General features: G+C 48.8%; 93 protein-coding genes, 2 tRNA genes, 1 pseudogene and 1 riboswitch (1 of these 97 cut by a window edge). Of the genes and pseudogenes, 52 read left to right on the top strand and 44 right to left on the bottom strand.

Features of this window, described 5'->3' with window-relative positions:
- The 3 genes from AC1S52_RS05920 to AC1S52_RS05910 form a co-directional block, all read right to left on the bottom strand.
- Nucleotides 1-812, bottom strand: an 812-nt coding sequence (locus AC1S52_RS05920; protein WP_482028083.1) for a M14 family metallopeptidase, incomplete at its 3' end; no start/stop codon positions are given.
- 25 nt (nucleotides 813-837) lie between these two features.
- Entirely contained in the window at nucleotides 838-1,221 is a 384-nt protein-coding gene (locus AC1S52_RS05915) for an META domain-containing protein (protein ID WP_482028082.1), read from the bottom strand.
- Between the two features lie 366 nt (nucleotides 1,222-1,587).
- Nucleotides 1,588-4,056 (bottom strand): tetratricopeptide repeat protein, encoded by a 2,469-nt coding sequence (locus AC1S52_RS05910; protein ID WP_482028081.1) that lies wholly within the window; start codon nucleotides 4,054-4,056, stop codon nucleotides 1,588-1,590.
- 214 nt (nucleotides 4,057-4,270) lie between these two features.
- Here AC1S52_RS05910 and AC1S52_RS05905 point away from each other — a divergent pair, with 214 nt between their 5' ends.
- A complete protein-coding gene (locus AC1S52_RS05905; protein ID WP_482028080.1) occupies nucleotides 4,271-4,459 on the top strand; it encodes a hypothetical protein in 189 nt (62 codons plus the stop codon).
- Between the two features lie 23 nt (nucleotides 4,460-4,482).
- Here the strand turns inward: AC1S52_RS05905 and psb34 are convergent, their stop codons facing one another.
- From psb34 to murA, 3 genes are all read right to left on the bottom strand, one after another.
- Nucleotides 4,483-4,653 carry a photosystem II assembly protein Psb34 gene (gene psb34 / locus AC1S52_RS05900; protein ID WP_482028079.1) on the bottom strand — a complete coding sequence of 57 codons (171 nt, stop codon included), beginning with the start codon at nucleotides 4,651-4,653 and terminating at the stop codon, nucleotides 4,483-4,485.
- Between the two features lie 90 nt (nucleotides 4,654-4,743).
- Nucleotides 4,744-5,604 (bottom strand): M48 family metallopeptidase, encoded by an 861-nt coding sequence (locus tag AC1S52_RS05895; RefSeq protein WP_482028078.1) that lies wholly within the window; start codon nucleotides 5,602-5,604, stop codon nucleotides 4,744-4,746.
- A gap of 159 nt (nucleotides 5,605-5,763) precedes the next feature.
- Nucleotides 5,764-7,125, bottom strand: a complete 1,362-nt coding sequence (gene murA / locus AC1S52_RS05890) for a UDP-N-acetylglucosamine 1-carboxyvinyltransferase (protein ID WP_482028087.1) — start codon at nucleotides 7,123-7,125, stop codon at nucleotides 5,764-5,766.
- Between the two features lie 224 nt (nucleotides 7,126-7,349).
- Between murA and AC1S52_RS05885 the strand changes: the two genes are divergently transcribed.
- Nucleotides 7,350-7,433 (top strand) — tRNA-Leu (locus tag AC1S52_RS05885).
- Nucleotides 7,434-7,683: 250 nt separating this feature from the next.
- On the opposite strand, the gene AC1S52_RS05880 is transcribed toward AC1S52_RS05885, so the two are convergent.
- Complete coding sequence (locus AC1S52_RS05880) at nucleotides 7,684-8,121, bottom strand: protein tyrosine phosphatase family protein (protein ID WP_482028077.1); 438 nt, start codon at nucleotides 8,119-8,121, stop codon at nucleotides 7,684-7,686.
- Nucleotides 8,122-8,559: 438 nt separating this feature from the next.
- Here AC1S52_RS05880 and purU point away from each other — a divergent pair, with 438 nt between their 5' ends.
- Nucleotides 8,560-9,474, top strand: coding sequence for a formyltetrahydrofolate deformylase (gene purU, locus AC1S52_RS05875; RefSeq protein ID WP_482028076.1), 915 nt, complete (start codon nucleotides 8,560-8,562; stop codon nucleotides 9,472-9,474).
- A 270-nt stretch (nucleotides 9,475-9,744) separates the two neighbouring features.
- Here purU and AC1S52_RS05870 read toward each other — a convergent pair whose 3' ends face one another.
- From AC1S52_RS05870 to AC1S52_RS05855, 4 genes are all read right to left on the bottom strand, one after another.
- Nucleotides 9,745-9,927: a CsbD family protein gene (locus AC1S52_RS05870; protein ID WP_482028075.1), complete on the bottom strand. Its 183-nt coding sequence runs from the start codon at nucleotides 9,925-9,927 to the stop codon at nucleotides 9,745-9,747.
- Nucleotides 9,928-10,383: 456 nt separating this feature from the next.
- On the bottom strand, nucleotides 10,384-11,064 hold the full coding sequence (locus AC1S52_RS05865) for a class I SAM-dependent methyltransferase (protein WP_482028074.1): 681 nt from the start codon (nucleotides 11,062-11,064) through the stop codon (nucleotides 10,384-10,386).
- On the bottom strand, nucleotides 11,039-11,674 hold the full coding sequence (locus AC1S52_RS05860) for a GNAT family N-acetyltransferase (RefSeq protein ID WP_482028073.1): 636 nt from the start codon (nucleotides 11,672-11,674) through the stop codon (nucleotides 11,039-11,041). The genes AC1S52_RS05865 and AC1S52_RS05860 overlap by 26 nt, the downstream gene beginning before the upstream one ends.
- The gene (locus AC1S52_RS05855; protein WP_482028072.1) at nucleotides 11,637-12,494 is read right to left on the bottom strand and encodes a GNAT family N-acetyltransferase; all 858 of its coding nucleotides are present in this window, start codon (nucleotides 12,492-12,494) and stop codon (nucleotides 11,637-11,639) included. The genes AC1S52_RS05860 and AC1S52_RS05855 overlap by 38 nt, the downstream gene beginning before the upstream one ends.
- 44 nt (nucleotides 12,495-12,538) lie before the next feature.
- Between AC1S52_RS05855 and AC1S52_RS05850 the strand changes: the two genes are divergently transcribed.
- From AC1S52_RS05850 to AC1S52_RS05820, 7 genes are all read left to right on the top strand, one after another.
- Nucleotides 12,539-13,114, top strand: a complete 576-nt coding sequence (locus AC1S52_RS05850; protein WP_482028071.1) for a GNAT family N-acetyltransferase — start codon at nucleotides 12,539-12,541, stop codon at nucleotides 13,112-13,114.
- Nucleotides 13,111-13,527, top strand: coding sequence for a GNAT family N-acetyltransferase (locus AC1S52_RS05845; RefSeq protein ID WP_482028070.1), 417 nt, complete (start codon nucleotides 13,111-13,113; stop codon nucleotides 13,525-13,527). The genes AC1S52_RS05850 and AC1S52_RS05845 overlap by 4 nt, the downstream gene beginning before the upstream one ends.
- A 228-nt stretch (nucleotides 13,528-13,755) precedes the next feature.
- A complete protein-coding gene (locus AC1S52_RS05840; RefSeq protein ID WP_482028069.1) occupies nucleotides 13,756-16,710 on the top strand; it encodes a hypothetical protein in 2,955 nt (984 codons plus the stop codon).
- Nucleotides 16,700-17,803 (top strand): hypothetical protein, encoded by a 1,104-nt coding sequence (locus tag AC1S52_RS05835; protein WP_482028068.1) that lies wholly within the window; start codon nucleotides 16,700-16,702, stop codon nucleotides 17,801-17,803. Before AC1S52_RS05840 ends, AC1S52_RS05835 begins: the two co-directional genes overlap by 11 nt.
- A gap of 12 nt (nucleotides 17,804-17,815) precedes the next feature.
- The gene (locus AC1S52_RS05830) at nucleotides 17,816-19,228 is read left to right on the top strand and encodes a hypothetical protein (protein ID WP_482028067.1); all 1,413 of its coding nucleotides are present in this window, start codon (nucleotides 17,816-17,818) and stop codon (nucleotides 19,226-19,228) included.
- Nucleotides 19,229-19,390: 162 nt separating this feature from the next.
- Nucleotides 19,391-19,609: a hypothetical protein gene (locus AC1S52_RS05825; RefSeq protein WP_482028066.1), complete on the top strand. Its 219-nt coding sequence runs from the start codon at nucleotides 19,391-19,393 to the stop codon at nucleotides 19,607-19,609.
- Between the two features lie 321 nt (nucleotides 19,610-19,930).
- Nucleotides 19,931-21,076 (top strand): response regulator transcription factor, encoded by a 1,146-nt coding sequence (locus AC1S52_RS05820; protein ID WP_482028065.1) that lies wholly within the window; start codon nucleotides 19,931-19,933, stop codon nucleotides 21,074-21,076.
- A gap of 209 nt (nucleotides 21,077-21,285) precedes the next feature.
- Here AC1S52_RS05820 and AC1S52_RS05815 read toward each other — a convergent pair whose 3' ends face one another.
- The 5 genes from AC1S52_RS05815 to AC1S52_RS05795 form a co-directional block, all read right to left on the bottom strand.
- Nucleotides 21,286-24,063: a hypothetical protein gene (locus AC1S52_RS05815; protein WP_482028064.1), complete on the bottom strand. Its 2,778-nt coding sequence runs from the start codon at nucleotides 24,061-24,063 to the stop codon at nucleotides 21,286-21,288.
- On the bottom strand, nucleotides 24,063-24,782 hold the full coding sequence (locus AC1S52_RS05810; RefSeq protein WP_482028063.1) for a hypothetical protein: 720 nt from the start codon (nucleotides 24,780-24,782) through the stop codon (nucleotides 24,063-24,065). Before AC1S52_RS05810 ends, AC1S52_RS05815 begins: the two co-directional genes overlap by 1 nt.
- Nucleotides 24,783-25,278: 496 nt before the next feature.
- Nucleotides 25,279-25,749 (bottom strand): MgtC/SapB family protein, encoded by a 471-nt coding sequence (locus tag AC1S52_RS05805; RefSeq protein ID WP_482028062.1) that lies wholly within the window; start codon nucleotides 25,747-25,749, stop codon nucleotides 25,279-25,281.
- 73 nt (nucleotides 25,750-25,822) lie between these two features.
- A complete protein-coding gene (locus tag AC1S52_RS05800; protein WP_482028061.1) occupies nucleotides 25,823-26,086 on the bottom strand; it encodes a hypothetical protein in 264 nt (87 codons plus the stop codon).
- Between the two features lie 94 nt (nucleotides 26,087-26,180).
- Nucleotides 26,181-27,728 (bottom strand): gluconokinase, encoded by a 1,548-nt coding sequence (locus AC1S52_RS05795; protein ID WP_482028060.1) that lies wholly within the window; start codon nucleotides 27,726-27,728, stop codon nucleotides 26,181-26,183.
- 633 nt (nucleotides 27,729-28,361) lie between these two features.
- Between AC1S52_RS05795 and AC1S52_RS05790 the strand changes: the two genes are divergently transcribed.
- On the top strand, nucleotides 28,362-28,727 hold the full coding sequence (locus AC1S52_RS05790; RefSeq protein WP_482028059.1) for a photosystem I reaction center subunit IV: 366 nt from the start codon (nucleotides 28,362-28,364) through the stop codon (nucleotides 28,725-28,727).
- Between the two features lie 132 nt (nucleotides 28,728-28,859).
- Here the strand turns inward: AC1S52_RS05790 and AC1S52_RS05785 are convergent, their stop codons facing one another.
- Nucleotides 28,860-29,225 carry a hypothetical protein gene (locus tag AC1S52_RS05785; RefSeq protein ID WP_482028058.1) on the bottom strand — a complete coding sequence of 122 codons (366 nt, stop codon included), beginning with the start codon at nucleotides 29,223-29,225 and terminating at the stop codon, nucleotides 28,860-28,862.
- A 270-nt stretch (nucleotides 29,226-29,495) separates the two neighbouring features.
- Between AC1S52_RS05785 and dinB the strand changes: the two genes are divergently transcribed.
- Entirely contained in the window at nucleotides 29,496-30,587 is a 1,092-nt protein-coding gene (gene dinB / locus AC1S52_RS05780; protein WP_482028057.1) for a DNA polymerase IV, read from the top strand.
- Between the two features lie 91 nt (nucleotides 30,588-30,678).
- Here the strand turns inward: dinB and AC1S52_RS05775 are convergent, their stop codons facing one another.
- Nucleotides 30,679-33,678 carry a UPF0182 family protein gene (locus tag AC1S52_RS05775; protein ID WP_482028056.1) on the bottom strand — a complete coding sequence of 1,000 codons (3,000 nt, stop codon included), beginning with the start codon at nucleotides 33,676-33,678 and terminating at the stop codon, nucleotides 30,679-30,681.
- 421 nt (nucleotides 33,679-34,099) lie between these two features.
- Here AC1S52_RS05775 and AC1S52_RS05770 point away from each other — a divergent pair, with 421 nt between their 5' ends.
- The 5 genes from AC1S52_RS05770 (at nucleotide 34,100) to AC1S52_RS05750 (ending at nucleotide 41,350) form a co-directional block, all read left to right on the top strand.
- Nucleotides 34,100-34,381 carry a helix-turn-helix domain-containing protein gene (locus tag AC1S52_RS05770; RefSeq protein WP_482028055.1) on the top strand — a complete coding sequence of 94 codons (282 nt, stop codon included), beginning with the start codon at nucleotides 34,100-34,102 and terminating at the stop codon, nucleotides 34,379-34,381.
- 97 nt (nucleotides 34,382-34,478) lie between these two features.
- Nucleotides 34,479-38,612 (top strand): chemotaxis protein CheB, encoded by a 4,134-nt coding sequence (locus AC1S52_RS05765; RefSeq protein ID WP_482028054.1) that lies wholly within the window; start codon nucleotides 34,479-34,481, stop codon nucleotides 38,610-38,612.
- Between the two features lie 215 nt (nucleotides 38,613-38,827).
- A complete protein-coding gene (locus AC1S52_RS05760) occupies nucleotides 38,828-38,959 on the top strand; it encodes a hypothetical protein (protein ID WP_482028053.1) in 132 nt (43 codons plus the stop codon).
- Nucleotides 38,943-40,490, top strand: a complete 1,548-nt coding sequence (locus AC1S52_RS05755; RefSeq protein ID WP_482028052.1) for a mercuric reductase — start codon at nucleotides 38,943-38,945, stop codon at nucleotides 40,488-40,490. Before AC1S52_RS05760 ends, AC1S52_RS05755 begins: the two co-directional genes overlap by 17 nt.
- A gap of 56 nt (nucleotides 40,491-40,546) precedes the next feature.
- A complete protein-coding gene (locus AC1S52_RS05750) occupies nucleotides 40,547-41,350 on the top strand; it encodes a TVP38/TMEM64 family protein (protein ID WP_482028051.1) in 804 nt (267 codons plus the stop codon).
- 157 nt (nucleotides 41,351-41,507) lie between these two features.
- On the opposite strand, the gene AC1S52_RS05745 is transcribed toward AC1S52_RS05750, so the two are convergent.
- Nucleotides 41,508-43,148: a cation:proton antiporter gene (locus AC1S52_RS05745; protein WP_482028050.1), complete on the bottom strand. Its 1,641-nt coding sequence runs from the start codon at nucleotides 43,146-43,148 to the stop codon at nucleotides 41,508-41,510.
- A gap of 82 nt (nucleotides 43,149-43,230) precedes the next feature.
- Nucleotides 43,231-43,312, bottom strand: a riboswitch (Fluoride riboswitch).
- Between the two features lie 272 nt (nucleotides 43,313-43,584).
- On the opposite strand from AC1S52_RS05745, the gene AC1S52_RS05740 reads away from it, so the two are divergent.
- Nucleotides 43,585-44,340, top strand: a complete 756-nt coding sequence (locus tag AC1S52_RS05740; protein ID WP_482028049.1) for a glycosyltransferase family 25 protein — start codon at nucleotides 43,585-43,587, stop codon at nucleotides 44,338-44,340.
- Here AC1S52_RS05740 and AC1S52_RS05735 read toward each other — a convergent pair.
- Nucleotides 44,323-45,204, bottom strand: coding sequence for a carbonic anhydrase (locus tag AC1S52_RS05735; protein ID WP_482028048.1), 882 nt, complete (start codon nucleotides 45,202-45,204; stop codon nucleotides 44,323-44,325). The genes AC1S52_RS05740 and AC1S52_RS05735 overlap by 18 nt on opposite strands.
- Before the next feature lie 233 nt (nucleotides 45,205-45,437).
- On the opposite strand from AC1S52_RS05735, the gene ppk1 reads away from it, so the two are divergent.
- Nucleotides 45,438-47,567: a polyphosphate kinase 1 gene (gene ppk1, locus AC1S52_RS05730; RefSeq protein ID WP_482028047.1), complete on the top strand. Its 2,130-nt coding sequence runs from the start codon at nucleotides 45,438-45,440 to the stop codon at nucleotides 47,565-47,567.
- Nucleotides 47,568-47,805: 238 nt separating this feature from the next.
- Here ppk1 and AC1S52_RS05725 read toward each other — a convergent pair whose 3' ends face one another.
- On the bottom strand, nucleotides 47,806-49,140 hold the full coding sequence (locus AC1S52_RS05725; protein WP_482028046.1) for a DUF4912 domain-containing protein: 1,335 nt from the start codon (nucleotides 49,138-49,140) through the stop codon (nucleotides 47,806-47,808).
- Between the two features lie 533 nt (nucleotides 49,141-49,673).
- Between AC1S52_RS05725 and AC1S52_RS05720 the strand changes: the two genes are divergently transcribed.
- On the top strand, nucleotides 49,674-50,501 hold the full coding sequence (locus tag AC1S52_RS05720) for an LmeA family phospholipid-binding protein (RefSeq protein WP_482028045.1): 828 nt from the start codon (nucleotides 49,674-49,676) through the stop codon (nucleotides 50,499-50,501).
- An 89-nt stretch (nucleotides 50,502-50,590) separates the two neighbouring features.
- Here AC1S52_RS05720 and AC1S52_RS05715 read toward each other — a convergent pair whose 3' ends face one another.
- From AC1S52_RS05715 to AC1S52_RS05680, 8 genes are all read right to left on the bottom strand, one after another.
- Entirely contained in the window at nucleotides 50,591-51,460 is an 870-nt protein-coding gene (locus AC1S52_RS05715) for a phosphatidate cytidylyltransferase (protein WP_482028044.1), read from the bottom strand.
- Between the two features lie 272 nt (nucleotides 51,461-51,732).
- Nucleotides 51,733-52,335 (bottom strand): precorrin-6Y C5,15-methyltransferase subunit CbiT, encoded by a 603-nt coding sequence (gene cbiT / locus AC1S52_RS05710; RefSeq protein WP_482028043.1) that lies wholly within the window; start codon nucleotides 52,333-52,335, stop codon nucleotides 51,733-51,735.
- Nucleotides 52,336-52,727: 392 nt separating this feature from the next.
- Nucleotides 52,728-53,096 (bottom strand): pentapeptide repeat-containing protein, encoded by a 369-nt coding sequence (locus AC1S52_RS05705; RefSeq protein WP_482028042.1) that lies wholly within the window; start codon nucleotides 53,094-53,096, stop codon nucleotides 52,728-52,730.
- 29 nt (nucleotides 53,097-53,125) lie between these two features.
- On the bottom strand, nucleotides 53,126-53,347 hold the full coding sequence (locus tag AC1S52_RS05700; RefSeq protein WP_482028041.1) for a hypothetical protein: 222 nt from the start codon (nucleotides 53,345-53,347) through the stop codon (nucleotides 53,126-53,128).
- Entirely contained in the window at nucleotides 53,344-53,532 is a 189-nt protein-coding gene (rpsU, locus tag AC1S52_RS05695; RefSeq protein WP_482028040.1) for a 30S ribosomal protein S21, read from the bottom strand. The genes AC1S52_RS05700 and rpsU overlap by 4 nt, the downstream gene beginning before the upstream one ends.
- A gap of 332 nt (nucleotides 53,533-53,864) precedes the next feature.
- Nucleotides 53,865-54,164, bottom strand: a complete 300-nt coding sequence (locus tag AC1S52_RS05690; RefSeq protein WP_482028039.1) for an RNA recognition motif domain-containing protein — start codon at nucleotides 54,162-54,164, stop codon at nucleotides 53,865-53,867.
- Between the two features lie 1,115 nt (nucleotides 54,165-55,279).
- Nucleotides 55,280-56,917: an ammonium transporter gene (locus AC1S52_RS05685; RefSeq protein WP_482028038.1), complete on the bottom strand. Its 1,638-nt coding sequence runs from the start codon at nucleotides 56,915-56,917 to the stop codon at nucleotides 55,280-55,282.
- Between the two features lie 503 nt (nucleotides 56,918-57,420).
- Nucleotides 57,421-57,987, bottom strand: coding sequence for a hypothetical protein (locus AC1S52_RS05680; RefSeq protein ID WP_482028037.1), 567 nt, complete (start codon nucleotides 57,985-57,987; stop codon nucleotides 57,421-57,423).
- A gap of 878 nt (nucleotides 57,988-58,865) precedes the next feature.
- On the opposite strand from AC1S52_RS05680, the gene AC1S52_RS05675 reads away from it, so the two are divergent.
- From AC1S52_RS05675 to AC1S52_RS05635, 9 genes and pseudogenes are all read left to right on the top strand, one after another.
- The gene (locus tag AC1S52_RS05675; protein WP_482028036.1) at nucleotides 58,866-61,748 is read left to right on the top strand and encodes an ATP-binding protein; all 2,883 of its coding nucleotides are present in this window, start codon (nucleotides 58,866-58,868) and stop codon (nucleotides 61,746-61,748) included.
- Nucleotides 61,749-61,905: 157 nt separating this feature from the next.
- On the top strand, nucleotides 61,906-62,592 hold the full coding sequence (locus AC1S52_RS05670; protein ID WP_482028035.1) for a COP23 domain-containing protein: 687 nt from the start codon (nucleotides 61,906-61,908) through the stop codon (nucleotides 62,590-62,592).
- 239 nt (nucleotides 62,593-62,831) lie between these two features.
- Nucleotides 62,832-63,944 carry a glycerate kinase gene (locus tag AC1S52_RS05665; RefSeq protein WP_482028034.1) on the top strand — a complete coding sequence of 371 codons (1,113 nt, stop codon included), beginning with the start codon at nucleotides 62,832-62,834 and terminating at the stop codon, nucleotides 63,942-63,944.
- Between the two features lie 292 nt (nucleotides 63,945-64,236).
- Nucleotides 64,237-64,584 (top strand): Uma2 family endonuclease, encoded by a 348-nt coding sequence (locus tag AC1S52_RS05660; protein WP_482028033.1) that lies wholly within the window; start codon nucleotides 64,237-64,239, stop codon nucleotides 64,582-64,584.
- 408 nt (nucleotides 64,585-64,992) lie between these two features.
- A complete protein-coding gene (locus AC1S52_RS05655) occupies nucleotides 64,993-66,075 on the top strand; it encodes a Gfo/Idh/MocA family protein (protein ID WP_482028032.1) in 1,083 nt (360 codons plus the stop codon).
- Nucleotides 66,076-66,218: 143 nt separating this feature from the next.
- Nucleotides 66,219-66,323 (top strand): DUF4351 domain-containing protein, encoded by a 105-nt coding sequence (locus AC1S52_RS05650; RefSeq protein WP_482028086.1) that lies wholly within the window; start codon nucleotides 66,219-66,221, stop codon nucleotides 66,321-66,323.
- Nucleotides 66,324-66,760: 437 nt separating this feature from the next.
- Nucleotides 66,761-67,441 carry a DUF1517 domain-containing protein gene (locus AC1S52_RS05645; RefSeq protein ID WP_482028031.1) on the top strand — a complete coding sequence of 227 codons (681 nt, stop codon included), beginning with the start codon at nucleotides 66,761-66,763 and terminating at the stop codon, nucleotides 67,439-67,441.
- Nucleotides 67,442-67,477: 36 nt separating this feature from the next.
- Nucleotides 67,478-68,317 (top strand): hypothetical protein, encoded by an 840-nt coding sequence (locus AC1S52_RS05640; RefSeq protein ID WP_482028030.1) that lies wholly within the window; start codon nucleotides 67,478-67,480, stop codon nucleotides 68,315-68,317.
- Between the two features lie 86 nt (nucleotides 68,318-68,403).
- Nucleotides 68,404-68,604 (top strand): annotated as a pseudogene (locus AC1S52_RS05635) (IS982 family transposase); the annotation flags it as partial.
- 289 nt (nucleotides 68,605-68,893) lie between these two features.
- Here the strand turns inward: AC1S52_RS05635 and AC1S52_RS05630 are convergent.
- The 4 genes from AC1S52_RS05630 to AC1S52_RS05615 form a co-directional block, all read right to left on the bottom strand.
- Nucleotides 68,894-68,965, bottom strand: a tRNA-Thr gene (locus AC1S52_RS05630).
- 213 nt (nucleotides 68,966-69,178) lie between these two features.
- Nucleotides 69,179-69,874: a DUF305 domain-containing protein gene (locus tag AC1S52_RS05625; RefSeq protein ID WP_482028029.1), complete on the bottom strand. Its 696-nt coding sequence runs from the start codon at nucleotides 69,872-69,874 to the stop codon at nucleotides 69,179-69,181.
- A 330-nt stretch (nucleotides 69,875-70,204) separates the two neighbouring features.
- On the bottom strand, nucleotides 70,205-71,134 hold the full coding sequence (locus tag AC1S52_RS05620; protein ID WP_482028028.1) for an NmrA family NAD(P)-binding protein: 930 nt from the start codon (nucleotides 71,132-71,134) through the stop codon (nucleotides 70,205-70,207).
- A 141-nt stretch (nucleotides 71,135-71,275) separates the two neighbouring features.
- Nucleotides 71,276-72,742 (bottom strand): sensor histidine kinase, encoded by a 1,467-nt coding sequence (locus AC1S52_RS05615; RefSeq protein WP_482028027.1) that lies wholly within the window; start codon nucleotides 72,740-72,742, stop codon nucleotides 71,276-71,278.
- Between the two features lie 86 nt (nucleotides 72,743-72,828).
- Between AC1S52_RS05615 and AC1S52_RS05610 the strand changes: the two genes are divergently transcribed.
- The gene (locus tag AC1S52_RS05610) at nucleotides 72,829-73,533 is read left to right on the top strand and encodes a response regulator transcription factor (protein ID WP_482028026.1); all 705 of its coding nucleotides are present in this window, start codon (nucleotides 72,829-72,831) and stop codon (nucleotides 73,531-73,533) included.
- A gap of 166 nt (nucleotides 73,534-73,699) precedes the next feature.
- On the opposite strand, the gene AC1S52_RS05605 is transcribed toward AC1S52_RS05610, so the two are convergent.
- Both AC1S52_RS05605 and AC1S52_RS05600 read right to left on the bottom strand, forming a co-directional pair.
- Nucleotides 73,700-74,464 (bottom strand): ABC transporter permease, encoded by a 765-nt coding sequence (locus AC1S52_RS05605; RefSeq protein ID WP_482028025.1) that lies wholly within the window; start codon nucleotides 74,462-74,464, stop codon nucleotides 73,700-73,702.
- 30 nt (nucleotides 74,465-74,494) lie between these two features.
- The gene (locus tag AC1S52_RS05600) at nucleotides 74,495-75,562 is read right to left on the bottom strand and encodes an NAD-binding protein (RefSeq protein ID WP_482028024.1); all 1,068 of its coding nucleotides are present in this window, start codon (nucleotides 75,560-75,562) and stop codon (nucleotides 74,495-74,497) included.
- Between the two features lie 57 nt (nucleotides 75,563-75,619).
- Between AC1S52_RS05600 and AC1S52_RS05595 the strand changes: the two genes are divergently transcribed.
- The 3 genes from AC1S52_RS05595 (at nucleotide 75,620) to AC1S52_RS05585 (ending at nucleotide 79,385) form a co-directional block, all read left to right on the top strand.
- Nucleotides 75,620-76,753: a DegT/DnrJ/EryC1/StrS family aminotransferase gene (locus AC1S52_RS05595; RefSeq protein WP_482028023.1), complete on the top strand. Its 1,134-nt coding sequence runs from the start codon at nucleotides 75,620-75,622 to the stop codon at nucleotides 76,751-76,753.
- A 356-nt stretch (nucleotides 76,754-77,109) separates the two neighbouring features.
- Entirely contained in the window at nucleotides 77,110-78,885 is a 1,776-nt protein-coding gene (locus AC1S52_RS05590; RefSeq protein WP_482028022.1) for an ABC1 kinase family protein, read from the top strand.
- Nucleotides 78,886-79,019: 134 nt separating this feature from the next.
- Nucleotides 79,020-79,385, top strand: coding sequence for a hypothetical protein (locus AC1S52_RS05585; RefSeq protein WP_482028021.1), 366 nt, complete (start codon nucleotides 79,020-79,022; stop codon nucleotides 79,383-79,385).
- Between the two features lie 135 nt (nucleotides 79,386-79,520).
- Here the strand turns inward: AC1S52_RS05585 and AC1S52_RS05580 are convergent, their stop codons facing one another.
- On the bottom strand, nucleotides 79,521-80,558 hold the full coding sequence (locus AC1S52_RS05580; RefSeq protein ID WP_482028020.1) for a pentapeptide repeat-containing protein: 1,038 nt from the start codon (nucleotides 80,556-80,558) through the stop codon (nucleotides 79,521-79,523).
- A gap of 751 nt (nucleotides 80,559-81,309) precedes the next feature.
- Between AC1S52_RS05580 and AC1S52_RS05575 the strand changes: the two genes are divergently transcribed.
- The 8 genes from AC1S52_RS05575 to AC1S52_RS05540 all read left to right on the top strand — a co-directional run bounded on the left by AC1S52_RS05575 (nucleotide 81,310) and on the right by AC1S52_RS05540 (nucleotide 86,640).
- The gene (locus tag AC1S52_RS05575; protein WP_482028019.1) at nucleotides 81,310-81,729 is read left to right on the top strand and encodes a Fur family transcriptional regulator; all 420 of its coding nucleotides are present in this window, start codon (nucleotides 81,310-81,312) and stop codon (nucleotides 81,727-81,729) included.
- A complete protein-coding gene (locus AC1S52_RS05570; protein WP_482028018.1) occupies nucleotides 81,729-81,908 on the top strand; it encodes a hypothetical protein in 180 nt (59 codons plus the stop codon). The genes AC1S52_RS05575 and AC1S52_RS05570 overlap by 1 nt, the downstream gene beginning before the upstream one ends.
- A gap of 60 nt (nucleotides 81,909-81,968) precedes the next feature.
- Complete coding sequence (locus AC1S52_RS05565; RefSeq protein WP_482028085.1) at nucleotides 81,969-82,346, top strand: GNAT family N-acetyltransferase; 378 nt, start codon at nucleotides 81,969-81,971, stop codon at nucleotides 82,344-82,346.
- Between the two features lie 12 nt (nucleotides 82,347-82,358).
- The gene (locus AC1S52_RS05560; protein ID WP_482028084.1) at nucleotides 82,359-82,484 is read left to right on the top strand and encodes an aldehyde dehydrogenase family protein; all 126 of its coding nucleotides are present in this window, start codon (nucleotides 82,359-82,361) and stop codon (nucleotides 82,482-82,484) included.
- Nucleotides 82,485-82,713: 229 nt separating this feature from the next.
- Nucleotides 82,714-83,934, top strand: coding sequence for a hypothetical protein (locus AC1S52_RS05555; protein ID WP_482028017.1), 1,221 nt, complete (start codon nucleotides 82,714-82,716; stop codon nucleotides 83,932-83,934).
- Nucleotides 83,935-84,255: 321 nt separating this feature from the next.
- Nucleotides 84,256-84,648, top strand: coding sequence for a hypothetical protein (locus AC1S52_RS05550; protein ID WP_482028016.1), 393 nt, complete (start codon nucleotides 84,256-84,258; stop codon nucleotides 84,646-84,648).
- Nucleotides 84,649-84,739: 91 nt separating this feature from the next.
- Nucleotides 84,740-85,171, top strand: a complete 432-nt coding sequence (locus tag AC1S52_RS05545; RefSeq protein WP_482028015.1) for a hypothetical protein — start codon at nucleotides 84,740-84,742, stop codon at nucleotides 85,169-85,171.
- A complete protein-coding gene (locus tag AC1S52_RS05540; RefSeq protein ID WP_482028014.1) occupies nucleotides 85,168-86,640 on the top strand; it encodes a hypothetical protein in 1,473 nt (490 codons plus the stop codon). The genes AC1S52_RS05545 and AC1S52_RS05540 overlap by 4 nt, the downstream gene beginning before the upstream one ends.
- Before the next feature lie 127 nt (nucleotides 86,641-86,767).
- On the opposite strand, the gene AC1S52_RS05535 is transcribed toward AC1S52_RS05540, so the two are convergent.
- The 3 genes from AC1S52_RS05535 to holA form a co-directional block, all read right to left on the bottom strand.
- A complete protein-coding gene (locus AC1S52_RS05535) occupies nucleotides 86,768-87,475 on the bottom strand; it encodes a PHP domain-containing protein (protein WP_482028013.1) in 708 nt (235 codons plus the stop codon).
- A gap of 258 nt (nucleotides 87,476-87,733) precedes the next feature.
- Nucleotides 87,734-89,530, bottom strand: a complete 1,797-nt coding sequence (gene sppA / locus AC1S52_RS05530; RefSeq protein ID WP_482028012.1) for a signal peptide peptidase SppA — start codon at nucleotides 89,528-89,530, stop codon at nucleotides 87,734-87,736.
- Between the two features lie 94 nt (nucleotides 89,531-89,624).
- Nucleotides 89,625-90,644 (bottom strand): DNA polymerase III subunit delta, encoded by a 1,020-nt coding sequence (gene holA, locus AC1S52_RS05525; RefSeq protein WP_482028011.1) that lies wholly within the window; start codon nucleotides 90,642-90,644, stop codon nucleotides 89,625-89,627.
- 188 nt (nucleotides 90,645-90,832) lie between these two features.
- Here holA and AC1S52_RS05520 point away from each other — a divergent pair, with 188 nt between their 5' ends.
- The 4 genes from AC1S52_RS05520 to AC1S52_RS05505 all read left to right on the top strand — a co-directional run bounded on the left by AC1S52_RS05520 (nucleotide 90,833) and on the right by AC1S52_RS05505 (nucleotide 94,454).
- Nucleotides 90,833-91,618 carry a DUF1868 domain-containing protein gene (locus tag AC1S52_RS05520; protein WP_482028010.1) on the top strand — a complete coding sequence of 262 codons (786 nt, stop codon included), beginning with the start codon at nucleotides 90,833-90,835 and terminating at the stop codon, nucleotides 91,616-91,618.
- Nucleotides 91,619-91,671: 53 nt separating this feature from the next.
- The gene (locus AC1S52_RS05515) at nucleotides 91,672-92,529 is read left to right on the top strand and encodes a dienelactone hydrolase family protein (RefSeq protein ID WP_482028009.1); all 858 of its coding nucleotides are present in this window, start codon (nucleotides 91,672-91,674) and stop codon (nucleotides 92,527-92,529) included.
- A 22-nt stretch (nucleotides 92,530-92,551) separates the two neighbouring features.
- Nucleotides 92,552-93,391, top strand: coding sequence for a class I SAM-dependent methyltransferase (locus tag AC1S52_RS05510; RefSeq protein WP_482028008.1), 840 nt, complete (start codon nucleotides 92,552-92,554; stop codon nucleotides 93,389-93,391).
- 157 nt (nucleotides 93,392-93,548) lie between these two features.
- A complete protein-coding gene (locus tag AC1S52_RS05505) occupies nucleotides 93,549-94,454 on the top strand; it encodes a hypothetical protein (RefSeq protein ID WP_482028007.1) in 906 nt (301 codons plus the stop codon).
- Between the two features lie 38 nt (nucleotides 94,455-94,492).
- Here AC1S52_RS05505 and AC1S52_RS05500 read toward each other — a convergent pair whose 3' ends face one another.
- Together AC1S52_RS05500 and AC1S52_RS05495 are read right to left on the bottom strand one after the other, a co-directional pair.
- On the bottom strand, nucleotides 94,493-94,663 hold the full coding sequence (locus AC1S52_RS05500) for a PCP reductase family protein (protein ID WP_482028006.1): 171 nt from the start codon (nucleotides 94,661-94,663) through the stop codon (nucleotides 94,493-94,495).
- A gap of 17 nt (nucleotides 94,664-94,680) precedes the next feature.
- Nucleotides 94,681-94,923, bottom strand: coding sequence for a TIGR02450 family Trp-rich protein (locus AC1S52_RS05495; RefSeq protein ID WP_482028005.1), 243 nt, complete (start codon nucleotides 94,921-94,923; stop codon nucleotides 94,681-94,683).
- Nucleotides 94,924-95,054: 131 nt separating this feature from the next.
- Between AC1S52_RS05495 and AC1S52_RS05490 the strand changes: the two genes are divergently transcribed.
- Nucleotides 95,055-95,852 (top strand): pentapeptide repeat-containing protein, encoded by a 798-nt coding sequence (locus AC1S52_RS05490; protein WP_482028004.1) that lies wholly within the window; start codon nucleotides 95,055-95,057, stop codon nucleotides 95,850-95,852.
- Here the strand turns inward: AC1S52_RS05490 and AC1S52_RS05485 are convergent.
- Complete coding sequence (locus AC1S52_RS05485) at nucleotides 95,809-96,297, bottom strand: hypothetical protein (RefSeq protein ID WP_482028003.1); 489 nt, start codon at nucleotides 96,295-96,297, stop codon at nucleotides 95,809-95,811. The genes AC1S52_RS05490 and AC1S52_RS05485 overlap by 44 nt on opposite strands.
- 753 nt (nucleotides 96,298-97,050) lie before the next feature.
- Between AC1S52_RS05485 and AC1S52_RS05480 the strand changes: the two genes are divergently transcribed.
- A complete protein-coding gene (locus AC1S52_RS05480) occupies nucleotides 97,051-99,498 on the top strand; it encodes a sensor histidine kinase (protein ID WP_482028002.1) in 2,448 nt (815 codons plus the stop codon).
- On the opposite strand, the gene AC1S52_RS05475 is transcribed toward AC1S52_RS05480, so the two are convergent.
- Nucleotides 99,488-100,069 carry an NADPH-dependent FMN reductase gene (locus AC1S52_RS05475; protein WP_482028001.1) on the bottom strand — a complete coding sequence of 194 codons (582 nt, stop codon included), beginning with the start codon at nucleotides 100,067-100,069 and terminating at the stop codon, nucleotides 99,488-99,490. The genes AC1S52_RS05480 and AC1S52_RS05475 overlap by 11 nt on opposite strands.
- A 498-nt stretch (nucleotides 100,070-100,567) precedes the next feature.
- Between AC1S52_RS05475 and AC1S52_RS05470 the strand changes: the two genes are divergently transcribed.
- Complete coding sequence (locus AC1S52_RS05470; protein WP_482028000.1) at nucleotides 100,568-102,727, top strand: NACHT domain-containing protein; 2,160 nt, start codon at nucleotides 100,568-100,570, stop codon at nucleotides 102,725-102,727.
- A 166-nt stretch (nucleotides 102,728-102,893) separates the two neighbouring features.
- A complete protein-coding gene (locus AC1S52_RS05465; protein ID WP_482027999.1) occupies nucleotides 102,894-103,706 on the top strand; it encodes a TPM domain-containing protein in 813 nt (270 codons plus the stop codon).
- A gap of 186 nt (nucleotides 103,707-103,892) precedes the next feature.
- Here the strand turns inward: AC1S52_RS05465 and AC1S52_RS05460 are convergent, their stop codons facing one another.
- Complete coding sequence (locus AC1S52_RS05460; protein WP_482027998.1) at nucleotides 103,893-104,087, bottom strand: hypothetical protein; 195 nt, start codon at nucleotides 104,085-104,087, stop codon at nucleotides 103,893-103,895.
- 309 nt (nucleotides 104,088-104,396) lie between these two features.
- On the opposite strand from AC1S52_RS05460, the gene AC1S52_RS05455 reads away from it, so the two are divergent.
- The 3 genes in view from AC1S52_RS05455 to AC1S52_RS05445 are tightly spaced (at most 20 nt apart) and all read left to right on the top strand, a layout consistent with a single transcriptional unit that may run on beyond the window.
- On the top strand, nucleotides 104,397-105,764 hold the full coding sequence (locus AC1S52_RS05455) for a type IV pilus twitching motility protein PilT (RefSeq protein ID WP_482027997.1): 1,368 nt from the start codon (nucleotides 104,397-104,399) through the stop codon (nucleotides 105,762-105,764).
- A gap of 20 nt (nucleotides 105,765-105,784) precedes the next feature.
- A complete protein-coding gene (locus AC1S52_RS05450; protein ID WP_482027996.1) occupies nucleotides 105,785-106,606 on the top strand; it encodes a circadian clock KaiB family protein in 822 nt (273 codons plus the stop codon).
- Nucleotides 106,607-106,625: 19 nt separating this feature from the next.
- Nucleotides 106,626-107,034: the 5' end (the start) of a GlcNAc-transferase family protein gene (locus AC1S52_RS05445; protein ID WP_482027995.1), read on the top strand. It continues 518 nt past the right edge of the window; 409 of the gene's 927 nt are visible here — the first part of the coding sequence; it begins with the start codon at nucleotides 106,626-106,628; its stop codon lies beyond the right edge, outside the window.

Here is a 107,034-nt window from a genome sequence, read left to right as displayed (position 1 = left end):
TCGCCAAAAAAGGTTCCCGCATCCCTGGATGTACGTCCGATTGGACCATCGATGATCTGGTAATGCTTCAGCACATTCATGCTGCCTTCGACGGTCATTGAAATCTTGGGTAGATCAAAGATTCGCGGTCCGCCGATTTCAATGGTCATCACCGGGATGCCCGCTTCGACAAACGCCATTTCCAGGGTGCCGTTCTCACCGGGATCATCCTTAATCTGTTCAATGGGAAACAACTCAGCGATCTGCTGGATCTCTGGCTTATGAAAGTCGGCAAAGATGAACATTGTGAAATCGCCGCCCGTGGATGCCGTGTGGTAATCGAGCGCGACATCCACGTTGTGCTTAAATAATCGGTTCCAGAGAATGCCCGCATGGCGGGTTGGCACATCATTACCCATTTCGTCACCAGGCCACACCCGATTCAGGTCAATCAACGAGCCGCCACCTTGGGCGATCGGCCACTTGCGCTGAGTGTACTCCTTCGCCGGACGGGAGAGGTCATAGACGGCAATCACTGTGCCTGACATCTGTGTCGGATCAAGACCAGACATGATCCGCTGCACTGCATTCACCGGACTTAGCTCATCGCCATGCACACCAGCAGTCAGCGAAATGCGCTTACCCCCCTGAGTACCCTTTGCCACAACAATGGGAACATACCAATGCTGCCCCGTCCCCATCTGCACACCCTGAAAGAAAAAGCGGTGCTTTGTTCCAGGTTCGAGGTCATCAACGTTTAAGTCACTGATGACAGGCACGCGCTGAATCTGATCGCCGGTATAGACCGTAGCCCCTTGAGTAGGAACCTTCACAGAATGACTCCTTAGAAAACGCTTGCTACCATAATCCTGTAATCGCTTGAGAGGTAAAGCGCAACACACCTGACCCCTGTTCAGTCGTATAGAAAATTTGCAACCCTTCATCATTCACTTCATATCGCTGGGCACCTTCTAATGCCTTCAGATATTTGAACTCCTGAGCCATGATTGACTCATCACAAGCCATAAACGTCGATGCCAGCGGATCAATACTCAATTGATCGCCCTTGGTTTGGAAGCCTCCCATAAACCGGTTGCAGCCGCCAGAACCAGTAACACGTCCATCGGTAAAGTCTGCGGTCACGGCAGGAGTTTGAGGAGGCACCATCGGGGTTGGAGCAGATGACTCGGAGATGTTTGCCAACCGCCAACTCCCTTCAAGTGAGGAGGAGGATTGAGCCATATAGAGAGTCCAATTTTTTCCCAAGAATTCCTGTGCGCTAGCGGAGTTTGTAGCTGTTGTTCCAACGAATCCAACCATTAGAGTAACCAGACAACCGATTAATCGTTGATTGAATAAAGTATTATGGTTCATCTTGTTTTCCCGATTGACTAGATTAATGGATTAATGACTCCGAACTCTTGTATAGGATATATTGGCGCGACATAAGTAGGTGGGACTAATTAAATATAAGACCTGTGTAGGTTTGGGTTGAGGCACGTAGCTTGCTTCCCGCAGGGTAACCCAACACCCGCATGGGTTACGCTATCGCTCTAGCGTAGCCATGCCGAAGGCTATACCCATCTACATTTGATTCCACCTGCCTACTTACAAGCGTTTCATAATCTCAGGTAACAGTTGAGCCGGAACCTTTGAGAGTGACAGGTTTTGCCCTTTTGTGCCCAGTTCGCTATAAAAGGCACGGATGGTTTGGACAACGTAGCCCAGAACGGTTTGGTAGAAATCGGGGTTGTGCTGCCATCCCTGGAGTGCCTGGAGGTGATGGTGGAGGGCAGCTTCTAGATGGGTGGAACGGTTCGTTTCCGGGTCGCGCTTGTGTTTGTCTGTGGCGATCTGGTAGTAGGCTAAACCCAAATTGTTGTGGGTTGCCGATGGGTCAAAGGTAAGAGTAGGGGCGTGTTCTGTGCCATCCGAGAGATGCTTAACCGCTGTCAGGGCAATTTTGTAAGCGGCGATCGCCTGGTGCAGATGTTCTCGCCGTTCACCAGCCGGAGTGCCGGATAGGTTTGCCAGATGCCAGTGTGCGGTGCCCAGGTTGTTTTGGGTTGCCGCATGGGCAGCGGGGGCACCTGCCAGGGTGCGGTAGGTGAGGGCTGCCCGGTAAGCCGCGATCGCCCGTTGCAACCAATCGATAGGAGACGTTGGCTTTGACCCTTTCCCCCCGTCCCCGTATCTCCGTGTTCCTAGCTCCTCTCCCTCTCCCCAGGCTGCCACCATATCGGGGGCGGACTGCTTATGCTGTGCCAGGTTCCAGTAAGCGGTGCCCAGGTTGTTCTGAATCATGGCGTAGTAAAGGGGTTCCCGTTCTGGGCTGTAGTAGTGCAGTGCCTCGGTGTAGGCAGCGATCGCCCGCTTCAGGCAAAGTACGGGTTGGTGATGTTGAGCTAAATTCCAATAGGCGGTGCCCAGGTTGTTTTGGGTCGCGGCGTAACGAGCTGGGTCATCTTCCAGTTTGCGGTAGCGTAGTGCCTCTTCATAGGCATGGACCGCCTGTTCCAGGGCTTCTGCGGGGGAACGGTAGCGGGCGAGGTCGCCAAAGGCAGAACCCAGATTGTTCTGGGTCATGGCATAGTTGTGGGGACGTACCTGGGGGTCAATCTGGCTGAGGCTGCACTGGTAAGCAGCAATTGCCCGTTCCAGGTTGGACTGAGCCTTTCCAGCCTCGCCCATTCCCCTGGAAAGCATCCAGTAAAGATTGCCAATATCGTTCAGCACATCCGCCGCAACCGGAGAGGTTTGATCCAGTTTTTGCACTGCCAGTTCATAGGCACTGATGGCAACCAGCAGCGTCGATTCAGAATCATCCCCCTGTTCCACCCGATCGCGGTAAAGGTTCCCCAGGCTTTGATACGCCTCCGCCAGATCACTGCTGGGAGCTTGTTGAAGATGGAGCTGCTGAATTTGTTCCAGGGTCAGGATCAGGTCTGTATGTTCGCTGGCAGGCGTTTGGCTGTCTTCCCGGATGGCGATCGCCATCACCAGGTTTGCCAGGTCTTGAACCGAATGGGGTGCGTAGGGGAGGGTGATGGGGTCAGAGGCAGAGGTAGCAGAGGCGGCAGGGAGAGGAGGGGAGGGGGAAAGTCCTGGTCTGGTGGGCGGTTGAGCCGGTTCCCGGGTTGGGGGTTCCTGGGCAACTCGTCCTTTTGCCCCTGCCCCATTTCGCTGTCGCTGTTGATAGTCCAGGCTCTCCCCATCCCGCTGCGTTGGTGTCTTTGCGCCTTTTCGTTTCTGAGCCTGTTCTTTGCGTCGCTCCAGGGTCGAACTGGTTGCATGGGAGCGATCGCCCTGACTGGCTGAAGGTTTCGGTGATTGGGCGGTCAAATCAGGGGAGGAAACCGATGCCCTGGCATCTACATTGCCAGTAAATGTGCCAGTGGGTACTGGAGTTGGGTCCCCTTCAAACTCAAATAAGGCTGTCCGCCAATTCCAGAAAGCAGGAGCGGACTGTTGAACTACATGCAGCCAGGGGCGGGGTAGCCAGAGCAACAACGAATATTCAAGGTTGGGAAGTACCTGCTCAATCTGTTGCAGGGAGTTGAGAAATTGTTTCTGGACACAGGCAGGCTGCCGGGTTAACCGCTCAACACCCAGAATCTGAAAGCCAGGAGGGTCGATCGGGTGATAAATGCCTTTAGGAGGCGGGTACTGAAGCAGCCACTCGGCAACCTGAGCCAGGGGATTTGGGTCGCTCAGGTTGAGGTTGAGGCTGACCAGGCGGGGGTATAGCAGGGATAGGGACGGTTCAACTGCCAGGGTTTCGGTCAGGAGGCGATCGGCAGAAACAGAGGCACGGCTATTCCACTGAGCGGTGGAGGAATAGCCAGAAACGGTTGAGGGTTGGGCAGGGTAAGCCAGTTCTGCATAGAGTTGGGCTGCCAGACGGTTGCGCAGAGCCAGGTCATCACAAACTGCCAGAAAAATCTGGCGGCGCAGGTTCAGGCTGAGGGACTTTTTTAGCCGTTGATACACACTCTGATTGAACCCCGACAAGGACCGGGAAGCACTATCAGGGAGGGCAGGGTCAACTGGAGATAAGCGATCAGCAAGTTGCATCACAGGGATTGCGCCAGGGCGCAGAGTGTCCTTTAGGTCGGAGATACAAATCTTTTCAGAACATTTCCGCTAATGTCAGGACGAAAGCCTGAGTTTGTTGGAGCAGACAATCAGGCGTTGCTGAAAAGCGGCATGAATTGAACCAGCGTTTCAACCATCTAGCAGAGCTTAGGGATGTGCCCCAAAATAAAGTACCCGCTAGACAAGCTGCTCCACGATGGATTCCCGCCTGCGCGGGAATGACGTTTACCAAACTTACGCTACAGACTACTGGCATCCTTTCCATCCCCTGAATCCGCAATATTGGAATCAATTAAAAGCCGGGTGTCTGCGATCGCAAACAACCCGGCTATTTTACAAATTTTGGATGATCTCAAGCTCCCACTGGGGCAGTGTTATTTTTTAATCTCATTTAGACGTGCGATCGGTTTAAGAAACGGAGGCGGCTACATACACCAGACTCACTACTAGAACGAGCGCGCTAACACCCAGAATGATGTAGTTGCGCTGCTGATTCTTAGTTGGAGGTTCCGCTTTGTACATTTTTGGCTCAATTGCAAAATTGTTCAAACGACCGCCATCTTCAGTGGTATACCGCATGAATGATCCTCAATATGTTTTGCCAATTGTAACAAAACTTGGCGATATATTCCTATTTCTTAAGAAAGAGCAACTACGTTATACCAGCCACTACCAATTCCGCCAGCCACCTTTGGATTCCGTAGTCCCGTGGGGCTGAACTGGACGGCTCTGAAGCAGAGCTTGATATTCCTGACTACCTGACCAGCGATCGATCTCCCGCGCCCGTAAAACAGGCACCGGATGGGTTAACTGCTCTGTCATTGCCTGCTTCAACATCGCTCCCAGTTGATCATTACTGATGTCATCATAGGCGCGCGCCTGTTCTAAAAAGGCATCCAGGTTCAATTGCTCTGACAGCTTAGGAGATCCGCCGGACAATTTCATCAACACCGAAGCCACCACCCTGGGATTTTGGGTTGCCAGAAGGGCAGCGCGATCGCAGGTAAATTCCGCACAGCGCACCCATTCCATTAACTGAGCCTGCAACCCCTGTGCCAGCCCACCCAAACTGGCTAACTGAATCAAAATATTTGCCAGGGTCAGGTAAACCCCATGATCGCATTTCAGATGCCCCAGCTCGTGGGCAATTACCGCCTGAATCTCCTCTGGCGTTAGTAAATCAATCAGCGAAGTATGCACCACAATAAAAGGCTTCTTACCCCGCATGGCAAAGGTATAAGCATTAGGTGCTGGATGTTGCCGAATGTAGAGTTGCGGCGGTTCCAGATCCAAAACTTTGCAAGCCTCCAACAGCAGCTTATGAATATCGGGAAGCTGCTGTTCGCTCACCAAAACGCTGGAAGCAATGTTGTCCAGATAAAAAACCTGCTCGGCAAGGGGTCCCAACAGGTTACGGATCACCATATCCAAACCGGACAACTGCTTCAAATTCTCGGTTGCCTGTAAGTCTAAAGGATGGCGAAAATGGTCAGCTCTTAATCCAAGCAGGGGAGTTTTGAGGAGGGACATATGATCTAGTCAATACAAGCTCAACGCCAGTATAGCGTTTGGGGCAGGGGGACGGCAGGGGGAAGGTGTGAGGTGTTGAGGTGTGAAACTTTCAACCCTCAACTCTCAACTTTTATCTCTCGCCCTGATCCCTGCTATCCGACACCCAACCCGACTTTATTACCCGACTTCCGTTGGTTGCAGGATCTCGTCCACCTCTGTACTACTGGATGTCCGCAATACCCGTGCGCCCAGCTTTTGTAGCTTCAGGTCTAGCCTTTCGTAGCCGCGATCGAGGTGATGTAATCCCTGAATCGTTGTTTTGCCGTGGGCTGCCAAGCCTGCCAGCACTAGAGCGGCTGAAGCCCGTAAATCAGTTGCGACAACAGGCGCACCTGACAGCAAAGGAACCCCCCGCACGATCGCATGGTTTCCCTTGACTCGGATATCTGCCCCCATGCGGCTAAGTTCTGCAACATGGCGCAGACGATTCTCAAACACCGTTTCGGTAATCACGCTGTCTCCTTCGCTGAGGGTCAACAGCGCCATAAACTGTGCCTGCATATCCGTCGGAAAGCCCGGATAGGGAAGGGTTTCAATGTCTGTTGCAATAGAACGATGAGCCGCCACGACTCGGATGCGGTTGGGTGCTTCCATAAGCACCTGGACCCCCATTGTCTGGAGTTTCGCAATGACTGCCGTGAGATGATCGGGCACAATCGGGGACAGACTAATTTCTGAGCGGGTGATGGCTCCGGCAATCAGAAAGGTGCCTGCCTCAACGCGATCGGGAATAATGGCGTAATCAGTGGTGTGCAGGCTGGGCACTCCAGAAATCACAATCGTATTGGTGCCTGCCCCGCGAATCTTAGCACCCATCGCTCGACAGAAGTTTGCCAGGTCAACCACTTCCGGTTCCTGAGCCGCATTCTCAAGGGTGGTTTCTCCATCTGCCAGCGTGGCTGCCATCATCAGCGTTTCGGTTGCCCCAACACTGGGGTAGTCGAGGTAAATCCGCGCCCCTTGGAGCCGTTTAGACACGCCCCGAGTATTGGCATAAACCATCCCGTGGTCAATCTGCACATCGGCACCCATTGCCTGTAACCCGCGCACATGCAGGTCAACTGGACGGGCACCAATGGCGCACCCTCCAGGCAGTGGAACTCTGGCAACACCCAGCCGTGCCAATAAGGGTCCGATCACAAAGAAGCTGGCACGCAACTGGCTCACCAACTCGTAGGGTGCCTTTGACTGGGCAATATGGGAAGCATCAATGGTCAGACTGTCCGCATGGCGCTCTACTTTAACGCCTAAGGAAGCCAAGATCTCGCCCATGCGAGACACATCTACCAGGGAAGGAACGTTGCGGATTCGACACTCCTGAGGACACAGTAAGGCTCCCGCCATGATGACGAGGGCTGAGTTTTTGGCTCCGCTGACGGTAACGTGCCCGCTCAAGGGAGAGCCACCCCAAATGTGTAAAACAGAATCGCTTTCCTCGGGGGAGGCAGGAGTGTTGGTTAGGGTTGATGAGAGAGTAATTGGTCTGTCCTCCGGATCAATGGATACAGGTGAAACTTAAAAGTTGGTTAGATTCTACAGGAAAGATTTGGGTTGTCCAGAAATTTTCACAACCGGGCGATCGCCCCATGACAGATTACCACTGCTGAAGAACTACAAGTTTGTGGATTAAAATAATTGACAGGGGTCTCATTTTAGTGAATGATTAGAAGTCGCGGCTTTGTTACACGCAAAGTCCAATACGAGCGGAACTGGCGGAATTGGCAGACGCGCTAGATTCAGGTTCTAGTGTCCGCAAGGACTTCCGGGTTCAAGTCCCGGGTTCCGCATTTTACTTCTTTTCACTGAATTGGGCTAGGTTCCGGTGGACTCAGCCCAATTTTTATAGGCGAATTGTTAAATTTTCTTTATAGGTTTGTTGCGGTTTGTAACAAGATTTCAATAGAAGATCAGGCGGCAGGAGTGGAGCGTCAAAGCTTTCAGCTTTAGAGAATTTTAAAGAACGCTTTCACCCCATGATCAGGAATCTGGTGGGGTGTGGCGCAGAGTTGAAATGACTCTAGTAAGGGCAAAGCAACTCTAAAATCTGGAACTCTCCCTCGGCGCAATCAATGTAGATGATTGTTCAGAATCCAGGCTGAACAACTCAAGTTGTTCAGCCTGGTTGAAGGCTTGTTGTAGCGTTGCACCCTGGCGAATGGAAATTTGCATTAACACCATTGCTGCTGCCAGCATCGCATTGTTGCAATACAGGAGGGTTGGTTTGGGTAATTGCTCAATTTGCTTGAGTACCCGGTCTGCAATTTCAGGACGCATGACTTCGCGGTCAATCGGTAAGTTGACGTAGCATAAACCCAGGCGCTCAGCATAATCTTGCTCGTCGCAGCGAAGATGCCTGTCCAGCGATCGCAAATTCAATACCGACTGAAATCCCTCTTCGGCAAGTTGCTTTAATTGCTGAGATGTGATGGGTCCTGAAATCGCAAGTTCATCATTAATCTTTCTGATAACCTCCATAGATACCTCCCAACTCACCCAGACGCGATCGAATCTGGAGTGAAATGCTACTTCTCAGGTTAGGAGAACAAGTTGAGGAACTTGTGAGGAAACCAGGAAATTATGAATGCTATGTAACGGATTATAAATTTGTGGGCAAACTCACGGCTCATTTACAGCGATTTTCATTTGGTTCAGCCATACGATTCCCTACTCCCTACTCCCCACTCCCTACTCCCCGTCTTTCCTGTGGTCTACGCATCTGAAAGCTGCTGTAATTGGTGGTGCTGAATAGCAGTATGAATTGGAACGAAATTTCAATTCCATACAAGTTGTAGTTCATACCCAAAATCAGCAACGCCTTTAATCAGGATTGGATGAATAGTAGTAGACTGGGGTGTAAGTTTAGCGACCATTCTAGAGGTGTTAGGTGTTAGGTGCTGGTGTTAGGCGTTAGGGATGGTAGACAGATTTACGCCAGGTTCTGCTAGTTTCTCTACAGGAATTGCTCGGATGCTATCTGCAAGACGATACACTCTAAGTCTGTCCTGCCCGGATCGTGTTGGAATTGTGGCGGCAGTGAGTAGCTTCATTGCCAGTCAAAATGGTTGGATTACGGAAGCACAGCACCATTCAGATCAGACTGCGCTACGTTTTTTCATGCGGCAAGAAATTCTGGCAGACTCGCTTAATTTGGATATACAGGAATTCCGGGAACAGTTTATTCCGATCGCAGATAAGTTTCAGATGGACTGGCAGGTGACAGACTCGACCCAGAAAAAACGGGTGGTGATTTTAGTTTCTAAGCCAGAACACTGTCTGTATGATTTGCTGGCACGCTGGCAAAGCGGTGAACTGGCTATCGAAATTCCCTGCGTAATTTCTAACCATCAAGTCTTTCGCAAATTTGTAGAGTGGCATGACATTCCTTACCATTACATTCCTGTAACCCCAGAAACGAAGCTAGAGGCATATGACAAAATCAGAACCTTATTTGAAGATGTTGGGGGTGATGTCATGGTGTTAGCCCGTTATATGCAGGTTCTATCGCCGGAACTGTGCGATCGCTATCCGAAACAGATCATTAACATTCATCATTCGTTCTTGCCCTCATTTGTCGGTGCTAAGCCTTATCATCAAGCATATGAACGTGGTGTCAAATTAATTGGTGCAACCTGTCACTATGTTACATCCAAACTTGATGCTGGACCAATTATCGATCAGGATGTGATTCGAATTGACCACTCTGATTCTGTGGAAGATATTGTTCGCTATGGCAAAGATATTGAAAAAGCAGTGCTGGCAAGAGGCTTACGCTATCACATTGAGGATCGAGTGTTAGTGCACGGCAATAAAACGGTGGTGTTTCGGTAGTTGTTAGTTTTTGGTTGTTGGTAAGTAGCTTTCAGAGTGCCATTCAGGTTGTTAAAGTTTGGGTTGTTGAGGGAGTATCCGGAGTCGAGGATGTTTTGTCAGCCAACATGTATAACAAAAACTCCCTTGTTGCCAAGGGAGCTGTAACCCAGAGTAGACTTACTTTGTAGAAGGCAAGTAAATAATTTAAACCCTGAGCTTAAACCTTGATTCAAGGTAATTGATCACTCAAGCATGTTCAAATTATTTTCTAGCTAAAGGTCAAAGTGCTTAATCAACGGCTTTTTTGATTTCGTCTTTTACATCTTCGCCAGCATGGCGGACCTTTGCCTCAGCTTGCTTTCCTTTGCCTTCAGCTTGATCTTTGGGATCGCCAGTCACGTTACCCATTGCTTCTTGAGCTTTGCCTTCAATGTTCTTAGCAGTGGCTTTAACTCTATCTTCTCCACTCATGGTTTTGTCCTCAATGGTTGTATCAATACTTCAACTGTACTGATCGTCCATCTCCCAATCATCTGTCAGAAGAATGAGACTAGTAGTCTACGGCATAAGTTTAGCGACCATTCTAGAGGTGTTAGGTGTTAGGTGTTAGGTGTAGACAGATTTACAACAAGCTCTACTAGTGATCTGGATTCAGGCGAGAACGAAATGGGTGGATTTGGAAATGTCGATTAAGCAAGGTGCTGTCCAGGCAACCGCCATCGTGCCATCTCTGCTGGCGATCGCACAGTTGTTCCAGCCCATTCATTCAAAAGCTTGAGCAGGAGCTTTAGTGGGGATTGCGCCACCTATCAAAGAACCGATTGATTCTCTGCTAAAATTCCTTTTGTTGAATCAAGATGGTCAATCTTGGGGTTGAAGGCTTAAACAGTGAACTAACCAGGTTGCGAACTGGCTAATCTGCGTTAGCTATTGCTTCACTGCTCTTAGCAATAAGTCGTCCTGGTCATCTTCTGATACGCGAGGGACAATTTCCCATTGATCAAGCTGAAACCCCACTGTCTGAAGCTCCTGCAAAATATCTTCTGCCTGACCAATATAGCGAGTCGCAATTCCTGCTGAATTGATCGTACAACGGGATATTGGATCAAATTGAGGCTTTATAGATGAGGCATCTAGAACAACGCCACACATGCTCTGGACATAGAAGCAACCGCCGGACTGGAGCACTCGATAGATGCTAATCAAAGTAGCGCTTCGATCGAAACCGATGATGCAGTGTAGACATCGCCCATCGACAACCAGGTGAAAGAAATTGTCGGGATAGGGAGCCAAGTTCAAAACACTGCCAACCGTGAATTGAACCTCCGTGTTCTGAGCACGGGCTTTTTCCTTAGCCCAGGCGATCGCCGTTGGTGCAATATCAATTCCATAAGCTTCATATCCTTGTTTTGCCAACCAAATGGCTAAGTCTCCGGTTCCACAGCCTAGATCAAGAACTCGACTGCCAGGACGGAGCGATCGCTGCTCAAGAATCTCCGAAACACGAGAACGGACAACCTGATGATCCACTTCTGACGTCCAACCGAAGGCCCCCTCGGCTTTCAATCGCCGATAGGCAATGTCATGGCTCACATAGTCTGTTTTCATAGAATTGATGTCCTCCTCTAAGGGATAAATCATAGCGATTACATTCATGTACGCGATAAAACTGCGGCTGAACGGCATGAGCAGTGTTCCCTTGATAGTGCGCGAATACATGAACGGGCTTCAATCCAGGTAGGGTACTACGAAGACCCTGATCTACCTCGTCACCGTGCAAGTAAACATGAAGATAACTGTCCACCTTTTGAAATCCCTGAGCCTCATACCATTGAATTGTTGCGGCACCATCCCGTGTCCAGGCTTCAAACCGTTGAATTTGAAATTGTTGGGCGATCGCGATCGCTTCTTGTACTAGAGCTTTGCCTACTCCCTGGCGACGGTAATCCGGGTGGACGGCTAGATTCCAGATCATGCCAGCGTTCCCGGCTATCGAGGAAGGCGAACAAACACTCCCTGGCACTTGTTCACATTCCACATCCATCAGCCCAATGATCTGCTGATTGACTTCAGCAACCAGTTCAATTGCTGGGTTGGCGTAATGTTCTTTCTTTTGCAGGACGTTATCAAAATAGGCGGTATCCAGAAACGCCAGGACACGGCATCGCACCCACTGCGTTTCATCCGTTAGAGCATAGGGACGAATCTTCAGCTCCATAGAAATACCCAGTATAGAGGGCACCGATGGATTCAAATTCAAGGGATTTATAGAGGCTGAGCGCGCTCCAGTTGTCGTCATCGACCCAAAGCTTCACAGCAGTATGCTCCTGGAACAGCTCACGAAGCATAAACGCCAGTAGTTGTTTGGCAAACCCCCGACAGCGGAAGGGGGCAAAGGTGAATACCCCTACAATCATCCCGTGATGTGGCGTTGATCCTCGCTTCACGACAGAAACAATCTGACCGTTGTGCTCCAGCACAGCGACGCGCTTCTGTTGAATCAGAGCATCCCAATCATGCTGCACTACTCGCCCTCCCCGTTCAGCCTGGTTAGCTTCAATGGAAGCCTGTAGAGCTGGCTTGTCCTCTGGAACCGCCCATCGCCCACAACCCCCTGTAGGGACTTTTGTACACTGCATAATCAACGAGTTATACTCTTGCTTCAGTTGATACTCTTGCAGCAGAACCAGGCGAACCCAGTCCCGACTAAGAATTGAAGTTGCTATCCGTTGGGGGCAACCACGGGCTTGCACCAGGGACAACAACATTTCAGTTGTGGCGCGATCGCACCCAGCCAACGAAACATTCCTATTCCCCGGACCTGCCAGAAGGGCACCGCAAATGTCATGCGGTTTCAGATTTTCTGGCGTTGGGGATGTGTGAGCGATCGCCAGCAACTCCCCCTGCTTCTGCTGCAGCCGCCCCATTAGGATGAGGCTGAGAACATATTCCAAATCCGGGTTGGAGTGAGGATCGAGGGATAACCAGTCCACAGCAGCCTGGATCTGATTCCGATTTGGAGTCTTGATGATGTCCATCTCAGTTATGGGAAAATACGACTACTCTATTGCATCATCGTAAAATGGAGCCTTTTCGCATCACCGATCTCAATCCTGAGGATGCTGAGCTGATTCAGCAGACTGCTCAGGTTGCCTATGAAGCCTTCCAAAGCATTTCGAGGATATGGCTACCCACGGTTGAAGCTGCCGTTGAGGAAATTGATGAGAGCTTTGAGCGAAACGGTATTAGCCAGGTGTTGCTGGATGGAGAACGGGTTGCTGCCTGGGTTGGAGCTTTTCCCCAGTTTAGTGGTCGTGTGGTGGAGATCCATCCTCTCATTGTTGCTAAGACTTACCAGGGGCGGGGGTTGGGGCGATGGATGGTGAACCATGTTAAAGCTTGGGCAAGGGAGCATGGGGCTTTGACGCTTTGTATTGGCACTAGCGATGAAACGAATGCTACGTCGCTTGCGGGAATCGATTTGTATGAGAATCCTGGGAATGCAATTTCTAGCTTTCGCCAACTGGCTCCCCATCCCTGTGGTTTCTGGTTGAGGTTGGAATTTCACATTGTTGGAGTGTTGCCTGATGCGGAGGGTATGGGAAAACCCAACATTATGATGGCTAAGTCCCTGAGTGCCCAAGGAAGGTTCAAATGAAGATTGAGGTTGCCCCTGCCAATGTCGAGGACAAGCTGATTTTACGAAATCTTCTAGAGCTATGTCTGCACGACTACAGCGAGTTCAATGGGAAGGACGTTAATGAGCATGGGCTATTTGATTATCCTTATTTGGATTATTACTGGACGGAGGCAGGGCGCTATCCGTTCTTCGTGAAAGTTGAGGGCAAACTGGCAGGGTTTGTGCTGGTAAGGGATTTGGCAATCGCTGGGGGTGAACCGCTCTGGCAGATGGCGGAGTTTTGTATTTTGCGGAAGTCTCGACGGCAGGAAATTGGGCGAGCGGTGGCGCATCAGGTGTTTGACCGATTTGAGGGGAGGTGGGAGGTGACGCAGGAGGAGAGAAATCGTCCGGCAAGAGAGTTCTGGAAAAAGGTAATGGGAGATTACTAAAAAACTTCTTGCTAAATGAGGTAAAACCCAAAGCCTAGAAACATAAGTTCATGTTTTTCTCTTAACAGTCAAATACGGCAAATGACTAATTGTGCTGACTGGGAAAACATCCTAAGCTCACTCAATAGGTTTTGACCTATCTATTGAAAGCTTTCCAACGGTTCTGTTTTATGAAGGAAAGAGTTCGATAACTTTTGTTCACATGTATTCACAATTCTTAATCGAATCATGTATCAGAATTCTTTCTATCCGTTAAGAACGAATATCGGCAGAGCCATTCCTATCAAACGAAAGGAAAAGTACGATGAGCGTACTGAAGTGCAGGAGAACGGTGGGGATCCTCCAGACATTGAAATTATATCTAAGTCGAATCCAAATACTTACGATTTAGATTATTCTTTTGAGTTTCGTAGTGGATTAAAGGCAACTGAAAACAGCAGTCATTATAAGCATTATTTTCCGAATGATAGAGGTGATTATCCTGGCAGTGGCATGGATACCTTGCCTTTACCTATTTTAGATCCATCCTCTTCTAAACCTTTATCTCCTTTTGAAAAAGACACACCATTGGTATCTTTATTTGCAAGAGGACAATCAAATAATGTCGATGGCGAAGACATTTCCCGTCGAATTTGGACCAATTTAAGAATAACGCTTGCTGAAGAAGCTTTAATTGGTGGAATTTGTTTTGGAGGATACCCATATCTGCCCTATCACTTAAAGAGGGGAACAAACTCATCTAATTTTGGGCTGCCTCGTGAAATCAAGGTTAGTACCAGTAATGCCGCCTCAAATTTTAGGAGCGGTTTTCTAGATCTTGAAAATTCGACAACGAAGCAAGATATTACTTCACATTCAGGCTTGCACTTTATCCAAATTGATCCTACCCAAACAGATACTCTTTTTCTATATCTGTCAGATTATCCTTTGATCATTCGTCACATAGATACTATCGGCGGATCAAATCTTGACTATGTGGAAAGATATGGATTCATTATTCCTTATTTTTATGTTTTCGAATATCAAGAGAGAACCATCTACAGACCTATTGTTCAAGGTGGATTTTTAGGCGCAAAGTCAAGTAAAGAAGAAGAAAGCTTAACTTCCTCTTCATCCATTGACTATGAAAAGAGATATGACAACAAAAAATATGTAGAGTTTACGGCTGCTAGTCTATTTGGTCAGCAAAGAACTTATCCAGATAAAGGAGTAGCTGCTGATACTACAGGGGCAAAAGAATGCTTTATTTCAGAGCTTTTGCAACCTAACGAGACAATCACTCTTTATATACAACAAGCAGAAGAATTTGATCGTTGTATTTCAGGCTTACGAATTTTTCTGCCATTTGTGCCAAAAATCAATTTAGCAAGGGATCTAGAGAAATTAAAATCGCTTAGTCAGTTAGAAGGCGATCTGTTTGAAAACTTTCCGAATTTAGCTGGAGCTTCCAGAGAAGAATTGGAAAAGTCTTTTAGGGAAATATTAGAGTTGCCATATAACATCGATATAAATTTCTGTGAGAAGGTTAGAATTAGAGTCTTCGAGCTTGATCCTATCGATGGCGTTTCACCTCTAAGCGTGTCTTTAGATGAAAAGAATGGGAAATATTCCACTCTACTTGCCGAAAAAGTCGTTGATGAATTAGACGAGATTTTGTTTTCTCTCTATTTTGAGGGAATTCGGTTCTTTCGCTCATCTACCTCAAAATACTTTGCGATTGAGCTAACTAATGTAGATAGGGAAAATGGACAGATCGTTATCAAGAAGCTGGAGATGATTCGATCTGCTCACGTCTCTGTTCATCCTCGTGCTGCTCGAACCCAGCAGATTCGCAATCTTCATTTTCGGATTATTGGCGAAGATTTGGCAGAGGATTATGCAAAGTTAGGAAATGAAGGATTTAATTTTAGTATTGAGTGGTTAGTAGCTGGAGAGAGAAAGTCTATATTATTTCAATCCAATAGCTTGCTAGATCTTTTACACGCTGGAGTTGCTAAGATCTTTGCAAATAATAGAAGAAGAAGCATTGAACAAGAAACTGTTGTAATTAGCGACCCAAATTCAGTGAATAACTATGAAGTTCGTTCTACCTCTGCTAACGGTTGGAGACGTAGTGAGACAGGTGAAGGGATTTCTTGGAATGGCGAAGATCTTGACATGGGCAAACATCCATTTAAATCTCACATCAGCCAAGAAATTCGAACTCATAATGAAATTCTTTCGCCCCACGAAAAATCTTTTGAGTGGCAAACCAATGCTATTTTTGGTAATTTGATGAATTCTATTAGTAATAGCGGCGAAAATATAGCGGATGAGCTGCAAGAAATTAGGGATGCACTGGAAGGGAATGAAAATTATGATTGGAATCCATATCTTGGTTCTGGCGATGGAAAACTAGTCAAAACTTATCAAGAAAATAAATTGTTTAATGATTTTAGTAATATTTGGAAAGGCATTATTAATAGCGAAACGGAGAGTAAATTTCTTCTTGTTGAGGGTACGCATTCTGTAACTTCAAGTCCCTTTGGTTTACAAAGGCCTGTCGAAGAGTTCTTAGAATTGGTAAATAGCCTATCTAACTTTACAAGTAATCCATTAGCTATTACAGAACAAGGTTTGGATCTTCTGCCTACTATAATTTCTATGTTAGTGAATCCACAAGGACAAGCTACTGCTGCCTTAGCTTTAGCTGCTTCTAATTCTTTTGGCTTATCTTTAGCTCTTCAACCAGTTGGAGTAGGAGTAAATATATCTGCATCAACTAGTGGCGGACTTCTAATTCCTTCATTTACCTATGTAAATTCCTTTGGGACTCAGGGAAATATTGCTAAACAAGCCTTGAACACTGGCTACGCTTACTCTCAATTCCTTAACAATTCAACCGACAAAACAACAACTAAAATTACAGAGGCTAAGTCTCAGCGCCGTGTGACTAGAACCCCAGTTAATGGCACTGATAAAGAAAGAATTAAAGGCGCAGAGGTGATGTGGCAAGAGAAATTAATGGATATAGTTACTGGTTCTATTCCGCTCAACTTTACCTTACCTGCTACAGCAAGCAAGACCTATTACCGCACTGCAGATGATTCTTTACGGATCAGGTTTGGCAATGGGGTAGGAGAATCTATTTCTGTAGACATCTGGTTTGATCTGGTCGAGGAGGTAGTCTTAGATGATTATTGATCGGGTTCAGGTTTCTGGGCATGGCGCTTACTTCCAGGCTACAGACAATCTAGGGCAGATTAATCTAGGCGGTGATAGACCTGCTTCTGCTCGAACAGCTCCCCTTACCCCTAATCAGCAGCTTGAAGTTTCAGGCATTCAGCTTATCATTCAAGCAAAAGATTTGTTGCCGCTGTTCAATATGGAGAAGCGGTGGGGCGACAAGCCTCTATTCAGTATCACTGTGATGAAGGAGATGTTTCCTGGCTTATTTGCAGATCCATTTCAACATCGAGTTCACAACATTGCAGGATTTGATGACTTTAAGCGAGGTACTTTTGAAAATTGTAAGGTAATGGATATTGATGGCATCCCAACTCTTGTATCGCTTGGTTCAGGGAGTTGTAAGTGGAAGTCACCGATTTACCCAATGCCGACTCCCTATCCAAGAGCTACTTACTTAGATATTCCGACCCTTACTCCTCCTCGAAGGTTTAATGCAGTGAGTTGGGAGTTAGCAACTTCTAGGCAAACCCCCGCAGATAGCTTTGACTACTCCGTCACCCTAAATTATTGGAATGCAGACGAAGCTAGGGAGAATAACTTGGACCAGTATCCTTTAGCTGATGATTGGAACCCAACGGCTCCCAGAATGGTACAGTTGGGAGACCAAGAGCATCAAGTAGCAGCCGATAACAAGCTACGAGATATTAAGCAATATCAAATTGAGTTCTCGGCCAACGTTTTTAACGACTCTTATGTTTATGAAAAGCATTCGCCTATCATCAATGAATCTATTGGTAGACCCCTTTTAAGAGCAGTAAATCTGCTTGAGCCAGTAGAGCCGATGTACAATTTCTATACCTTGAGCGAGCTTTTAAGCCTTTCCTCGAATTATCATCTTTTTGAAATTTCCAGTAGCCCCCTCACCAAAATGCTCGCAACAATCGATTTGTCAGCGACTTTGGTTCATAGCGACAATCAAGATGAAAGAAGCAATAGCAATGACTATGAGTTTGTTGAAATTCAAGTTTTTGCTAACTTATTTGAAATTTTTGAAGCCAAAATGAAAATGAGTATTTCTGTCAACCCTCAAAAGTTTAAAAACTTCTAAAGCTAGAAAAATATGGACACTCCTACTTCAGCAACTAAAGACTCGAATATTTATGAGGGAAATTTTTTTGTCGCCAGAAGAGGAGATTACTCATTCTACTTTTCATTAGATATAAATCCTTTAGATCCTCAAGGGAAGTGGAGTTTCTATTACTGGGATTATGCTCAAAGTCATCGAACTTTCTTTCATGACTATAACGATGCTGTCAAGAATATCGAATCTTTGAGAGCAAGCCTAGAAAAGAAGGGATTTTCTGTTGAATCTCATGACAAAAATACTCTTCCAAGCCAGTCTCACTTTACCCAACCCACTCTACAACAAGATCGTGCAACAAAAACAGTCCCCGAAAATGAAGGGCTAAATAGTTTTGAAAATCAAAATCAGACATTAGCACTTAACAACGGTGATCGTTCTAGGAACATTACACCCGAATCACAATCTAGTAACAAAATACCAGCAACCAATTCATTAGGAGAAAAGTTACTGCCAGATGCAGGACAACGCAGCAATCTGCTAGAACCCGAAACAAGTGATGTGGCATCTCGAATAGGAAAGGCAGAAGAGATAAGGACATCGTGGTTGACAGAATCATGGTTTTTAGGTGAACCGAAAGGAGTAGATATATTAAATGCCTTGACTTCGAATGGAGTCCCGCTTAGCAAACAGCCACAAAAAATTAAAGATTATTGGGACAATTATATAGATCCGTCAGGCTTTGAAAAACGCCTGTATGTTACTTCTGGAGTGGTTGCTGGTGCTGGTGCAAGTTTAGGAGTTGGTATAGCTGCGTTTGAAGCTGGCTTGGTTGGAGCAGCAACAGAAACAATGGCGACTAATTTACTCCGCGTTCATGCTAAATATACTAGGCTATATGAATTTCTTTCGGATGTCGCTTTTGGCATGGCAGAAATGCCCATTCCTGTAGGTCCTGCTCTTGCTGGAGCTACTACTGCTACAACTGGAGCTTTAGGTACTGGAGCCCATTATAGTGACGAAATAGCAGCCGTAATAAGAGGGCTTGCTAATAGTATGATGGCTAAAGGAAACGCAGCAAGATCTGCATATAACCAAGTCTATCCATTTTTTGCAATGGATCGTTTGAGCGGATATCATCGACACCATCTTTTTTTAAAGACTTTTTTTAATAATGCTCTCTCACCCCGATTGAGAGCAATGTCAGATTTGATTCCTAGCGTCTATTTACGATCACATAGTCATATAGGTTCCGATAGTTTACATAGCCATTTAAACGCTTGGTTAAGGGCTTTAGGCTATCCCGTTCGAGGTTATTGGTATACAAAGAAAGAAGTCAAGGAAGCTTTGCAGATAGTGATTGAATTTTATAGAAGAGAATTACCCCATGATGGTTACGCGGAAGAATTAGAGCGATTTTTATTGGTTCTAGAACAAGAGGGACTGCTTTAGTTGATTTTACTGAAGGGTAAACTAGGCTTTTCTAAATGGGCTTGAAATGGCAATGAGTACCTCTTTACAAACCCGAACACCTTTGACTTTAGCGCCATCAAAATTTCTGATTTCTGGACAAAAGAACAGCTCCATCGTTCCGAATTTGTCTATCACAGGTTCATGCGCTACATGGATGCAGAAGACAACTTTACCCTCTGCCTACCCTACCTTGAGCCTCCAGGATTCGTAGAACCGAGCAGCTCACAAGCCCCCAACTTAGTAGTTGACTCGATCAACCTGTTCCGAGAAGAGCGCAGCTTTACCGATCGCGATCGCACCATCCTCAACCTCCTACAGCGTCACCTGATGCAGGCTGACCACAGCAAAGACTGGGAGTAGGGAGTGGGGAGTAGGAAATCGTGTGGCTTAACCAAAAGAAAATCGCTGTAAGGCGTTTGCTTGAAACGTCAATTAGTCATTTACCGTATCAAGTTGTAACGAGAGAGATACAAATATTCAGGATATTTTTTCTTAGCAGATCTTTAGCACCAGAACGACATTCAAGCCCATCTCCCCCGAATTTCCCTCAATCCCCCCTCAATCCCCCCTCAATCCCCCCGAAATCTTCTCTTCCAGTTTTTAAGTTTAGGAAAAGGATAAAGTCTGCTCAGCATTGCTAGCGCCACTATAAAGTTCCCTTAGCCCCAGGGACACAAGATTATGCCACACCTTTCAGACGAGGATTATCAGAGGATCCTAATTTTCTTGCAGGGTCTCTATGGCTCCAAGAGCTTTGAAGACTTCGCAACCTACGTTCGCAAATCCATTACAGAGATTGTCCCAGCAGAGCCGTCGGTTTTCGTAACCATAGATTTTGAAAAGCGCCAAACCTATGGCAGAGGACCTATTCCCTATATTCCAGACTTAGACGAGCTTGCAAAAAAGCACGTCCATGAGCACCCTTTAGTAACTCATCTACTGAGTACCTTTGACTTTAGCGCCATCAAAATTTCTGATTTCTGGACAGAAGAACAACTCCATCGTTCCGAATTCGTCTATCACAGGTTCATGCGCTACATGGATGCAGAAGACAACTTTACCCTCTGCCTACCCTACCTTGAGCCTCAAAGATTCGTAGAACCGAGCAGTTTACAAGCCCCTAACTTAATGGTTGACTCAATCAACCTGTTTCGAGAAGAGCGCAGCTTTACCGATCGCGATCGCACCATCCTCAATCTTCTCCAGCCTCACCTGATGCAGGCTCGCCAAACAGCTCAAGCCTTTTCTCAACTGTTGCAAGAGAAGGAATATTTACAGGATTGCCTCAACACCTCTGGTAGTGTCGTCTTGGGGGTAGAAGGACAAGTTCAATGGATTACTCGAAAAGCTGAACGACTGCTCAAACAGTATTTTCCAGCCTTCCATTCCAATCAATCACTACCAGAGCGATTGAAACAATGGGTTAACTATCAACGCTCCTTACTGTCAAACCATAACGGCTCTTTGAAACCCTTAGCGCCGCTCAAAATTGAGCAGCATGACAAGTTACTCAACGTTGGCTTTGCCGCCGATCCGGGCAAGGACCAATACGTACTGCTGCTATCCGAACAAAAAAGTCCGTCTCTTTACATCGAATTGCTCGAAACTTTAGGACTCAGTACACGGGAAGCCGAGGTGCTGTTTTGGGTGATGGAGGGTAAAACCAATGCCGAGATTGCCAGCGTTCTCTATCTCAGTATCAGCACCGTGAAGAAGCACCTGGAGCATATCTATCTCAAATTAGGAGCGCATACCCGTGCTGGCGCGGTAGTCGAAGCCTTCAGGCAATTGGGGGTGCTCAACCTGGACAGTTCATCCCTCGTCTAAGGGCTTGTTAAAAAATAAGGGACTCGCAAATTAATAAAGTCCCAACGTCATTCCCGCGCAGGCGGGAATCCATCGTGGAGCAGCTTGTCTAGCGGGTACTTTATTTTGGGGCACATCCCTAACCTCATGGTGGTGCGTTACGCTGACGCTAACAGCACCCTACGGTTCGATCAAACCGTGAAATTGTTTCTTTACAACGCCTTACCTTTTCATCCCTTTCCTTCCAGGATAGTCAGCCCTGTCACGGCTAAAGTTCCTGCGATCGCAGAACTCAGTAAGGATGTCAACGCAATACTAAACAACCACCAGGCAGCGATCGCCGTAGCTTTGCGAGTTGCTTCTATTTGCTGTTGTGCCTGTTGTTTCAGATCTTCTACCCGCTGGTAGGTTTCCTGTTTAACACTTTCCAGTTTTTCCTGGGGCAGTTTGATTAGTTGCTGTAATTCCTGTTGAATGCGATCGTAATTCATTTCAGGAAGTTCTAATGAGTCCAGAACATTGCCAATGTTACCTAATACATTACCCAGTGCCGCTTGCCCCTGTTGTTGGGTGGCTTCTAATTGACCCAGCAGGTGATTAAACGTTGTTTCAATCTGATCCACGACCTGAGTGGCTTCTTCTTCGAGCAGATCACCCCGCTCCGTTAGAAACTGCACCAGGTTTGAGCGATTGAATTGAGACAGCACATCCTGTAATCCTGTTTGAGTTCCTTGAAGTAATCGTTTCAGATCGCGCTGAATTGCTTCAGGACGGAGATCTTCCTTATCAACGTCATGCAAGTACTCCTGGAGCCGTGCCGGAATATCCTGGAGCGTGTTTTGTGAGCGCACCACCCAGCGCCGGGGGAACTTGCCCAGGCGATAAAGCACCTGCTGCGCCTGGTGAATGACCCGGTCGGTCTGCTCTTCTGTCAATCCCTGTGACCTTAATTGGTGCATGAGAGAGTCCCAGTCAATTTGGGTGAACAGGGGAGCCAGTCCCAAAGACAGGAGTTGAGGTTGGTCTAGCAAGTTCAGCAGATCGTGCTGAATCGTTTCCAGGTTGAGATCTGACCCATCCAGGGTTTGCAAGTAGTGGGCGATCGCCTCCCCTAGCTGACTGTACACATCCTCAATCGATGAAGTTGATGCTGAGGTTGCGGCAACCGGCGTTAACAGATCGTTCCAGGTTTTCTCAACCCGATCGCCCACCTGTTGAATCCGCTTCTCAGTCAGGTCCTGGCGTGCTTTCAAAGTTTGCAATACTTTCTCTAAATCAAATGCCGGGATGTAGGATGGGAGGGTTTCTAGATCGATGGTTGTTTCTTTCAATAGTCTTTTAACCTGCCGCTGAATGTTACGGGCATTCAGCTTTTCATCGCGATCGCTTAAGTAGGTCAACAACTTTTGCCAGAGGGTTTCTGCTTCGGCTTTGGCTTTGGCTTGCTCCTGTTTAGTTTCTTTGATTAAGCGATCGCGCATCGTCTGAAGCTGCTCGGCAATCTGCTCAACCTCCTGAGACTCCAGATCCTGTCGTTCTGCCAGGGATTCCACAACTGTATGCCGCTGCAATTGATCCAACCAATCCAGAAACACCTCAGAACTAAGATGATAGGTTGCCTGTAAGGTCTTGAGCTGTTTTTGCATCAGCTTTGGCTTCAAGTCCTCCTTTTCAGCGGATTGGAGATATTCGACGATTGGCTGCTGGGAGCGTTTCAGATTTTCCTGCACGATCTCCTGCTCAAGGGTTTCCAGGACTTCTAACCGCACAGCTTCCAAACGGTCAGCAATTTTGGTAATTTTCCTGGGAGAGAGATCATCCCGCTGGGTCAATATTTCGACAAACTGATCACGGTTCAAGTCAGCTAATGGCGGTTGGAGCAACTGCGGATCAGCTTCCAGGTCGTATATCACATCCCTAAACTCAAGCTTGACCGTCTTGCGTGTCAACTGCCAGGGGTAAGCATTCAGCAGGTAATCTTCCACATCGGCTTGAATGGTAGTGGTCGGTGATAGAAAGCGTCCGATCGCTGCCACTGCCTGCCCAATTGGATGGTTGAGGGATTGGATCTGGGACAAAACCCGTGTTACATCTAAATCTGAAAGATCAATTCGACTGCGGATTGCCCTCAACAGTGCTTTGAAGTCGATTGCCGGTCCTGTAGATTGGCTGGGGGATTGATCATCCTTTACAGCTAAAGAGGTTGTTTCTGTAAGACCCTGTAGCCTGCGCCTGAGTTCGTCTGGGGTTAACTGATCGGGTTGGGCAGACTTAAGAAAATCGAGCACTTCTGTTTCCGCGTTTGGGGATGGCAGCACTGGCTTTTCCCGTTGCGATCGCTGAAGCTCTAAATATTGCTGAAGGGTTGCTTGAATTCGACTGGCGTTTGCCTGACTCAATTCTCGTTGAGTTTCGCTAATGGCTGCCATTTCAGCCGTAATTTGCTGCCGGAGTTGGGTTTCCAGTGTATTGGATGAATTAGCAAAGATGGGTTTGGCGATCGCTCGTAGCCCCTGCCAACCGGAACTCAACACGCCTAAAACAGAATCCAGCACCGAACCCACTGTCGTAGAACCCAACCAGACCAGAATCAAAAAATAGGCTGACCAGATCACCACTCCCAGAATTGCCCCCACAATGGCATGGTCTGCCAGACTAAGTTTGACTGCCAAAAAACAGGCAGCAAACAAAACGCTATTGACCGTCAACAGCGTACCAAAACCGAGGGCAAATCCAATCGTTTGTGCAGTGTTACCAGGACTGTTGGATTTCTCCGATTCCGACTGTTCAGAGGCTAGTTTTTCAGAAGATAGCTCCTCAGAAGATAATTCGTCAGAGGATAGTTCCTCAAACGACAGGTCAGAAGACTCAGAAGATTGATTAGGTAAATAACCCAGGGCAGTAATTCCGGCTGCAATGCCCAGGTTTGTCAGCAGCAGTTGCAAGGCAAAGGCGATCAGCAACCCTGCAACCAGTGTGACAAAAAACGGAGGGTTAGAAACCACCATTAAGACTTCTTGCCTTTCTTCTTCTTCTTCTTACCTGATTTTCCACCTTTCGTTGCCTTTTTTGGTGCCCCAACTACTTCTAATACTGCGGTTCCTAGGGAATCTTTTGCATCATTCGCTTTTTCCTTTGCCCCACTTAAAGCGTGGGTTGTCGTATCGATCGCGCCTGATACCGAATCTCCGAAGGAACTTGCCCTATCTTTAGTATTCTCTTTTGCCTGTTCAGCCTTATTTTTTGCCGCCTCAAGCGCCCCTTTTGAGAGATTGGCTAAAGAGTCTTTGGTGTCTCCAGCCCGTTCTTTTGTGATGTTAACCGTTTCTTTTGCCCCATCCAATGCATCTGAAGTGGCATCTCCTATCGCTTCTTTTGTATGCTCAGCTCTACCCTTGACGGTGTCAATCACATCTGTAATGGCAGGGGTTACTTCTACTACTACATCCTGTAAGGCTTCGACGGCATTTTTGAGGGATGGTTGGGCATCCGTGACCGCATCCTTAACCGTGACAGCCGCATCGCCAATCGAACTACGAACGTCGTCTAGCTTGCCATTCTCTTGCGCCGATTGGGTTACTTTTGCGATCGCGGATTTGGCAATTTCCGCTACCGCTGTACCAATAGCGTCGATATCAGTTCCTAGCAGATGATCATTACCATTTTGACTCTGCTTTTTAGCCCTCTTCTTCTTATATATTTTTGCGTTTTTCTTTTTCTTACCCATTACATTATTCTCCGTACCACAGCTTGTTGGAGTAAAGACGGTATGAGGCAAATCACTTCATACCGTCGTACCAACCACCTGTTAGGCAATGAATGATCAATTGCAATCATTTAACCTATTACAATAGCTAGCGCGATCCTGAATGATGACGTGAGGTAAAAGCTGAAGATGTATAGAATCTAATACCTCAGATTCACTTGTCATCTTTACCTTTAATCAGGTCTAGAATTTCAAGCCAGGTTAGTCAATGAGGGGCTTAAACCTCTTGCCTGCACCAATTCAAATAGGCTTCAACTCAAAAAAAATTGCGATCTGCCTATCTGAAAGTAAACTCTTCGATTCTCCAATTTTTTGAGAATTAGCTCATCCTAAACGAGAAATTTTAAGACTTCAATCCTCCTAATGACTGAAATGGGTTTAACAAAAGGGTGTGTTCTCCATTTCATCGATCGCTGACTGCTCTAAAGGCTAGATACAACACAACCCATTGACTCAATTACCGCAGACTTACTTTCTCTACCCGCTTGACCACGGTAAGAGTCAGCAGGGAAAACATGGCTCCTACCAACCCTAATTGCCATAGCCCGCAACCTGCAACAATCCCCAAACTGGAAGAGACCCAAATGGCGGCGGCTGAGGTCAGTCCCTCGACCCTGGTTCCAGCATCTTTGCGGGAGTTATGCAAAATCACCCCCCCTCCAATAAAACCAACGCCAACAATGATGCCCTGAAGCACTCGGCTCAAAGCATCGGCACTATCCTGAGCAATGCCCACCTGAATGGGTATCAGCGTTAGCAGGGCTGAACCCAAGCCCACAAGCATATGGGTTCTTAAACCCGCTGGTTTATCCCTCAGTTCTCGATCCAACCCGATGAGGGCACCGATCAGTAAAGCAGCTCCTAACCGAAGTACAAGATCTAGCCCATCGACTGGAATTAATAAAAGGTTGATTGCAGTGTCTGGCATGGTGGTTCGGCAAGCTAGGCTGTGTTATCTGGTACTCTGGGGCGTAAGTTTGGCAACCCTTCTAGGGGTGTTTTCAGAGCCAGGATGGTAAACCTGCAAAGACTGATGCAACGCAGGTCCAAATGACAAAGCCTCCCAGATCTGCCTCATCTAACGCGGTTGCCATCCGAGATAAAGACCATAGAAGCCCTCCCAGGAGCGATCCCAGGATAGCCAGAATCGGAAGGTAGTTTGCGATCGCCATCATTGCTCTGCCTGCCCCTCTATTCAATTGGTTCAATGGTTGAATAATGATCCAGACCAGCCCTAAAATAACTCCCTCTACTGGTTGAATCATTCCCTATGCTTCAGGTTAATCCAGCATACCCATTCTTGAGCAATCCCCATCCCCCCATCAACCATGGCTGAAACCAAGCCGCTATTGGCTATAGCTACGGGTTGTGAAGGACTGTATTAGCGTTGCAGCTTAACTCGTGCTGCAATTGGGCAATTTGCTCATACTCTCCCTGAAACTTGCCAAGCAGACGTTCATAAATAGGCAGAATGCGACGGTAAACGTCTACGTTTTGTGAAATCGGTTGATAGGTGGACTGTTCCCTCACCCATTGATGGCTGACATCCAGGGAATCAATCACTTTGAGGGCATAAAGCCCTAATATTGCCGCGCCTAAACCGGAACTCTCATGTTGCTTGGGAATAATAATTTCACAGTTGAATACATCTGTTGCAATCTGTCGCCACAGGTTAGAGGCGGTAAACCCTCCGGCTACCCGAATGCTATGAAGTGGGTGGGTCAAACTCTGAAGCACTTGAAACACCATGTATAAGTTCAGGGCAACCCCTTCTAGCACGGCGCGAACCAGATGTGCCTTGTTGTGATTGATGGTTAAACCAAAAAAAGAACCCCGTGCTTCGGGTTGCCACAGGGGCGATCGCTCCCCCAGCAGGTAGGGATGGAAAAGCAGCCCACCCGCCCCAACCGGAATGGTTTCAGCAAGTGCCGTCAGCGCCTCATAGTGATCGGCAATTGCCAATTGGTCACGCAGCCACTGCAACACAACTCCCCCATTATTGACGGCTCCCCCAACGACCCAATGGCGGTCATCCAGAATGTAGCAAAACAGGCGCTGATCGGGGTCTGTAATGGGATGGTTCACGGTAGTACGAATCGCCCCACTGGTGCCTACGGTCATGGCAACAATGCCAGGGGCGATCGCCCCCATGCCTAAATTGGATAACGGTCCATCACTCCCACCAATCACAACAGGTGTATTCGGTACCAGTCCCATGGCTTCAGCAAATTCTGGCTTTAATGCTGGCATGATGTGCGTGACGGGTACCAGTTGGGATAAACGATCCGCTGTAATATTAGCCGCACTCAGCGCTTCAGTATCCCAGTGCAGTGTTTCTAGATTGAGCAAGCCAGTTGCGGATGCTGTGGAATAATCAACAATGAACTCGTGAAATAACCGATAAAAAATGTACTCTTTTATCGAAATAAACTTAGCTGTGCGCTCAAAAATTTCAGGATGCTCCCGACCTAGCCAGAGGATTTTCACCATCGGCGACATGGGGTGAATGGGAGTTCCAGTCTGGCGATAGAGTTTATGGCTATTGGGCGATCGCTGAATCTCCTTTGCCCACGGAGCACTGCGGTTGTCAGCCCAGGTAATGCACTGAGTCAGCAACTTCCCGTTGGCATCGACGGCAATCAGGCTATGCATCGCGGCACTAAAAGACAGACCCAGAACTGCTTGCGGCTGAATCGGACTGTCCTGAATCACCTGACGAACGGTTTGAATCACCGCCGCCAAAATTTCATCGGGATTTTGCTCTGCCACCCCTGCCACAGGAGAATACAGGCAATAACTGATCTGGTGCTTGCCGATCTCTTCTCCGCTGCAATTAAACAGCACGGATTTGGTACTGGAAGTACCAATATCGACCCCAATCACATAACGATGAATTTCTTGAACCACCTTAGGGTCTCTCTGGCTGATGCAACTATGGTCACCTCTACTCCAAATGCTTCAAGAATAAAACAAAGAAAGGAGCGGGAATCGACTTTATCGTCAACGGTTAACATACAGAAACCATTGAGGACTGAGTCTTCGCATCCTGTCATAGTAACCCCCAACATCCCTTCAGGCATCGGCGTTGCTGAATCGAGATATGAACCGGAAAATCTGCCCTCACCCTAGCCCTCTCCCAAAGGGCGAGGGAACAAGATTTCTAGCTCCCTTCTCCCTAGGGAGAAGGGTTGGGGATGAGGGTTAAATCATACCTACACTCAGCAATGCCCAGGCATCTAGCGATCCTAATGATCGGTAGAAATTGACCCCTGTCACCCTAAAGACAGAATTTATATTAAGTTTTTTTTCGTTTATGTCGGTCTTGATTTGCAGTCGAGATCAAGATGTAAACTTTCTTTAGCATTTTTCAGATAGCCTTAATTCTCAGCCCTCAAAGCGGAGGGATTGAGTCTTTGGGTAGATGAACGATAAGCTTAATAGTGGAAGGCTTTTAGATGTCCTGGGATCTGATTTCTTCAGCTTCTCAGAATGGCAGGTTTAACTGTCTAAGATGAAAATAAATGCTAAGGAGATAAAAAAATGGTTCAGCGTGGTTCTAAAGTTCGTGTTCTCCGGGAAGAATCCTACTGGTATAAGGATGTGGGTACTGTTGCATCGATTGACCAGAGTGGAATTAAATATTCGGTCATTGTTCGCTTTGATCGAGTCAACTACGCCGGAGTTAACACGAATAACTTTGCAGAACGTGAACTTGAAGTGGTAGCAGGACCTACGAAGAAGGGAACCACCCCAACCGCTTCTGGTGGTAAACAGACCCCGCTTGAGCCAGGGATCCGTAGAACGGGTAGTGGCGCAGATATTAAAAAGCCCGGCGCTGAAGCGGACGCTCCTGGTGGCAGCTCTGATACAGAAGGCGATCCCAACCAGGGAACTGAGGCTCGGTAATCGCATTCGGGCATAAAGGTGAGTAGATAAGCCATCTAACCTAAAAAAATCATCGCCTAGTCTTTTTTAGATTAGGCGATGATTTGCATCAGTATCAGAGAAGGAACCCTTCTAACTGGCTCTGGAGAATGATTACGACCAGATGCGTTCACCATTTTCATCAACCCGTGCCTGACGGATGACATCTGAAATTTCTTCCGCATCTTTTACGTGATGGAGCGCTTTCCGCTCACCATCGGGCGTATCTACGACGAAGTAGGTTGGCACAACAATGTGATCCCCTGTGATATCGGGAGCATCGACAGCAACTTGCTTGGCTTTTTCTTCCAGGGATTTAGAGTCATCAATGCGATCGCCTGGATTAACCGTCAATGTTTTTCCTGATTTTGCAAGTTCTTCTTTCTGAGCACGCTTCTGCTCTGGATCAACCTCCTCAGGAGTCATTGGTTGATTGATCTCGGTTGGATTCTCATTAGGAATGGCATCTTCGTTAATCATAAAAGGTTGGAATCCTCGAATCTGAATCTTATAGACTCCACTTTAAAAGAGTTCCATCTAAGTGACTTCCTTCAAAAGGGACAATTCCACAAATTACCTCTCGCCCACAAGAAGTATCCTTCTACACTTAAAACTGTAAGTTAGTGCCATTCAGCCGTCGTTCAGATCAGAAAGCTACAGTTCTGTAAATTCGGGTGGGGAGTGTAGACTACAGGGTGCGGTTAATGCAAATGAAAATGTCTGTCGATATAAAACCGTTTGCACGCTCCGATGAACATAGTTAGAAAGATTATCCATGTGGATATGGATGCCTTTTTTGCATCCGTTGAACAGCGAGATGAACCAAATTATCGGGGCAAGCCTGTTGTCGTAGGTGGTTCCCCTGAAAAGCGCGGTGCGGTTGCGGCTGCCAGTTACGAAGCCCGTCAGTTTGGGATTCATTCTGCCATGCCTTCTCGAATTGCGGTTCAAAAGTGTCCCCAGGTGATCTTTGTAAAACCCCGGTTTGAGGTGTACCGGATGGTTTCAGAACAAATTCGGGATATTTTTTACCGTTACACAGACCTGGTAGAACCGCTATCGCTGGATGAGGCATACCTTGATGTAACGGTTAATCGGACAGGTAGCTCCTCTGCAACCAGCGTTGCCAGGGAAATCAAAGAATCGATCTATCGTGAAACCCAACTGACCGCATCAGCGGGCATTTCGATCAATAAATTTCTGGCAAAAATGGCTTCTGGGATGGATAAGCCCGATGGATTGTTTCTGATTCCCCCAGAAAAGGCAGCAGCTTTTGTTGAACAATTACCGATTGAAAAGTTTCACGGAATTGGTAGAGTCACCGCTGCCAAAATGCACAAGCTGGGAATTTTAGTGGGTGCCGACCTGAAACAGTGGACAGAGGAAGCGCTGATTCAACAATTTGGCAAGGTAGGGCAGTTCTATTACCGGATTGTAAGAGCGGAGGACGATCGCCCCGTCAACCCCAACCGCCTTCGCAAATCCATTGGGACTGAGAAGACGTTTGACAATGACCTGGATGATCTGTCGCAAATGAGCATTGAGTTAACCCAGATTACCCACACCCTGAAAGAACGGCTGGAGGCGAAAAACATTTCTGGTCGAACCATTACGCTGAAAATTCGCTATGCCGACTATCAATTAATTACCCGCAGCCGCAGCCTTGCCTTTCCCACCAATGACGAAGTGCTCATCCTTAACCTGGCTCAGGAATTGCTATTTTCAACCATCGATTGGAGCAATAAGAAAGTCCGGCTTTTGGGGATTTCCGTTTCCAATTTAGATGATGAGGATGATAAGTCAGTGGCATTCCAGCAACTTTCACTCAATTTGGAGATGTAGTTTATCTGTTTCGATCGCGCTGAACCAAAGAGTAAAGTGGCTTCATTTGATCACATGGAAGTGTTCTCCCACCTCATAGTACACCCGTTCTCTACTGACCGGGAATTACGGGATCCTCGACTGGACGGATGATGGTCGCATCGGGTGTCACTTCTGGGCTAAAAATGGCTTGCAGTGCTTCTTCTAGCGTGGGAGACATAACAATCCGGTTTTCGTAGGCAACAATCACCCGGACCAGGGTTGGCAGGCTGTTTTGAGTGGCTTCCAGGTAAAGCGGCTCCACATACAGAAGCGACTGTTCAATGGGAATAATCAGGAGATTGCCCTGGATTGCTCTGGAACCCAGCCGGTTCCACAAAGAAATTTGCTGGGAAATCACCGGATCCTGGTTAATCCGAGCCTCAATTTGTTCGGGTCCGAAAACCAGTCGTTCCTTTGGAAACACATAAAGCAGCAATTTGCCATAATTCTCGCCATCCGATCGCGCCGCCAACCAGGCAATCAAATTGGTCCGCTCTCGTGGCGTATAGGGCAACAGCAGAATAAACTCTTCAAACGGCACCACTGGCAAACTGGTAATCAGGTAATAGGGCTGCACCGGACGAGACTCATTGCCATAGACCTCATTCGGAACTTGCCACTGGTCTTCCCTGTTATAAAACACCTGGGGGTCGGTCATGTGATAGGTTAACAACCGTTCCGATTGCAGTTGGAAGAAATCGACCGGATAGCGGATATGATTCCGCAGATCAACGGGCATGGCGCTCAGGGGTTTGAACATCGTCGGGAAAATTGCTGACCAGGTTTTGATGATGGGATCACGGGCGTCGGCAACATAAAAATCCACGGAGCCGTGATAGGCATCGATCACCACCTTGACTGAGTTCCGAATATAGTTAATCCCCTCACTACCCGTGTCTGAGTAAGGGTAGCGATCGCTGGTGGTATAGGCATCCACCATCCAGTACAAATAATTTTCATTTTGAGTGTCCGGTTCCTGTCCATCGGCTGCAACCAGATAGGGGTCACTATCAAACCGCAGGAAAGGGGCGATCGCCTGAATCCGATGTTTGATATTGCGTCGGAACAACACCTTGGTATCCGGCAGAAAATCGCGGGTAAACAGGAGTCGCCAATCTCTCAGGTAAACAGCAAATAGCCAGCGTCTCCACTGTGAACCGATATTAATCCCACCCCGACCACTGTAGACAGTGTAAACATTGTCGCTGCCGCTGGGAAAATCTAACTCCCCTATCCGTGTCCCTGTCATGACGTAGGTGTTAGTGATCTCACCATAGTAAATTCGGGGTCGCCCAATCGGGATACTGGCACGAATCGCATCACTGGAGGTGCTAAGTGATCCCTCTTCTGCTCCACTAATGTCTTTCACGAAGTACTCCGGTAGTCCACCGGCACCAGCCGTGTTCACGGGACTGACAGTAAAGCCATAGCCGTGGGTGTAGATCAAATGACGGTTAATCCAGGTTTGCGCCTGTTGTGGCACAGCGCTGTAGTCCAACTCCCGTGCAGCGATTAAAACCTGCCGTTGCTCAGTTTCGCCATTCTGGTTAGGAGCAGGTTGCTGCGGCGCAGCGGGTCTGGCAGTGGTGATATTGGTTTGCAGGGTATAGCGATCGACATCGGCATCAGGAAAACGGTAATAAAGCCGGATTTGTTGCAGTTGGCGGTTGGTTTCCAGCAGTGGGCGCTCATCCCAGAGGCGAATATTACGGACGGTCAAATCATTAGCCGCCAGGTCCGCTTCGGTCAGTTGCCCCACTGGGTTAAAGGTTTGAGCATCGATCGCCTCCAGGTCAAATGCCTGCCGGGTCAGGGCAATCGTGCGCTCAATGTAGGGGCGCTCCTGCACCAGTTCATTTGGCTGCACTACGAGATACTGAATGGTTTCGGGGGCAACGACTCCGGCAACTGCCAGGATGCCAAACAGTCCCAGCCCAATGGGCACCCAACGGCGATGGGGAGATTTGGGTTGCCAGACAATCACTCTCCAGATTAAGTAACCGGCGATCGCCAGTGCCAGCAAACTCAAGACCGTATAGGCAGGCAATTGAGCATTGACATCGGTGTAACTGGCACCAAAGGCAACCCCACGGGGCGAATACAGCAATTCATACCGACTCAGCCAGTAGCTCAGGGCAACGGTCACCATGACACCACTGCCAACCCCATACAGGTGGCGCTGCTGAACGGATGAAAACCCGAGAAACTTGCCCTGACTGAGGCTATTTCCTGACAGCAGGTAGGTCAGAATCACTGCAACGAATCCGTATACGGTCAACCCGACGAGCCACAGTTCCACCAATTCCGCCACCGGCAAAGCAAAGATATAAAAGCTAATATCCCTGCCAAACAGGGGTTCTGCACGGTTGAAAGAGGTGGGATGCCAATACTGCAAAAGGGTTGCCCAATGCGTTGAAAGCAACCAGCCCAACCCAATACTGAAGATAACCGCGATCGCCCGCAGTAAAAATCGGGCATAGAGGAGTAGGGCGATCGCGACCAGAATGATAGCCCCCGCCAGCCACCCGACCTGGGGCGTGAGTTGTCCTCCCATTTGCCAGAGGGCAGCCGGTTGAACCCTGGCAATCAAGGGTCCCGTCAAACTGGGACCAGCCTGCCAGTAACGAAATGCCAGTTGACCGTACTGAACCAGCAGAAAACCAGCCACCAAATTCAGCCCAAAGATGAGCGGCAGCAGCGATCGCAGTCTTAGCGATCGGGTAGCGGCAATCCCTGCCGGATACTCCATCACCGTGACACCCCCAATCCCCAGCGCAAAGCGGGAACCGCGCTCGTATTCTTTGATATCCTTGCCTTGGCTAACGGCTGGAGGAAAATTTGGGTACTTCAGCCGTTCAGCCAGAACCAGGTTCCCCACCAGATAAGCCGCGGTCACGGTTGTCACCACTGCCCACAGAACCAGGCGCACTTGAAACTTGAGCAGAAAGACTGAGAGATAATCAACTTCCTGGAACCAGAGAATTTCGGCTCCCAGGCGAGTGGCAACATCCAGAAATATCACCACTCCCAGAAGCACAATCAATAGCCGAAAACCACGGTTCCAGATCATAAGAGTCGCTGTATTGCCCAATCAACTGCCAGGTCAAAACTAAAAATTCGCTCTTACCAGTAGGGAAAGAGATTCATGAGTTCATAGTCCCTTTATTCTGCCGCAATCCTGCCGATTCAGACGTGCCATTCCACGGGCAGCGACAGCAGTTCACACCAGCGATGGAGCGGAATCAGACCTCATCCCCAACCCTTCTCCCCAGGGAGAAGGGAGTAAGCTGCTAGTTCCCTCGCCCGTTGGGAGAGGGCTAGGGAGAGGGCAAACATAGATCCTTATTCCTTAGGGCAGAGCCAACAAACAGGCTTGAACAGGCTTTTTTTGAATCAGAAATATCTAAAGGTAGATGTGCCTTAGTTTTTTGATGTGTTATGTGAATAACCAAAGGACGCATCATTCGCTAATATTTCACGAGGGTGATCCAATGTCATTGATAATGCCTAAAACTAAACCGCCTGGCTCTGATATAAATGAGTTTGTCCGTGAATTGAGAGCGCTATCTGGGCTGACTCAAGAACAATTTGCCGCCAAGCTAGGTGTAACTTTAGTGACCGTGAACCGTTGGGAGAACGATCGCGCCAAGCCGATGCCCTTAGCCTTGCGGCAACTGAATGCTTTAGCGATCGAAATAAGTCAGATTGGCAGCGAATCGGAGCGCGAACTAGCTCACCGTTTATTGACACAGTATTTTCCAGAAAACTTCTAATCCTCCCACTTTATAATTCTCGAATCATCAGTAGCATTTGTATTATTTATGACTCACCCCCCCCGAAAATTCACCTGACTCCAACCCTTCTGAAATCATGGATCTAGAGCCTCTCGCCAAAACCGATGCTCCTTTTCCGGTGGCGGGGATCGCTGCGTCAGCCGGGGGATTAGAGGCATTCACGGACCTGATTCGTCACTTGCCGACGGATACAGGCATGGCATTTGTGCTGATTCAGCATTTATCTCCCGACCACGAAAGCCTGCTGTCCGAAATCTTAGGCAGATTCACTCAAATGCCCGTGCGTCAGGTGCAAGAGCAGATGGTGGTTGAGCCAAACCAGATCTACGTGATTCCGCCCAACGCTCAGATGACGCTGGTAGACGGCATCTTCCATCTTGCCCCCCGCCAGAAAACTCAGGGTCACTATCTGCCCGGAGATGCGTTTTTTGGCTCCTTAGCAATGGATCGGGGGAACAAAGCGATCGCAGTTGTGCTATCGGGCATGGATGCAGACGGGTCGCAGGGGGTAAAAGCGGTGAAGATGGCGGGTGGTGTGACGTTTGCTCAAGCCGAAGCAACCGCCAGATTTGACAGTATGCCGAATACCGCTATTTCCACTGGCAATGTGGATTTTGTGCTACCGCCGCAAGCTATTGCCAAAGAACTGGCAAGACTCAGTCGCAGTCCCTTTTTACAACACTCAGAGCCGATTCAGGTCGTGCAGGAGTTGCCCCAACCCGGCAATGCCCTGGCAACCATTTTTGCGCTGTTGCGCACCACGACTGGCATTGACTTCACGCTTTACAAACCCACGACGCTCGATCGCCGCATGCAGCGTCGGATGCTGCTGTATAAGCTCGAAAACTTAGAGGACTATGCTCAGTATCTGCAAGAACATCCGGCTGAAGTTCAAGCACTCTATGAAGAAATTCTGATCCACGTCACCAGTTTCTTTCGTGACCCAGAAACCTTTGAGCAGTTAAAAACGCAGGTTTTTCCCACCATTAGCCAAAACAAAACGGCTGGCACTCCGATGCGCATGTGGGTCGCAGGGTGTTCTACGGGGGAGGAAGTTTACTCGATCGCCATTTGCTTATTAGAGTTTTTCAGCGATCATGCCACCATACCGCCGATCCAAATTTTTGCCACCGATATCAGCGAAGCGGCGCTCCACAAAGCTAGGGCGGGCTTCTACTTAGAAAGCCAGCTCGAAGGAGTTTCACCCGATCGGCTCAAGCGCTTCTTTGTCCCGATCTCCGGGGGATATCAGATCAGCAGCAACCTGCGGGAACTGTGTGTCTTTGCCCGGCACAATTTGGGCAGCGACCCGCCGTTCTCCAACCTCGACCTGATTAGCTGTCGCAACGTGCTGATTTATTTATCAGATACGTTGCAGGAGCGGATCATGTCGCTGTTTCACTACAGCCTTAACTTAACTGGCTTCCTAATGCTGGGCACTTCCGAAAGCGTCAAGGCAGCCTCAGACTTGTTTACCTCCGTCCACGAACCCGCCAAAATTTATGCTCGCAAGTTGACCTTGACTCGACCGCTGTTTTCCTTCACCACCAGTTCTTATCCCGTTGCCAGCGGCAAGAGTCAGCAGCAGATCATTGAAACCATTGCGAATAACTTTGATTTAGCGCGAGAAGTAGACCAACTGATCTCCAATCGCTATGCGCCAGTATCCGTCGTGGTGAACGACCAAATGCACATTCTCCACTTGCGCGGAGATACCGATCCTTACCTGAAACTGTCTCCCGGAACTACTGACTTAAACTTGCTGCTGATGGCACGGGAAGGCTTGGCGATTCCGCTGCGCACGGCAATCTATCAAGCCCAAACCCAAAACACCTCGGTTCGACAAGAACAAATCCAGCTTGAATCAGGTGAGCGCCTCACTTGCCTCAATCTGGAAGTGATTCCCTTCCAACCGACGATCGCCAACGGGCTGTATTTTCTGGTCATTTTTGAAGCAGTTTCACCGCCGTCTACTCCCTTTACTGCCACTCCGGTTGAACGCCAGGAACCCGAAGATTTAGAGCGTGAAATCATTCAACTGCGTCAATCCCTGGCAGCTTCAACGCAACGAGAGCTTTCGGCACAAGCGCATTTGCAGGCAGTGATTCAGGAACACAACTATCTCAACCAAAGCCTGCGCGTGGCGAACGAAGAAATCTTATCGAGCAACGAAGAGTTGCAAAGCACCAATGAAGAACTCCAAACGGCTAAAGAGGAGATCCAAGCGACGAACGAGGAAATTACCACCACCAACGAGGAACTCCGGAACCGCAATCTCCAACAAAGCCGAGACAATAGCGATCTGAACAACTTTATTGACAGCATCAGTGTGCCGATCTTGATGCTGACGAATGATTTGAGAATTCGCCGCTTCACCCCCACCGCCCAGCGCCTGTTTAACTTCATTCCCACCGATGTCGGACGGCCGTTTAACGACCTCCGCACCGATTTTGACGTTTCTCACCTAGAATCGATGGCGTTAGAGGTGCTGGAGACGCTCAACACGAGAGAACAAGAAATTCAAACCCAATCTGGCTATTGGTATTCCCTGCGGATTCGTCCTTATCGCACGACCGAAAACCAAATTGATGGGGTGACCATGGTGTTTCTCGATATCGACGCGCTTAAACGCCATGCCGCGGTCTTAGAGTTGGCGCGGAACTACGCAGACGCGATCGTCGAAACGGTGCAAACCCCCTTAGTGGTACTGGATGCCAATCTGCGAGTGAACCGGGTCAATCGAGCGTTCTACGAAATGTTTCAGGTTTCAGCCTCAGAAATCGTCCAATCTTCCTTGTTTGAGCTAGGCAATGGACCGTGGCGTATTCCCCAACTGCGATCGATTCTGGAAGAGGTTTTGATCCACGATCGGCAGCTTCAGAATTTTGAGGTGGATCGTCATTTTGAGCGAATTGGGCAAAAAACGATGCTGCTGAATGCCTGCAAGCTGCAACGAGAGGACAAGGCTGACATGGTTTTGCTGACGATCGCAGACATCACCGAGCGGAAGCAATTTGAAGTGGAGCAGGCAGCCCGTCAGATAGCGGAAGATGCCAACCGAGTCAAAGATGAATTTCTCTCAAACCTCTCGCATGAACTCCGCAATCCCCTCAACGTGATGCTGGGTTGGGCACAAATGCTCCGCGCCCGCACCCTGAATGAAGCCACGGTCACTCGCGCTTTAGAAGTAATTGAGCGGAGTGCCAGAGCGCAAGCCCAGCTCGTTGAAGATATTTTAGATACCTCTCGGATTGTCAGTGGCAAGCTCAATCTCCGCACCCACCCGCTTGATTTGCGCCTTGTGGTGCAAGCTGCGATCGAGACCGTTCAGTTATCTGCCGAAGCCAAAAATATTCAAATCGTTTCTCAGTTGAATGCGGCAGAGGTGGTTGGGGATAGCGATCGCTTGCAGCAAGTCTTCTGGAATTTGTTGTCAAACGCCATTAAGTTCACCCCAGCGAACGGACGCATTGAGATTACGCTGGAGGCTGTCCAAGGGCAGGCTCAAATTCAAGTGGCCGACACCGGACAGGGCATTTCAGCCGATTTGTTGCCCTATATTTTTGATCGCTTCCGTCAAGGCGATTCCAGCACCACGAAAGCGAAGGCAGGTCTGGGGCTGGGACTCTCGATCGTGCGCGATATCGTTGAATTACATGGCGGCACCGTGCAAGCAGACAGTCCAGGTGAAGGACAAGGAGCCACGCTGACCGTCAGGTTGCCCCTGGGCGATCGCCCCCAAGAGTCTACCCCAGTGGGCGATTCAGAGCCGACGGCATTAGAGAGTTCGAGCGATCGGGTTCCTTCCTTAGCAGGCTTGCATATCTTAGCGGTTGATGATGAAGTTGATACCTGTGAGCTACTCAAGTTTTTGCTAGAAGATTATGGGGCTGAAGTGCAGAGCACGTCATCTGCCAGAGACGCTTTATCCGCTTTGAATCAAGCTCCCAGTCGATACAATGTGCTGATTTCCGATATTGGAATGCCAGAAGCAGACGGCTACTGGTTGATTCGGCACGTGCGATCGCTAAGCGCAGAAGCTGGAGGACAAATTCCAGCCGTTGCGCTGACTGCTTACGTGAGTGACGCAGAACGACAACGGGCGATCGAGGCTGGGTTTCAAGGTCATATTGCAAAACCTGTAGAGCCAGAGGAATTAGTCAGAACAATCCTGTCAATCCACACGCCTTCAACGGAAGAAACTGCATAAGAGTTGAGTCGCGCCTCCTGTGCCAAAGACGACGCGATCGCTTCAATCGGGCTGATTCGCAGGAACAGTGACATACGTTGATGCACGTTCCCTGACAAAGTTCAGGAGGGGCTTAGCAGTGCCAAGCCCGTACCGAGATCTGCCTGGTTTCAATTCAAAGTGGTGTTATTTCCTCTTTAGGGAGTTTAGAAAATAGGAGTCTCCATGCACAATGGATGCAATGGCTTATCAAGATGATTGGGTTCCTTGCCACCGTTGCAGTCACGGTTGATATAACCCACCTTGTTCAGCGATCGCTAAATCAGAGTGTTGCCTCCAGAGAATCCATTTATGATCCCTTCAATTGAACAGGAACCCGCTCTCCAGCCCCTGGATGAGTACAATCAAGCCCTCATGTCCCATGTTCACCCGCCGGATTGGGTCAATCCCAAGCCTGCCGATCGCTACGATCTGGTGGTCATTGGGGCAGGCACTGCTGGATTAGTCGTTGCGGCGGGAGCTGCTGGGTTGGGGTTGGGCTTAAAAGTCGCCCTGATTGAAAAAAGCCTCATGGGTGGAGATTGCCTGAACGTTGGCTGTGTACCTTCCAAGTGTGTGATTCGCTCCTCGCGGGTCGTGGCTGAGATGCGAGAGGCTGCCCCCTTTGGGGTTCAGCCACCGGAAGCGATCGCCATTGACTTTGCCACCGTCATGCAACGAATGCGGCGAATTCGTGCCGGAATTAGTCACCATGACTCAGCCGAACGGTTCCGTAACTTGGGAATTGATGTGTTTCTGGGAACTGCCCAGTTTGTCAATGGAGAAACCATTGCTGTCAATGGGAGCCAGTTACGCTTTAAGAAAGCCGTCATTGCCACAGGTGCTCGTGCCACCAGTCCAAACATCCCTGGACTGGCAGAAGCTGGGTATTTGACCAACGAAACCGTTTTTTCGTTGACCGATCGCCCCAAACGTCTGGCGGTGATTGGCGGAGGTCCGATTGGTTGTGAACTGGCACAGGCATTCCACCGGCTTGGCAGTGAAGTGACCTTGATCCATAAAAATGGACACCTGCTCGATCGCGAAGATAGGGATGCGGCTGAAATTATCCAACAACGGTTTCTTCAGGAAAACCTGCACCTGATTCTGGATTGCAACCTTGAAAAAGTTGAGCCAACCGATGCCGGTAAAGTGATTCACTATCGGCAACAAGGGGCTATCCAAACATTAGTCGTGGACGAAATTTTGGTCGGTGCCGGACGCACACCCAATGTGGACGGACTCCATTTGGAAGCGGTGGGAGTTGAATACGATGCCCGCCGAGGAGTCGTTGTGAATGACTATCTCCAGACCACCAATCCCCGCATCTATGCCGCCGGTGACATCTGCATGAACTGGAAATTTACCCACGCTGCCGATGCCGCAGCCCGGATCGTAATCAAAAATACGCTGTTTTCACCCTTAGGCTTGGGACGCAGTAAACTCAGCAATCTGGTTATGCCCTGGGTGACCTACACCGACCCAGAGATTGCCCATGTGGGCATGTACGAGCAGGAAGCGCAGGCAAAAGGGTTATCTACTAGCACCATTACGATCCCGTTTTCAACCGTCGATCGCGCCCTGGCGGATGGTGAACCGGAAGGATTTGCCAAAATTCTGCATAAACGTGGGTCAGACCAGATTTTAGGGGCAACGATTGTGGCGCGTCATGCGGGGGAGATGATCAGCGAGGTGACCCTGGCGATCGTCACCAAACAGGGACTCAGTGCCCTTTCAGGAGTGATTCATCCCTACCCCACCCAGGCAGAGGCAATTAAGAAAGCCGCCGATGCCTACCGTCGCACTTTGCTCACTCCCCGCAGCCAATCCTTGCTCAAACTTCTGACAAAGCTTAGTTAGGGTCATCCTCTCTTGCCTATGGTGCATCTACTGCCATTTCCCCTGGCATAAGCCCCATGCAGACTCCTCCACTCATCTACTATCCACCCATCGCCGTGCTTCACTCATCTAAAAATCGCTATCAGTCAATGGTCCACAATCGAATTTTCAAGTGGATCTGCGGTTTGGGGATGGGAGCGATCGCCTGGTTGCTGATTGCCTCCCCTGCCCTGGCTCAGGAGGTAGTTCGTTCACCAGGATTCAACCCACCAGAACTGCTTCGCCATGCCTTGCAGTGGATTGAAAGTCTGGGCGTTGTCGGTGGCATCGCGTTTATTGCAATTTACATCGCTGCAACGGTTGCTTTTCTCCCCGGATCAATCCTGACGCTGGGTGCAGGAGTCGTTTTTGGAATTGTACTGGGTTCGATTTATGTCTTGATTGGGGCAACGATGGGTGCGATCGCAGCTTTTCTGGTTGGACGTTATCTAGCACGAGGCTGGATCAGTCAAAAGATCGAGGGCAATCAAAAATTTGCCGCGATCGACCAGGCGGTTGCCAAAGAGGGGTTCAAAATTGTTTTGCTAACACGCCTTTCTCCCGTTTTTCCGTTTAATTTATTAAACTACGCCTTCGGCATTACAGGGGTTGCCCTAAAAGACTATGCCCTGGGGTCAGTTGGAATGATTCCCGGTACCATCCTGTATGTCTACATTGGCTCTCTGGCAGGCGACTTGGCTCGAATTGGCACTGAAACCCAGCCCACCAATCCCACGGTTCAATGGGCAATTCGGATCATTGGGTTACTTGCCACGATCGCGGTTACAGTCTATGTTACCCGCATTGCCCGCCAAGCACTGGAAGAGGAAGTAAGTGGGTGAGATAATATTTTTATGAACTGACAGGATGCCGCAGTTCGTGTGCCTGAGAGAAATCCCCAGGAAAATCTCCGTACCTTTTTGAGCTAAACCTCACCCACTTAGAAATCCATAGGTTTTTCCTGGGGAAAATGACAGTAACGAATGGCTGTGTGAATTACTAACGCAGACGAGATAACACTTCGTCATCCTCTACCACAACAACCGGAATCGGACTCGATTCTAAAACAGCTTGAGAAACCGACCCAACCAACACCTCATCCAGGGGCTGATGTCCCCGTTTACCGATGACAATTTCATCCACTTTGTAAGCTTGAGCCGTGCTAACGATCGCCTCTGAGACTGAACCGTCCACGGTGATAAACCGATGGCGAATATCTGCCAGAATCATTTGTGTTTTTCGCTGCAACCACTCTATCCCCTGTGCGTCAGCCGTTCGGACAACGTGCAATACAATCACTTGAGCATCGCTACGTCGAGCCAGTTCCGCCGCTTTCGTCAAGACATCATTGGCAAGGGAAGAAGTATCGACAGCCGCCAAAATCACAATCTGGCGGGCGATCGCCACTTTCGTCGGATCAACCTCGCCGCGCTCCAGCAGCTTAGGCGCAAAGGTGGGAATTGCCCAGGCTCCCAAGGGGGCTGTGACCAGAATCGAAAGTGCCGCGATCGCCAAAATAGTTTCACCACCGGCAATGCCATTGGCAAGGGGAATCGCCCCAATTGCCGCCTGCACAGTAGCTTTTGCCGAATTGCCTGGCAGTAAAAACAGTCGTTCTCGCCAATTCCAATTGCTGCCCAAGGTAGAGAGATACCAACCGAGCGATCGCCCAATTAATGTCCCAATCGCCAATAACAACAATCCTGGCAGTAATACATTACCCAACACATTAAGTTGAATACTGGCTCCCAATAGAACGAATAGAAAAATTTCTGCGATCACCCACAGACTATCAAAGCCTCCTCGCAACCGGCGCGCTAAAGGAGCATCCAACTCAATCAGAAAAAATCCCATTGACATGACTGCCAGATAGCCAGAGAAAATGGGGAAATCTTTTGCCAGGACGACTAACAGCAGGGCGAAGCTGGCAGCAACCAGCGTATCTTGCACCGCATTCTGCGTCCAGTTTTGTTCTGCCAGCAGCGAGACTAAAACGCGGGCAGTCAAGGCTCCCAGCAACACGCCCAAACCAATCTGGAGCACGATCTGCAACGGTAATAGCTGCAACGCACTCAGGGTGAATCCACCTGGTAACGTGATGCCCGTTGCCGTTCCCTGCGAGAGAAACGCCAGCAACAAGCTGAACACTAACAGCAGCAGCACATCTGATAGAGCACTGCCGGTCAAAATTGCGTCGGGAATTCCTTTCCTAACTCCCCAACCCAGACTTTTTAACCGCAGCATTCCGGGCACAATCACGGCTGGCGACTCTGCCCCAATAATGCAGCCCAGCAACAGCCCCGTCGAGAAATCAAACTGAAACAGGAAGATTGCCGCTAGGGCGATCGCTACGGCTTCACAGGCAGCCGGCAAAAAACCGAGTCGCAGTGCTACTGACCCTTGCTGTTTTAGCTTCTCACGGTCAAGCCCCAACCCTGCCTTCATCAGGATGACCATGACGGCAATGATTCGCAGCGAATTCGCGGCACCTAATACAGCGGGAGTGATCACATTCCCGACTTGCGGACCTAAGACAATGCCAACGAATACCATTCCGACTAGTGCAGGTACTCTCAAACGACGGGCAATCTGACCGACAAAAAAGCCCATCAATCCGATCCAGAGAATACTTTCCAACATCACGCAATCTCAGTAAATGAACAAGCGCGACTTGCGTTGGAAGCTGAATCAGACCCATAGTCCTACCCTTCCGCCCCAAGCCGGAATAGTAGGAGCCATCAGCCTTCTGGTAAAAATAAAACTTTCCAGGGGCAGTTCAGGCGATCTCCATCGCCTTTCTAATACTTTACGGCGAGATCCACTGGCTTTTCAATACTTTATATGGCAGTTGTTTTACCAGAAAGGACTGAATAGATTGTATTAAGTAATACTTACATTAATTGAAATGTAAAGGTAGAGTTGGGTGCAGTTGGTCTTGAAAAGGGCTTACCGAATAGCACTCAAGGTTTCGGTGATTAAAATTGAGCGGCTCTAATTGAAGCCAGATTTAACAGGGAGCTAACGGGATCTGACCAAATTTCGTCCGAGTAGGTTTACTCAATTAGGAGAGGACAGGGTGAGATTCTCAACCTTTTTCGATCGCGTCTATGTCATCAATTTGCCCTACCGATTAGATCGGCGTAAATCGATGGAACTGGAATTGCAAAGCGCTCATATGCCGTTTACACCGGGGAAAGTAGAATTGTTCGCAGCGATTCGACCGGAAACTGCCGCTCCGTTTGAGTCGATTGGATACAAGGGTTGCTTTTTAAGTCATCTAACTATTTTGAGGCAAGCCAGGGATATGCAATTAAGCAATGTCCTGATCCTGGAAGATGACTTGACGATTTCACCCGATTTTGCCCAGTGTGAAGCTCAAATCATTCAGCACTTAGAGCAAACTCAGTGGGATATGGTTCACTTTGGATACTATCCTGAACAATTTTCAGATTCCACTAGAACTGATTCAGCAATGCTTGAACCGTTCTCCGAAGAAATCATTGGGACTCACTTTTATGCCGTCAATGGTCAATGCTTTGAGCGGTTGATTGCTTTTATGGAAGCATTACTGCAAAGACCAATCGGGCATCCAGAGGGAAGTCCCATGTCGCCAGATGGAGCTTTCAATCTGTTTCGATGGCAAAACCCAGATATCACCAGATTGATTGCAGTTCCCAGTCTTGGTAGCCAGCGTAGTTCTCGCAGCGATGTTGCCCAAGACCTGCAATGGTATGACCAGATGCCTGTGTTCAAGGAAATGGCAACCCTGGCAAGGAATTTGAAGGTTGCAACAAAGGTAAAAGCACTGCTCAAACTATCTTTTGGCGGCTGAACCGCGGTAGATCCGTTCTGCCTGTTCGGGGGAAAGCCAGGGCAGAGCATCTATATTAATATTCCTACGACTCTCCCTGATTTCCTGACGGGGCGTAGGGGACTCATTGGCGATCGCAAACGCTTGCTCAAGGTCGTATGCTACCGGAAGTTCACAGGCAACGGGAGGCGCATTGGAGACAATGGTGCGAGTATTGGCAGAAACATTGGCAGAGGACTCAATCATCGAAGCAGGTTCCATGATCTGGGTTTGGGGTGGGATGTAGGCGTGGGTTTCAGGGTCGTATGCCAGCACCTCACCTGTTTCAATGTGGTAGATCCAGGCATAGATTTGCAGCTTGTGCTGGTGAATCTTGGAGTGAATGACAGGATAAGTTTTCAAATTATCGATCTGGATCAGCACATTTTCAGCGATCGTAATTTCGAGCAGTTCCTCATCTGAATAGTGGCTGTAGTTTTCTTTAATTAATCGTCGGGTCGCTTCTGCATGTTTCAGCCAGTCGTACACCAGGGGCATTTCTTCCTGGAGCTTATTCAGGTGCAACAGCCCTTTCATTGCGCCGCAATGGGAATGCCCACAGACTACAATCTGATTAATTCCCAGGGCATGAACCGCATATTCAATCGAAGCCCCTTCGCCCCCATTCGCCGCTCCGTAGGGAGGAATGATATTGCCAGCATTGCGAATTACAAACAGGTCACCCAAATCCGTTTGAGTCACCAAATTGGGTTCAATCCGCGAATCTGAACAGGTGATAAACAGAACTCTGGGGTGTTGTCCCTGTGCCAGATGCTCCAGTAATTCTCGATGGGTAGAGACGTAGTTGGTTTTGAAATCGCGCAACCCCTGGATCAGTTTTTTCATTGGCTTTTCCCCATTGTCTCGCTTCCGGTATTTTGCTCCCGGTATTCTGTCCATTCGCTTGAGAGCTATCCAGATTATTCATCGTCTCCCAGATGCAAGCGGCTTCTGTCAAGATACACCGAAAAGTTGAGCAATCTTCAACAATCTTTAGAAGATGTCCGGTGTATTCTGGCGCACTTTACGAGTTCCCGCTAAGTTTGGGAGTATCGGTAGCACTTGCGATCGCTAAACCTATGCCAAAAGCCAAAGCCGCCGCGTCAGAGATTAACCTGAGCAGTCCCCAGTACTACTTCAATCGAGAATTAAGCTGGTTAGAGTTTAACCGTCGAGTTTTACAGGAAGCGTTAGACCCCCGCACCCCTCTCCTGGAACGGGTCAAGTTTGCGGCAATTTTTGCATCCAACCTGGATGAGTTCTTTATGGTGCGTGTTGCCGTGCTGAAGGATCAGGTCGCCGCAGAGGTAAACACATTAACACCAGATGGACGCACCGCCCAGCAACAACTAGATGAGATCAGTCGGTGTCTTCATCCAATGGTGGAGCAGGTGCTGAACTACCTCGAAAGTGAATTAATTCCCCAACTGGCAGCGGAAGGAGTCTACCTGCTGCGCTACAACCAGCTCAATCAGGAGCAACGGGTATTCCTACACCGCTATTTTGAAGAACGGGTCTTTCCGGTACTGACTCCCCTGGCAGTGGATCCATCCCATCCCTTTCCAGTCATGTCGAACCTCAGTCTCAACCTGGCAGTCGTAGTTAAAGATCCGGTTACAGGGCAAGAGTCCTTTGCCAGGGTCAAGGTGCCCGTGGGACCCCTACCCCGATTTGTGCAGATTCCCTCTGAGATGCAGTTGCACAACGGGCAAGCCTGTGTTTGGGCAGGCGTTTTGCTAGAAGAAGTGATCGCCAACAATTTAGATGCCCTATTTCCGGGAATGACCATTCAGGATCATCATGTGTTTCGGATCACCCGCGATGCAGACCTGGAGGTGCGCGAAGACGAAGCCGATGATCTGTTGCTGGCAATTCAGCAGGAGCTACACAAGCGGCGGTTTGGCGGTTCTGTTGTGCGGTTACAGATTCCAGAATCTATGTCTGATTTTGTGCGGCAGACACTGATGAAGGGAATGCATCTGGCGGAAAAAGATGTTTACAAAATGAACGGGGCACTGGGCTTAAAAGACCTATTTGGACTGACCGGAATTCCGCTGCCCCACCTGAAAGATCCCCCGTTCACCCCAGTGATCCCCCCCCGATTACGCAACCTGGCAGACTTCCCCGGTGGCGATCTGGAAGCAGAAGAAGGCTTCGATGTATTCAGCGTGATTCGTCAGGGCGATCTGCTGGTGCATCATCCCTACGAGTCGTTTACGTCATCGGTGGAGTACTTTATTACCCAGGCTGCCCACGATCCGGATGTGCTGGCAATCAAAATGACGCTTTACCGCACCTCTGGCGACTCACCCATTATCAAGGCTCTGATTGCGGCGGCTGAAAATAGTAAGCAGGTTGCCGCCCTGGTAGAGTTAAAAGCCCGTTTTGATGAGGAGAGCAACATTACCTGGGCACGGGCACTGGAAGAGGCAGGGGTACATGTGGTCTATGGATTACTGGGGCTGAAGACCCATACGAAAGTGGTGCTGGTCGTTCGTCAGGAAGAGGACCGTATTCGGCGCTATGTCCACATTGGCACGGGGAACTATAACCCCAAAACTGCCCGCCTTTATACCGATCTGGGTTTACTCAGTTGTCGGGAAGAATTGGGCGCAGACCTAACTGATCTGTTCAATTATCTCACCGGGTTTTCTAAGCAAAAGTCCTATCGCAAGCTATTGGTGGCTCCTGTGACCTTGCGCGATCGCATCGTTGCCCTGATCCGCCGCGAAACTGCCCAGGGCAAAAACGGTCATATCATCGCCAAAATGAATGCCCTTGTCGATCCCCAGATTATCCGTACCCTCTATGAAGCATCCCAGGCAGGCGTACAAATTGACCTGATTGTACGGGGGATTTGCTGCCTCCGTCCTCATGTGGAGGGTGTGAGTGAAAACATCCGCGTTATCAGCATTGTGGGGCGCTATCTGGAACACTCCCGCGTCTTCTGGTTCCATAACAACGGACAGCCAGAAGTGTTCATTGGCAGTGCGGATTGGATGCCCCGTAACCTCGATCGCCGGGTCGAAGCAGTCACTCCGATTGATGATCCCGATATTGCTGCTGAATTGAAGCAATTCCTGGATCTTTTTCTGGCAGATAATCGGCAGGCATGGGATCTACAACCGGATGGCTCCTACATCCAGCGCCACCCAACAGACGACGACCCCGAACGCAGTGCCCAAACTATTTTGATGCAACGTTGCTGAACTTGATCTCGTTCCCAGGCTCTGCCTGGGAATACAAAGGGAGGCTCTGCCTCCTCGCCCTAACCCGTTGAGGCAGAGCCTCTCGGCTTACGTTACAAGGCAGAGCCTTGTGACGAGGTAACAACGTAACGAGAAAATCAGCCATGCCCGCTTCTAATGGAAATGCATAAAAAAAATTCCCTCAATAGACATTGAGGGAATTCAGGGGGTTGTTAAAGGAACGTTTTCGGACGCTAACTTATACCAGCCACTCTTCTACCGCTTCATCCTTGGTATTGGTTCGGCGCTCAGGAGTTTCACGATTAAACTTCATGTGAATCGCGCGGTTCTGCTCACCATCGGCGGCAACTGCCAGGATGGGGAAGTCGATCATTCCATCCTGGAAAGACATCTGGAAGCGGAAAGTCCCATCGGGGTTGAGCTTGATCGGGCGACCACCAATCGTGACTGTGGCATCCGGTTCCGTTGCTCCGTAGACGATGAGTTCCGCATCGGCAACCAACCAGAACTTACGGGGACGGATGGGGGGCATCGAAGCAGAGAAACCCACACCAGACATGGTTAGACCAGACATATTCATGCCAGACATATTCATGCCAGACATGGTCATACCAGACATATTCATACCAGACATGGTGGGAACTGCCCACGCCCCTACGCCAGAGGGGAAGACATAGGAACTGATGGACTCGACCATGTGGACAGAACCAAAGGCTGAGCTGGGGACATGCTGCATAGAACCAAACAGCGAACCGGCAACCCGTTGAGCTTCAGCCGATTGCGCCATACCAAAGATCTGGTCGTAGATGGCGTTACCTGTTGCGCCCATCCGCTTGCTGGGGGGAACCAGGGTAGCGAAGGTTTTGCCGCTTAGCTCCTCATCCCAATTGATGGTAAGGAAGTAGTCTTCAATCCAGTCGGAGGGATAAACTGGCGGAATGCGAACTGGGGCAGAGCGGGCAAGCAGTAGCCAGCGACCATCAAAGGTGCGATAGCCAATGTCGATGACATAGTCGCGATCGCTGACTGGAATCGGTAGATACCATTCCCGCGCCAACTCATCGCAAGAGTACTCTTGAAGACTGTGGGGACTCTGGCTGGACAAACTCAGATCGGTGACATCGTAGAGGCGGAGAGCCAGTTGAACTCCACCCTGGCGGCGTAAATCTTCCTTATTTTCGTTGGGAATATCCCAGTAGGTATAAGCCCATTGGGGATCACGGGGCATCAATACAATCCGATTCTCACCGTAGCCATTGGGTAAATCGGGTAAGCCTTCGTCAACCTTTGCCAACGAACCACTGCTTAAGTCTTCCTGCCCCACGTCAAACTTGGTCGCTTCTACCTTTTCCTGGGCTGCCAAACTGCGGGAGGGAGCCGGAGATCCCTGGTTTTGCTGAATATCTTGAATCGCAGCCAAAAGTTGCTCTTTGCGCATCCGGCTATAACGAGATACACCACATTCACTTGCAACTCGGCGGAGTTGCCGTAGGGTCATGTCCTCTAAGGGTGGACGCTCTTTCGACATCGTAATCACACTCCAAACTTTCCCTAATACGTCTGTAATTGCCAACTTTCTGTCTCAACTGCTCAACTTCAATATGATTTTGGGATCACTTCTAACGGCACTCAAGGAGTACCGGGATCACTTTGGCTAAGTTCATCCTGCCGGAAACCTCTGAATTGGTCAAGGTCTAAAAAGAGCCAGTTTTAAGCATATCTACGCATTTACGGGAGATCGTGGGATCAAAATGTCATAATTTCCTGACATTTCAGATCAATATATGGGATCAAGATGTTATGGTTTCTTGACTTGTGATCTCATGCTTTACGATTGGTTGCCCTGGAGGTTGCTTGATTGGAGCATCTCATGGCAAGGAAACAACCCGTAGTTTGAAGGCAGCAGGAACACGAGGGAAGAAACGGTCATTCCTTCGGTATACTCTGGGTACTTCTAAAGTTGTGACCAAGAACTCGAAGTTTGAAGCCGTAGGTTGGTTGTTATGCTCGTTTTCTGGTTAAACGCTGCGAGTGCTGCATAAGCCCAACGTACCTGTTTAATTCCTGTTTAGTTAGAGCTGTGCTGAATTTTGGTGATTGTAAGCTATGCGTTCAAAACCGGATCCCGATCAACTCGATGCTTTGCCAGATGAGAGCGAACCAGCCGGATTGGAATCAGATTTAGGGACACCCAAGCATAAGCAAAGCCGAATTATCAGTACAGTGCTGTCGCCAGCGGTCAGGCTATTTCTAAAAACGCAGTTGGATCAGGTAGAGGATTTACATTTTTCGATTGAGGCGGGCGATCGCCAGCTTCTATCTGGCAGCATCAATCAGGTCACAGTTTCTGCCCGTAAAGCAGTTTATAAGGGTCTGTGTCTGAGCCAGGTACAGATTACAGGACGGGGGATTCGGACCAATCTAGGACAGGTTGTGCGGCGGCGGCGGGCGCTTCGTTTGACCGAGGAATTTCCCGTCTCAGGTGAGGTTTTATGGCACCAATCGGACCTGAACGCTTCTTTACAGGCTCCTTTGTTGGCAGGTGGTATCACTGAATTTTTGTTGGCTCTATTTAGAGCAGGACTGGAAGACCAGTATGGATTGGGACAGCGATCGCCCAGGCAAGTGAGCCTGCAAGTCCCTCGAATTGTGCTTGAACCACAGCGGTTGACCCTGGCAGCCACTCTGTCCGCTCCAAATATCAATCCCACCAGTGTTGTCATTCGGACCGGGTTCCGCCTGGAAAACGGCAACCAACTGCGGCTTTCCCATCCTGAACGCCTTCCCCATCTGGGTTCTCAACAGGGAACTCATCTCGATCACCTGGATGGTTTCACCTTTGACCTCGGCTCCAGTGTTTTGCTCGAAGAACTTCTTCTGGAAGCTGGTCAGCTTCGTTGCCGGGGTCAGGTGATGGTGACACCAGAAGGGTGAAGGATGAAGAACGAAGGATGAAAGGGGAAAGGGCGATTACTGATTACCCATGACCTAAACTTAAAACTCAAGACTTTCAACTTTCATCCCTACCCCCCTGGTATCAATGGCAAAACCAGCGTCACAAAGTAGTAAACCAGGGGAGCGGTGAAGACGTAGCTATCCGCTCGGTCTAAGATACCGCCATGTCCAGGGATGAGTTGCCCCGAGTCTTTGACTCCAGCGTCGCGTTTCATCATGGATTCGGTCAGGTCCCCTAACAAGCTGGCAATGCCAATCAGTAGACCGAGGGCAACCCCCGTTATCGGTGAGCCAGCCCAGTCCAGGAACCAGGAACCTGCGATCGCCACTCCAATGCTGGCGGTCACTCCAAATACAGCCCCTTCCACCGTTTTCTTGGGACTGATATGGGAAAGCTGGGTTCGCCCAAAGAATTTGCCAAACACGTATGCCCCGATGTCGGCTGCCCAGATGCAACTAAAGGCAAGCAGGGTATGGGTTAGCCCGGTGGGTAGACTGCTCAGGTCAAAGGATTGGGGCAAGTAGCCATCCAGGGGAATGTTGCTGACTTCCAGTTGTCCCAGCGATCGCAGGCGGACCCAGTAGCTTGGCAGGTAGCCTCCATAGAACAAGCCCATGATGGAGGCAGAAATATCTGCAATGGTGGCAAATTTGGGCTGAAACAGCAGGTAAAAGCAGATAAATGTCCCAGCAACCGGAAAGAGCGCATCTGCCAGGGTGGGAGACAGGTTGGAGATCACCAGCAATGCCTGACTTACCACCAGGGTTGTCTTTGCCGCTGGGGCAATTCCCTTGGCTCTGGCAAGCTGAAAATACTCTAATTGTCCGAGGTAAATGATAACGCCAAACCCAACCGTGAAGTACCACCCTCCCAGCACAATCATTGTCAGGGCGAGGGCGATCGCAACTACTCCACTAATGACACGAGACCAAGGCATAGCAGGTTTTTCTTAGGAAAGTGCCCTTAACGAATCAGCATGGCTTACAGAAAATATCTCAGATATAACTTTGCCAATCTTTTAGTCGAAACTAAGATTAAACCTCATCCAAGTTGAGAACTGGAGATTTTTCCCAGGAAAAATTACGGGCTTCTAAGTTGGTGAAGTTTATCTGAAGATTAAGAAGGTTAAGAATCCTTTGGAACACTTTAACCGAATCTGTAGCACTCTTAACGGATCACTTTCTAAGCAAAATGAATTTAGACCCCAATCTAGTCTAGTTTTTCCCCGCTCAAGACAAATATAGGATCAATCGCTGCAAAGGTCTGGTTAGTGCCGCGTTTTTCTAACCGATTGACCGCTGCTTGAACCACTTCAATATTACGCACTTGCAGCTCTGCAAAACTCTCTGAAACCTGATACAAAGCTTCCAGGCTGGCAGCCGTTGCCACAATTCGTCCAGTCGGTTGCAGGTATCGCCATACTTCCTTCAAAATAGCTTTGATTGAGCGTCCGCCTTCTATGCAGACTCGCTGAGGCGGATGTTGCAAATCTGCCAAACATTCGGGGGCACTTCCTGCAATGATCTCTACATTGGTGACCCCAAAGCGATCGCAGTTCCGCCGAATCAAGCTGGCAACTTCCTCATCCCGTTCGACCGCATAGATCCGTCCCTGGGGACAGAGCAGCCCCACCTCAACGGGAATGGTTCCTGTTCCCGCGCCGATGTCCCACAGCACTGAGTCAACCCTAAGCCGCAGAGCTGAAACCAGAAGCAATCGAACCTCTCGGGGACTCATGGGGATCCCTGGTAATCGCTCGAAAAGATCGTCTGGAATACCAGGAGTAACATAGGACCAGAGGGAGGAGGACATGGATCAACCATCAACCATATGGAAGGAATGAATTCATCCTATAGCGGTTCTCATTCCTGTGAGCTATATCCCTCGCCTGACATTGATGGTGCTGAATAGCAGTATGAATTGAAACTTTGTTCCAATTCATACAACTCTCAATTCATACCCAAAATCAGCAGCGCCCTGACATCTGACGCTTATAGCAGTTCGAAATCATCAGTGAGAATAAAAAACCTTGGAAGAAAAGATTCCACAGAAAATCTTTTCCCCAAGGCAAATTAAGATGGCTATAGCAAATTTGGAACTTACTTAATACCAATTCTCTTCGAAGCTACACATAAAAAAGCCTGGTAGACAAGGGGCTTAAGCCCTTTGCTAAGTGCAAACTCATATTGAACTGGTATACAGTCTCATCCTTTAGGCAAAGAAACCTTGAGATTATGGGGAAGCGCACTAAGGTTTACCCCTTCCGACATAGTGGCTCCGCGCAAATAGGTTTGGCTCAAGTTGGCATCACCTAAATTGGTGTTACTCAAATCGGCGTTCATCATATTTGCTTTAGTCAAATTTGTTTCAGCAAAATTGGCTCCAGCAAAAATGGTATCAGTCAAATTGGCGTGACTAAAATTTGTCCTTGTAAGGTTTGCCTTAGTCAAATTTGAACCGCTCAGATTAATACCACTCAAATTCAAGTTCCTTAAATTTGCTGCCATCAGATCTAAGTTTCTAAAATCTCTTTGCCCTGCCATATACCTACTCAAGAGTTCTTTGGTATTCATAGTATTTAGGGAACTACTTAGCATGTGAATTAGGTTTCAGAATGTAAACGATAGGTGAGAATCGAAAGATCAGTGGTCGGCACAAAATAAGTCTCAATCAGCTTTTTATCCTTCAGATGTTGAAGAGTTTGAACCAAAATCGGGTAGCTTTTGCCGGTAATATCAAAAAGCTCACCCTGATTCTTATCGCCTTGCTTCAATGCTTCCAGGATAATATGCTCGATTCCACTTGAAGGGTCTTGAGGAGTCAATATCGAAATTTCCTTTTACGCTGTCTGTGCATAGCCAGAGCTTTACGCTTACGTTTTTCTATGGGGGTTTCAAAGTGGCGATGTTTCCTCATATCTGGAAAAATGCCTGCTTTAGAAACCTCGCGCTTAAATCTACGCAGTGCTGACTCAATTCCTTCATTTTCACCAGGAACGATTTGGGTCATCGAATCTCCTTAAACAAGCTGAATAAATCCCAATCAAACGCAAGCAAGCCATCAGCAACTAAGTGCGGATAGTTAGGGCCGTGTCTCAACCGCTCATGCTTTGCGGCATCAGTCCAGTACTCCTGTTCAAATCGTGCTGATGTTGAGGATGAAAGGGTCTCCAGATTTCCATTCGTCAATGCTAGAGTAGTCAAAAATCAATACCAAACTTTGTAGATAAAACAGATTATCTACTCCGCAGCGATCGCCCTTTTGCTACGGCAACCTGGGATCACAGAGTTTGGGCTGTTGAATTCTGACTAAGGTTGGCACTTGCTCCTCAGACTTAAAGTCTAGTAACGGTTAGAGCCACCTCTATTTCCCCAACCACCGCCAGAAGAACCTCTTTCTTCGCGGGGCTTCGCTTTATTGACCTTGAGGTCCCGTCCCATCCATTCAGCACCATTAAGGGCTTCAATGGCTGCGTCTTCCTCAGCTTCTGTGCCCATTTCAACAAAAGCAAAGCCCCGGAAACGCCCGGTTTCTCGGTCAGTAGGCAACTGAACCCGTTTGACCGAACCGTATACTGCAAAGGTTTGGGTCAGATCATCCTGCGTAACTTCGTAGGATAAATTCCCAACATAAATCGACATATGAATTTCTCCAGAATCAGAAGAGATGGAGAGTTAGATTCGGAGAAACGCTTGTAAAACGAATTACACAGCCGAAAATAAGCCTTACAAAGACTGTAACACAGGACTAGCTATCCCAGGAAAAATTAATCAAGGTTTACGATACCAATGCTGATCTAAGATGTTTCATCTACATATAGCAGTTCTAAACAACCTGTGATAATAGCTAGCTGTGTGAGCCAGTCTCTCTAGGGAATGCTTTCTCACAATCGAAACAGGAGTGCCATAGTGATTTCAATCATTTATGAAATTAAAAGGCTTTGTAAACAAGAAAGAGTTCGTATAAAATCCTTGTTCACAGCCTAAATAGAATCACTGTAGACTGATAGATGTATCAACAATTGCAACTGCTTTCATTCTCCTGGTTCTCCTACCACAGCAAGAGAGCTAGCCACTCGATACCTTTTTCTGTGCTGTGCCAGGATGCTGTTTAACAAAACGTTCTAATAGTCCGCGATTCATAAGGTGCCCAACAGAACCTTAAGCGATGAATTCGGATTATGGCTACTAATTAAAGTACACAAGTTCCGTTTTTTCGCAATCCTAGAAATGCGTTCTAAGAAACCGGCGGCTCTGCTAAAGTGGGCACCGTTGTCAGTTTCTTCAAGCTTAACTAGTAAGTTGTCAAACTTACGCCCCAATCCATTAGGGGTCTGTTTTGGGCAAACGCAGTAGAGCCAGGTAAGCTTGAACCCGCGATCGCCTGACCGACGAGTCTCCAATATGGGCAGGTCTCCCTTATTTAGGCTCAGGATGTGCAGTTGCGTCAGCTATCACCTCCCCTCATTTCCTTGATATAGCTATCGCCAGGTTGCTTAGTACATTGGGGTTAAAGGGGGCGTGGGGGCACTTCTCCAGCTAGGGGTTCCACCCCTGCACCCCGTCCTAAATCAGGTGGCTATGGCTATACCTCATCCCTTACCACCTACCATTTGTTGCCTTAAAAAACGGTGGGAGAAAGTCATCGTCCTTCTCCCACCGCTCAGATTGATTAAGTTATCAGTTCTTGGCTGCAAACGTTAGTAGAAATTGAGTTAAGAGAACCGAACCTCTAACAATTAACAACCAACAACCATTTAATAGTGGCTGCCTGCCACACCACTGGAGCTTTCGATGCCAGTGGTGCCTGCGGGCAGACCCGTTGCTTCCTTAACAAACCCAGCATAGGCTTCCATGCCATGTTCGCCAATATCCAGACCAATGATTTCCTCTTCTTCACTAACCCGGATACCCAAAATTGCCTTCAGCGCCGCCCAGAAGATGCTGGACAGCAAGACGGTCATTCCGCCAACTGCCATAACACCAACGAACTGAATCCAAAGCTGACTAAAGCCACCACCCATGAACAGTCCAGCGGTTGGTCCAAGACCAGGAGCATATAGAGCGCCAGCCGCTTCGCTGCCACCAACGGCAAACAAACCAACTGACAGCGTACCCCAGATCCCACAAACCAGGTGGACAGAGGTAGCACCCACAGGGTCATCAATCTTGATCCGGTCGAAGAATGCGACTGAGAAGACAATTAAGATACCAGCCACAATCCCAATGATGGCAGCCGATCCAACGTTGACAAATGCAGTAGGAGCGGTGATTGCTACCAACCCTGCCAGTACGCCGTTAATAATCATGGACAGGTCGGGCTTACCCAGCACCAACCAGGCAGTGATCGTAGCGGCAACTCCACCAAAAGCGGCGGCAATATTGGTAGTGGTAGCAGTGTGAGCGATTAAAGAACCATCACCCACGGACATTGTTGAACCAGGGTTAAAGCCAAACCAGCCTAACCAGAGAATCAGACAACCCAGCGTGGCGATACTCATGTTGTGAGCAGGCAAAGCATTGGGTGAACCGTCAGCATTGTACTTGCCAAGCCGGGGACCGAGAAAGGCAGCGCCCATTAGTGCCGCCCAGCCACCAACGGAGTGAACCACCGTGGAGCCAGCAAAATCCCAGAAACCAAAGGCAGCTAGCCAGCCACCACCCCAGATCCAGTGACCCGTAATGGGATAGGCAATCCCTACCAGCAGCAGGCTGAAAATCAGAAAGTCAACAAATTTAACCCGCTCTGCCACTGCCCCCGACACGATGGTGGCAGCGGTTCCAGCAAACACCAGTTGGAAGAAGAACTTCGCCAGCAGCGGCACCCCTGCCCAGCTAATCGCACTAAAAATCCCCTGGTAAGCTTCCCCGGTTGCCGGGCTGTTATCGGCACCCGCCAGGAAAAAGCCACCGATGCCAACAAAACTATTGCCATCGCTGAACATTAGCCCAAAGCCGATCGCCCAGAAAGCGATCGTTGAAAGGGCAAACACAATCAGGTTCTTGGATAGAACGTTAACTGCGTTCTTCTGGCGACAGAAGCCCGTCTCCAACATGCCGAAACCAGCATTCATGAAGAAAACCAGCATCCCTGCCACCAGAACCCACATGGTATCGAGTCCGACCTTTAGGGTTTGAGTTTCAGTTGCAAGGCTTTCAAGCGTTGGCGGAGTAGTTTGGGCAGTTGAAGCAAACCCCCACCCCAAAACAATCAAGAAAGCCAGAGGGATACAGGCTTGCCAGGTAGGAGAAAGCTTCTTGGCATACCAATTAGGGTTAAGCCATTGGTTATTCCACTTCAAGCCATCAAGCTTCAGGTTTAAGCGGTCAAGCCGCAGAGAAGATTTCCGCTTCCTGCGCTTAGACGGCTTCTTGAGCATCAGTTTAGACATCATTCCGGACAGTCCTCAGTGAACGAATGTTTCAATTGGCGATGGGGGCATTCCACAATAAACGACCCGACCAAGTACCCAAACCAGCCTGGGGTTTAAGGCTCCGAGAGGGATGAGAGGAAATTGACTCAATCAGTCTCAGTAAGTTTAACCCTGGGGTACTGGGAAGAATACAGAGTGTAAGTATCTAAAGATTCCAGCAATTCTGGCGAATACACTTCTGTATCGAAGAATACACAAAATTTCTTACCCCTTATACCACGCTTACGTAGCAGGTCAACCAACCTGACTGGGGTAGCAAAAAAACTTTACTCTCTCCAAAAGGAATTTTACTTAGCAAACATTGTGTAAAAAGATTTCCAGGAGTAATTGACAGAAAGCTATCGAAATAGTACATTAATACCATTCCGCTTCATCACTCCTTAAGCGAAAGCCCCCAAAGACCTCCTGGGGGCTTATTTTTTATCTAGAGCTTTATGGGAAAAGTTTACTTCACTGACGGAGCCCTAGCAACTCTGTTGATGAATCCCTCTCGCATGGAGAATGTGTTCAGCGCGAAAAATATCTGCCCTTGTGCCTGCCACAATTAGCAGGTAGTTTCCCTTAGAAATTTGAATGGCGTATTGTTTTGCCTCATTTTCAGTAATGCCGAGGCTGACTAATGCCCCAACTAGCCCACCCGTTGCGGCAAATGCACCTCCACTTAACAGGACAGCGGCAAGCTCAACTCCCACCACTGCCGCTCCTGCACCAGATAGCAGTGCCAACCCTAAGCCCAGTAAGACCCCGCCTAAGCTGCCAGCAAGGCTACCTTTCAGTAAAGCTTGCCTAAAGCCCCCTCTGTTCCTTGTGATGTCATGCAAGGGCACCTGGTGCAGCAGTTCCCTGGCTTGAGAACCCCCCAGAGACTGCTCCGCATTTAAATCATGATTGCCAACTAAAAAAACTTGGGCTAAAGGAAATCCCGAAAAAACCAGTTGGTCGAGTGCTTGCCCCGCCGCTTCGAGACACGGAAAAACTCCGATGATTCCCCGTTGCCGTCCAATGCTTGTTTTTTGATTAAGAAAATACATAAAATACTTTTTAATTCTGTAACTTCTAATACTATTTTATCGATACTTGAACCTTCGGAGCGTCAAATTCTTTCTGTTTTGTCAGGGAAATTTGACTTCGATTCAACTATGAGGTTGTCTCAAACCCACCGGATGATAGGAATGAGCGCTTTTACTGTTATGCGAAAAATCCAGCTTTAAACCTCAATCCTGGTTGAGAGCCGGAGATTTTTCTCAGAAAAAGCTATGGGTTTCTAAGTTGGTGAGGTTTTAGGATTGAGATGTAGAGTTGTGAGAGACCCTCAACTGCTCGATAGGGGGATATATGGATATCTGGGCATACTCGCGATTGATAGAATTTATCCGGAGAACTGTCATTGCCTAGCTCAGGACTAAGCTCAATCCAAGACTGACTCCGGAGAGGTTTTGGAAGGATGGCTTTTGGTGTGGATTCTTCAGCGCGAGTTACCCTGCATCGACTGGATCATTTTATCCAAGCGCATTGGAGCGATCGCAGGCAGCGGACTAGTTGAGAATCTTCCCCAAATTCACTAAGGAGTACAGATTAAATAACCGTGATAATTCCCCATAGAGCGAAGTATTTGAAAGATAATCTAATGGGGCTGAATTGTTTTTTGCCCAAACGTTTCGCTCCTACAAAATTTCGGGCTTCGATTTAAACCTCACTAACTTAGAAACCCGTAGTTTTTTCTGGGAAAATCTCCAACTTCTCCACTTAGATGAGGGCTAATCCAGATTTCTATAGCAATTGGCTGTGAAGCCAATACTGGGTTCTCAGATCAAGTAACCACAAAAATTTAAAGCAGGGATGGGGTGGTTAGGTAAGGCAGGCTAATGAAACTGGCGAGGAATACGTTCAAATAAAGAAAACCGCAGATATGGGACTGAAGCAGCAGCGGATGAAGTTATTTCGATCGCACCTTTGGCATCGATCTGCTCTGGGATTATTGCTGCTACTGGTTGCTGGTTATGTGGGCAACCTGACCCGCTGGACATTGTTTTTTGATATTGATTTCATCTTTGGCTCGATCGCCGTATGGTTTGTGGTTTGCCTGTATGGGGTCAGATGGGGAACGCTGGCAGGGTTTGTTGCAGCTAGTTGCACCTATTTTCTCTGGAATCATCCCTATACGATCATTACCTTTACCTGTGAAGCGCTGTTTGTTGGGTGGTTTTTTCACCGCTATCGCCAGAACATTGTCTTATTGGATGGCATTTTCTGGCTTTTGATCGGGATGCCGCTTGTCTGGCTGTTTTATGCACTCGTGCTCCAAATGGATCCGGAGCAGGCACAAATTATTATGTTGAAGCAGCCAGTGAATGGCATTTTCAACGCATTGATTGCAAGTCTGGTGCTGACGCATTTGCCAGTTCATCGTTGGTTGGGGCGCCCCAGGGCAATTAACACGCTCTCCTTCCAACAAACGCTGTTTAATTTGCTCGTTGCCTTTGTTTTTTTACCTTCATTGCTATTAATTGTTTTAGCAAGCCGGGGGGTCGTTGATGGCATCAGAACAACGGCTCAGGTAGAACTCAGCCGCTCAACTGCCTATGCCTTAGCTGAAGTACGGTACTGGTATCAGCAGCAATTCCAGGCGGTAAATGAGTTGGCTCAGATTGTCGCGGCTGGGGGGGTAACCCAAGACAGCCACTTAACTCAACACATGGCGCTGTCTCAGCAGATGCTACCAGATCTGGTTAGTTTGACGATCAGTGATGGGAATGGGCAACCCTTTTTGAGTAGTCCGCCTGGAGAGACCGGGGCGATCGCCAATCCTGCCAATCAGCCCTATCTAGAAACTGCCAGAAACACCCTGGAGCCAACGCTGTCCAATGTGATCAAGGGAGAGCAGAAACCTTCCCGCATCATTTTGAATGTCCCCATTGTCCAGAATGGAAACCTTCTCGGCTTTGTCGTTAGTGAAATCGAGTTGACCCGTATTAGCGCTTTACTGGCAACCAATGCTAAAGACCAGGGAGTAGAGGTTACGCTAATTGGGCGCAATCATTCAGTGGTTCTCAGCACTCAAACTGAACGCACGCCTGGGCAATGGCTTGATCTTCAACAGGAAGGGACTATTTACCCCCTGTCCCACCAGACTTACCAGTGGTTTCCGACTAAGGGCAGCCGCCTGATGATGGTGCGTTGGATGAAGTCTTTCTTTGTGCAGGAAACACCCGTTGCACCGGGCTTACCCTGGACATTGATGGTAGAAGATTCTGCCACACCGAATGTCCGCTATATCCAAAGCATCTTTACTCGTAATCTGGCAATTGTACTGGCGATCGCATTGCTGGCACTCCTCTTTTCAGTATTGATCAGTCGTCAGTTAGTCCGTCCCCTATCCCAACTGGCATTGGTGACAACAAACTTGCCCAGTAAACTGCTATCAGGAGAACCAATTGATTGGACGGATAGCCAGGTGACTGAAGTGGCATTGCTGGTGCGCAACTTCAGAATGATGTCAACTACCTTATCTCAGAAGTTTTTAGAGATTCAACAGGCTTTAGACTACGACGCTTTACTCAAGCGAATTATCGAGAAGGTGCGCGATAGCCTGGATGAAGAGCAGATTTTGCAAGCGGCTGTAGAGGAACTGGCAACCGTTTTGGATGTGGAGTGTTGCAATACGGATGTTTATGACCTGGAACAGCAAACCTGTCTGATTCGTTGTGAATATACCAGGACTTTGCCACCGATTCAGGGACTGGTGATTCCTATCTCAAGCCTGCCCGATGTTTATCGCCAACTCATACAAGGTCTAACCTTTCAGTTTTGTATGGCAATTCCCAACCCCGCCCGTCCGCAGGCTAAGCCAACAGCGATTTTAGCCTGTCCGATTATGGATGATCAGGGAGCTTTAGGCGATTTATGGGTGTTCAAGAATGCGCAAGAGGTATTTAACCAGCAGGAAATTCGTCTGGTGCAGCAGGTGGCAAACCAATGTGCGATCGCAATCCGTCAGGCTCGTCTCTACCAGACGGCGCAAATTCAAGTGAGGGCACTGGAAGAACTCAATAACCTGAAGGATGACTTTTTGAGTACGGTTTCCCATGAGTTGCGAGCGCCAATCTCCAATATGAAGATGGCAATTCAAATGTTGAAATTGACCACAGGTGAGGAGCGGCGCGATCGCTACCTCAAAATTTTGCAAACAGAGTGCGAACGAGAAGCCGATTTAATTAATGACCTGTTAGACCTACAACGCTTGACCGCAGGCACCCAGGCTTTGAATTTAGAGCCAATTGACCTGCAAGAATGGGTTGCCCAAATTGCCGAGTCTTTTCAAGAACGTACCCTCAGCCGTCAACAAGTGTTGCAGATTGAAGTCGCTCCCGAGTTTCCCATCATCCTGTCCGATCCTGCCTGCCTGGACAGAATTTTGAACGAGTTGTTAAACAACGCCTGCAAATATACCCCTCCGGGTGAACGCATCAAGGTATCCGCTAGAACTGTTAAGAATCATGGGATTGGGAGGGAAGAACAGCGACCAGATTTGTCCTTTGTCCCTTATCCTTCATCTTTTGTGTTAGATGTCTGCAATTCTGGGGTAGAAATTCCAGCGAATGAGTTGAGCCATATTTTTGAAAAATTTTACCGGGTGCCGGGAATTGATCGCTGGAAACAAGGTGGTACAGGGCTTGGGTTAGCACTTGTGCAGAAAATGACCGAACATCTAGGCGGCAAAATTTATGTAGAAAGTGGTGCCAATCAGACCTGTTTTACTGTTGAACTGCCAGTCAGCGCTTTGATGAATTGATGAATCGTGGCATTTTCTCTAGGGTTTCCGGATGGTTTTCTGGCGGCTGAGATAAATAGCACAGAGGGTTGCTGATCAGGATGCTGGGTTTCCCCACGTCAGAGTAGCCTTCCGTCAGTCGTGCTCAATTCCTGAAAATCACGAGGTGAAAACCTGTATGAAACTCCCACTGTGCTTAAAGTTGCTTGCTTCGGGAACGATCTCGCTAGGGGCGATCGCTGCCACTCATCAACCAGCCTCTGCCTGCCCAGTAGACGATCCGGATCCCTCCTGCCTCCACTCCCAAACTTCTATCCAAACTACGCCTTCTCCCGCTTATGTCGTTCCGACCATTCCAGTAACCTCCCTACCGATGCCGATGGCATGTATGGATGAAGCGGTATCCTGCCAGCCGTCTGCGATCGCCCTGCCACAGGTAACTTCCGACAGCTTTTTCTGCAATCGGGACAGTCAGGGTAAACCAACGACGTTTATTTCAACCCCCAATGGAGTGTATCCACTGATTAACTGGGTTTCTCACTACTTTGCCCGTTCTGGCTTTGACCCACAAGTGCGCTGTCAGGATGTATCCAATCGGTTTGACCGCTACTACCGGGAAGGCAGACTGAACTACATCACCACAGGAATAATCAACCGGCATCCTGTGGTGTGTGTTGCCAGCGAAATTGGAGGTCCCTGCACCGGCATTCTGTTGACCCTGAAGCCGAATGAGAATGCCAGTCAGTTGGTTCAGCAACTCTTTAATGTGCGGGCGAGTATTCCTGATTCTGTGTATACCAGCGGCACCCGTCAATACATTGATGTCCGCCGCTACCTGGAATCCGCCAGAACGCCCCAGCTTTAGCAAGGTGAGGGGTGCTGTTGAATAGCAGTATGAATTGAAACGAGGTTTCAATTTATACTGCTCTCAACTCATACCCAAAATCAGCAACGCCAGGTGAGGGAATTAGGAGCGAGGGGGGGAATGAGGATAAAGTTTAAGAGTTAGGAGTTGTGAGTTAGGAGTTCGGGGTTGAGCATTTACCTGACCCCCGATCTCTGACTCCTGACCCCTCACTCCTGACCCCTCACCCCTCACAAACAGTGAATCCAGTTAAACGTCTACTAGCAGAGGGTTCCCTTCCCTTCAACGAATGGCAAAAGTTAGAAGAATTGACGCTTCAGGATAAACGCTGTGCCAGAGCATTTAGCATCACTCCAGAGAACGTCAGAGAGCGATTGCAGCAGCGATCGCAACTGCTCCAGGCTGCTTATCCAGAGTTTAACCAGTTTAGCCAGACTTGGGTTCACTCGTCAGATAGTTTGCTAGACATCCTGTGGCATCTCTGGCTACCACTTGCCCTGGATCTGGCAAACCGCCGTCAGGCTCAAAGCCGCCCTTTTGTTCAGGGTATTCTGGGGGGGCAGGGAACGGGCAAAACCACCCTGGGAACCATTCTTACCCTGTTGCTCAAGTGTCTGAGTTACCAGACGCTCAGTCTCTCTCTGGATGATCTTTACAAGACCTACCGAGATCGCCTGCTTCTGCGTGAACAAGATCCTCGGTTAATCTGGCGTGGACCACCGGGCACCCATGACGTTGAATTGGGTAAGCAGGTATTGGATCAACTGCGTTATCCCACGCCCGGTCAACCGATTGCAATTCCCCAGTTTGATAAGTCGCTGTATGGAGGGGCGGGCGATCGCATCGCGCCAAAACTCGTATCTAACATTGACATTGTTTTGTTTGAGGGCTGGTTTGTTGGGGTTCGTCCGATTGACCCGGTTCGGTTAAACACAGCTCCCGACCCTATCACGACAGCCGCAGATCGGACCTTTGCCCACGATATGAATACCCATCTATTTGATTACCTTCCCCTCTGGGAACGGCTGGATAGCTTGATGGTGCTTTATCCCACCGATTACCGTTTCAGTAAACAGTGGCGCAAACAGGCAGAACAGGAAATGCGAGCGATCAGCAAACCTGGAATGAACGATCGCGAAATTGACGAATTTGTGAATTATTTCTGGAAAGCCCTTCATCCCGAACTATTTATTAAACCTCTGGTGCAAACTCCGGACTATGTTGACCGGGTGATTGAAATTGATCAAAACCACACACCCATAGCTGTATACCGGGCAGGCGATCGAGGAGACAATTTCAGTAACCCTTACAATAAGGAAAACTCAGGGATTTTTACGGGGCAATCACCATGACGCTGCCCACCATCACTGAAGACTCTATCTTGCTTTCTCCCGGCGATGAACTGATCCTGCAACTAGAACCTGGCAGGACTATGAAAACCTGCTAGTTCGCCGTCAAGATCATACGGGATTGAGAATTCGATACAACAGCAATATTCAAGAAATCCGAATCATGTCACCACTACCGGGGCACGGAAAAAAGCAGATTTGATAGCGGATCTGATTAAAGTATTGCTCCGGTATCAGCACAAAGAGTGGGAAGCTTTTACACCCATTACCCTGAAACGGATTCCGCAGCAGGGCGTTGAGCCTGACTACTGGTTTTTATATCCAGAATCGAGAGCACATTTTAGGGAAGCAGCGTATTGATCTTGAAATAGATCCTCCCCCTGATCTTGCAGTTGAGATTGACCTGACTTCAACAACTCAGCTAGAAGACTATCAATCCATTGGTGCAAGCGAGTTATGGATTTATCGCTGGCATCAACTTTTCATTGGTTTATTTGATGGACAGCACTACCAGGAAAGCCAGACCAGTATTCAATTTCCCAATACGGACGTAAAAAAACTGATCCCAGAATTGGTTGACCGGGGTTGGCAAATTGGTACCAGTGTTGTCCTGCGAGAATTTGAGCAGATCAATCCCGCATAAACCGATTCGCCAATGTATGGCTGGCGGATGCGGTGAGTTTAATGCAAGTCTTCCTCGCTGAATGGGATCTGGTTATTTAAGCTTACGGTTGACTTGCCTCACAACCCTCCCTTTTTCAACATAGGGATAACCTACAGCGAGGGGCGATCGCACTTGAAGCTTTGATAAAGATGCCTGATCTATACTTTCAATCCCTGCTCAGCAAGGCTAAAAAGAGGTAAGAGAATAACTCTATAGCTATTTAGCTATTAGATTTTAGGGTTGACATCTTATCGCTTGATGCCTCGGCAGTACAGGTTCCTGTGGGGAAACAGCACCTCCAGGGTACTGGCTATCACGATACAAAAGCCTAAACCCTGTTCAAAAAATATCGATTTAGATTCGGCACTTTAGACTTAAGGACAAGCTATGACACTTAAAGTTGCAATTGCAGGAGCAGGACACATCGCTGGCGTTCACGCTAAAGCCGTCCACTCTCAAGGCGGGAAGTTAGTGGCAGTGATTGAAAAGTTTGCGGAACAAGCTGCCACATTCGCTCAAAAATTCTCTATCACTAATCAGTACAGCACCGTAGAAGAAGCGCTGGCTGAGGCAAAGTTTGACGCATTGATCATTGGTACACCCAATTACCTGCACGCCCCTCAAGCGATCGCAGCCCTCAGTGCAGGAGTCCCTGTGCTGGTCGAAAAACCAATGGCATTACATGCCACCGAAGCTGAGCAAATGCAGGAAGTCAGTTTAAAGGCAAATGGGTTGCTCATGGTAGCGCACTGCTGGCGTTTCGATGAAGAAACCCTATGGCTCAAAAATCAGACCAGACAATTAGGCAAAATCATTCGCACCAAGAGTTATGGTGTCCATACCCACTGGGGTCCGGGCGGATGGTTTACCCAAAAGCAACTATCTGGCGGTGGAGCAATCGCAGATATAGGCATCCATGCCCTTGATACAACCCGCTTCTTGCTAGGAGATCCTCAACCTGTCAGCGTCTTTGCTTCGATTGGCACCTATTATCAAGACTCCGATGTAGACGATACAGGAGTCATTATTGTCAATTGGGATAATGGAACAACTTCTTACATTGAATCAGGCTGGCATCAGCCCTACACCGATGGACCCCAAGCAAGCACCCAACTTTATGGCACACGGGGTTTTGGTCAACTCTTTCCTACTCGCTTACTACTGCCAAACCTGAAGCCTGAAAATAGTTTCACGCAATTTCTACCTGCTCGCTTGCGGTACAGGTTGAAAAGAAAAGAAGTGACAGAGCTTAAGTCTGGATTTAAGTTCCCGCGAAAGGCACACTATTCGCAATCAATGTACGATCGCCAGATGGCGCACTTTTTTAAGTGCATTCAAACTAGTCAAACTCCAACCCCTGGTGCAGCAGAGGGGTTAGTCAATATGAAAATAGTGGATGCAGCCTATGAAAGTGCAAGAACAGGGGAAGTCGTGACATTAAATGATGAATTAACGCTGATCAAACGCTAACATTACACGGGAACAGAAAAATGATGTGAATTGGGATAGTTGGAGCTAGCAGATGCGTCAGTACTCGGTCAGTGGAGATGCTGTATAGCGAGGCGACAGCAGAAGTTCGACCAATCGTGCATTCTGTTAATAGGGCAACGTAGATTGAAACCCTGCCACTGGCTCAACTGGAGGCATTAGGAAAAGCATTGTTGAATTTCTCCACTCTGACTGATTTAGAGAATTGGTTGATAGAGCAGGGGCAGTAGGCGATCATCGATAGACAGCACAACCCGAATATCACACTCTTTGGAGAGCGATCGCTTTTGCAAAGCCACACTCAAACTGCTGGGTGTTAGGTTTCGCTGTAACTGAAGGGTGAGGGAGGAAAAGCTTGACGCTGCTCAACATAACCCACAAGATCGGCGATCGTACTGGTATAACCAAGAGCGTCGTTGGTATTTTCTTTTGTAGAAATCGCCTAAAGAAGCTTAGATAAGGACATCTAGATCTCAATTTTCAGAGCTTAGAGATCCCTCAGAATCGTCTAACCCCTCGGGTTCACTTCAAGGTACGGCTATAGCTGGATATCCGAACCCCCATTTTCAGCGGAATAGAGGCTACACCTGAGGTAGATAACAATTGTTGGAATAGACCATAGATTTGAGAATAGGCACCAGTTTCTTCACCTACGAAATGTATTCTGATGCCGATCAGTTGCTACTTACAGCGAAATCTGGCATTTAACTTCTATCACCTGATCTTTGACCAAAGAGAACAAAAAATGACTTCATGGCGCGATCGCCTTAATCAATTGGGTGGCAGAACTCGGTTTGTCGTCTGTCGGCTATTTATCCATTTAGCTGGAAAAGAAGTTGCAGTGCTGCTTGGAACGCTCAACCAGGCTGCCCGTGAAGCTGTCGCTGCCGAGGGTGATTTGGATGTTTTAGGAGAAGGACTAGTCGAAATTGGTCAGAGCTTGCTGCAATACGACGCCTACTGGCAGGCAGCCTCAAATGAGGGGGATGTTTTCTGGGATGAAGGCGAAGCGGGTGATTACGTCACTGATTTGTTTACGGATTCTGCCCAGCGTTACCTCAGTGCTCCAGCGTTTAATGAAACCACGGATGAAGACGAAGCCTTGTCTCTACCCATAACCTCCAACCTTGTTGTCATGGTGACAGTTGCCTATGAAGGTGAAGCTCCCGAACTGGAAACTGATCTCTCCGATATCTCTGACCTAAAAGCTGGACTTAAAACCCTGATTAATCTGCATTATCAGCAACGGTTGCGAGCAATTCAAGTTCATTTTTCTCCAGCTCAACTGGGAGATGAACTGACATCCGATCAAATTCTGCTTAACTTTCCAGAACTGATTCCACTTTAGCGATTGTTCCCTGTTCAAAAACCATTTCACTGACCTATGCTACGCAAATTCCTTGCTTACTCAATTGCATTAACTTTAATTGTGACAACCACGGGATGTGGTGGTTCTGGTGTTAATGAGTCTTACTCAAATCAGCAACCACGATCAGAAGTAACTTCGGCTTCCTTCGAAAATCGTCTCTCCGATGGTCAATATCCTGTACAGCAAGCCACCTACAACGATGGTAACGGTGAATACTCGATCGTTTTGCTGAATACGAAACCGGGCGAATCGTCTGTATATCACACCTTAAATTTGCCGATGGCTCGATTAACGAATGAAGAAGCGTCATCCGGGCAGAAAAGCTACCTTAAAGTTGAAAATGGTCAGCCTTCTCTGCATTTAGCTGAAGATTTCAAGATTGAGTATGTGCATAATGTGACAGAGGCACAGACGAATCCCAATACAGGTCAACAAGAGACCGTTATTGTGCGCCAGGAATCTAGCTTTTGGACTCCCTTTGCAGGGGCGTTGGCTGGTCAAGCACTGGGAAGTCTGCTGTTTAGACCACAGTATTATGTACCACCCGTTTATCAGCCTGGGGGCGCTTTGATTGGTTTTGGCGGTTACGGGTCATCTTACAACCAGGCAGTACAGCGTTATCAAACTCGCTATAATACGCCTCCTGCCGCGGTTCGAAATCGTCAGGCTTTCCGAACAACAGGACAGATGCGATCGCCCACTTCTACCAGATCCAGACCTCGCACTACTAGTGGTGATCGGGCGACAGGTTCAGGCTATGGAACCAGTACCTTACGTCGCTCCGACTCTTCCAAGAGAACCTACCGTCGCCCCACCAGCGGTTTCGGACGATCCCGCAGTTTCAGAAGGCGCTAGAAACTCAAGTTACTAGTTAGAAGGGGTGGTGACAGGGAATCGAATAAAATCTCCCCAGAAGCTTGATCAGTTGGGGAGAAGAGAAAATGCTTACCGAGATTATAGCCATCTATGCCATCACCGACGATTTGCTCAAGGCGATAGGACATCAGGAAGACTGCCGGGTGCAAATGAGTGATGCAGAAGTGCTCACGACGGCATTGGTAGCCGCTCGATTTTTTAATGGTCATCATCACTTGGCTCAGTTCTACTGGAAAGAGCAAGGATTGGTCCCAAAGTGTCGCTCTACACCAGAGATGCGTGGGCTGAAAGAGAAAGTTTTAGAAGAGAAGGGGGAGAATGTGAGCAGTCGCAGTTAGCCTCCCAGAGATGGGTGGGCTGAGAACTGCATTCTTCTGTGACCTAAGATACTTGTATGTATGTAAAGGGTTGAAAGGAGCACTCGATTCGTAATCTACTTAAGATTACTAACTAAGTTGTTTAAATATCAACGACAAATTAAGTGCCCAAACTTCATCTAGACAAACAAAGTGTCGCCACGGACAAATAAAGTGTCGCTCTACATACATCTACAAAAGCCGATGGCGGGATTTGAACCCGCGACCGCTCGATTACGAATCGAGTGCTCTACCACTGAGCCACATCGGCATGACAATTGACTATTGTAGCAGGCTTACAGGGATCTCAGGAATATTTAGGAGCTTTCTCTCCAAGCAGGTTAGAAAGGATAGGCTTCGGTGTTGCTGATTCTGGGAATGAACCTAGAGTTGGTCGAGCCGCAATCTAGACAATGCATCACATTTCACTGGATTTCATCGCTCTGTTATGGCACGCCACTGTTTCACTGGAATTGCCTCCTGCCTATTCATACCAGGCTTTTCTCCACGCCCGCATCTGCTCAATCTCTGTCTGCTGAGAGGTAAGAATGGTTTGAGCCAGTTGCTTCATCTCTGGTCGGTCTGACTTCTTCAACAAATCGTTTGCCATTACCACAGCCCCTTCATGGTGCGGAATCATGGCATCGAGAAACCGCAAATCAAACTCTGCATCGGCTGGACCCAGATCCATCTGCATCATCATGCTTTTTCTCTGATCCGGTGACATTGCCATCATATGCCCCATCTCAGCGTGCCAAGCCATGGGCGTAGCTGGTGCTTTGGGATACCAGGCAGACCGCCACTGGTTCATTTGGACAATTTCTTTGTTTTGAGCCTGAATAATTGCTTCCGCCAATTGACGGATTTCTGGGCGTTTCGACTTTTGCAGTGCTTCTTCTGCCATTACTACAGCCCCTTCATGGTGCGGAATCATGGCATCGAGAAACCGCAAATCATAGTCTGCATCGGCTGGACCCAAATCCATGCCATGATTCATTCCCCCGTGATGCATCATGCCATCGGGTGCTTGTGCAGTTTCGGTATTGGTTGCAGCAGTCCCAGATACCGATGTTAAAGTACTTTGGGAAATGCTGGAGCAAGCAGCGAGTGAACCCGCGATCGCCGTGACTGTTCCCAAAACTAGCATCAAAAAACCCGTCTTCAATAAAGCCAATTTCATCACCATGCTTCCTATACCAATCAATTAGAAATGACTTCCCCATCTTGCAATCTCCAGCCAGCAGGAGTGTCAATGATGACAGCAAGATATAGCGTTTTTGAATCCAGTGAGGTACATGGATAGTCGTACAACCCTTAAGTCAAACAGATGAGATGTACCTCACCCAGAAAGGATACGCTATAGGCTTAGATAAACCCGAAGCTGTTCGATTGTAGCCGCAGATAGCTTCTAGCTTTCTACATAAATATGAAATCAGGATGAAATTAAGAACTCTGATTAACTGAATAAAACGACTGAAAGCGGTTCTGGGGAAATGATGAACTAAAATCCCTACAGGTTTTCGTAGGTCAGATCCGGTGTTGCCCAATGAGTTTCTTCCAAAAATTCTGGAAACGTGGTCAACAGTCCGGGAAACTCTTCCCGTAAATGCGCCACATCTGCCTGATAACCGGCATTGCGATACCACTGGATCAAGTCAAACAGCGGCTTGCGAAACAACAGCAGAAAGATCCAGGCAGGAATTTCTTTGTGAACCACCTGATTTCCCTGCGCGCTGGAAAATACCTCTGCCATCTGTTGGGGAGTCAACACATCTCCAGCCAGTTCGATCGCCCGTCCAATATAGCGATCGGAATGCTGCATCACATAAGCGGCAACACGCCCCATATCCTTCGTGGTAATCAGGTGTAAGAGCTTATTAGGCTGAACTGAAAATGGAAAAGAGCCTTTTAGAATGGATGGTCGCGTGTATTTTTTCCAAAACTCCTCCATAAACAGGCAAGCCCGCAGCATGGTCGTCGGCACTGCTTGCTGAAAGATTTGCTCAACCTGATACTTCTGCTCAATATGGGGAATTCCAGAATTGCGATCGGCTCCACCCGCCGAGTTGTAAACCAGATGCCGAATGGAGGCGCGTTGCGCTACATTTGCAACCCGCTTTGCCCGTTCAATTTCCTTGGGATCGGCTTTTGCCTCATCCCCTGCTGTGGCATGGCAATAAACCGCAGACACTCCCGCAAACGCAGCCTCCAGGGAAGACTCATCATCCAGATCCGCTTCCACCAGGGCGACATTTTCGTGATTTAATCTGGCAATGGCAGGGCGCGCCAGGTCAATTTTGCGAGTGGTTGCCCGCAGATTGGTGAGTCCCTGTTCCAGAAAGCCTTTAACAACCTGGCTGCCTGTCCCGCCAGTCACACCTATGAGCAGGACAGTACCAACGTTTGAACAAACATCCGGAGAATTAGAAGATGGTTGCATTGGGATACCTCTCCTATAAAGCAAACTTCAGAGCATAGTGGTTTCACTCCTACAAGGTACACGCTCTATCCCACATCTTTAGCCCACTGTGACGAGATGTACCTCCCTTGAACGCGATGGCGATCGCCACCATCACTTTAACTATCCATCTGGAGGAGATTGTGGAATGATCACGGTAAATTTAGTCCCAACTCCAACCTGACTGTCTAACAATATTTCACCTTGATGCAAATCGACACACCGTTGAACCAGTGCCAACCCCAACCCCGTCCCCATAATTCTGCCCACATTTTCGCCGCGACTGAAAGGACTGTAAAGTTTCGCCTGATCAGCTTCTGCAATGCCAATTCCTTCATCCTTAACCTGAAATCTTAGAAAGTCACGCTCGCAAATTAGTGTGAAATAAACAGGTTTTTCTGGTGGTGAGTATTTGATTGCATTGGATAACAAATTGCTCAGGATGGAATGCAGCAATTTTTCATCGACCCAAGCATGAGTGCAACTGCCCTGCTCAATAAATTTGATCGTCCGCTTCGACTCACTATAAATTTGAAAGTCTTCTACCAGATTTAGACAAAACGTTTGCATCTCGACTAAATCAGGTTTGAACTCTAGTTTGCCTGCCTCTGCCCTTGCTAAGGTGAGCACATCACTCAACATCCGAGTCATCGTTTTTGCCGATGTTTCAATGCGGTAAAGGTTTTTAAGTCTGATCGGTTCAACAACTTCTTTAATACTTTCCTCCAGCAACTGAGCAGACCCAATAATCAAACTCAGCGGTGTCCGAAACTCATGGGAAACCATTGAGAAAAACTGAAGCTTTAGCTCACTCAGCTCTTTCTCTTGCGCCAAAGCCTGTTGCAGTGCTTCTGCCTGCTGACGTTTCAAAAGCTGACGGTAAAGTAGGGCATAGACTCCCAGAAGCACAATAAATGTCAACAGAGTACCCAAAAGCTCAATCATCAGCCTGACCTGGTGGTTCTGGCGATATTGCTCAACCTGCGCTTCCAATAAATCTTCTTCTTCAGCAATCAATTCAGTAATGAGGCGGCGAACATCTTCCCGGATTTGTTTAATTTGAACTACCAGCGGGTCTTTCGTCGGTAGCTGTCCGGTCCGGTTCGTATAATACTGAATGGATTGTTGAAATAAATCTAATCGTTTGGCGACCAGAGACTCTAGCTGATCCAGGCGTTCTTGCTGACTGGGAGTATCCGTCAACGTTTGACGCAAGCGATTAATTTGAGGTTGGAGGTCTTTAACAGCAGCATTGTATCGCCTCAGCTCCTCTGGATCGCCAAATAGAATGTAACCTCGCCGCCCTGATTCTGCATCAATCAGTGTTGCCGAAATGCTGGTCAAGCTTTTGAGAATGGCATTGGTCTGCCGGACTCGCCTGACACTGTCCGCTAGCTGAATTGCATTTTGATAGGAAACGAAATTAACCGATCCCATCAACACCAGCACCAGACCAAATCCCGCGGTAATCCACTTCCCCTCACGGGTCCATTTGATTAAGGCTTGCGGTTTATACCGCTGTGATAGATCAGCGCTGTTGTCAATAGCACTGCTGATTGGGACAGGCTTAGGTGACTGAATGTTGTTCATCGGTGACAACAGATAATGCAACCAAAGTAACGGGCAAAGAATCCTTTAAGATCAAATCAAAATGCTGAACTGAGATCGGGTTTGCGATGCGTATTTTAGTGGTCGAAGATGATGTGCAGATTGCTGATATGTTGACGGAAGCACTAACCAATCGTCAATATATGGTTGATGTAGCGCAGGATGGAGAAATTGCCTGGGAATGGATTGAAACTTACGAGTACGCCCTGGTGCTGTTGGATATTACCCTACCAAAAATGAATGGTTTGCGGTTTTGCCAAAAGCTACGCAATTCCCACCAGGGATCGATGATACAAAATCACAACCCCTTTGTTCCTGTCCTCATGCTAACGGCTCGTGACACGATCGCCGACAAAATTGTTGGATTAGATGCCGGAGCAGATGCCTACATGGTCAAGCCCTTCGATCTGGAGGAACTGATGGCGCAAATTCGTGCTCTGCTGCGACGACGGGGTTCTTCTCCCCAAACAAAGCTGTGCTGGGGAGAGTTATGTCTGAAGCCCGACACCTACGAGGTTACCTACAATGACCAACCGCTGCATCTCACCCCCAAAGAATACGCCCTGCTGGAACTGCTGATTTCTAATGGTCGGCGCGTGTTAAGCAGACCGGGAATCATTGAACGGCTATGGTCTGTGGATGAATCGCCCACGGAAGAGGCTGTTAAGACTCACATCAGAACGTTACGCCAAAAACTTCGAGCAGTTGGTACGCCAGACGACTTGATTGAAACGGTGCATGGGTTAGGCTATCGGATGAAGCAGCTCGATTAAATCCCCCCAAATTCCTCCCAAATTCTTTACAAAATCCTGCCTTTTATTCAGTAAAGTAAAACTTATTAGCAGGGACTGTTCAGCAATTTTCCTGCAATTCATTTGCATATCCTCCGTACACACGTTCAAGCTCTGATCTAAAAAGATCAGGGCTTTTTCCCATACCTCACCACAAAATCAGTTGCTCTGCCTGGTTGAAAAACTTCTGGCAGATGCCCCAGGTGACCAGAGCAGTGGTTACCAGCGTCGCAAATGCCAGCATAAACATGATCAGCATTTGATAGGCGGCTGCCTGGAGCGGGTTGACCCCACTCAAGAGTTGCCCACTCATAATTCCAGGTAGGGTGACAATCCCGACCACCATCATGGTGTTGATAGTGGGGATTAAGCCTGCTTTGATCGACTCTCTGCGGTATTGAGCAACCGCTTGGTGCGGGGTAGCGCCCAGACTGAGATGGGTTTCAATTTCCAACTGACTGCTGTTGAGGGTGCTGACCAACCGCTCACCTGCCAGAGCGGCTCCATTCATGGCATTCCCCAACACAATGCCTGCTAACGGGATCACGTATTGTGGCTCATACCACACCTCTGGCTGAACGATCAGCAGATTCGTGTAAATCAGGGTCAGGAGGGTGCTGATCAGGATGGATCCGCCAACCAGAGGCAACAGTTGGGGAACCTTCTGGCTGATCCGATTGCGGGCAACGATGGTTGCGATCGCCAGCATCACCCCCAAAACCGCCAGCACCAGCCACGGACTGCGAATAGCAAACACCGCCGCCAGGATATAACCCACAACCAGCAGTTGAATCACCGTGCGTCCAGTAGCCACTGCCAGGCTCCATTCCAATCCCAGTCGCTGCCATGCCGAAAGCGCGATCGCGATCGCCATCATTCCCAACGCCCAGACCAGTTGAAGCGGAGTATCCATAATAAAGATAACGACTACACCAATCGACTGCTATACAATCCGTTCTACATTGCGAAACGCCATCACAATCAAGCAATCATCCGGGGACAGGCGCTCAAACTGACTGTGTTTCGGATTCAGCAGGATCTCACCATTGCCCCGTTTCACCCCAGTCAGCAGTAAGGGATTATCCGCATCGGATGCCCGACAATCACTGATCCATTGGCTCAATTCTGTAAAGGTCTTGCCATGAAGAGACTCGGGGTAATTACCCGGTTCAATGAAATAAAATTCATTCGAGTCATCCGAGTAGGTCAAAAGCTGTTGGTAAACAATAGACATATTCCTGAATATCGCACTCTGGGCAATAATTCCCGAACTATAGTCTCGTGCTGAAATCACCTCATCAACGCCAGCCTCCTTCAGATGGCGGTGGCGGTCTAATTTTACCAATTCCCCAACCACGTGAATGTCCTTCTGTCGCCCAGGGGTTTGCTCCAGATGCTTAATCGCCAATGCAATCAAGGCATTCTTCTCATCGGGTCCTTCCGTTTCTTCGTCCGCCAGCAGAATCACGGCTTTTGCCTGGGAAGCCTGAAACTTTTCCAGCGTCGCATGATGGGTCGGATCAGCCTGGACAAAGTAAACCTCATCCCGCTCCTCAAACTCACTGCTATCCTCGACAACTGACGCAGAAATAATCACAATATCCCTGGGTAGCCCCTTATTCGCCTCAAGCAATTGGTGCAAAACGGCGGGTGCCTTTTCATTCCAGTTGCAGATAATAATATGGTCGGTGAAATGCTTCAAAGCTTTCTCCTGCAAGAGCGCACGGGTCACAAAAAAGGATGAAATTTTACCGACGATCGCTCCAAAAGCAAAGGTGCCGAAGACTAAAAGTAGTAGTTGGAGTATCCGTCCCGTAATGGTTCGCGGCTTATCAGGATACTCACCCATCAAGGCGATGACTGCATTTTCGAGTATCTCCCAGGATGTTTGTTTAGAAGCGAACGCCCCTTCGCACCAGAGAAGCAAAGTGATAAGGAAAACTAATAGAAAACCGATCGCAATCCAGATGAATACTGATTTCAGACGACCCCGTTGGTTTTTCAGTACCATTCCATTTGGGTGCAAAATTTGATTCTATTAACTGAGAGTAACTTGTGGTGTAACTGAGTGAAGAAAATTCCACCGTTTGACCTGACCGAACAGTATAAAGTTCTTGCAGAAGAGATGAATGCTGCCGTATCAGAGGTGCTTGCCTCAGGCGGCTATATTGGTGGCTTACGGGTTGAGGGGTTTGAGCAGCAGTTTGGCAGCTATGTAGGCACCCACTATTGTGTTGCGTGCAATTCCGGTACCGATGCTTTGTACCTGGCACTGCGAGCACTGAACATCGGCGTTGGGGATGAGGTGATCACAACGCCCTTTACCTTTGTGGCAACCGCAGAAACGATTACGGCTGTCGGTGCCACCCCAATTTTTGTGGATATTGATGCCCAGACGTTTAATCTGAGTCTGGAGCAGGTAGAAGCGGCAATTACTGAGCGAACACGGGCAATTTTGCCGGTTCACCTGTTTGGGCTGCCGGTTGATATGACCCGCCTGATGGCGATCGCCCAGACTTATCATTTAGCAGTGGTGGAAGACTGTGCCCAGGCAACAGGAGCCGAATGGTCAGGGCAAAAGGTAGGCAGCATTGGGCATATCGGTTGCTTCAGCTTTTACCCAACTAAAAATCTGGGAGCCTGTGGCGATGGGGGAGCCATTACCACCCATGACCCAGAGATCGCAGACCGGATTCGCAAACTACGAGATCATGGCCGCACGGGCGGCTACTACTACGAAGAATTAGGGGTGAATAGCCGTCTTGATGCCGTTCAGGCTGCCATTTTGCAAATTAAACTGCGTTATCTGGATACCTGGAACGGCCGGCGCACAGCGATCGCTCAACGCTACCAGCAACTTTTAAGCCCCCTTCCTGGGATTATTTCACCCGCAGAGGTGGTCGGCGGCACCAGTGCCTGGAATCAATATACGATTCGAGTTTTAGCGCAGTCGGCTGAAACCAGTCCATCTTTCAGAGACACCATTCGCCAACAATTGCAGGAAAAGGGCATCCTTTCCATGATCTACTACCCGCTGCCGCTTCACCTGCAACCTGTCTACAGCCACTTGGGCTATCAGCCCGGTCAACTCCCGGTCGCAGACCAGGCATCCCGCCAGGTTCTTTCCCTCCCAATGTTTCCAGAGCTTTTACCTGAACAGCAGGATCAGGTCGTGTATTGCTTAAAAGATTGTCTGGTTTAAGCTGTTTCCCCACCCAGCCACCTGAGAATGCTGATGAAGTGAGAGTTTAGATCAAGTGAGAATTCTGACGGGAGAAAGCCCCTCGTTAACCAAAGGGCTTTGACGGCAAATTCATCAAATCATCTGCGATCGCAGATTCCGATACAAAAAATAACATTTGGCTTTTTGTTGGACGAAGTGTTTGTAGTTTTCTATACTATAGTTAAGTTAATGCAAAAGTTTTTTGCTTTTCTTGATAAAAGTAAGGAATCTGTTTTCATTAGCTTGTCTTTAAAGCTTGAGGGCTATGCTGGACCGAACCTGCCATTGGCAGTCCTGCCCCTCGGAATCGCAGCCCTGCCCTCATTCATCTGTATGTGAATGTTAGAGAGGTCAAGGTCAGCGTGGGTCAGCATCCCCTCAGTCATCTCAGGCGCTACGACGCAAGCGTTATTTCCCAGTACTACCAATATCGTCCCTGGAAGGCTATCTGGCGAACGCTTCAGATTCTTTTTTCCTTCCTTCACTTTTTCTTTGGCTTACAGTGGGATTCCTGGCAGCACCAGACAGAGCGTAATAAGTATAAACGAGCCACCCAGCTTCGTCAGACCTTAACCCATCTAGGTCCAACCTTTATCAAAGTTGGGCAGGCACTTTCCACCCGCCCAGACTTAATTCGTAAAGACTTTTTGGATGAACTGGTCAAACTTCAGGATCAGTTACCCCCCTTCCCCAATGACATTGCCTTTGGCATCATCGAGCGAGAGCTAGACCGCTCGGTAGATGAGGTCTATAAGCAGATTTCGCCCCATCCAGTGGCTGCCGCAAGTCTGGGACAGGTTTATCGTGCCCGCTTGTACAGCGGCGAAGAAGTTGCTGTCAAGGTTCAACGTCCCAATCTGTTACCTGTGATAACGCTGGATCTATACCTGATGCGCTGGGCGGCAAGTTGGATAGCTCCCTGGCTACCGCTGAATTTGGGACATAATTTGACTCTGGTTGTTGATGAGTTTGGGATCAAACTGTTTGAGGAAATTGACTACCTCAACGAAGCCCGTAATGCTGAGAAATTTGCCACTAACTTTCGTAATGACTCCACCGTTAAGGTTCCAGCCATCTACTGGCGGTATAGCAGTCAGCGAGTCTTAACCCTGGAATGGATTCATGGCTTTAAGTTGACGGATGTGGATAAGATTCGGGAAGTGGGGCTGGATAATGACGCTCTAATTGAAATTGGGGTAACTTCTGGTCTGCGACAGCTTTTGGAGTTCGGCTTCTTCCATGCCGATCCACACCCAGGCAATTTGTTTGCGATGGCACCCCACTGTAATGTGGATGGCACTCAGGGAGGGGCTGATCAGTTGAATGCTCAGATGGCATACATCGACTTTGGCATGATGGATCAGTTGGAAGAATCGGCTAAGGAAACCCTGGTTGATGCCGTCGTCCATTTGATTAATAAAGACTACTCAGAACTGGCAAGCGATTTTGTGAAACTGGGTTTTCTAACTCCCGATATTGATATTCGTCCCATTATTCCCGCTCTGGAAGACGTTCTAGGCGATGTGATGGGTAAAAACGTGCGGGACTTTAACTTCAAGACGATCACCGATCGCTTCTCGGAGTTGATGTACGACTACCCCTTCCGCCTGCCTGCCAAGTTTGCCCTGATTATTCGTTCCTTAGTGACCCAGGAAGGCTTGGCACTGACCTTGAATCCAGATTTCAAGATCGTAGATGTTGCCTATCCGTATATAGCGAAGCGCCTATTGACGGGTGAATCGCCTGCCCTACGGCGCAGGTTACTGGAAGTGTTGTTTAACGATGGTAAGTTCCAGTGGGAACGCCTGGAAAATCTGATTGCCATTGCTCGGACTGATCGAAAGTTTGACCTGTTACCCACCGCTCAACTCGGTATTCAGTTTCTCCTTTCGGATGAAGGCGGTTACCTGCGGCGGCAGCTATTGATTGCACTAACGGAAGACGATCGCCTGCATACCGCAGAGGTTCAACGCCTGTGGCACCTGATTAAGGACGATTTACAACCCTCTCGCCTATTCAATGCAGCGATTGGAGCCTTAGCCGGAATCTCCCCATCTGGCTCTTCAGCTTTGATCCCTTATGCCTTAACATTTATTAACAAGGATGCGTAGGGGGTGGAGAGGTAAGGTTTAGGTGATAGATGATAGGTGGTAGTGCCTTTATCACCTATAAATTTCAAAACTCTCAACTCTCAACTCTTTCTTCTCCTCCTCTCCATCTCTGTCCTCTTATCAAGGGTTTTCTGGTGTATAACGATCCGCCATACTTTCTTTTAGTTGCAGGTTTATTGATCAGTCTGGTTTGTGGTGCTGCGTTTGAAGCGGTGTTGAAACAATCTGTTCAGGATTGGCAGAAAAATCGCTCGACGCGATCGCTGGCAACCATACAGGGAACCCAGCTTTTGGTTCCGTTTTTGGGGATCTCACTGGGAATCTGTTTCTTTCTATCATCTGGGGTAGAAATATTTGGGTTCCCTACAAAACTGGCTTATGCCATTTCTGTGCCGCTCACCATTTTCATTGGTTGGTTGGTGTGGTGGCAGCTTGGCAAAATTTTGGTTCAGCTAGAGCAAGGTGGCTCTAAAGCTCTGGATCTGGACTCCTGGGGCTAGGGTGTTCCATTAGGAAAATTTTGAGGGTCTATGACCCGTCAAAATTTAGCCATCATTAACTTCTTGAATATTCACTATCTGTCAAATTTAATTTGACAGATCACTAAACAGATCACAAATAGATCCCCTGACTGTTCAATCGGGACCCCTGAGGGTCATGGTTTGCGGCAGAATGACCCAGTTCAGATGGGTGTGACTCACCTGACTTGCTCTCAAATCAGTCTCACTGAAGTCAGCCCCACGCACAATTGCCAGACTCAAATTGACCGATGAAAGCGTCACTTTGCGCAAATTGGCAGCGCTCAAATTCGCTCGATCCATCCTTGCCCAACTGAGATCTGCCTCTGTCAAATTTGCCCTGGTCAACTCAGCCTCTTCCAGATTTGCCCCTCTCAGGATTGCCAGAATTAGTTGAGCCTCAATTAGATTCGCCTGTTGCAGGTTTGCGCCCGTCAAATTGGCACGGCTCAGATTCGCATGGCTCAGGTTGGCTGCCTCCAGATTTGCTCCATTCAGATCGGCACGGCTTAAGTCTGCCTGCTTCAAGTTGGCATGTGCTAGTTCTGTCCGCTCAATGTGAGCATTCTGCAATCGCGATCGCACTAGCTGGGCGTGGATCAAACTGGCTCGACAAAGATTTGCTTCGGTCAGGTCTGCTCCATTTAAATTAGCCGCTATCAAATTTGCATGACTCAGATTTGCAGAGGATAATTGCGCTCCCTGGAGGTTGGCTTCATGCAGGTTCGCTCGAGACAGATTTGCCTCAGATAGGTTTGCGCCTCTTAGGGTAGCTCTCCACAGTGAAGCTCCACTCAAATCGGTATGAGTGATCGTGGCTTCCGCCAAATCAGCCCCACTCAATTTTGCCCCACTTAAACAGGCTCCCGTTAGATTGGTGCGTTGTAAAATGGCACCCGTTAAATCTACACCAATCAAATTGATCCCACTTAAATCTGCCTCAAACAAAAGCGCTTTCTTAAACGAGACTCCAGTTAAATCGACCTGATGTAAATTAGCACCTGTTAAATCGATGGTTTTGAAATCTCTTTCCCCTGCCGCATAGCGGAGAAGGAACTCCTGAGCATCCATTTCCCGTTCCTCGCCCTGTAGTCTAGCGATCGTAGCTCTGATAGCTATTAATATCGGTACCCGCTTCCCATACCACTCACTCACAACCTGCTGGAACTTCAACCTGAATGTCTTGAACCATTTGCAAAGCCACCTTAGCCATGATGGCTCCTCCTTTTAATCAATTGAGGCTTTAAACTGTCACTCAATGTTTCTTCTGGCATCTTTTAACTGGCTGCTGTCTAGCCTGTAGAGGTTACCAGATCAGAAGCAAGGGCGATCTTGGAAAAATTGGAATGATTAAGCGAGTGATTGGTAGAAATGGAAATGTAACTGAGTTGCGTGTTTTAATTCTGACGTAACTTTATGAAAAGGAAAAGGCTGATTTTAGATTTATTCATGCTTAATATAACTATGTCTTAATCTGCGTGTTTGCTATCCTATCAGTGGTCTGTCAAGAATTATTTTGTGGGTTGAAAATCCCAAAATAATCACCCCTTCCCGATCCTAAACTCACAAACACAAAGTTGACAAACCATTAGGGATTAATGGCACTGACTTAAAACAAAGCCCTACTTACCTTGTTCTCCAGGCTCAGCCTGGGAACACTGGCTGAGAGGCTCTGCCTCTATCAGCGCTAGAGGCAGAGCCTTGGAACGAGAGGGAGGATGATGGGAATGTGCGGTCACTCGTATGTTTCCGCTTATTTCAGTGCCATTGCACTAGGAATTATGGGAAAGGATCTGAAGGGAATTCTTTCTTACGCAGTCGCTCAATCCTACAAATGATTTAGGACTGCTATAGGATGGAAAGAGAGCGTTCATTTGTTGAGTGGACGCTCTCCAAGTACTTAACTATGGCTCTGCATTTTCAGTCTTTTGAGGATGCCCTGGAGTTTTGTCAAGACCAGGGAATGCGCTTAACTAAGCAGCGCCAATTAATCTTGAAACTACTTTGGGAAACTGGCGAACATCTGCCTGCCAGTGCTATTTACGAGCGTCTGCGCCAGCAGGGGCACCAGATTGGACATACTTCGGTTTATCAAAATGTTGATGCCTTGACAAAGGCTGGGGTGATTGAGCGGGTTGAAAGAGCTGAAGGTTGTCTTTACAGCCGTCCTACCTATTTTCACTTTCACGTCCATTGCTTGGATGACGATCGCATCATTGATGTGCAGATTACTTTACCGTCGGACATTATTGCGGCGATCGAAGACCAGGTTGGCTTTAAAGTGCAAGATTATCATGTGGAATTTTTTACTCACAAAGCTGAGTAATGGCACTAGAAATCACAACTGCAAGACTTCAATTACGTCCATTAAAGCTAGAGTCTATTACAGAAGTACATGGTTTATGGACTGATGCAGACATACGCAGGTATTTATGGGATGACGAAATTATTTCCCTGGAATTGACGGCAGCAATTGTGCATATAGCGATCCTGTTTGGATTGTGAAAGGACTTTCCCGTCAGGGAAAGACTTTCACAACTCTTCTTTTTTACAAATGATTTAGGACTGCTATATAGCAGTTTTGAATGTTTTAACCAGCAAGGTTTTGGTCAGTGGGGCATTTATTTGCATGGGTGCAATGAGCTAATCGGTTTTTCTGGCTTCCGCTTTATCGACGATAGTATTGAGATTGAGATTCTCTATGGTCTTGCATCCAGATATTGGGGACAGGGTTTAGCAACGGAAGCAGCGATCGCCCTCCTTCACTACGGCTTTGAAGTCTGTCAATTTCAGCAGGTATTTGCTGGAGTCAATCCACCGAATGTGGCATCTCTGCGGGTTGCTGAAAGGATAGAGATGAAATATCATCGCTCTTTACAAACCCCTTCAGGCGCAGTTTGCTTTTACATGATTGAACGTGAAGAATTTTTGTCAAAGCGCTAGTAGACTGCCAACATCGGGCACAGCGTTCACCTGGAGTACCCTTTTGGTGGGGTTAAACGCAGTGGGATCGGTCGGGAATTAGGTCTGGCAGCCCTTGACCTCTACAGTGAACTAAAAAGCGTGTTTATCGCCGAGTAGGAAATTCACCCAATTAAAAATTGCCTCATATGGAGGGTGGGACAACTTTTAGATCCCGGTTTCTGGCAGGATGATTGGGTTGCCAGGACTAAAGTTAGAAGATTGGGCAATCAAGGGGTTGCAAACGGCTGATTTAGCAGTACAATCGTACTATTCCTTCTTTTGGGTGATGCTCCTGCTACCTACATTGAGCTATCCCTCTGTCAGAATAGCCGGTTACCCCCCAGCCATGAAAGAACTTCAAGCTCGAATTCAAGCCATCCGTACCCTCCAAACTGAAATGAATCTTGCCAGACAGCCCGATTCTGAACTGCTCAGCCTGGATGAGCCAGAAATTCGGAATCAGGCGAAGCTGGTAGAAATGCCAGAGAGGGTTCTGGAAGAAAAGCCAGTGACGCGATCGCGGCGTAAATCCCAAACTTCCTCAAAGCGTAAAGCTTCGGCTTCAGCCGCCCAGCAAAAGGCTCCCGTTCCCTTCCGCCAGTTGCGTGAGAACCAGGAACCCCTTCCGCCATTTGCCGATGACCTGAAACGGTTAGAGGCTCAGGCAGAACGAATTAATCAGGTTTTGGCTGAACGCTCCCAAAATTCAGTTAGCCTTGAGCAACTTGAGGGGGCAGATGAGGGCGGAAACGGGGATGTAGCCATCAACCCACCCGTGCCGGCGCAACCCCCGAAAAAATCCTCTGGGCGATCGCCTTCAGCCCGCAAGAAGACAGCAAAAGGGACAAAGCAGACACAACCATCCGATGACGAGGGGGAGGTTTCACCGATGTCGGCACTCGAAGATGAAGAGGCAGATCACCTGAAAGCACAGGCAGAACGAATTAATCGCCTATTGGCAGAACTCGAAGAAACGATCCGGGAAGCGGGAACGATGGCGGGAGAGTCCCGCCACAAAATCGGGGTTTCAGAGTCAGTCCTGGATGAGCGCAAAAGGCAAGCACAAGGCGATCGCAAACCGCCACCACCATCCCAAACCTTTTATGAATCGCAACCCCCAGTCTATGCCCAGGGAAATCTGAAAAAAGCAGTGCAGGAAGCTGCCCAAACTGCCCAGGCTTTGCGATACCTTTCCCATCGCGACTATCCCGATCAATTGGATACAATCTCATCCCAGAATTTTACCCGTAGCCGTCTACCTTCCCCCCACCGCCCCCCAATCAAACGCCTGGGACTGCGTCTGCGAGGACTGTTCCAGGTTCCACGTAAGCCATTAGACAGGTTGGGAGATGCCTTTTTGTGGATTGTGATCGCAGCGGTGCTCCGGGTGGGTTCACGGTTTCTGATCATGACCTACCCTGCTTACACCCCCCTGATCATGATTCTGATGTTGGCTCCTGCGGCTGGTGCTGTTTACCTGGCACTTTTTGTCCCCAGAGCCGGGTTTGTCTCGGTTTACCGTCTGTTTCTCATCATGGTAGGGCTACTCCTGGGCGGAAAGCTTTGAGGCGATTTCCGCAAGAGAAATTACAGCGAGTAAAGTAGGTTTCAAGTTTCAGGTTTCAGCTAGCTAATTAGCTGAGAATCAAGGGTCGTAAGGACTCAACACCCTAACACCTGTTCTGTAGCTCTACTACCAACAGCATGGCTTACAGTGCCTGTGGGGATGCTATGGGCTAAACCCAATCTGCCAAGGAGAGCTGATTTCTAACCTGAAAATTTTCCTAAAAGTCGCTGTCAACCAACAATTAACAGCCAACAACTCATAACCAACAACCACTGACCCAACACCCACCACCTTCTACATCCTTAAACCCTGGAGGAACCAATGGACAATCGGAAATTTTATAGTGCCATTCCTAAGCAGATTGTGGCGGGTGGCTCGGCATTGCTGGCAGTGGCTCTGCTGATGGATTTTCATGTCCTGCCATCTTTGGGTAGTCGAAAAAATGATGGAGAAGCCTGTCAGCGGGTAGTGCAGTCCCAGGCAAAGCTATCGAGATCTCAGTTGGCGCGGTTGTTAACCATTCCGGAGGGCGATCGCAAACAGAAGGTCAGGGAAATTCTGAAAGATCCCTACTGTGAATTATCTAATTTGCAAATTCGGGCAGGTGCCCCTGCGCAGCGAGAAGCATACCCAATGGAGTTTGACCCGCAGACCTGGTTGGTCATTCTCTACGAAGGAGAGCAGTATGCGGGATACAGAATCAATGCTCGCTAAGGATTTCAAATTTAATAAAATCCATCCTTGCATCCCTGGAAGTGTTTGCGTCCAGCGGAGTCTGGATTCAGTATTTGGGAATAGAACCAGAATGGTTCTGTTGATTGCCATCTGGTTGCTCCCCCTGGGTTGTAGTCGTCCTACTCCTGAACCGCCCATTACCCTCAAGCTCTATCAGTCCTGGGAATTGCAACCTGGTGACAGTATTGGTGGGCGACAGATTTTGGGCGGCTTAGGCGACATTTCGATCGCCCTGGATGGCGGCAATGCCTACGCCCCTTTCAATGGCAAAACCCAGCTTGATAAAGGAAATTGTCTAATTTTCTCCAGTCCTGAGGTTCCAGCCTATTTGTTTCGTCTGTGTGGGCTGGATAGCCCCCGCCTCGGCACTGTTAACCAGGGGGACGCCTTGGGCAGAGGGCGATCGCTTCAGTTCGCTGCCCTCCGTAAACAGCCGAATGGCACCTGGGCGATCGTGGAACCTGCCAAAGAAATTCTTGAACGAACCCTAACTCAATCATGAATGTCTCTTCCAAAGCTGTCTCTTCCCAAGTTGTTGCTTCTTCGGCAGTTTCTACCCAACCCAACCCTTCCCAAACTGAATTGGACACACAATCGCCCGTCAAACCCCACCGGGAAGTATTTGGCAAGCCTCCCTCCGCTCAAAAGAAGCGACAGCTAGAGGCGGCTTTGCCACCCGGAGCTTTAGTCATTGTGGATGAGGTGATCACGACCCATCAGGGGAGAACCTATGGGGCGCTATTCTCTGAGCCTATCCCAGAACCCCTCAACCTGGTACTAGAGCCTTCCACCCCAATCAAGTCCTGGAAGCTTTGGGCGCATGGTCTGTTTACTACCCTGAGTCTGTTTGCCGTTTGCCTGGGACTTACCCCCCCTGCTTTTGCCACGAACAGCTTTGGGGCGATCGATTTCTCTCCGCCCACGAATGTTCCTTCGGGTGAGGATAGTTCCTATCCCCCGCCCAGTCCAGAATTCTCCCCCGAACCCGCCCCAGAATTCCCCGTTGAACCTGCACCCGAAACCCCTCAAGTACCTGAATTAGCTCAGGCGGAACAACTTCCTAGAGCGGCGGATTCCTTTCCCCAGGCAGATTCTCCTACCACCTCTGCCCCATCCCCCTTTATCTTCCCGGATCCGCTGCCTGCTGAACCAGCACCTCCTCCGGAAGCTGCCCCCGCCAACCGTTCGCCGGATATTCTTAGTTTTTCGCCTTTCGCCGCTCCCCCCAACCCTGCTCCCGCTCCCGCAACTCCCAACCCTGCAACCACTCCACCCGCTCCTTCTACCCCCAGTGCTCCCAAAGCCTCTCCCCTTGGTGACATCTTTATAGGGGGGGCAGAATCTCTGGTTGCCCGCACTGTGGGTCATGCCGAAGGGACACGCAATCCAGATGGCAGCAAAACTCGTGCCTTTCAGGGGCATTCCGATCCTGGTAATGGAGTTTGGAACCTGGGTAGTTTTTCGTTTCAGCACTGTCGAGAATATGGTTGTTCAACTGCTGAACAAGCAGATGTTCACCAACTAAATCGGTTAAGGGGGCAAACCGAAAAACTGCGTCAGCGAATGGCTGCTTTAGGGATTGAAATGTCGCTTTTGGAAGAGTTAAACGGAATTGACCTGGCAAACCAGGCTCCCCTTGCCGCCCTGGGACAACCCGGCTATCCGGAGTGGCTAAAGAAAGCCCGTGATCAAGGATTGCGGGGAGAAGAAGCCATTCTGTGGGCACGAGTCAGTTCCTACTGGGATCCTAGCCGGAATGGTTGGAATGCTCCTGGTCTGGGTAATACGGAGTCCCGGATTGAACATGACCAGAACCGCAGGCTAACCGCGATCGCCCGTGCCCTGGATATCTATCAACAACAGGTTGCCGCAGGCAAAATTCCCCATGCCCAGCCAGGACAAAAGGTTGCTGCCGCGTTACCCCAGGAACAGACGGTTAACAGCATCATTTTTCAGGATCTGGTGAATTAAGAGTAAGAGCGGAGAGGAGATTCGGGGGGCGGGGGCGGGGTAGTAGTTTTTGGTTGTTAGTTGTTAGTTATTAGTAAAGATCAACTAACCACTAACCACTAATCTCCCTGTACCTTACCCTTAACGATTAAAGTCGCTGCAACAGGTTCAAACCGTGGGTGTCTGTGCCGCAGGTTCTCAGCAGATTGTAGGTTTCACTCAGCTCTTCGACTCGTAGAGTTTGGACAGGGCTAGTGCGCCAGGGGGTGGGATTATCGTAGGCATAGTAGGTTTCTACCCCATCAATCCCTAATCGGGCAGCTTCCGGGATCAGATCATCGGGCGATCGCCGGTATCGGACTGGGTGTGCCAACACTGCCAGCCCACCAGCCGCGTGAATCGCAGCAATCACCTGGTCTGCTTGATAGGCTTCATCAATTGCAGCCTGCCTGAGTAGGTACGGCATCATCGAAAAGTGCTGGGGATCAAACGCATATCCCAGGATGTGGACTTCCGTTTCCAGAAGATTGGCGTTGATTTCAACCCCTGTCCACAGGATAGGGGCAGTTTGAGTTGGATTTTGTTCTTGCCACCTGTGGAGCCAACGCTGGGCAATCTGGTAGCCGTTAACAGTATGGTGATCGGTGATCGCAAACCCTTGAAGACCAATCTCAACCACCTGTTGCATGAGCCTCTCCGGCGGTAGCTTCCCATCTGAACAAACCGTGTGCATATGGAAGTTGTAGGTTGTTGGGCAACTTTCCGTATGAATGGTCTGAAATACGTGCCTCAGTGCCGTTGCATTCTGAGCGACGGGTACCGCCAGCGCTTTAGCCTGAGTCAAATTAGCCACCATAGACGCCTCTGTATACAGTAAGTAGGGCTGGTCTCGTCTATATATTTACATATTTTAATTTTTGTCGGCTTGGTAGCATTTTGCTAGAACGTTGGTTCCGAATGGCGACAAACTGGCTTTCTGGTAAGGCTATAACCAAAGTTTGGGCACTGAGCAGAAGAAACCGGGTTTCTTTTTATGCCGCTCAAGATCATGCTCCACAGATTCAAACTAATTATTAAAGAAATAAGAAAATGAAATTCGACTTGAAGCGATGTTTTAATGAATCCTCAGATTAAAGGGTAACCGAACGTAGACACCCAACGGGTCATTCATCCCTTTCAGGACTGCCAGATCTTCCTGGAGCTTTCTCAACTCAAGGGACAACGGATCGGATTGGGGAGAGGATGCCAATATCTTTTCCCCAATTAACCTGCCGAAAATACGCTCCTCCAGGCTACGGAGCTTAGGATACTCTTCAATCTGCCACTTATCCCCTAACTTGGCACGTTTAGCGGCATCCCGAAGGGCATCTTCTAAACCACCGAGTTCATCGACTAAGCCTAAATCTTTTGCCCGTCGTCCAGACCACACCCGTCCCTGGGCAATTTCAGCTACTTTAGATTTTGTCAACTTGCGAGATTCAGCCACTTTAGTTAAGAACTGATCATAATACCTGTCCACTGCTTTTTGGATCAGGGTGAGTTCCTGGGGGTTCTTAGGACGGTAAAGGGAAAAGGTATCAGCAAACTGCCCGGTTTTGACCGCGTCCCAGGTAATGCCGTTGTTGTTGGCAAGCGTCTGGAAATTGGGCAGGATGCCAAACACACCAATGGAACCGGTAATTGTATTGGTTTCAGCAAAGATGCGATCGCTGTAGGTTGAGATCCAATACCCCCCCGAAGCCGCCACCGAACCCATGGATACAACTACTGGTTTGGCTTTGCGGGTCAATATGACTTCGCGTTGAATAATTTCGGAGGCAGAAACACTGCCGCCCGGGCTATTGACGCGCAGAACCACCGCTTTAATATCGTCATCCTGGCGAATCTGGCGCAGTTGTTTGGCGAGGCGATCGCCCCCGACTTCCCTGCGGCTACCCTGACCGTTGACAATATCGCCTTCAGCATAGACAACGGCGATCTTCTCCCCAGAACGGCGATCTCGGGCAATGGCATCCTCTGCCACCCCGGAATAGGCTTTCAAACTAAGTTGGCGAAAGGTCTTTTCTTCATCGTCCTCGCCTGTCGACTGTTTCAGGTCTGTTACGACCTCATCCAGGTATGCCAGACGGTCAACTAAACGGCTTTTCAGTGCTTCCTCTGGCATCAGAATGCCCTGACTATTAGAAAGAGACTGAATTTGTGAAGCCGTCAGTTTTCGGTCTTTACTGGTTGCCGTGACGAAATCGCCCCACAGGTCCGTTAATAGAGCCTCAGTTTGTTGACGGTTTTCTGGGCTGCGCTTGGTCAGCAGAAAAGGCTCTACCGCAGACTTGTACTTCCCTACCCGCGTCACCTGAACCCCAACCCCGACTTTTTTCAGGGCATCGGCAAAAAACATGGCTTCTGAACTCAGCCCATTTAGCTCCAGGGTGCCAATGGGATTCATGGCAAGCGTGTGAGCAACCGATGCTAGATAGTATTCCCGCTCCTGCCAGTTGACATCGTAGGCAATGATTTTCTTCCCAGATGCCCGAAAGCGGTGCAGGGCAGCTCGAATCTCCTTCAATGTCGCAAAGCCAGCACCACCCACGCCTTCGGAACTGCTGTAAATGTAAAGTCCAACAATGCGAGGATCGGAGGTCGCGTGGTTAATGGCATCAAGGGCAGCACGCAGAGTAATGGTTTCCGTCTCATCACTGCTTAATACCTCTCCAATGGTGCTGGAGCCTGGTCTGGCATCAGCAATATTCATTGCCAGGTCCAAGGTCAACACCGTTTTATTTTTCACGGTGGGACCCGTTTCTCGGGACGCCACCATGATTACGAGGGCAAGTAGACCACCAATGCTCAAACCGAGAAAGATCAACAAACCCAGCAGAGTCGCAAAGGTGTACTTGAGAAAATCACGCATAGTTGGCAGTTGGCAATAGCTGTTAGTTTCTAGCTTAGGAGGTAATTTCGGTAACTGCCACTGGTGTGACTGCCGACAGCTATTCTCTGAATACTTATTTCCCCCCCTTTCTGCGACACAATTCACACAGCTCAATCATTTTAATCTGTAAGGTTGAAAGTTCCTCGGACCCCAGTTTCAGGCTGGCTTCCAGTTCCAGCAGGATGGGGAGGGTTTGCATGAGGGTGGGTAAGGAGAGGGGTTCCACTTCTTTTTTGAGGAAGTAGAGGCGTTTGGGGTTGTTGATTTCGGCTGCCTGGGCGATCGCCTGCTCGTCCCGTTCGCCCGATTCCACCATTAGTTTGACCCACAGCCAGGTGCGGAATTGCCCCACTAGAGATTTAACGATCATCAAGCCAGGCTGGTTCTGGCGCAGCAGGTCAGCCACCAGGTCAAGGGCATGGGCGGTCTGACCTTGACGGATAGCACTCCCCAGTTGCAGGGTGTTTTGGGTACTGGTGGTAACGAGGGTTGAGATCGCGGCTTCATCCAATGCCTGTCTGGCGTTGCTACCGTAAAGCCTGAGTTTTTCCAGTTCTCCATAAAGCTGGCGGGTATCATTGCCCACGGACTCTGCCAACAGTTCAGTTGCACCTGGGGTTAGCTTGATGCCAACTTCCTTTGCCGCCTGTTGCACCTGCTTGACCAACAGATCCGTCTTCCAGGGAGGAATGACCGAAAACTCGCGCACTTCAGCGTACTTGAGCAGCAGTTTTGTCACTTTCAGGCGATTATCGGGTTTGCTACTAGAGGTCAACAGCAGCACACTGGTTTCTGGCAGGTTGGGGAGGGTGCGCTCCAGTTCGGCATAGAGATCCTCTGGGCAACGCTGGCAGAGGGGGGTATCAACCAGCCACACCAGACGGTTACCCATGCCAAACGGTGGGGTCATTGCCTGGTTCAAGCCCTGAACCACCGCATCCGGTTGATCGGGGGTAATCTTATCAAAGTTGAAACTGCTCCAGTCAGGATCCAGCACTCGCTGGCGCAGGGCAGTGGTAGCTTGGGCGATCGCAAACTCATCTTCTCCCCAATAGAGATAAATTGGCACCTGGGATACCACCTCCTGACCCATTTGTGTAATTGTATTGTCCTATTAGCTCTGACAAACTAGAACTAGAAAGATTGTGGGGATCACGGTCTATTCGGTAGATTGAATCTGTCTTCACCTGTTTCAGGGATTATTGAGGATGTGTTCTTAACATAGAAAAAAGTTCCGTTGAATCTGCGTATATTGAAGTAGTATTGCGAGGCGATCGAAAATTGGACGAAAACTATCAGACCTACCTTAATCGGGCAATGCGTCTAATTCTGCCAGAGACGTATCGGTCTCAGGTGCAGTTGATTCAAGAGTCACCCAAGTTTCGACCGCATTCAGACCAGGGGCGTCAGGCAGTACCGTTTCCGGGGTACACCATCATTACTCCCACTGGCAGCGAAGATGTCAAGAATCTTGCCCTTTATAGCAGTCTGAAGCATTACCAACAGCAGCTATTGCAGCAATTGGGAATCAGGCTATTCGCGCCCGTGCCGCCAGAAAGTTTCCATCTCACTCTGGCTGATCTGATTTGGGACAGTGCCTACCGGGCTGCCAGCGAAGAAAATCCTAATTTTGACTCTCAACTTCAACAGCGGATTGCCCAGATTTTTGAGCAGTGTCAGCCAGTTTCAGAGGCAAAGGCGATTGAGTTTCAGCCGATCGGCTTAATGATGATGACGCGGGCGATCGCCCTTTGTTTGGCTCCGGTAGATGAAGATTCCTACGAACGGGTGCTCAAGTTTCGTCGGGCAATTTACCAAAACCATGAGCTGATGGGGTTAGGCATTGAGCAGCAGTATTATTTCACTCCTCACATTACGCTGGGTTATTTTGGCGAAATTCCGTCTTCTCAAGATTTGGAAGCGCTAGGCGATCGCATCACAAGTTTGAACCAGCAGTGGATTGATGCAGATACCCAGGAGTTTTGGGTGCATCGGGCAGAACTGCACAAGTTCGACGATATGACCCATTACTACCGGAAACCTGACTGGGCGGTGTTTGAGTTTTAACTGAATCAAAACGGTGTACGACATCCTTAGGTCCCTGGTTTCTGGCAAGATAATTGAGTGAATTCCACCAGGCTCAATCAGAAACCGGGGATTTGGCTATCCGGTTGCCTATCTTATGGATTTTGGATTTGAATGTTGAAAATGTCTACCATCGGGAGCAACGCCGCATGAGCAACCAGGAAATTCGGGCTGGCTGGGTCAAGGTTCCGAATGGAGGCTTACAGATAGATTCCTATCTAGCAGAACCAATCGGCGAGGGACTCTTTCCAGCCGTAATCGTGATCCAGGAAATCTTTGGTGTCAACTCCCACATTCGCGATGTAACCGAGCGCATGGCGCGGGAAGGGTATGTGGCGATCGCTCCTGCGATCTACCAGCGTACTGCCCCCGGTTTTGATGTGGGCTATGGAGAAGAAGACCTCGTTCTGGGACGTCAGTATAAGGATATGACAACCGCCGATGAGTTACTGGCGGATATACAGGCAGCGATCGCTCATTTGAAAGCAAAACCCAATGTGAAAGCAACGGCGATCGGTTCGATTGGCTTCTGCTTTGGGGGGCACGTCGTTTACCTGGCAGCCACCCTACCGGATATCAAAGCGACCGCCTCCTTCTATGGCGGCGGCATTGCTACCCTGACTCCCGGCGGCGGTGCTCCCACCATCACCCGCACCCCTGAAATTAAAGGGAAAATTTACGTTTTCTTTGGCACTCAAGACCCACTGATTCCCAACGACCAGGCAGATCAGGTCGCTGTTGCACTCCAGGAACACCACATTCCCCATCAAGTTTTCCGCTACCCAGCTTCCCACGGTTTTTTCTGTGACCAGCGGGCTGACTACAATCCAGAGGCTGCTGCCGCTGCCTGGGAACAGGTCAAGCAACTGTTTCACCAGGAGCTAGCTTCCTAATCCCGGATAAGAAATCCTTGTGATGACCAATCCTCCCTTACTGATTCAATCCGTTTCCGACACTGCGCTGGCGGTTGCCTATGCCCGTGCCCTGGAAAGCGATCGCCTAGATGCCCTGTTTCAAGACCCCTATGCCCGTCTTCTGGCAGGAGAACAGGGAAAAGCCATTTATCAGAAGATTCAGGGCGATCGCTCTATTGGCTGGCTCATTTCTACCCGTACCGCTGTTTTAGATGAGCAAATTCTCCAGGGGATTCAACACCACGGAGTCGATACCGTCCTTAACCTGGCAGCCGGACTGGATACCCGCCCCTATCGGATGGTATTACCTGCTGACCTCCGCTGGGTTGAAGCCGACCTCCCTCCAATCCTGACCTATAAACAGGAAGCATTGGCAGAAGCTCAACCCAGGTGCAGGCTAGAACGGATTCCCACCGATTTGACCAATGCATTTCAGCGTCACAGTCTTTTCTCCCAGGTCAACGCTACCGCAACCAGGGTACTGATCCTTACAGAAGGCATCCTCGTCTACCTGTTGCCCAGCCAGGTCGGGGATCTCGCTGCCGACCTGAATGCCCAGCCCACCTTTTCCACCTGGCTCAGTGACCTGGTATCGCCCCTGTCGGTCAAAGTTGCCCAGCTACGCATGAGCAAAGAACCCATTGCCAGAGAAGTTCAACTCCAGTTCGCCCCCGATGATGCCAACCAATTCTTCAGTGCATATGGATGGCAAATGGAGGAGTCGCGATCGCTCTGGCACGAAGCCCACCATCTCAACCGAGAAGTGTTCTTTGGCAAACTTGCCCGCTGGCTGCCACCGTTTAATATTAGAGTCATCAAGCTTCAGCGGAGGATGGAGTGAGAAGTGGTCAGTAGTCAATGATTGAGTAAACAGTTTTTGGCTGTTAGTTTTAGAGATTAGAGAGTCCGTCTAACAACCAACAAATGACTACTGACTACTGACTACCCCTCCTTACCGTTAACCCTCACTCCTCACCCCTCACTCCCCAGCCTCTCCCATGACTAACCCGATCAAAATTCTCCTCCAAACCACTATCCCGACGACTGAAGACGACTGGAGTATTGCCCGTTTTTCCATCCTGCATCATCATCTGGCATCCCTCCAGGATGATCAGGGAAATTTCCTCTGTGAGGTCGTATCCCGCGATCGCGAGTCTGACTCCAATGGCGATGACCCCATCCTCAGTCGCCTCGGTGACTCCGATTTTGACCAACTCTGGTTGTTTGCGGTTGATGGGGGCGACGGGATTACCCAGAAAGACTGTGAAGGGATTAGTACATTCCGGCAACGGGGTGGCGGTATCATGGCAACCCGCGACCATATGGATCTGGGATCTTCCCTTTGTTCACTGGCTGGGATTGGGGCTGCCCACTACTTCCACACCAAAAACCCCGACCCGGACTCTTCCCGTCACTGCATTGACGATCCCTACACTACCTACATCTCCTATCCCAACTATCACTCTGGGCGTAACGGAGACTATCAGACAATTAAGGTTATCGAACCCCTACATCCCTTACTGCGAAACTCCCATTCCCCTAAGGGAGAGATTGAGTTCTTGCCTGCCCACCCCCATGAAGGTGCTGTTGGGGCACCTGCGGATGTTCCGAGTGCCCGTGTAATTGCCACCGGCACAAGTAAAGTGACCCATCGAACCTTCAATCTTGCTGTGGCATTTGAGCGAGAAAAAGACAGCCAAGGCAATCTATTCGGTCGTGCTGTTGCCGAATCTACCTTCCATCACTTCTGCGATTACAACTGGGATCCGAGGGCAGGGTGCCCCAGTTTTGTCGATGAACCTCCAGGCGATACCATGCAAACCGAACCTAGAGCGATCGCCGATGTCCATGCTTATATTAGAAACCTGGCACTGTGGCTGGCACCTGGAAAGGATGAAAGGTAAATGTCTCCCACTTACAACTCTCCACTCGTCGTATGTTCCTACTGTCCAAACTCTAGACGTGCCTGATCAATAATTTCAGCCGTCACAATGTCTAAATTTGCTTCCCGCGCCAGATGCTCAATGCGTTCCCGTGCCTGGGACCGCACAAAAAAGGGGATGCTTTTCAGTTTAGCCTTTGCTTCAGGTGTCCACTTGAGTTGGTCAGTCATGTCAAAATCACCCACTGTCAATGATTTACTTTATCGGAGGTCAGCGACTGCCACCCGGCTTCCCAGAGCGATCGCTGCTGCAATAGTTTTGCATTAATCCAAAATCGCACATTGGGATCGCAGGCGGCTACTATTTCGGCAAATACCCAGGTTCCTTGATTTTTACGATTAACCACTTGAAAATGTCGCCAGCCTTCGACAGTTTCACAGGCAGTCCACTTGGAACCAATAAGATGGGGAAATTTTTGTTTGTGTGCCATTAGGAATACTAATGAAATTTAGTGTAAACAGCGACCCATCCAAAACTTTACAACACCGTATCGACAAACTTGGGCTTAAATAGGGGACAGAACCCTACAAGTCGGGCATACCCATCACTGAACAACGGCTTATGAAACCTCAAGCTTCCGCCATCCGCAAAGCAATCCCGACTGGAATTGCAGCATTGCTGACAACCCTCAGTATTGCCACGCCAGCGCGATCGCAAAGCCTGGAACACACCCAACAACTATTATCGACCCGCAAATGCCCCCGTTGTGAGTTGAGTAATGCTGGATTGGTTTCTGGCAATCTTTCTGGTGCCGATCTAACCCAGGCAAACCTGGCAGGGGCGAACCTCAGTCGGGCAAATTTACAGGGCGCAAATTTAAGCGGGGCAAATCTGGCAGGGGCAAGCCTCTATGGCGCTAACCTGGTTGGCGCGACCCTGGACGGAGCGAACCTGACTGCCGCAGATCTGCGGGGAGCTTACATGATGGGGGCATCCTTGACCGCAACCATCATGAATGGAGCACTGTTGCAAGGTGCCGTTGGGCTGTCCCCTGAGACTGGTAGTGCAGAGCAATTCTACCAATGGGCGCTACAGGATGAACGCCGCAAAAACTACGCGGGTGCCATTGATAACTTTACCCAGGCACTCAGTCGTAAACCTGACTTTCCGCAGGCTTATCTCGGTCGAGGCGTGGTTCTTTTGCAGACGGGTGAAGAAAGTGCGGGTCTGACAGATGTGCAGCAGGCTGAACGATTGTTTACTGCCCAGGGCAACCAGGAAGGAAGCAAGCTGACTCAAGAAATGATCAAACAACTAACCACCCCCCCGCCCCAACCTAAATCGGGTAATGGCTTGGGAATTGCACTCTTAGGACTTATAGGAACCGCGTTGCAGTTTCTTCCATTGTCAATTTTTTAGCGGCAGGAACCGGAACGGCTTTCTTCGATTTGCGCTGGGGAGCGATCGCTGAAAACACGACAGATACCGCATCTATATAGTCATCCAGCGTCCTTTGTCGAGCTTTGCTGGGGTGCAGAGCGGAAGATGGTTCTCCAGGCTGGGTAAAACCCGTTAACCGCTCTGATCGGGTTTTCATGCCTAGTTTGAGGACTGCCATCGAGCGGGTAAATTTCCGTCTCTCTGCCTGGTAGGATTGGCGACCTCGATTTCCTAAGGGCGCTGCTTGAGTACGCTGGGACTGCTGCGCCACCGATTGCTGGCTGGAAAATACAGTGAACGAAACTGCTGACACTGCCCCCACCGCAACAATCACTGTAAACCACCCCGCTAAAAAAACAGCTCGTTTCTGAGATGGGGAGTCAGAATACGGTGAACATTTGGTCTGAAAACGTTTGAGCAGCATTGGACTTAAGGGGGAGACAGGTGAAATGAACCGAAGAACCTACTCAACAAGTGTGCCCATGACTACACCCTTATGACTCTACTTTACGAATATCCGTCATCAAGTCTTATCGAAACTGAAACCGCCTTTGATGAATCTTTATATAGCCGTCGTTCCCTACGGATTCTCTATTATCCGTCACTTACCACCAATTGCCTGTCACCACCTATACAAGCTAATTCCCTGTACCCAGGATATACCGAAATGGATTTTTATCTTGGCTAAATTCGATACCGGGCACCTTCTTTAATCGAGTCATTAACAGTCTTTAATCAAAGGGGGTACCGCAAGGAGGTAGTGCAAGCTGTAGGAGTGTAGAAACCGCTCACAGCTTTCTTTTATGCCAAATTATGACTAGGCATCATGCCGGTTTACACGTTAGACTAAAAGCTTCCTCAAAGCCGATTCAAAAGCTACCTGAGTTTAATGCTGGGTGTTAGACAATAAGGCTTTTTGGATAGGTTCTTAAAGAAGTCTTTTGCTCCAACTCGTGATAAGTGGTTCACTTTTATCGCTAAATTGCAAGATGTTCTTTTAGTGACATCTATTTTCATCGACTTAGCCCCAGTCGGTTTTCAGTAACGATATTGGTGTTCCAGATCCGTGATTGGCTTATTTGAGAATTACTGTCTCAGGGATTACCCCATCCCCTCTACCAGAACATGAGCGCTGAAGACATATCCAGGGAAGTTTGTAATGAACCCTGATAAGCCAATGAGTGATTCTGAAGCTGGGGATGCGCCCAAACGGCAGCGGTTGGAAATTATCACTAACATTGCTCAAATGAAACCGTCAGAGGTTGCGTTACAGGAACCTGAAGAGCGCTATCAGTTGGCAGTCCAGGCAGGACAGGTGGGAGTTTGGGATTGGGATTTGCGCAGCAATCAAGCCTACATCGACCCCTATCTCAAAACCATGTTGGGCTATGCCGAGCACGAAATCTCGAACAGTATTGATGATTGGCAGAACTTAGTCCATCCTGATGACTTGGATCAAGTTCTGTCTGCGATTGAAGCCTGTCTGGCAGGAAACCAGTCAGAGTATACAAGCGAATACCGAATGCGCCATAGGAATGGCAGCTACCGCTGGTTTCTGAATCGCGGGGTTGTATTCAGGGATGAGCAGGGCGAACCCTGTCGGATGCTGGGTACCCGCATCGATATCAGCGATCGCAAACATGATGAAGCGGTTCATCAGCAGGCAGAAGAAGCTTTGCGGCAAAAAGCAGCCTGGGAACAGTTGCTGCGATCACTGACTCAACGAATGCACCAGTCACTCGATCTGGAGCAAACTTTGACCACTGTCGTCACCGATGTACGCCAGACGCTACTGGCTGATCGGGTGCTGGTCTTTCAACTGCATAAGGATGGATCGGGGCAGGTGATCAAGGAATCGGTTATGCCAGAGTACCCCGTGACCCAGGAAATGCGTTGGGTTGATGAATGCTTCCCTTCGGATTGCTACGAGCATTACCGCCAGGGACTTCCCCGCATAGTACCCGATGTGGTACGGGACGAGTGGGCAGACTGCATTGCAGAATTTATGCAATCGATAGGGGTGAAATCGAAACTGGTTGCCCCCATCACCCAACGCTGGGAGGATGACTCAGTCGATGTTTGGGGACTGCTGATTGCCCATGCCTGTTCATACCAGCGGCAGTGGCAGCCTGCCGAAGCGGATCTGTTGCAACAGGTGAGCAATCAGGTCGCGATCTCCATTCAGCAATCAGAGTTATACCAACAGGTGCAACAACTCAACGCCACCCTGGAAACCCAGGTACGGGAACGCACGGCTGAGTTGGAACAGGCCCTAGAGTTTGAATCGGTATTAAAACGCATCACCGATCATGTCCGCGACAGCCTGGATGAAACGCAAATTTTGGAAACCGTGGTTCGAGAGCTTGCGAAAGGGCTAGAAGTTGATGGTTGTGATGTGGCTCTGTACGATCACGCACAGCAGGTCGCCGTCATTCGCTATGAATATATCTCTGAAGGTGTTCCTCCCGCTCAGGGAGCTATTTTGTCGTTTGAAGGTGCCGATGAGGTTTTGGTACAGGCGTTACGAGGCAAGACGTTTCAATTTTGTCGCATTGCCCCCGATCCGGTGCGTCCGATTGAGTATCAATTTGCTATTTTGAGTTGCCCTATTTTTGACAATCAGGGAGTCTTGGGCGACATGTGGCTGCTACGCCAGCAGGAACAAACCTTTAGTGACTCGGAAATTAGGCTAGTGCAACAGGTTACGAACCAGTGCGCGATCGCTATTCGTCAGGCGCGTCTATTCCAGGCAGCCCAGGCACAGGTAACTGAACTAGAGCGGCTCAACCGCCTCAAAGATGACTTTCTCAGCACCGTTTCCCACGAACTACGTACACCCGTTTCCAGCATTAGAATGGCAGCCCAAATGATAGAAACCCTCTTGTTTAGAAATGAACAGGGCAAAATCAGGGACGAATCTGATCCAACTCCATTAACCCTGGAAGCTACCTCAGCTCAGCGTCTATACCGCTATTTTCAAATCTTGCAGGATGAGTGCCAGCGGGAAATCAGTTTAATTACCAACCTGTTGGATCTGACTCGATTAGATGCAGAAGTAGAACCTCTAATTCTCACCCCTATTCGCTTGCAAATGTGGATTCCCCATGTCGTTGAATCCTTTGTTGAACGGCTTCACCACCACCAGCAAACCTTGCGGTTTGATTTGCCCGCTGACCTGCCACCCCTGACCACAGACCTTTCTTACTTACAACGCCTCTTAAGTGAACTATTAACCAACGCCCATAAGTACACCCCAGCCGGAGAAACAATTACTGTCGCAGCCAGGGTGGCAGGAGGAAAGGATAAAGGACTAGAAGCAAAGAATACAGAAATCAGTGACTCATCCTTTATCCTTCATCCTTCATCCTTCCAAAATCCTTCATCCTTCCAAAATCCTTCATCCCTACAAATCACTCTCACCAACACAGGAGTTGAAATTCCTGCCCAGGAAATACCCCGTATTTTCGACAAGTTCTACCGCATTCCCAACCATGACCCCTGGAAGCATGGAGGAACAGGTTTGGGATTGGCACTGGCTCGTAAATTGGCAGAACGACTGGGAGCAACTATCGAAGTTCAGAGCGCTAACATGCAAACAACCTTCATGCTATGGTTTACGCTTTGAGTTTAGCCAGAGTAATTGCCAAATTTTCTCCAAGTTTCTCAATCGACTCCTGCTGTTTCGAGTCCTTTAAGGAGCCATCCGGGTTAAAGGCTTCATGCGCCTTGCCTACTGCCACCTGATCGGGTAACACCAGAACTTTGATGTTTCCTAAGAGCGCCCGCAGTGGCACCAATCCCCGTAAACCACCCAATGCACCAGGAGAAGCACTCATAATCGCAGCAACTTTTCCCACAAAGCAACCGAGAGGAGGTTCTCCCTCAACCGGACGGGATGCCCAATCGATCGCGTTCTTCAATACCCCTGAAATGGAACTGTTATACTCTGGGGACGCAATCAACAGTCCATCGTGTGCCAGTAATAGATCTTTGAACTGACGTGCTCCGGGGGGAATTCCCTGCTCTGCTTCCAGATCTCCGTCATAGAGCGGCATAGATACATCGCGCAGATCAATAAATTTCACGTCGGCACCGGCTGACTGTGCCCCCGCACTGGCAACTTTAACCAGCTTTTTGTTGAAAGATTCAGTGCGAGTACTGCCAGCAAATACCAGGATCTTAGGTGTATAAGACATTGAGGAATCCGTTCCATACAACAAGTTGAACCAAGGGTAGCGCTAAATCCATTTTCAGAAAAGGATGTGTCAGATGTCAGGCATCAGAGAAAAAAAGGCAATGCATCCAGATAGTAAGAGTTCTGGGGTGGGCGTGTGGGGTTATATCTAATACAAGTGGAAACCGTGGTACATGTACGAATGCCTAAAGCTCACTCAAAATCGGGTGGTCTTTTATAGCAATAGGATTAAATTGGATCCAGGGCACGTCTTCAATTGAATCTGGATGCTTTGTATAACAGGAATTCCAACTTTTCAAGATTGAAGCTACACTTCTTGCCTACAAGAGCTTTGTAGCTAATTGACGATAGCTCCTAGTGGTCTGTCAAGTAATTATTTTGTGGGTAAAAACCCCAAAATATTAATCCCTTTCCTATTCCAGACCCACAAACACAACGTTGACAAACCCCCAGGTAAATCCAGAACATGTAAGTCCAGATAAATCCAGAAAAAATTTTCATGCTACTTGAGCGCGTTTTTATTCAGGCGGCAACGTTAACGCTGGCATCGATTTTTAGTCGTGTCGTTTGTGATGGCACGGGTAAGTTTTGCAATTGGGTCAAGGAAAAGGATGAAGACCCGAAGCAATTGCTAGATCGGGCAGCAGAGCAATATGCCCAGCGCTATGCAAATCGTCACGGCATTCTCAAGGTACTGGGAATGCGTGAGCCGGTCTCTCTGGAATCCGTCTACACTTCGGTTCAGTTTCTAGATGGGGACAGCATCAATCCCTATGACTCGATTGAGGATCTGGAAAAAGCGTTTCGGGAGCGCCCTGAACCTGGCTTTCAGCCACGTAATACCAAAAAACAAGATGGGCTGAAGGTGGCAAACAAACAGTCCTATTTGATGGTGCTGGGGGGACCGGGGGCGGGTAAGTCTACGTTTTTGCGAAAGATGGGCTTGGAGGCGCTCAAAGGCAGGACTGGGGGATATATCCATGAATGCATCCCGGTTTTAATCGAACTGAAAAGCTTCAACGCTCCAGAAATTGATATTACCGCAGCGATCGCCCAGGAGTTCCGTATTTGCGGCTTTCCTTCCTCTGAAGAAACCACCTTGAAACTGCTGGATCAGGGAATGTTACTGCTTTTACTGGATGGATTAGATGAAGTGCCTTCCCGCAACCTGGACGCTGCAATTCACCAGATTCAAGATTTTGTCGATCAGTACGATAAAAACCGCTTTATTACTTCCTGCCGGATTGCTGCCTATAACCACAATTTCAAGCGCTTTACCGATGTGGCAATGGCAGACTTTAGCCATGCTCAGATTAAACAGTTCATTTTTAATTGGTTCCATTCGGAGGTTGACTTACAGGCAAACACTGCCCAGCGCTGTTGGCAACTGCTACAAAAACCCGAAAACCGGACTGCCAGAGAATTGGCTCAAACACCTCTATTACTGACCTTGCTGTGTCTGGTCTACGACAAAAAGCAACAGTTTCCCCAAAATCGCAGTGTGCTCTACTCCAGAGCTTTGCGAGTGCTGTTGGAGGAGTGGGCTGCCGAAAAGCGGATCTTTCAGGAAGAGCTTTACCAGGGACTCAGTACTGAACTGGAAGAGGTGTTACTGTCTGAAATTGCCTATCAGGGGTTTGAGGCAAATCGTCTGTTTTTCCAGAAAAAGGAAGTGGTGAATCAGATCAAGCACTTTCTGGCAGATAACCTGAACGCCCCCCGGCATCTGGATGGTGAGGCGGTATTGGAGGCGATCGCCATTCAGCAGGGCATTCTGGTAGAACGCGCTCAAGATGTGTATTCGTTTTCCCATCTCACTTTACAGGAATACCTCACAGCTCAGCACATTGACGATCGCCAGGTCATTCGCAAACTGGTGACGGACCACCTCACCCACGAACGCTGGCAGGAGGTGTTTCTCCTCGTTGCAGGGTTAATGAAGGGAGGATCTGATTCCCTGTTGCAGACAATGGAAGCCCAGGCAAAAACCTTTATTAACACTCCCAAGTTGCGAGCACTGCTAACCTGGGCAACGGAGGTCACCAGTGGTTCTGGGAGTAACCTCCCCCCTGCCACCCGGCGCAGTACAGCCCTGTTTCTGGCACTGGTCAATGATTCCACATTCAACCTGGTGCATATCCTTCACCCCGAACTGTCCCAGGTTCTAAAACTGGCTGGCACCCTTGCCAATACCCGGCTTTCCGGCTTTACGACCAACCTGGATAAAACCCCAGCACGGGCTGCTATTCCTACTCGTGCGTTGGCGATCGCCCTGACCCAGTCACTTGCCACTCGCCAGGTGGGGCAGGTACTTAACCGGGCACTGGTGGAAACCTTTGTTAATAAACTGGCAACGTATCAGATCTTTAGGGAAGCTAATTTTGAAATTCTGATCAATCGCCTGCAAGAGTTAAAGGAAGAAGCTCCTGACATCCGCCAACCCGCCAGCCTCCATCAAGCTTTCCATCAGCGTGTCTATCAAATCTGGTTCAGCACGCTTAGACTGGACCCCACCTGGATTAATCTGTCTACAGAAGAACTCCGCAAACTGGAACGTTATCTCTATGCCAACTGGCTGATCGTGCGATGTAGACAGTCAGCCGTTAGAGTTTCTTCACAAACCTGGATGGCGATTGAGGAGCGGATGTTGAAGGGGTAGAAGGGGGCAGGTAATTAAAGTCAAGCTTTGAATAGGGATCAAAAACTTGCCATGAAAATTCAGTAAAAGTTGCAGAGAAATTACCGAACCAAATCCCAGGCAAGTGTTGCTAGGTTAGCAGGGAAATGATTATTCTTTCGCCTCCTGTCCTTCCACTTTCTTCGATATGTTCAAACAAGCGTTCTATGCAGGTTTTGTCAGTTTGGTTGTGATTAGCTCTGCTAACCCAACCTGGGCAATCACCGTTGAGTCAGTCCCTAACCCTCGCAGAAGCAATGGTGGTTGGGTGACAGACCTGGCAAATCTGCTGGATTCGCCCACTGAGAAAAAGCTGAATCAAATGATTTCAGCCTTGGAAGCCCAGAATGGCAGCGAAATTGCGATCGTCACTGTGTCGAGTACGGCTCCTGCAACTCCCAAAGTATTTACAAACCAGCTATTTAATCACTGGAAGATTGGCAAAAGACAGTCCAATAATGGAGTGCTGGTTTTAATTTCTAAGGGCGATCGCCGGACAGAAATTGAAACGGGTAAAGGACTGAAAGCTACGCTACCGGAGCAGCGGGTTAGCCAGATTATCAAACAGAAAATTACTCCGGCTTTTAAGCAGGGCAATTTCAATCAAGGGACACTGGCAGGAACTCAAGCCTTAATGGATGCGCTCAACAACAAAACTCCTGGCTTAAACCGTCCGATTGCTACTCAAACTCAATCAAAGGAGCAAAGATTGCTAGGCGGTATCATCTTATTGGCTTTTGTCGGTGTTGGAGTGGGGATTGTGGTTGCTTTACAGATGTTGAAACGCTCCACGAATGCAAACACCCGATCCAATCAACATGATCCGGACAGGAGATGGGATTCCAGAAATAGCTTCTGGCATTCCAGTGACAACAGTTATTCGAGTTCAGACAGTAGTAGCAGTAGTAATGACTTTGGCGGTGGTAGTAGTGATGGTGGTGGTTCTGGCGATAGCTGGTAAGATGTCCATCAACCAATTAGTTGCCATTTCTTAGATTTTTTCTTCGGCAGCTCAACTGGCGGCACGGCTGCACTTACGCACCTTTGCTTCTAGGGCAAGGTTTAAGCATGGGGTGGGTACGGCAAATCGCTGGAATTTGATCAGAGCAAGTTCGGGGTTGCCCTATACCCATCACACTGCCTGATATTAAGCAGGGTTGCATTTTCCGGCACGAATTAGACCAACCCGCCGAGCGATCGCCTCCGGTTGAGAATCATAGGGACCCCACTGCTCCCGATTGGAGGAACTCTCATCCTGGGAGCTTTCAACCTGACTGGCAGGCAAAATTGCACATTGCCCATTCTCTTGTCTAACCACATACCAACCTGCTAAGTCACTCATCAACTCAACCCTCCCTATCTCCCTATCTTCCCCTCTTCCACCATCTTCCTCAAACCCACCCACCCTTTTTCTGATAAAGGGAACAAACTTTTGGGAAGACTGCACTATAGAGAAGCGTCTGCTATTTTAGTAAAAACGTGACGACTGAAAAATCCGCCAGTTCGGGGGGTAGCTACCATGCTACCGGAGCTTGCTAATCCGATGTATACCCTGTTCTGTTAATAGTCCATTCCTTCCCATTGGCGGCGATCGCACGAGCTTACTAAATTCGCAGGCTCCACTTCTTCAAGACGTGTAGAGAAGTAGCATATGACAGAACAACAGCGTCCACCCAGTTCACCACCTCCCCCTCCTCGCGTTCCCCCCGCCCCACCTCCCCCTGCAAGAGGTACAGCTAATGGCGCAAATACAACTGTATCGGCTGCTTCCGGCATACCCACAATGATCTCTTCTCAGCCGGTCGGTTCAGGTGCGCCAACCGTTGTGTCATCCCATGCGGCTCCGTCCCAAGCACCCGTCACAACAATTACTCCATCCGCCACCAGTCCTGCGGCTCCTCCATCGGCACACCGCCCCACCCCTCCCGCAATTCCAGGGATTCAACGGGGACCCAGCAATGGTCCAACCCTGGCAGAGATCGTCAAAGTCGCTTACGACAAAGGCTATTCAGATGTTCACCTGGGCGTTGGTGAGGTGCCTCGCTATCGAAACCGGGGAGAAATGGACCCAACCGACCACCCCCCTACTGATCGGGCAACCTTCTTTAGCTGGTTGCGAGAAATTCTCAGCGAGGAAGACATTCGGAAATTTGAGGAAAGCCTGGACTTTGACGGTGCTACTCAATACGAATTTGCCCGTGTCCGGATTAACATTTTCGACTCTCTGCATGGACCAGCAATGGTTTTGCGGTTGATTCCCCTCAAAATTCTGACGCTGGAGCAATTGAACCTGCCACCTGTCTTTAAAGATATCTGCCATTACCACAAAGGATTGATTCTGGTGACGGGTCCGACGGGATCAGGTAAGTCAACCACTATGGCAGCCATGATTGATTACATCAATCATGAGCAGCCCAAACACATCATCACCATTGAAGATCCAATTGAGTTTGTCCATAAAAGTAAAAAAGCATTGATCAAACACCGTGAAGTTGGGATGCACACCCGTAAGTTTGATAATGCACTCAAAGCCGCTCTCCGGGAAGATCCAGACATTATCCTGGTGGGTGAAATGCGGGATAAGGAAACTGTCAATACTGCCCTGAAAGCAGCCCAAACGGGACACTTGGTGATGGGAACCCTGCACACCAACAGTGCCGTAAAAACGATCGAGCGGATTTTGCAACTGTACGAACCAGAACAACAGGCACCGATGCGCGTGTCCCTGGCAGAATCTCTGGTAGCGGTGATTGCACAAGGACTTTGTCGAACTACGGATGGTAAACGAGCCGCTTTCCATGACATTATGATCAACACAGATGCCATCAAAGACTATATTCGTCGAGGTGAAATCGAGGAGATTGAACAAATTATTCCCAGATGCACCTTTGATGGTATGTGTACGATGAATCAGTCTCTCTACAAGCTTTACGAAGCTGGACGGATTACTGAAGAGACTGCCCTTGAAATGTCACCGAAGCCAAACGAAATGGCTCAAGCACTTCGAGGTCGTGTCTAGCCACAGACAGGTAAAAACCAGTGGAGCTGCTTTCAGAAAGCCCCCCCAACTTATTTAAGGGAATAGCGCTATTCACTCCCGGAGGGGATCTGGTTTACTCTGCTGACCCCAATAAGGAGAACCGTTGGCACCTGCATCTGTGTGTCATGTTGCGGGATATTTTGGGTTTGCCAGAACCCCCTCACTTTCTCGTACCTTGTTACACAGCAACGGTCGATCGCTGGTTAGATCATCGCACTGGTCAAGTTCAAACCGTTGCAGAAGGATCCCCGGCGGTTCTCAGATACCAATCGTTATTGAACCAGGTGTTTGGTACGGTCAATCTGGTCTGGCAAAGTACCCCTTTGAAGCCAGGTGTGTGTGACCCCGTCGTGCTTTCGACCTACCGCAAACAGTTTCCCCAGCTTTGGGAACCGCATGACCTGATTGTGAGGTATCCTATCACTGCTCCTCCCGTCTATTTTCGCCAAGCGACTCCACCCGCTCTGCCACGAACCTCTTTACCAGCAGACTCGTCAGCCCTGGCGAGTACTCAAACCATTGCATCGGCAGAATTACTTCCTCCTGCCCAGGGCTATGTTTTTCGGTTATTTGTGTCTGGTTCTAATACAGCTACCGAACGAATATTAAAAAGCCTGTATCAGTTTCTAGAGCAATCCCTCAACCATCCCTATACGCTAAAAGTAATTGATGTGACCCAGCATCCTGAAGAAGCAGAATTAGATCAGATCTCTGCCACTCCTACACTGGTCAGAGTTTACCCCCAGCCAATTCGTCGGCTTGTGGGATATCTTGACAGTGCAGCCCAATTGTCTAGCATGATAAACCTGCTGGAAGAGTAAAGGGGACATCTGCCATCCTATGTCCAGAATCTTTACCCAAATTGCCAGCTACCGCGACCCCGAACTGGCAGCGACGATCGCTGATGCGATTGAAAAAGCTGCCCAGCCCGACCGCCTGTCCTTTGGAGTGGTTTGGCAGGGTAAAGCTGGAATTGACCCCCTACCGCTGGAACACCTGGGCTGTTGCCGGATGCTGCTGCTGGATAGCGATCGCGCCCGTGGTGTAGGTTGGGCACGCTCCAAGACCCAATCTCTCTGGGAGGGCGAACCTTACACCTTGCAGATTGATAGCCACATGCGGTTTGTGCCTGGTTGGGATGAGTGGCTCCTTACCTTGCTGCATCAATGTCCCAGCCCTAAACCAGTGCTAACTGCCTATCCGCCCGCTTATACACCGCCAAACATATTGCACCCAGGCGAACCGACCA

This window comes from Kovacikia sp. CALU 1929 (assembly GCF_056784235.1).
Note: the sequence above shows the minus strand (reverse complement) of the source record. Positions and strands in the feature narration are given on the sequence as shown.

Excerpts from the sequence above, each read along its gene's own strand:
- AC1S52_RS05880 (WP_482028077.1), bottom strand. The coding sequence starts at position 8,121 with ATGGAGGTTATCAGAAAGATTAATGATGAACTTGCGATTTCAGGACCC.
- AC1S52_RS05915 (WP_482028082.1), bottom strand. The coding sequence starts at position 1,221 with ATGGCTCAATCCTCCTCCTCACTTGAAGGGAGTTGGCGGTTGGCAAAC.
- AC1S52_RS05835 (WP_482028068.1), top strand. The coding sequence starts at position 16,700 with ATGATTATTGATCGGGTTCAGGTTTCTGGGCATGGCGCTTACTTCCAG.
- AC1S52_RS05870 (WP_482028075.1), bottom strand. The coding sequence starts at position 9,927 with ATGAGTGGAGAAGATAGAGTTAAAGCCACTGCTAAGAACATTGAAGGC.
- AC1S52_RS05615 (WP_482028027.1), bottom strand. The coding sequence starts at position 72,742 with ATGAACAACATTCAGTCACCTAAGCCTGTCCCAATCAGCAGTGCTATT.
- AC1S52_RS05645 (WP_482028031.1), top strand. The coding sequence starts at position 66,761 with ATGCCGATCAGTTGCTACTTACAGCGAAATCTGGCATTTAACTTCTAT.
- AC1S52_RS05495 (WP_482028005.1), bottom strand. The coding sequence starts at position 94,923 with ATGGCACACAAACAAAAATTTCCCCATCTTATTGGTTCCAAGTGGACT.
- AC1S52_RS05675 (WP_482028036.1), top strand. The coding sequence starts at position 58,866 with ATGGGACTGAAGCAGCAGCGGATGAAGTTATTTCGATCGCACCTTTGG.
- AC1S52_RS05715 (WP_482028044.1), bottom strand. The coding sequence starts at position 51,460 with ATGCCTTGGTCTCGTGTCATTAGTGGAGTAGTTGCGATCGCCCTCGCC.
- sppA (WP_482028012.1), bottom strand. The coding sequence starts at position 89,530 with ATGCGTGATTTTCTCAAGTACACCTTTGCGACTCTGCTGGGTTTGTTG.
- AC1S52_RS05760 (WP_482028053.1), top strand. The coding sequence starts at position 38,828 with ATGCAATGGCTTATCAAGATGATTGGGTTCCTTGCCACCGTTGCAGTC.
- AC1S52_RS05570 (WP_482028018.1), top strand. The coding sequence starts at position 81,729 with ATGGCACTAGAAATCACAACTGCAAGACTTCAATTACGTCCATTAAAG.
- AC1S52_RS05455 (WP_482027997.1), top strand. The coding sequence starts at position 104,397 with ATGACAGAACAACAGCGTCCACCCAGTTCACCACCTCCCCCTCCTCGC.
- AC1S52_RS05550 (WP_482028016.1), top strand. The coding sequence starts at position 84,256 with ATGGACAATCGGAAATTTTATAGTGCCATTCCTAAGCAGATTGTGGCG.
- purU (WP_482028076.1), top strand. The coding sequence starts at position 8,560 with ATGGTAGACAGATTTACGCCAGGTTCTGCTAGTTTCTCTACAGGAATT.
- AC1S52_RS05490 (WP_482028004.1), top strand. The coding sequence starts at position 95,055 with ATGAAACCTCAAGCTTCCGCCATCCGCAAAGCAATCCCGACTGGAATT.
- AC1S52_RS05475 (WP_482028001.1), bottom strand. The coding sequence starts at position 100,069 with ATGTCTTATACACCTAAGATCCTGGTATTTGCTGGCAGTACTCGCACT.
- AC1S52_RS05840 (WP_482028069.1), top strand. The coding sequence starts at position 13,756 with ATGTATCAGAATTCTTTCTATCCGTTAAGAACGAATATCGGCAGAGCC.
- AC1S52_RS05505 (WP_482028007.1), top strand. The coding sequence starts at position 93,549 with ATGACTAACCCGATCAAAATTCTCCTCCAAACCACTATCCCGACGACT.
- AC1S52_RS05640 (WP_482028030.1), top strand. The coding sequence starts at position 67,478 with ATGCTACGCAAATTCCTTGCTTACTCAATTGCATTAACTTTAATTGTG.
- AC1S52_RS05480 (WP_482028002.1), top strand. The coding sequence starts at position 97,051 with ATGAGTGATTCTGAAGCTGGGGATGCGCCCAAACGGCAGCGGTTGGAA.
- AC1S52_RS05785 (WP_482028058.1), bottom strand. The coding sequence starts at position 29,225 with ATGATTAACGAAGATGCCATTCCTAATGAGAATCCAACCGAGATCAAT.
- AC1S52_RS05765 (WP_482028054.1), top strand. The coding sequence starts at position 34,479 with ATGGATCTAGAGCCTCTCGCCAAAACCGATGCTCCTTTTCCGGTGGCG.
- AC1S52_RS05845 (WP_482028070.1), top strand. The coding sequence starts at position 13,111 with ATGAAGATTGAGGTTGCCCCTGCCAATGTCGAGGACAAGCTGATTTTA.
- AC1S52_RS05790 (WP_482028059.1), top strand. The coding sequence starts at position 28,362 with ATGGTTCAGCGTGGTTCTAAAGTTCGTGTTCTCCGGGAAGAATCCTAC.
- AC1S52_RS05720 (WP_482028045.1), top strand. The coding sequence starts at position 49,674 with ATGCGTTCAAAACCGGATCCCGATCAACTCGATGCTTTGCCAGATGAG.
- AC1S52_RS05485 (WP_482028003.1), bottom strand. The coding sequence starts at position 96,297 with ATGCTGCTCAAACGTTTTCAGACCAAATGTTCACCGTATTCTGACTCC.
- AC1S52_RS05470 (WP_482028000.1), top strand. The coding sequence starts at position 100,568 with ATGCTACTTGAGCGCGTTTTTATTCAGGCGGCAACGTTAACGCTGGCA.
- AC1S52_RS05770 (WP_482028055.1), top strand. The coding sequence starts at position 34,100 with ATGTCATTGATAATGCCTAAAACTAAACCGCCTGGCTCTGATATAAAT.
- AC1S52_RS05510 (WP_482028008.1), top strand. The coding sequence starts at position 92,552 with ATGACCAATCCTCCCTTACTGATTCAATCCGTTTCCGACACTGCGCTG.
- rpsU (WP_482028040.1), bottom strand. The coding sequence starts at position 53,532 with ATGACCCAAATCGTTCCTGGTGAAAATGAAGGAATTGAGTCAGCACTG.
- AC1S52_RS05755 (WP_482028052.1), top strand. The coding sequence starts at position 38,943 with ATGATCCCTTCAATTGAACAGGAACCCGCTCTCCAGCCCCTGGATGAG.
- AC1S52_RS05810 (WP_482028063.1), bottom strand. The coding sequence starts at position 24,782 with ATGGGTAAGAAAAAGAAAAACGCAAAAATATATAAGAAGAAGAGGGCT.
- AC1S52_RS05805 (WP_482028062.1), bottom strand. The coding sequence starts at position 25,749 with ATGCCAGACACTGCAATCAACCTTTTATTAATTCCAGTCGATGGGCTA.
- AC1S52_RS05545 (WP_482028015.1), top strand. The coding sequence starts at position 84,740 with ATGGTTCTGTTGATTGCCATCTGGTTGCTCCCCCTGGGTTGTAGTCGT.
- AC1S52_RS05690 (WP_482028039.1), bottom strand. The coding sequence starts at position 54,164 with ATGTCGATTTATGTTGGGAATTTATCCTACGAAGTTACGCAGGATGAT.
- AC1S52_RS05610 (WP_482028026.1), top strand. The coding sequence starts at position 72,829 with ATGCGTATTTTAGTGGTCGAAGATGATGTGCAGATTGCTGATATGTTG.
- AC1S52_RS05625 (WP_482028029.1), bottom strand. The coding sequence starts at position 69,874 with ATGAAATTGGCTTTATTGAAGACGGGTTTTTTGATGCTAGTTTTGGGA.
- AC1S52_RS05680 (WP_482028037.1), bottom strand. The coding sequence starts at position 57,987 with ATGTATTTTCTTAATCAAAAAACAAGCATTGGACGGCAACGGGGAATC.
- AC1S52_RS05555 (WP_482028017.1), top strand. The coding sequence starts at position 82,714 with ATGAAAGAACTTCAAGCTCGAATTCAAGCCATCCGTACCCTCCAAACT.
- AC1S52_RS05865 (WP_482028074.1), bottom strand. The coding sequence starts at position 11,064 with ATGAAAACAGACTATGTGAGCCATGACATTGCCTATCGGCGATTGAAA.
- dinB (WP_482028057.1), top strand. The coding sequence starts at position 29,496 with ATGAACATAGTTAGAAAGATTATCCATGTGGATATGGATGCCTTTTTT.
- AC1S52_RS05500 (WP_482028006.1), bottom strand. The coding sequence starts at position 94,663 with ATGACTGACCAACTCAAGTGGACACCTGAAGCAAAGGCTAAACTGAAA.
- AC1S52_RS05575 (WP_482028019.1), top strand. The coding sequence starts at position 81,310 with ATGGCTCTGCATTTTCAGTCTTTTGAGGATGCCCTGGAGTTTTGTCAA.
- AC1S52_RS05825 (WP_482028066.1), top strand. The coding sequence starts at position 19,391 with ATGCGCTACATGGATGCAGAAGACAACTTTACCCTCTGCCTACCCTAC.
- AC1S52_RS05750 (WP_482028051.1), top strand. The coding sequence starts at position 40,547 with ATGCAGACTCCTCCACTCATCTACTATCCACCCATCGCCGTGCTTCAC.
- AC1S52_RS05775 (WP_482028056.1), bottom strand. The coding sequence starts at position 33,678 with ATGATCTGGAACCGTGGTTTTCGGCTATTGATTGTGCTTCTGGGAGTG.
- AC1S52_RS05705 (WP_482028042.1), bottom strand. The coding sequence starts at position 53,096 with ATGAATACCAAAGAACTCTTGAGTAGGTATATGGCAGGGCAAAGAGAT.
- AC1S52_RS05850 (WP_482028071.1), top strand. The coding sequence starts at position 12,539 with ATGGAGCCTTTTCGCATCACCGATCTCAATCCTGAGGATGCTGAGCTG.
- AC1S52_RS05855 (WP_482028072.1), bottom strand. The coding sequence starts at position 12,494 with ATGGACATCATCAAGACTCCAAATCGGAATCAGATCCAGGCTGCTGTG.
- AC1S52_RS05685 (WP_482028038.1), bottom strand. The coding sequence starts at position 56,917 with ATGATGTCTAAACTGATGCTCAAGAAGCCGTCTAAGCGCAGGAAGCGG.
- AC1S52_RS05745 (WP_482028050.1), bottom strand. The coding sequence starts at position 43,148 with ATGTTGGAAAGTATTCTCTGGATCGGATTGATGGGCTTTTTTGTCGGT.
- AC1S52_RS05905 (WP_482028080.1), top strand. The coding sequence starts at position 4,271 with ATGGATTCCCGCCTGCGCGGGAATGACGTTTACCAAACTTACGCTACA.
- AC1S52_RS05860 (WP_482028073.1), bottom strand. The coding sequence starts at position 11,674 with ATGGAGCTGAAGATTCGTCCCTATGCTCTAACGGATGAAACGCAGTGG.
- AC1S52_RS05465 (WP_482027999.1), top strand. The coding sequence starts at position 102,894 with ATGTTCAAACAAGCGTTCTATGCAGGTTTTGTCAGTTTGGTTGTGATT.
- cbiT (WP_482028043.1), bottom strand. The coding sequence starts at position 52,335 with ATGTCCTCCTCCCTCTGGTCCTATGTTACTCCTGGTATTCCAGACGAT.
- AC1S52_RS05460 (WP_482027998.1), bottom strand. The coding sequence starts at position 104,087 with ATGAGTGACTTAGCAGGTTGGTATGTGGTTAGACAAGAGAATGGGCAA.
- AC1S52_RS05735 (WP_482028048.1), bottom strand. The coding sequence starts at position 45,204 with ATGAAAAAACTGATCCAGGGGTTGCGCGATTTCAAAACCAACTACGTC.
- AC1S52_RS05540 (WP_482028014.1), top strand. The coding sequence starts at position 85,168 with ATGAATGTCTCTTCCAAAGCTGTCTCTTCCCAAGTTGTTGCTTCTTCG.
- AC1S52_RS05670 (WP_482028035.1), top strand. The coding sequence starts at position 61,906 with ATGAAACTCCCACTGTGCTTAAAGTTGCTTGCTTCGGGAACGATCTCG.
- AC1S52_RS05830 (WP_482028067.1), top strand. The coding sequence starts at position 17,816 with ATGGACACTCCTACTTCAGCAACTAAAGACTCGAATATTTATGAGGGA.
- AC1S52_RS05655 (WP_482028032.1), top strand. The coding sequence starts at position 64,993 with ATGACACTTAAAGTTGCAATTGCAGGAGCAGGACACATCGCTGGCGTT.
- ppk1 (WP_482028047.1), top strand. The coding sequence starts at position 45,438 with ATGCCAAAAGCCAAAGCCGCCGCGTCAGAGATTAACCTGAGCAGTCCC.
- AC1S52_RS05600 (WP_482028024.1), bottom strand. The coding sequence starts at position 75,562 with ATGGTACTGAAAAACCAACGGGGTCGTCTGAAATCAGTATTCATCTGG.
- AC1S52_RS05605 (WP_482028025.1), bottom strand. The coding sequence starts at position 74,464 with ATGGATACTCCGCTTCAACTGGTCTGGGCGTTGGGAATGATGGCGATC.
- AC1S52_RS05820 (WP_482028065.1), top strand. The coding sequence starts at position 19,931 with ATGCCACACCTTTCAGACGAGGATTATCAGAGGATCCTAATTTTCTTG.
- psb34 (WP_482028079.1), bottom strand. The coding sequence starts at position 4,653 with ATGCGGTATACCACTGAAGATGGCGGTCGTTTGAACAATTTTGCAATT.
- AC1S52_RS05800 (WP_482028061.1), bottom strand. The coding sequence starts at position 26,086 with ATGATTCAACCAGTAGAGGGAGTTATTTTAGGGCTGGTCTGGATCATT.
- AC1S52_RS05895 (WP_482028078.1), bottom strand. The coding sequence starts at position 5,604 with ATGTCCCTCCTCAAAACTCCCCTGCTTGGATTAAGAGCTGACCATTTT.
- AC1S52_RS05815 (WP_482028064.1), bottom strand. The coding sequence starts at position 24,063 with ATGGTGGTTTCTAACCCTCCGTTTTTTGTCACACTGGTTGCAGGGTTG.
- AC1S52_RS05620 (WP_482028028.1), bottom strand. The coding sequence starts at position 71,134 with ATGCAACCATCTTCTAATTCTCCGGATGTTTGTTCAAACGTTGGTACT.
- AC1S52_RS05535 (WP_482028013.1), bottom strand. The coding sequence starts at position 87,475 with ATGGTGGCTAATTTGACTCAGGCTAAAGCGCTGGCGGTACCCGTCGCT.
- holA (WP_482028011.1), bottom strand. The coding sequence starts at position 90,644 with ATGGGTCAGGAGGTGGTATCCCAGGTGCCAATTTATCTCTATTGGGGA.